This is a genomic window from Deltaproteobacteria bacterium, assembly GCA_030690165.1.
GTDB lineage: Bacteria > Desulfobacterota > GWC2-55-46 > UBA9637 > UBA9637 > JACRNJ01.
Map to the genome: position 1 here is coordinate 1 of JAUYHF010000006.1, position 93,847 is coordinate 93,847.

General features: G+C 43.3%; 87 protein-coding genes and 3 tRNA genes. 49 read left to right on the forward strand and 41 right to left on the reverse strand.

Translation table 11 applies throughout. From position 1 onward, the window contains the following. The 3 genes from Q8P28_00815 to Q8P28_00825 form a co-directional block, all read left to right on the forward strand. The coding region (locus Q8P28_00815; protein ID MDP2681337.1) for an IS3 family transposase at positions 1–103 on the forward strand (103 nt) is incomplete at its 5' end. Positions 104–204: 101 nt separating this feature from the next. Next, positions 205–465, forward strand: coding sequence for a hypothetical protein (locus Q8P28_00820; protein MDP2681338.1), 261 nt, complete (start codon positions 205–207; stop codon positions 463–465). 208 nt (positions 466–673) lie between these two features. Further along, on the forward strand, positions 674–889 hold the full coding sequence (locus tag Q8P28_00825) for an addiction module protein (protein ID MDP2681339.1): 216 nt from the start codon (positions 674–676) through the stop codon (positions 887–889). 125 nt (positions 890–1,014) lie between these two features. Here the strand turns inward: Q8P28_00825 and Q8P28_00830 are convergent, their stop codons facing one another. The 9 genes from Q8P28_00830 to ispG form a co-directional block, all read right to left on the reverse strand. Next, positions 1,015–1,185: a Trm112 family protein gene (locus Q8P28_00830; protein MDP2681340.1), complete on the reverse strand. Its 171-nt coding sequence runs from the start codon at positions 1,183–1,185 to the stop codon at positions 1,015–1,017. Positions 1,186–1,260: 75 nt separating this feature from the next. After that, positions 1,261–2,229, reverse strand: a complete 969-nt coding sequence (locus Q8P28_00835; protein ID MDP2681341.1) for a lysylphosphatidylglycerol synthase transmembrane domain-containing protein — start codon at positions 2,227–2,229, stop codon at positions 1,261–1,263. Beyond that, positions 2,226–3,260, reverse strand: coding sequence for a lipopolysaccharide heptosyltransferase II (waaF, locus tag Q8P28_00840; protein ID MDP2681342.1), 1,035 nt, complete (start codon positions 3,258–3,260; stop codon positions 2,226–2,228). Before waaF (Q8P28_00840) ends, Q8P28_00835 begins: the two co-directional genes overlap by 4 nt. Before the next feature lie 22 nt (positions 3,261–3,282). Then, positions 3,283–3,876 (reverse strand): D-glycero-beta-D-manno-heptose 1,7-bisphosphate 7-phosphatase, encoded by a 594-nt coding sequence (gene gmhB, locus Q8P28_00845; protein ID MDP2681343.1) that lies wholly within the window; start codon positions 3,874–3,876, stop codon positions 3,283–3,285. Then, the gene (gene waaF / locus Q8P28_00850; protein ID MDP2681344.1) at positions 3,873–4,958 is read right to left on the reverse strand and encodes a lipopolysaccharide heptosyltransferase II; all 1,086 of its coding nucleotides are present in this window, start codon (positions 4,956–4,958) and stop codon (positions 3,873–3,875) included. The genes gmhB and waaF (Q8P28_00850) overlap by 4 nt, the downstream gene beginning before the upstream one ends. A gap of 96 nt (positions 4,959–5,054) precedes the next feature. Continuing rightward, entirely contained in the window at positions 5,055–5,693 is a 639-nt protein-coding gene (locus Q8P28_00855; GenBank protein MDP2681345.1) for a hypothetical protein, read from the reverse strand. Then, positions 5,693–6,625, reverse strand: coding sequence for a TPM domain-containing protein (locus Q8P28_00860; protein MDP2681346.1), 933 nt, complete (start codon positions 6,623–6,625; stop codon positions 5,693–5,695). Before Q8P28_00860 ends, Q8P28_00855 begins: the two co-directional genes overlap by 1 nt. A 1-nt stretch (position 6,626) precedes the next feature. Next, positions 6,627–7,211, reverse strand: a complete 585-nt coding sequence (locus Q8P28_00865) for a LemA family protein (GenBank protein ID MDP2681347.1) — start codon at positions 7,209–7,211, stop codon at positions 6,627–6,629. A 133-nt stretch (positions 7,212–7,344) separates the two neighbouring features. After that, positions 7,345–8,439: a flavodoxin-dependent (E)-4-hydroxy-3-methylbut-2-enyl-diphosphate synthase gene (gene ispG, locus Q8P28_00870; GenBank protein ID MDP2681348.1), complete on the reverse strand. Its 1,095-nt coding sequence runs from the start codon at positions 8,437–8,439 to the stop codon at positions 7,345–7,347. 630 nt (positions 8,440–9,069) lie between these two features. On the opposite strand from ispG, the gene Q8P28_00875 reads away from it, so the two are divergent. From Q8P28_00875 to Q8P28_00890, 4 genes are all read left to right on the forward strand, one after another. Further along, the gene (locus tag Q8P28_00875) at positions 9,070–9,807 is read left to right on the forward strand and encodes an SAM-dependent DNA methyltransferase (GenBank protein MDP2681349.1); all 738 of its coding nucleotides are present in this window, start codon (positions 9,070–9,072) and stop codon (positions 9,805–9,807) included. Further along, positions 9,791–11,299 (forward strand): Eco57I restriction-modification methylase domain-containing protein, encoded by a 1,509-nt coding sequence (locus tag Q8P28_00880; GenBank protein ID MDP2681350.1) that lies wholly within the window; start codon positions 9,791–9,793, stop codon positions 11,297–11,299. The genes Q8P28_00875 and Q8P28_00880 overlap by 17 nt, the downstream gene beginning before the upstream one ends. A 269-nt stretch (positions 11,300–11,568) precedes the next feature. Next, complete coding sequence (locus tag Q8P28_00885) at positions 11,569–12,426, forward strand: BRO family protein (GenBank protein ID MDP2681351.1); 858 nt, start codon at positions 11,569–11,571, stop codon at positions 12,424–12,426. Then, the gene (locus tag Q8P28_00890) at positions 12,416–14,935 is read left to right on the forward strand and encodes a DEAD/DEAH box helicase family protein (protein MDP2681352.1); all 2,520 of its coding nucleotides are present in this window, start codon (positions 12,416–12,418) and stop codon (positions 14,933–14,935) included. The genes Q8P28_00885 and Q8P28_00890 overlap by 11 nt, the downstream gene beginning before the upstream one ends. A gap of 132 nt (positions 14,936–15,067) precedes the next feature. Here Q8P28_00890 and Q8P28_00895 read toward each other — a convergent pair. Together Q8P28_00895 and Q8P28_00900 are read right to left on the reverse strand one after the other, a co-directional pair. After that, positions 15,068–15,156 (reverse strand) — tRNA-Leu (locus tag Q8P28_00895). Between the two features lie 26 nt (positions 15,157–15,182). After that, a tRNA-Cys gene (locus Q8P28_00900) sits at positions 15,183–15,258 on the reverse strand. Between the two features lie 211 nt (positions 15,259–15,469). On the opposite strand from Q8P28_00900, the gene Q8P28_00905 reads away from it, so the two are divergent. From Q8P28_00905 to Q8P28_00980, 16 genes are all read left to right on the forward strand, one after another. Further along, positions 15,470–16,504, forward strand: a complete 1,035-nt coding sequence (locus Q8P28_00905) for a rod shape-determining protein (GenBank protein MDP2681353.1) — start codon at positions 15,470–15,472, stop codon at positions 16,502–16,504. Positions 16,505–16,634: 130 nt separating this feature from the next. Further along, positions 16,635–17,483, forward strand: coding sequence for a rod shape-determining protein MreC (gene mreC, locus Q8P28_00910; GenBank protein ID MDP2681354.1), 849 nt, complete (start codon positions 16,635–16,637; stop codon positions 17,481–17,483). Next, a complete protein-coding gene (gene mreD, locus Q8P28_00915) occupies positions 17,480–17,986 on the forward strand; it encodes a rod shape-determining protein MreD (GenBank protein ID MDP2681355.1) in 507 nt (168 codons plus the stop codon). Before mreC ends, mreD begins: the two co-directional genes overlap by 4 nt. 77 nt (positions 17,987–18,063) lie before the next feature. Beyond that, positions 18,064–20,073: a penicillin-binding protein 2 gene (mrdA, locus tag Q8P28_00920; GenBank protein ID MDP2681356.1), complete on the forward strand. Its 2,010-nt coding sequence runs from the start codon at positions 18,064–18,066 to the stop codon at positions 20,071–20,073. Next, positions 20,066–21,160 (forward strand): rod shape-determining protein RodA, encoded by a 1,095-nt coding sequence (gene rodA / locus Q8P28_00925; GenBank protein MDP2681357.1) that lies wholly within the window; start codon positions 20,066–20,068, stop codon positions 21,158–21,160. The genes mrdA and rodA overlap by 8 nt, the downstream gene beginning before the upstream one ends. A 17-nt stretch (positions 21,161–21,177) precedes the next feature. After that, the gene (locus tag Q8P28_00930; protein MDP2681358.1) at positions 21,178–21,618 is read left to right on the forward strand and encodes a phosphatidylglycerophosphatase A; all 441 of its coding nucleotides are present in this window, start codon (positions 21,178–21,180) and stop codon (positions 21,616–21,618) included. Positions 21,619–21,725: 107 nt separating this feature from the next. Further along, positions 21,726–22,238, forward strand: a complete 513-nt coding sequence (locus Q8P28_00935; GenBank protein ID MDP2681359.1) for a CinA family protein — start codon at positions 21,726–21,728, stop codon at positions 22,236–22,238. Beyond that, positions 22,225–22,824: an RNA 2',3'-cyclic phosphodiesterase gene (gene thpR / locus Q8P28_00940; GenBank protein MDP2681360.1), complete on the forward strand. Its 600-nt coding sequence runs from the start codon at positions 22,225–22,227 to the stop codon at positions 22,822–22,824. The genes Q8P28_00935 and thpR overlap by 14 nt, the downstream gene beginning before the upstream one ends. Before the next feature lie 126 nt (positions 22,825–22,950). Then, positions 22,951–23,904 carry a DNA methyltransferase gene (locus Q8P28_00945; GenBank protein ID MDP2681361.1) on the forward strand — a complete coding sequence of 318 codons (954 nt, stop codon included), beginning with the start codon at positions 22,951–22,953 and terminating at the stop codon, positions 23,902–23,904. Further along, positions 23,901–24,707, forward strand: coding sequence for an MvaI/BcnI family restriction endonuclease (locus Q8P28_00950; GenBank protein ID MDP2681362.1), 807 nt, complete (start codon positions 23,901–23,903; stop codon positions 24,705–24,707). Before Q8P28_00945 ends, Q8P28_00950 begins: the two co-directional genes overlap by 4 nt. A gap of 84 nt (positions 24,708–24,791) precedes the next feature. Further along, positions 24,792–25,766 (forward strand): site-specific DNA-methyltransferase, encoded by a 975-nt coding sequence (locus Q8P28_00955; GenBank protein ID MDP2681363.1) that lies wholly within the window; start codon positions 24,792–24,794, stop codon positions 25,764–25,766. Positions 25,767–25,804: 38 nt separating this feature from the next. After that, positions 25,805–26,884 (forward strand): recombinase RecA, encoded by a 1,080-nt coding sequence (gene recA / locus Q8P28_00960; GenBank protein MDP2681364.1) that lies wholly within the window; start codon positions 25,805–25,807, stop codon positions 26,882–26,884. 6 nt (positions 26,885–26,890) lie between these two features. Then, positions 26,891–28,051: a type IV pilus twitching motility protein PilT gene (locus tag Q8P28_00965; GenBank protein ID MDP2681365.1), complete on the forward strand. Its 1,161-nt coding sequence runs from the start codon at positions 26,891–26,893 to the stop codon at positions 28,049–28,051. Between the two features lie 15 nt (positions 28,052–28,066). After that, positions 28,067–28,561 carry a regulatory protein RecX gene (locus tag Q8P28_00970; protein MDP2681366.1) on the forward strand — a complete coding sequence of 165 codons (495 nt, stop codon included), beginning with the start codon at positions 28,067–28,069 and terminating at the stop codon, positions 28,559–28,561. Between the two features lie 147 nt (positions 28,562–28,708). Continuing rightward, positions 28,709–31,351: an alanine--tRNA ligase gene (alaS, locus tag Q8P28_00975; GenBank protein MDP2681367.1), complete on the forward strand. Its 2,643-nt coding sequence runs from the start codon at positions 28,709–28,711 to the stop codon at positions 31,349–31,351. A gap of 18 nt (positions 31,352–31,369) precedes the next feature. After that, positions 31,370–31,690 carry a hypothetical protein gene (locus Q8P28_00980; protein MDP2681368.1) on the forward strand — a complete coding sequence of 107 codons (321 nt, stop codon included), beginning with the start codon at positions 31,370–31,372 and terminating at the stop codon, positions 31,688–31,690. A 39-nt stretch (positions 31,691–31,729) separates the two neighbouring features. Here Q8P28_00980 and Q8P28_00985 read toward each other — a convergent pair whose 3' ends face one another. The 15 genes from Q8P28_00985 to selA all read right to left on the reverse strand — a co-directional run bounded on the left by Q8P28_00985 (position 31,730) and on the right by selA (position 47,545). After that, positions 31,730–32,437: a tetratricopeptide repeat protein gene (locus Q8P28_00985; GenBank protein ID MDP2681369.1), complete on the reverse strand. Its 708-nt coding sequence runs from the start codon at positions 32,435–32,437 to the stop codon at positions 31,730–31,732. Between the two features lie 16 nt (positions 32,438–32,453). Beyond that, positions 32,454–33,260, reverse strand: a complete 807-nt coding sequence (locus Q8P28_00990) for an outer membrane protein assembly factor BamD (GenBank protein ID MDP2681370.1) — start codon at positions 33,258–33,260, stop codon at positions 32,454–32,456. Further along, a complete protein-coding gene (locus tag Q8P28_00995) occupies positions 33,257–33,631 on the reverse strand; it encodes a response regulator (GenBank protein MDP2681371.1) in 375 nt (124 codons plus the stop codon). Before Q8P28_00995 ends, Q8P28_00990 begins: the two co-directional genes overlap by 4 nt. Positions 33,632–33,634: 3 nt before the next feature. Further along, positions 33,635–34,462: a GAF domain-containing protein gene (locus Q8P28_01000; GenBank protein ID MDP2681372.1), complete on the reverse strand. Its 828-nt coding sequence runs from the start codon at positions 34,460–34,462 to the stop codon at positions 33,635–33,637. A gap of 80 nt (positions 34,463–34,542) precedes the next feature. After that, positions 34,543–35,637, reverse strand: a complete 1,095-nt coding sequence (locus Q8P28_01005; protein MDP2681373.1) for a chemotaxis response regulator protein-glutamate methylesterase — start codon at positions 35,635–35,637, stop codon at positions 34,543–34,545. Between the two features lie 3 nt (positions 35,638–35,640). Then, positions 35,641–36,537, reverse strand: coding sequence for a protein-glutamate O-methyltransferase CheR (locus Q8P28_01010; GenBank protein MDP2681374.1), 897 nt, complete (start codon positions 36,535–36,537; stop codon positions 35,641–35,643). A gap of 64 nt (positions 36,538–36,601) precedes the next feature. Continuing rightward, the gene (locus Q8P28_01015; protein ID MDP2681375.1) at positions 36,602–38,662 is read right to left on the reverse strand and encodes a HEAT repeat domain-containing protein; all 2,061 of its coding nucleotides are present in this window, start codon (positions 38,660–38,662) and stop codon (positions 36,602–36,604) included. Next, positions 38,652–39,548: a response regulator gene (locus Q8P28_01020; protein MDP2681376.1), complete on the reverse strand. Its 897-nt coding sequence runs from the start codon at positions 39,546–39,548 to the stop codon at positions 38,652–38,654. Before Q8P28_01020 ends, Q8P28_01015 begins: the two co-directional genes overlap by 11 nt. A 66-nt stretch (positions 39,549–39,614) precedes the next feature. Next, a complete protein-coding gene (locus Q8P28_01025; protein MDP2681377.1) occupies positions 39,615–41,060 on the reverse strand; it encodes a methyl-accepting chemotaxis protein in 1,446 nt (481 codons plus the stop codon). Between the two features lie 109 nt (positions 41,061–41,169). Next, on the reverse strand, positions 41,170–41,682 hold the full coding sequence (locus tag Q8P28_01030; protein ID MDP2681378.1) for a chemotaxis protein CheW: 513 nt from the start codon (positions 41,680–41,682) through the stop codon (positions 41,170–41,172). A 96-nt stretch (positions 41,683–41,778) separates the two neighbouring features. After that, entirely contained in the window at positions 41,779–42,318 is a 540-nt protein-coding gene (locus Q8P28_01035; protein MDP2681379.1) for a chemotaxis protein CheW, read from the reverse strand. 86 nt (positions 42,319–42,404) lie between these two features. Beyond that, positions 42,405–44,429, reverse strand: a complete 2,025-nt coding sequence (locus tag Q8P28_01040) for a chemotaxis protein CheA (protein MDP2681380.1) — start codon at positions 44,427–44,429, stop codon at positions 42,405–42,407. Between the two features lie 81 nt (positions 44,430–44,510). Beyond that, the gene (locus Q8P28_01045) at positions 44,511–44,891 is read right to left on the reverse strand and encodes a response regulator (GenBank protein ID MDP2681381.1); all 381 of its coding nucleotides are present in this window, start codon (positions 44,889–44,891) and stop codon (positions 44,511–44,513) included. A gap of 3 nt (positions 44,892–44,894) precedes the next feature. Beyond that, positions 44,895–46,025 (reverse strand): DUF4388 domain-containing protein, encoded by a 1,131-nt coding sequence (locus Q8P28_01050; protein ID MDP2681382.1) that lies wholly within the window; start codon positions 46,023–46,025, stop codon positions 44,895–44,897. 89 nt (positions 46,026–46,114) lie between these two features. Beyond that, entirely contained in the window at positions 46,115–47,545 is a 1,431-nt protein-coding gene (gene selA / locus Q8P28_01055) for an L-seryl-tRNA(Sec) selenium transferase (GenBank protein MDP2681383.1), read from the reverse strand. A 35-nt stretch (positions 47,546–47,580) separates the two neighbouring features. Here selA and mobB point away from each other — a divergent pair, with 35 nt between their 5' ends. Genes mobB through mazG form a run of 3 tightly spaced genes read left to right on the forward strand, consistent with a single transcriptional unit; the run spans position 47,581 to position 49,675 of the window. Continuing rightward, the gene (gene mobB / locus Q8P28_01060; protein MDP2681384.1) at positions 47,581–48,234 is read left to right on the forward strand and encodes a molybdopterin-guanine dinucleotide biosynthesis protein B; all 654 of its coding nucleotides are present in this window, start codon (positions 47,581–47,583) and stop codon (positions 48,232–48,234) included. Continuing rightward, on the forward strand, positions 48,231–48,839 hold the full coding sequence (locus tag Q8P28_01065; GenBank protein MDP2681385.1) for a molybdenum cofactor guanylyltransferase: 609 nt from the start codon (positions 48,231–48,233) through the stop codon (positions 48,837–48,839). Before mobB ends, Q8P28_01065 begins: the two co-directional genes overlap by 4 nt. After that, positions 48,836–49,675 (forward strand): nucleoside triphosphate pyrophosphohydrolase, encoded by an 840-nt coding sequence (gene mazG / locus Q8P28_01070; protein MDP2681386.1) that lies wholly within the window; start codon positions 48,836–48,838, stop codon positions 49,673–49,675. Before Q8P28_01065 ends, mazG begins: the two co-directional genes overlap by 4 nt. A 130-nt stretch (positions 49,676–49,805) precedes the next feature. Here mazG and murJ read toward each other — a convergent pair whose 3' ends face one another. Continuing rightward, positions 49,806–51,383, reverse strand: a complete 1,578-nt coding sequence (gene murJ, locus Q8P28_01075; GenBank protein MDP2681387.1) for a murein biosynthesis integral membrane protein MurJ — start codon at positions 51,381–51,383, stop codon at positions 49,806–49,808. 67 nt (positions 51,384–51,450) lie between these two features. On the opposite strand from murJ, the gene rpsT reads away from it, so the two are divergent. Next, entirely contained in the window at positions 51,451–51,729 is a 279-nt protein-coding gene (gene rpsT, locus Q8P28_01080) for a 30S ribosomal protein S20 (protein MDP2681388.1), read from the forward strand. A 56-nt stretch (positions 51,730–51,785) separates the two neighbouring features. Here rpsT and holA read toward each other — a convergent pair whose 3' ends face one another. The 3 genes from holA to leuS are packed head-to-tail and all read right to left on the reverse strand — an operon-like array spanning position 51,786 to position 55,989. Next, the gene (holA, locus tag Q8P28_01085; GenBank protein MDP2681389.1) at positions 51,786–52,820 is read right to left on the reverse strand and encodes a DNA polymerase III subunit delta; all 1,035 of its coding nucleotides are present in this window, start codon (positions 52,818–52,820) and stop codon (positions 51,786–51,788) included. Continuing rightward, entirely contained in the window at positions 52,820–53,380 is a 561-nt protein-coding gene (locus tag Q8P28_01090) for an LptE family protein (protein ID MDP2681390.1), read from the reverse strand. The genes holA and Q8P28_01090 overlap by 1 nt, the downstream gene beginning before the upstream one ends. Continuing rightward, on the reverse strand, positions 53,377–55,989 hold the full coding sequence (gene leuS, locus Q8P28_01095) for a leucine--tRNA ligase (protein MDP2681391.1): 2,613 nt from the start codon (positions 55,987–55,989) through the stop codon (positions 53,377–53,379). The genes Q8P28_01090 and leuS overlap by 4 nt, the downstream gene beginning before the upstream one ends. A 156-nt stretch (positions 55,990–56,145) precedes the next feature. Between leuS and Q8P28_01100 the strand changes: the two genes are divergently transcribed. The 5 genes from Q8P28_01100 to Q8P28_01120 all read left to right on the forward strand — a co-directional run bounded on the left by Q8P28_01100 (position 56,146) and on the right by Q8P28_01120 (position 62,672). After that, the gene (locus tag Q8P28_01100; GenBank protein ID MDP2681392.1) at positions 56,146–56,541 is read left to right on the forward strand and encodes a Gfo/Idh/MocA family oxidoreductase; all 396 of its coding nucleotides are present in this window, start codon (positions 56,146–56,148) and stop codon (positions 56,539–56,541) included. 150 nt (positions 56,542–56,691) lie between these two features. Further along, on the forward strand, positions 56,692–59,148 hold the full coding sequence (locus tag Q8P28_01105) for a PBP1A family penicillin-binding protein (GenBank protein MDP2681393.1): 2,457 nt from the start codon (positions 56,692–56,694) through the stop codon (positions 59,146–59,148). Between the two features lie 3 nt (positions 59,149–59,151). After that, positions 59,152–60,147: a GTP 3',8-cyclase MoaA gene (gene moaA / locus Q8P28_01110; GenBank protein MDP2681394.1), complete on the forward strand. Its 996-nt coding sequence runs from the start codon at positions 59,152–59,154 to the stop codon at positions 60,145–60,147. Between the two features lie 110 nt (positions 60,148–60,257). After that, on the forward strand, positions 60,258–61,145 hold the full coding sequence (gene ccsB / locus Q8P28_01115) for a c-type cytochrome biogenesis protein CcsB (GenBank protein ID MDP2681395.1): 888 nt from the start codon (positions 60,258–60,260) through the stop codon (positions 61,143–61,145). A 6-nt stretch (positions 61,146–61,151) separates the two neighbouring features. Further along, positions 61,152–62,672, forward strand: a complete 1,521-nt coding sequence (locus Q8P28_01120; protein ID MDP2681396.1) for a cytochrome c biogenesis protein ResB — start codon at positions 61,152–61,154, stop codon at positions 62,670–62,672. 67 nt (positions 62,673–62,739) lie between these two features. Here the strand turns inward: Q8P28_01120 and Q8P28_01125 are convergent, their stop codons facing one another. Then, positions 62,740–63,852, reverse strand: a complete 1,113-nt coding sequence (locus Q8P28_01125; protein MDP2681397.1) for a DNA recombination protein RmuC — start codon at positions 63,850–63,852, stop codon at positions 62,740–62,742. Positions 63,853–63,891: 39 nt separating this feature from the next. Beyond that, positions 63,892–68,124, reverse strand: a complete 4,233-nt coding sequence (locus tag Q8P28_01130; protein MDP2681398.1) for an acyl-CoA dehydratase activase — start codon at positions 68,122–68,124, stop codon at positions 63,892–63,894. Positions 68,125–68,326: 202 nt separating this feature from the next. Here Q8P28_01130 and Q8P28_01135 point away from each other — a divergent pair, with 202 nt between their 5' ends. Further along, positions 68,327–69,595: a replication-associated recombination protein A gene (locus Q8P28_01135; protein ID MDP2681399.1), complete on the forward strand. Its 1,269-nt coding sequence runs from the start codon at positions 68,327–68,329 to the stop codon at positions 69,593–69,595. 148 nt (positions 69,596–69,743) lie between these two features. Here Q8P28_01135 and Q8P28_01140 read toward each other — a convergent pair whose 3' ends face one another. Next, positions 69,744–70,634, reverse strand: a complete 891-nt coding sequence (locus Q8P28_01140) for a hypothetical protein (protein MDP2681400.1) — start codon at positions 70,632–70,634, stop codon at positions 69,744–69,746. 289 nt (positions 70,635–70,923) lie between these two features. On the opposite strand from Q8P28_01140, the gene mtnP reads away from it, so the two are divergent. Both mtnP and priA read left to right on the forward strand, forming a co-directional pair. Continuing rightward, on the forward strand, positions 70,924–71,787 hold the full coding sequence (gene mtnP / locus Q8P28_01145) for an S-methyl-5'-thioadenosine phosphorylase (GenBank protein ID MDP2681401.1): 864 nt from the start codon (positions 70,924–70,926) through the stop codon (positions 71,785–71,787). A gap of 122 nt (positions 71,788–71,909) precedes the next feature. Further along, complete coding sequence (gene priA, locus Q8P28_01150) at positions 71,910–74,135, forward strand: primosomal protein N' (GenBank protein MDP2681402.1); 2,226 nt, start codon at positions 71,910–71,912, stop codon at positions 74,133–74,135. Positions 74,136–74,246: 111 nt separating this feature from the next. Here priA and Q8P28_01155 read toward each other — a convergent pair whose 3' ends face one another. Then, positions 74,247–75,152, reverse strand: a complete 906-nt coding sequence (locus tag Q8P28_01155) for a hypothetical protein (GenBank protein ID MDP2681403.1) — start codon at positions 75,150–75,152, stop codon at positions 74,247–74,249. A gap of 155 nt (positions 75,153–75,307) precedes the next feature. On the opposite strand from Q8P28_01155, the gene def reads away from it, so the two are divergent. The 5 genes from def to htpX all read left to right on the forward strand — a co-directional run bounded on the left by def (position 75,308) and on the right by htpX (position 79,380). After that, positions 75,308–75,835, forward strand: a complete 528-nt coding sequence (gene def, locus Q8P28_01160; GenBank protein ID MDP2681404.1) for a peptide deformylase — start codon at positions 75,308–75,310, stop codon at positions 75,833–75,835. Positions 75,836–75,889: 54 nt separating this feature from the next. Further along, positions 75,890–76,801, forward strand: coding sequence for a methionyl-tRNA formyltransferase (gene fmt, locus Q8P28_01165; protein MDP2681405.1), 912 nt, complete (start codon positions 75,890–75,892; stop codon positions 76,799–76,801). After that, positions 76,776–77,588, forward strand: a complete 813-nt coding sequence (locus Q8P28_01170) for a DUF116 domain-containing protein (GenBank protein ID MDP2681406.1) — start codon at positions 76,776–76,778, stop codon at positions 77,586–77,588. Before fmt ends, Q8P28_01170 begins: the two co-directional genes overlap by 26 nt. Positions 77,589–77,694: 106 nt before the next feature. Then, the gene (locus Q8P28_01175) at positions 77,695–78,390 is read left to right on the forward strand and encodes a response regulator (protein MDP2681407.1); all 696 of its coding nucleotides are present in this window, start codon (positions 77,695–77,697) and stop codon (positions 78,388–78,390) included. A gap of 135 nt (positions 78,391–78,525) precedes the next feature. Beyond that, positions 78,526–79,380, forward strand: a complete 855-nt coding sequence (htpX, locus tag Q8P28_01180) for a zinc metalloprotease HtpX (GenBank protein ID MDP2681408.1) — start codon at positions 78,526–78,528, stop codon at positions 79,378–79,380. Positions 79,381–79,389: 9 nt separating this feature from the next. On the opposite strand, the gene Q8P28_01185 is transcribed toward htpX, so the two are convergent. The 4 genes from Q8P28_01185 to Q8P28_01200 form a co-directional block, all read right to left on the reverse strand. Further along, entirely contained in the window at positions 79,390–80,016 is a 627-nt protein-coding gene (locus tag Q8P28_01185) for a zf-TFIIB domain-containing protein (protein MDP2681409.1), read from the reverse strand. Continuing rightward, entirely contained in the window at positions 80,000–80,959 is a 960-nt protein-coding gene (locus tag Q8P28_01190; GenBank protein MDP2681410.1) for a M48 family metallopeptidase, read from the reverse strand. The genes Q8P28_01185 and Q8P28_01190 overlap by 17 nt, the downstream gene beginning before the upstream one ends. A gap of 16 nt (positions 80,960–80,975) precedes the next feature. Continuing rightward, positions 80,976–81,536 carry a LemA family protein gene (locus tag Q8P28_01195; protein MDP2681411.1) on the reverse strand — a complete coding sequence of 187 codons (561 nt, stop codon included), beginning with the start codon at positions 81,534–81,536 and terminating at the stop codon, positions 80,976–80,978. 81 nt (positions 81,537–81,617) lie between these two features. Continuing rightward, positions 81,618–82,121, reverse strand: coding sequence for a ribonuclease H-like YkuK family protein (locus tag Q8P28_01200; protein MDP2681412.1), 504 nt, complete (start codon positions 82,119–82,121; stop codon positions 81,618–81,620). 188 nt (positions 82,122–82,309) lie between these two features. Between Q8P28_01200 and Q8P28_01205 the strand changes: the two genes are divergently transcribed. The 8 genes from Q8P28_01205 (at position 82,310) to ychF (ending at position 89,750) form a co-directional block, all read left to right on the forward strand. Further along, on the forward strand, positions 82,310–83,101 hold the full coding sequence (locus Q8P28_01205) for a hypothetical protein (GenBank protein ID MDP2681413.1): 792 nt from the start codon (positions 82,310–82,312) through the stop codon (positions 83,099–83,101). Positions 83,102–83,138: 37 nt separating this feature from the next. Next, the gene (ispE, locus tag Q8P28_01210) at positions 83,139–84,011 is read left to right on the forward strand and encodes a 4-(cytidine 5'-diphospho)-2-C-methyl-D-erythritol kinase (protein ID MDP2681414.1); all 873 of its coding nucleotides are present in this window, start codon (positions 83,139–83,141) and stop codon (positions 84,009–84,011) included. Positions 84,012–84,082: 71 nt separating this feature from the next. Continuing rightward, positions 84,083–84,157, forward strand: a tRNA-Gln gene (locus Q8P28_01215). Positions 84,158–84,203: 46 nt separating this feature from the next. Next, the gene (locus Q8P28_01220) at positions 84,204–85,145 is read left to right on the forward strand and encodes a ribose-phosphate pyrophosphokinase (protein MDP2681415.1); all 942 of its coding nucleotides are present in this window, start codon (positions 84,204–84,206) and stop codon (positions 85,143–85,145) included. 112 nt (positions 85,146–85,257) lie between these two features. Beyond that, a complete protein-coding gene (locus Q8P28_01225; GenBank protein ID MDP2681416.1) occupies positions 85,258–85,944 on the forward strand; it encodes a 50S ribosomal protein L25 in 687 nt (228 codons plus the stop codon). A 3-nt stretch (positions 85,945–85,947) separates the two neighbouring features. Continuing rightward, on the forward strand, positions 85,948–86,508 hold the full coding sequence (gene pth, locus Q8P28_01230) for an aminoacyl-tRNA hydrolase (GenBank protein MDP2681417.1): 561 nt from the start codon (positions 85,948–85,950) through the stop codon (positions 86,506–86,508). Between the two features lie 13 nt (positions 86,509–86,521). Then, positions 86,522–88,543 carry a sodium-translocating pyrophosphatase gene (locus tag Q8P28_01235; protein MDP2681418.1) on the forward strand — a complete coding sequence of 674 codons (2,022 nt, stop codon included), beginning with the start codon at positions 86,522–86,524 and terminating at the stop codon, positions 88,541–88,543. A 112-nt stretch (positions 88,544–88,655) separates the two neighbouring features. Further along, a complete protein-coding gene (ychF, locus tag Q8P28_01240; GenBank protein ID MDP2681419.1) occupies positions 88,656–89,750 on the forward strand; it encodes a redox-regulated ATPase YchF in 1,095 nt (364 codons plus the stop codon). 2 nt (positions 89,751–89,752) lie between these two features. On the opposite strand, the gene Q8P28_01245 is transcribed toward ychF, so the two are convergent. Together Q8P28_01245 and Q8P28_01250 are read right to left on the reverse strand one after the other, a co-directional pair. Continuing rightward, positions 89,753–90,490, reverse strand: coding sequence for a tetratricopeptide repeat protein (locus tag Q8P28_01245; protein ID MDP2681420.1), 738 nt, complete (start codon positions 90,488–90,490; stop codon positions 89,753–89,755). A gap of 36 nt (positions 90,491–90,526) precedes the next feature. After that, positions 90,527–91,918 carry an OmpA family protein gene (locus Q8P28_01250; GenBank protein MDP2681421.1) on the reverse strand — a complete coding sequence of 464 codons (1,392 nt, stop codon included), beginning with the start codon at positions 91,916–91,918 and terminating at the stop codon, positions 90,527–90,529. 143 nt (positions 91,919–92,061) lie between these two features. Between Q8P28_01250 and Q8P28_01255 the strand changes: the two genes are divergently transcribed. After that, a complete protein-coding gene (locus Q8P28_01255) occupies positions 92,062–92,502 on the forward strand; it encodes a cytochrome c (GenBank protein ID MDP2681422.1) in 441 nt (146 codons plus the stop codon). Here the strand turns inward: Q8P28_01255 and Q8P28_01260 are convergent. Further along, positions 92,449–93,561 carry a two-component regulator propeller domain-containing protein gene (locus Q8P28_01260; protein ID MDP2681423.1) on the reverse strand — a complete coding sequence of 371 codons (1,113 nt, stop codon included), beginning with the start codon at positions 93,559–93,561 and terminating at the stop codon, positions 92,449–92,451. The two genes, Q8P28_01255 and Q8P28_01260, sit on opposite strands and share 54 nt — an antisense overlap. Positions 93,562–93,847: the final 286 nt, after the last annotated feature.

The following is a 93,847-nucleotide window of genomic DNA, read 5'->3' on the forward strand; positions in this document are numbered from 1 at the left end:
TATTTTTAATTATATTGAAATATTCTATAATCGAAAGAGACGTCACTCAACACTGGGGTATCTTTCTCCAGTATCTTATGAGCTCGAATCTATGGTAGCCTAACCTAACTTAGTGTCCTTAAATTCGGGGGAAGTCCAAAACATATAAAGGATAATGAAATAATCTTATCATTAACTGGAATAATTTTTGAGTTGCTGGGTGGATTGCCAGATTATAGCCAAAGAAAAATATTAAATAGAAACAATGATTACTCGCTTGATAGATTTAGAGAACTGAAATACTATCAGGCTCCATACCATAAAATGAGAACTATTTTAGAAGCTTCACGATATAAACCATTTTGTGATTATCATAAACATGAAGATTTACAAGAAACTTACTATACAAATTACAACGGTGATTCAAAAGGCTTTATTGAATGGTATAAGAAAAATTACCCTGAAGTATATATGAAAATATTTTAAATATTACATAACAAAAAAATCCAGCGGACGCGGAATAAGCGCGGTGTAATTTTGATCACACTGATTCCCTGCGCCGCTGATTTAGAACATTCTCCCTTCGCTTCGCTCAGGGAGAATGCGGAGTTAGGCCATGCAAAAAGATACATCTCCAATCGGTGAAATATGATATACTAAAATAAAACTAATATCTTATATGGAGGTAAACATGATAAAGAGCGAGGAACTTTTTGACGAAGCAGTTTCGCTGCCAGTCGAGATAAGGGCACAACTTGTAGATAAGCTTCTCCGAAGCCTTCATCCCGTTCAAAAAGAAATAGACAAATTGTGGGCAGCGGAGGCAGAAAAAAGGGTTGAAGAAATAAAAAGTGGCAAAGTAAAAACAATACCAGGTGATGAAGTATTTAAAAAAATACTTGGCAGGTAAATCTCTTGAATTATTCTTTCCATCCCGATGCTGAAAAGGAGTTAAATGAAGCTATCACTTATTATAACGAGTGCCAAAATGGGCTTGGAGCGGATGCGGTGAAACCGCCCTGCTGATTTTCGGCGTTAATTCAGTTTCACTGCCTCATCTATCAGCATCACAGGGATATCATCCTTTATTGGATAGACAAGCTTGCACACATCGCATATAAGCCCATCCCCTTTTTCTGTTAATTTTATATCGCCCTTGCACTTTGGACATGCAAGGATATCAAGCAATTCCTTATCAATGGCCATATATACCTCCCGTAAGGTTAACGTCAAAGTGTCAGAGAGTCATAGTTTTTACCCTGATACTCTGATGCTTTGAATCTATGACACTTTGCTGTCTTGACTCTCATTTTTCACGCTCCCAAGCCTCATATATTCAATACCGCCTATTAAACCCAGCATGACCATCACCGCAAAGCCGGCAAGGGAAATACTTAATGCCTGCGCGTCTGTAGTTCCAACCTTTGTAAACAGATATACAAATGCTCCCTCCCTCAAACCAAGTCCGGACAGAGAGATCGGTATCATTGAAATAGACACGGCAATGGGCACAAAAAGGAAAAAGTATCCCATCGACACTGTCATGCCAAAGCCCTTTGATATAAGATAAAATATGCTGATGCTTATAAACTGTATAACGAACGATACTCCAAACGCCTTTAAAAGAATAAGCGGCTCGTCTTTATACAGCATAACCGCATTATAAAGAGATTCAATCTTTTCGTTTATGCCGAACAGCTTTACCTTCCTGATTATTACGAGCGCCCAATTATGCAAACCTTTATTCCATAAAATAAGGCTTGATAAAAAGAATAGGGCTGTAAGCGCTGCAACAAGCAAAGGGACATAGGTATCTTTCACATAATTATAACCAAAGATAAGTGAAACAAATGCAATGGTAACCAAGGCAAAGAAGCCTGTAAATCTGTCTAAAAATACTGAGGCAAGGGAATTTCCGCCTTTTCCGGAGAATTTATACAGGTAATAACTTTTCACAACATCCCCGCCTATTGCCGTCGGAAGGAAGATATTAAAAAACATGCCGACATAATACAAAGAAACCAATTTTAAAAACGGCATATCAATCCCTGCATGCGGCAGAAATAAAGACCAGCGGTATGTAGATATAATCTGTGAGATTGCGTATAAAAGCGCTACTGCCGCAAACATCGGAAAATTAATAGACTGCATAATCGTCCAGACATTCCCCATATCCGCCTTTCTAAAGAGGAAAACAAGAAGGGCGACGCTGATAAATATCTTCAAGGTTAAAAATATAATTTTCTTCATGCCATCTCCTTATCTGATAACCTTTTTAACTGCGCCTCTACCGCAGACAGCACATCTCTTACCTCTATCTCCTTCATGCAAATATTATCCTTACCCTTACAAACCCTTGAAAAGCACGGACTGCAAGGCAAATCTTTCCTGATAATAGTATGGATGCTGCCGTACGGCCCTGTCCTCCACGGCGCAGTCGGCCCGAATATAGCAACAACAGGGACACCCATGGCAGCAGCAATATGCATCGGTCCTGAATCAACTGTAATAACCACAGATGAAAGGCTCATAAGATGCGCAAGCTCCTTTAACGTTGTTTTTCCGGTCAAATCTACAACCCGGTTATTGGTCAAAGAAAAAAACTCTTTATTATCTTTTTCAGAAGATGTGCCTACAACAACCACCTTGCACGAAAAACTGTTCATCATCTCATTACACAGACCGGCAAATTTTTTAGCGCCCCATAACTTGGTTTCCCACCTTGCCATAGGGTTAACCACTATAAACGACGTTCCTTCCCGGACGCCGCTTGTTTTAAGAAGGCCGGAAACCTTTTTCTTTTCTTTTTCCGTAATGGGGATGGGAAAATTTATGCTGTCACACTTTATTCCAAGATACTTCACCAAATCAAGATATCTCTCAATCGCATGCCTGTCCGGGTCATACTGCGGAAGTCTTTCGTTTAAAAAGAGATAGCTCATCTCCCTTGATTTATCAAAGCCTATGCGCCTTTTCCCATTGGATAAAAACACCCATATACCGCTTTTGAAAAGACCCTGAAAATCCAGAATAATATCATAATTTAATGCCCTGATCTTTCTTGCAATAGCGTATGTCCTCTTAAAATCCTTCAACCACCACTTTTTTTTGATTACGAACACATCGTTCAATAAGGGATGACCCATAAGCATATTGCTGGGTTCCTCTTCCACAAGCCAGTCTATCTTTGCAGACGGATAGGCATTTCTTAGCGCATAGAGCGCGGGAAGCGTATGGACAACATCGCCTATAGAAGAAAGCTTTACAATAAGTATCTTCATGCCACCTATCAGCTATCAGCTATCAGCTAATTGCTGACGGCTGATGGCTGTCCTTAATTATCCATTCAACAGCATCTTTTAAATCATCGGCAATATAAGACGGCACAGACTTAAGTTTCTTCTTTTCATCTTTCCCCATGCCTGTAAGGACAAGTATACCCTTGCAGCCGATATTTTTTGCAATTTCAACATCAGAGGCCTTGTCGCCAACAACATAGGATTTTTTAAAGTCTATATTAAAATCTCTTTTTGCCTTTTCAAGGAGTCCTGTCCCCGGCTTCCTGCATTCACAATTATCATCAGGGTGATGGGGGCAGTAGTATATTGCATCAAGATGCGCCCCTTGTTTTTTAAGAATCTCTTCAAGCCTTTTATTTACAGCGTCTAAAGCCTCTTTTGAAAAATATCCCCTTCCCACGCCTGACTGATTTGTGATGACAACTGCCCTGAACCCTTTTAAATTAAGTTTTTTTATTGCAGAGGATGCGCCGCCAATAAGAACCAGTCTGTCCGGCGAATCTATATAACCTGTATCCTCATTTATAGTTCCGTCTCTGTCAAGAAAGACAGCAGGCTGGCATCCCGTTGAAGCTAAATCTTCTCTGCCCTTTTTCAAAAATTTTCCGCCTCTCTTTTCTTTCCTGATAAAAAAACATCGCCCATTTCATAAACATCCTGAACCGTTACCATTTTCATACAGTTATAATGTCCATACCTACACTCTCTGTCAAAACATGGACTGCATTCAATATCTCTCTTTATTACTCTGACATTATCTCCGAGAGGCCTTGTAAGCTTTGGGTCTGTGGAGCCAAATATGGCGACTGTTGGAATGCCAAGCGCTGCTGCAATGTGCATCGGGCCGCTGTCATTGGTTATAAATAAATTACACCTGCTTATAAGGGCAATACTCTTTCTAAGGTCAACCTCTCCTGCAAGATTTACCCCCACACCAAAGGTTTTGGTGTGGGGGTTTAGACCAGTTAAACCATCTAATACAGCATTGCATATCTCTCTGTCGTCTTTTCCGCCAAATAGGATCACTTTTGCGCCGTTATCTTTAACCAATCTTTCTGCTGTCTCTTTAAACCTCTCAGCCATCCACCTCTTTGCAGGACCGTAACTTGCGCCAGGGGCTATACCTATGATAATTCCGCCATCAATGCCTTTATTATTAAGAAAACCTTCGGCCCAGTCCTTTTCTTCCTCAGTCAGATATATTTTAGGCTGAAGGCCCTTGCTTAAATCAGTTACTATATTTAAATAATAAAAAACCTGATGGACTTTTCTTATATCTGCATCAAATCTTGTTGGATGGGTAAGAAGCAATCCCCTTAAATTCCTTGCATATCCGACCCTTAGTGGTATCCCCGCCATAAAGACTATCAACGCTGCCTTAAAGGCATTTTGAAAAAGGACTGCCATATCAAAAATATCTTTCTTGATATCCTTAACCAGCCTCAATTCTCCAAAAACGCCGCTGTATCGCCCTCCTCTATCATAGTCAATAATCCTTTTGACAGATGGATTATTATAAAAAACAGGGCTGACCCATGCCCTTGCAAGAATAGTTATTTCAGCCTGTGGATAAACTGCCTTCAGCGCCTCTAACGCAGGCAAACAAAGAACTGCATCGCCAATCCAGTTCGGCGCGCGGACAAGAATCTTTTTTATATCTGTTATGTCTGATTTAAACATAAACATGTCCCTGCAGAGCCTGCCCCAACTGTAATAAGCAGGGGCATTAAGCGGGGATTGGCATATAGTGTAAGGAGAGAGTTGTGCAAACAACGTTCACTCTGCCATCACATTATTTGTCAATTCGTCTGTATCTCCAGGAACTATGGGGAAATGTGCGGCAAGCAGTTCTCCTGCTTCCCTGATAGCATCGCAAAGGACATCACAGGCACATCTGTTTTTTATCCCCTCGGAAACAACCAGTGCAAATTTATTCAATGGCCCCTGTTCTATCTTTTCATAAATGCCTTTGTCAGCAAGAACCCATACCTTTTTTTCTAATAGGGAAAGGAAGAATAAAACCCCTGTATTTTTTTTAGTCTTGTAAAGACCCTTCTCGAAGAATGCCCTCTCAGCCCTGAGCCTTACTGCCTCTTCCTTTCTCTTAATGCCTATGAATGCTGTTTTGAAGACAGGCAATTTTTTAAATATGAGCTTTGAAGGGAAAAAGAGTAGAAAGTTTATCGGAATGAAAAACCAAACAGACGAATGAAAATATGTTGCGATTACGATCAGAGATATAAGACTTCCGAGAAATATCCCGCCGATCGCATCAGCCTCTGCATAATGGTCGCTGCTGTCAACAACCATTACAGCCACTTCTCCTATGGTGCGGGATTCGACATCATGGATTGTCTGTTTTATCTTTATTTTTTCTTCTTGTGTAAAGAATTTATCTGACTTTAAATTTATCATCACCAGCTCCCTGAAGCGCCGCCTCCGCCAAATCCGCCTCCACCTCCGCTAAAACCGCCTCCAAAACTACCTCCACCGCTGCTGAACCCGCCCCCTGAAAATACCGTGCCTGACATGAAACCTCCCCTTCCGCTGCCATGACCTGACGAAGAGAAAAGATAGGGAAGAATAAATCCCAGGACAGAACCAAACAACCCCAATATAATGAACAAACCTAATGTCATAGGGGAAAGAATAAAATGGACTAGGGCCGGCAGGCCTATTGCCCCTGCTACTCCTCCTGCAATGCGCGAGAATGTCCCTATAACAAGTATTGCAATAAAACAGAATACAAGGAAGGTCAAGAAATACGAACTGTTGTTATGATTTTGGTTATTGCGATTGCCATCAGCTTTAAACTCCCCCCTTGTTGCATCTATGACTGATGATATGCCTGCAATAAAACCTCCGTCATAATCTCCCCTTTTAAACCTCGGCTTTACTACAAGGTCTATAATCCTCCCTGCCATTAGATCTGTTAGTCTTCCTTCAAGCCCGCGACCGACCTCTATTCTCATCTTTCTTTCCTGTTTTGCCACAATAAAGATTATGCCGTTATCCTTGTTATTTTGCCCTATCTTCCACGCATCTCCAACCTTAATGCCGAAATCCTCAATCACTTCTTGTTCAAGGGTCGGTATTGTCAGTATGACTACTTGCGTTGAATCTGTCTGCTCAAATACCTTTAACTCCTGCTCAAGCTCAGCCTTTGCCGAAGGAGATATCATATCGGCATAATCATTGATGTATCCCTGAAGTTTCGGGACATCAAGCGCATGGGCATTAGAGGATACAATAATAATGATGGATAAAACAATATACGCGATTAAACATACAAACTTTAATCGCGCGTCATGCCCCTTGAATCCCTGATTGATAATATAATTTTTCAATCTAAAATTTTACCTTTGGCGCCTTCTCTGTTCCTGCTTCTGCCTTGAAAGGCTCTTTCAGGCTCAGGTGGAGTAAAAGACGGTTTGTAAGGCTATTCGGGAATATCCTGATTGATGTGTTAAATGTCTCAACTGCCTTGTTGTATCGTGTCCTTGCAACACTTATTCTGTTTTCAGTGCCTTCAAGCTGATGCTGGAGGTCCTGAAAGTTCTGGTTTGCCTTGAGGTCAGGGTATTTTTCCACTACAACCATGAGTCTTGAAAGTGCGCTGCTCATTGCGCTCTGGGCCTCCTGAAATCGGGAGAATACCTTTGTATCATTAAGCAAATCTTTAGACATCTGAATAGAACCAACCTTTGCACGCGCCTCTGTTACCGCTGTGAGAGTCTCGCTCTCATGTTTGGCATAGCCCTTAACAACCTCAACAAGATTAGGGATGAGATCGTTTCTCCTCTGATAAGTTGCCTCAACATCACCCCACGCAGCCTTCACAGCCTCCTCATTCGCCTGCATCGCGTTATATCCGCAGCCTGTGAGACCTAATGCCCAAACAGCAAGCACAATATACATTAATCTTTTCTTCATGTCTTCCTCCTGATTTATTTGTTACATCTCTTACGGTTTTTAAAATTATATCGTAAGCGCCGATTAAAAACAGTAAAAGAGTTTATAAGTAAAGTGGCGAACTACATATCCCAGGCATTAACTTTTTTCTTTTTCATCCTTTTTTCATCTTCTCTGCCTCTTTTACTACCGCATCCACAATATCCTTTTCTTTTACCTTCTTTATTGGTTTGCCCTTTACATACAACATTCCAACGCCGTCTCCGCCTGCTACGCCTATGTCTGATTCTACTGCCTCACCCGGGCCGTTTACCACACACCCCATGACAGCAATGTTTATCGGCTTTGTGACATAAGAGAGCCTTTTTTCGATTTCGCCTGCAAGCTTTATTATATCCAGCTTTATCCTTCCGCATGTTGGGCATGAAATAATATTTACGCCGCGTTCCCTTAATCTCATTGATTTTAATATCTCCCAGCCCACCCTCACCTCTTCCACCGGGTCGCCTGTGAGCGAGACACGCAATGTATCGCCTATACCTTCTGATAGAAGTATTCCAAGACCTGCCGCTGATTTAACCGTTCCAGAAAACATAGTGCCTGCCTCTGTGATGCCGATATGGAACGGATAATCAACTTTTTTAGCAAGAAGCCTGTATGCCTCAATGGTCTTCCATATATCAGATGCCTTCATGGATATTTTAATATTCTGAAAATCAAGGTCTTCGAGTATCCGTATATGCCGCAAGGCGCTTTCAACCATTGCCTCTGCTGTGGGATGGCCGTATTTTTCCAGTATATCCTTTTCCAGAGAGCCTGCATTGACACCTATCCTTATTGGTATCTTCCTTTCCTTTGCAGCAGTTACAACAACCTTGATACGCCCCCTGTCTCCAATATTGCCTGGGTTTAGCCTCAACCCATCAATCTCTTTATCAATAACCTTCAAAGCCAGCCTGTAATCAAAATGGATGTCTGCGATGACGGGTATGGTTACGGCCTTTTTTATTTTAGCAATGGCTTCGGCGGCCTCCGTATTTGGAATGGCAACACGGACAATCTCGCATCCTGCCTTTTCCAAAGCCTTTATCTGATTGATGGTTGCCTTTACATCGGATGTATCGGTGTTTGTCATTGATTGGATAGAAACGGGATGGTCGCTTCCAATCTTGACGCTGCCTACTGTGATTTGTCTTGTTTCTCTGCGGTTTATCTGAGTTATGTGGATTTTGCTATCCAATGTGGTCATTAGATTGGTGCCCAAGGCCGGACTCGAACCGGCACGGCAGTTTCCCACCTCAGGATTTTAAGTACTTTCAAGCGCATTTTATATCATTCCTTCAAACCCTTGTCAATGCTTAAAAAAGCCTTATCTGTCCGTTATTTGCAGGCAATGAGCAAAAGAAAATATAGACAAATATTGACAAGCCTAAACAAGCATTATGGGCACTGTTTAGGCACAATTTAGGCACAGTTTTTTTGGAAGAAATAACAATCAAAACTATAAGCCTCTGCACTCACCATGCAGGGGCTTTTTCAATTGACAGCATAGGTTTATTATTGCTAATTTAACAAAGCTGTTCAAAGCGTGTGCCGATGCAAATGCAAGATTCTTTAATAATGCTGAAAATTATCGTTGTCTTGACTTTATTCCAGATAATTGTCGGATATACGAAATGCCGAAAGAACCTTGTTGGTGTATCTATACGCCGTTGGAAAATAGCTTTGATTGCATGATGCTTCGGAGCAGCCGGATAATCCTTATTTCTAAAAAGAGTGGCAAAGTGCTATACAATGGCTCTGCCAATGACGAAGGATAATATGAACCGATGTAATGAGTTATTTATCATGAATTTGGGAAGCGGCCCTTATCAATCCGATGATTTATTTTTCAAAGATAAATATTGAAAATATGATTTTAACAAAACAAGAAAAACAGGTTGTGTCAAAGAAAAGGGTTGCTGACCATGGCGAGGTTTATACTGCCACGCGGGAAGTTAATGCCATGCTTGATTTGGTGAAGCAGGAAACGGAGAGGATCGACTCCCGGTTTCTGGAACCCGCCTGCGGCACGGGGAATTTCGTGGCAGAGGTGTTGGATAGAAAACTTCGTGTTGTTGAAACCCGCTATGGCACAAGCCAATTGGAATATGAACGCTATTCTATTATCGCCGTATCCAGCATCTATGGCATTGATATTCGGGAAGATAATGTCCTTGCATGCAGAAAACGACTTTTGGACATATTCAATGAACGATATGATCGCCTTTGCAAAAAAAAGGTTAAGGATGAAGTCAAGAAGGCCATCGAGTATATTCTTGAGCGGAATATCGTTTGGGGTGATGCGCTCACACTGAAGACGGTGGACGAAAAGCCAAAGCCTATCGTGTTTTCCGAGTGGTCGCTTGTCAAGGGTAGCATGATAAAACGAAGAGATTTTGCTTTCCATGCTCTGCTTCCAAATGTGCAAATAAAAGACATGCCGCTTTTTTCCAATGAACGAATTAGAGACTTGCCAGAAGCATCCGATCTTGGAGAGGATGTCTTTATTCCCATGCCGGTAAAAGAGTTTCCTGTAATGCACTTCCTGAGGATAGTCAATGTTGATCAGCAATAATTATAATCCTGATGTGCTGACCTGTCTTGCGAACTTGAGCAACGATGAGGTGTTCACCCCGCCCAAACTGGTGAATGAAATTCTTGATTTGCTTCCGCAAAAAATCTGGAGCGATAAGAATGCTAAATTCCTTGATCCTGTCTGTAAATCGGGAGTTTTTCTGAGGGAAATCGCCAAGCGGTTAATGATTGGTTTGGAAAAGGTAATTCCCGATAAGCAGAAACGAATTAATCACATTTTTAAAAATCAGCTCTTCGGTATTGCGATAACAGAGTTGACCTCTCTGTTATCGCGAAGATCTGTTTACTGCTCAAAAACAGCTAATGGAAAATACTCTGTCTGCGACAATTTTGATAACCAACAGGGGAACATACGCTTTGAACGGGTTGAACATACTTGGGTAAATAGCAACTGTAAGTTTTGCGGCGCAAGTCAAGCGGTTTATAACCGTAGCTACGAACTGGAAACTCATGCCTATCAGTTCATTCATATAATCAAGCCGGAGGAGATATTTAATATGAAATTTGACGTGATTGTAGGAAATCCACCATATCAGTTGAGCGATGGAGGAGCGCAGGCAAGTGCCATACCTCTCTATCACAAGTTTGTCCAGCAGGCTAAAAAGCTCAATCCTAGGTTTCTCACAATGATAATTCCTTCACGCTGGTTTGCCGGCGGTCGCGGATTAGATGAGTTTAGAGATGAGATGTTAAATGACAAACGATTAAGAAAGTTGATTGATTTTCCAATTTCTTCAGAATGTTTTCCGGGTGTAGAAATTAAAGGCGGGGTTTGCTATTTCCTTTGGGATAGAGATACCCCTGGGTTATGTGAAGTAAAAACTTTACAAGGGCAGAAAGAATCTGTTATGGAGCGTCCGCTTATAGAAAAAGGCAGTGATATTTTTATTAGGTACAATGAATCAATAGAAATACTGCGGAAAGTGATATCGAAAAAAGAGGAGTCTTTTTGCAATCAAGTAAGCGCGCAAAAACCATTCGGACTAAGAACATTTTATAAAGGCAAATCTAAACCATTTAAGGGAAGTGTGACAATTTACACAAACAAGGCTGTTGGATATCTAAAGCAAGAAGAAGTACCACAGAGTACTCATTGGATTAAAGAGCATAAAGTTTATATAACAATGGCATATGGCGCTGGTGAAGATTTTCCACATCAGATTATCAATAAACCAATTTACGGCGCACCAAACTCTTGTTGTTCAGAAACATATCTTCTTATTGGACCATATTCCTCAGAAAAAAAGGCAAGAAATGTAATGAGTTATATTCAAACAAGGTTTTTTAGATTCCTTGTTTTGTTGCGGAAAAACACACAACACGCTGCAAAAGGTGTTTATTCTTTCGTGCCTATCCAAAACTTTGATGAACCATGGACTGATGAAAAACTATACAAAAAATATAGCATTAACAAAGACGAAATCGCCTTTATAGAGTCCATGATCCGTCCAATGAAGTTAGAAAATGAATAAGTAGCAAGCACTTGCGGTTTTTGAAAATTACCGGATTCGCAGGATTTACGATGAAAAGTTAGAAACATGGTATTTCTCTGTGGTGGATATTATGGCGGCTTTGCTTTGACAGCCGGATTATAAAACTGCCGGAAAATATTGGAACAAATTGAAGAAACGGCTTAAAAAGGAAGGAAGCGAGTTGGTGACAAATTGTCACCAACTGAAATTCAGCGCAGGAAATTAACTTTGATCTTCAAACTGCACTCATATAATAAGGGGGACAAAATATGAAAGAAAACTCTCTTGCTGTTTTTGAAAACCACAAAATCCGTAGAATATATGATGAGGAAGCTGAAATGTGGTATTTCTCTGTGGTGGATATTATTGCAGTGCTTCTTCAACAGCCTGACTATCAGGCTTCCAGAAAGTATTGGAAGGTTTTAAAAGGACGGTTGGCAAAAGAGGGAAGTGAACTGGTAACAAACTGTTACCAGTTGAAGATGACGGCGGATGACGGCAAGCAACGTCTCACCGACGTAGCCAATGCAGAGACTCTTCTGCGACTTGTTCAGAGCGTGCCGAGCCCCAAGGCAGAACCTATCAAACTGTGGCTTGCCAAAGTGGGATACGAGCGCATTCAGGATATGAGCGACCCTGCCCGCTCCCTCGACCGTGCCAGGGAATACTGGCAGCAGCATAGCCGCAGTGAAAAATGGATTCAGCAGAGGATGATGGGGCAGGAAACCCGCAACAAACTTACCGATTACTGGAAGGACCATGAGGTAAAAGGGGAAAAGGAATATGCCATTCTTACCAATATAATTCATCAGGAATGGAGTGGGATTTCGGTTAAAAAACATAAGGGAATGAAAGGTATAAAAACTCAGAACCTGCGTGACCACATGAGTGAGGCAGAGCTTATTTTTACCGCCTTGGCTGAACTGTCCACCCGCCAGATTGCCGAAAGTGTTGATGCAACAGGAATGCCTGAAAATGCTGAAGCAGGAAAGAAAGGCGGCAAAATTGCCAGGAAAGCGCGCCTTGAACTGGAACAGAAAACCGGCAGGAGAGTGGTTACTGGTGAGAATTTTCTGCCGCCTGCTAAACCTAAAAAAGAACTAAAGGGTAATTCAGATGAGCGCTAATAAGTTCTTCCCACCACGCCCTGATTCCAAGCCAACAATCTACGCCTACGAGGATACGAATCCCCAATATAAAGACTTGCTCAAGATCGGATATACAACAGTTAGCGCTCAATCCCGTGTGTCGCAACAGTATCCAACGAGAAGACCTGGAAAGCCTCCGTTCAGGATCGTTGTTGAAGAATCGGCTATGCGAAATGAGGGTACTGTATTTACTGATCATGATGTGCATCGTCATTTAAGAAGTATCGGTATCAAGAATCCTGATGGCGAATGGTTTAAGTGTACGGTTGCCGATATAAAATCGGCCATCATCGCCATAAAAACAGGTGAGATGAACGAGGAAAATCGTTCGCTTGATTTCAAGATGCGGCCTGAACAGGTGGCTGCGGTTGAAAAAACTGCGGATTATTTTAGAAACTTTAAGAAAGAAAATCACGACAAGACCCCTCATTTTCTTTGGAACGCTAAAATGCGGTTTGGAAAAACCTTTGCCGCTTATCAACTTGCGAAACAAATGAAGTGGTCAAAGGTGCTGGTTTTGACCTTCAAGCCTGCGGTGCAGAATGCCTGGGAAGAGGATTTGAAATGCCATATTGATTTTAGAGGCTGGCAGTTTATATCTCCGGACGGTTTGTCCTATGAGCAAGCAGATAAGAAAAAGCCCTTTATTTGCTTTGGATCGTTTCAGGATTATCTTGGGAAAAATAAAGGTACAGGCGGGATTAAGACGAAAAACGAGTGGGTTCATTCAACCAATTGGGATTGTGTCGTATTTGATGAATACCACTATGGCGCATGGCGTGAAAGCGCCAAAGATCTTTTTGAGGCGGAAGATAGCAAGGAAATAAAATTTGAAGTGGGCGAAGGTATTGAGTATTACGAAGAAGAAATTATGCCTATAACTACGAATGCCAATTTATATCTTTCTGGCACACCTTTTCGGGCAATTGCCTCAGGCGAGTTTATTGAGGAGCAGATATATAACTGGACATATACCGATGAACAGCGGGCAAAGCAAACATGGACTGGTGATGACAATCCATATGCTTCTCTGCCCAGAATGGTGCTTCTTACATATCAACTGCCGGATGCTATCCGAGAAATAGCTATGCAGGGTGAGTTTAACGAGTTTGATTTGAATGTTTTTTTCTCAGCCGAGGAAACCGGGAATAAAGCAAAGTTCACATATCAGGATGAAGTTCAGAAATGGCTGGATTTAATTCGCGGCGCATTTTCAGAAACGACTATAGATAATCTGAAATTGGGCGCAAAAAAACCGCCGATGCCATTTTCAGATACGCGTTTGTTGAATCTCTTATCCCATACCTTTTGGTTTCTTCCGAGTGTGGCTTCTTGCCATGCAATGAAAAACCTTTTAGGCCAGCGGCAGAATAAGTTTTATCATGATTATGAAATCATTGTCGCAGCAGGCGCAGATGCCGGCATAGGTGTCGAGGCATTGCCGCCTGTATTTGATGCAATGGATAACCCATTGAATACAAAAACCATTACTTTATCCTGCGGCAAACTAACCACCGGCGTTTCTGTCAAGCCGTGGACGGGTATTTTCATGCTTCGCAATTCTTCAAGCCCTGAAACATATTTTCAAGCTGCATTTCGTGTGCAAACACCATGGGTTATCAGGAATGCGGACAGCGCTTCGCCTAACAAAGAACAAATCATCAAACAGGAATGCTATGTTTTTGACTTTGCGCCGGAAAGGGCATTACGGCAGATTGCCGATTATAGCTGCCGATTGAATGTGAATGAATCAAATCCAGAAAAAAAGGTGGAAGAGTTTATCAGATTTTTGCCTGTGCTTGCATACGATGGCAGTTATATGAAGCAGGTAGATGCTGCCGGTATTTTGGATATTGCCATGAGCGGAACAACCGCCACTCTCCTGGCACGGCGTTGGGAAAGCGCATTGTTGGTAAATGTTGATAATAATACATTGCAACGCCTGATGAATAGTAAAGAGGCTATGACTGCCTTGATGAGTATTGAGGGATTCAGAAATCTGAATCAGGATATTGAAACCATTATTAACAAGTCGGACGCTGTCAAGAAGGCAAAAAAAGAAGCTAATGATAGCGATATTACAGCCAAAGAGAAAAAAGAACTCACTGATGAAGAAAAAGAATACAAGAGCAAGAGAAAAGAAATACAGGAAAAGCTCATTAAGTTTGCCACGCGAGTGCCGGTGTTCATGTATTTGACAGATTATCGCGAGCGTTGCCTGAAAGATGTAATTACACAACTGGAACCTGGTCTTTTTAAAAAAGTAACAGGCTTGTCTGTGAAAGATTTTGAATTGCTTGTAAGCTTGGGCGTGTTTAACAGCGCATTGATGAACGACGCTGTCTTTAAATTCAAACGTTATGAAGACGCCAGTTTGGCATATATCGGGATAAACAAGCATGAAGGAGAGGATATTGGACTTTTTGATACTGTGTTAAGCTCAAAGGACTATCATGCGGCATTTGAAAATGTTGCGGAAAAAGTATAAAAATATAAATGGTGTGATAAATGGACGATTGTTCACACATTAACAGGCAAGGGTTTGAAGGGTGTTATATACTTGAAAGGCTTGAAACTACTAACTTTAGAAAGGTATGCGGGTCTTAAACCCCTTGTAATATGGTGCCCAAGGCCGGACTCGAACCGGCACGGCAGTTTCCCACCTCAGGATTTTAAGTCCTGTGCGTCTACCAATTCCGCCACTCGGGCATATTTAGTCAGGAGTTCGGAGTTAATGGAGGCGGCGAGCGGATTTGAACCGCTGCATCGCAGTTTTGCAGACTGCTCCCTTAGCCACTTGGGTACGCCGCCGTATTGTGTGTGATAGTATAATTACCCTGTCCGTTATTTGTCAAGACAAAAAAGGTACACACCACAGTAAACCCACAGCACAGTTAAATTTCACTTGATAATACATCTTTCATCTGTTAGGATGCGTCTAATCAATAATTCAGCAATAGCGCATCATTGCTGAAAATAGCAAAAAATAACCTCATCTCATATATGCAAAGGAGTATACTATATGCCTTTTAATTATCTTCTAGGTCTATTCTCTAACGACCTTGCCATTGATCTGGGCACCGCAAATACAGTTATTTATGTAAAAGGCAAAGGGATTGTATCCAACGAACCTTCTGTAGTTGCTGTAAAAACGGATGGAAGGGGAAGAAAGGTTCTGGCTGTGGGGAAAGAGGCCAAGCGTATGCTTGGCAAAACACCCGGCAACATTACAGCCATACGCCCCATGAGAGACGGGGTAATAGCTGATTTTGAGATTACGGAAGAGATGCTGAAATATTTTATAAGAAATGTCCATAAAAGGAGATTTGGGATAAGACCCAGGATAATAATCTGCATACCTTCAGGCATAACGCAGGTAGAGCAGCGGGCTGTCAGGGAGTCAGCGCTTTCAGCAGGGGCAAGCGAGGTTTACCTCATGGAAGAACCGATGGCGGCAGCTATTGGCGCAGGTCTCCCCATAACAGAACCATCAGGAAATATGATAGTGGATATCGGCGGCGGCACATCGGAGGTTGCGGTTATATCTCTGGCAGGAATAGTTCAGTCCGTGTCAGTCAGGGTGGCAGGCGATAAAATGGATGAGGCTATTATTCAATATATAAAGAGAAAGCATAATCTTTTTATAGGCACAGAGGCGGCGGAGGCCATAAAGATAAATCTTGGATTGGCAATGCCTGGTGAAGAGAAAAAAACGATGGAGATAAAGGGGAGGAACCTTGTGACAGGCATACCAACAACAATGGTACTAGACGGCGAAGAGGTGCGGGAAGCGATGACAGAACCGATTACTGCCATAATAGAAGCGGTGAAATCTGTGCTGGAGAGAACCCCGCCCGGCCTTGCGGCAGACCTTGTTGATAAAGGGATTGTGTTGGCCGGCGGAGGGGCGCTTTTGAAAAACCTTGATATAATCTTAAGAGAAGAGATACAACTGCCGGTAACTATTGCAGATGACCCTCTGACATGCGTTGTCCGCGGCGCCGGTAAGGCGCTGGATGAGATGAAACTCTTAAGAGAGGTGTCTCTTCCGTCTTAAATAAGTTGTAACATTGGATCTATTCCCAATGAAGGTGGCACAGGCTTCCAGCCTGTGTGATGACAGGCAAGATGCCTGTCCCACCGGATTGCCCCCATAAAGGGTAACGTTGCCATGCATCTTGAAACTTATGGTAAGTTTTGTAAAGAAACATCAGCTCATTATAACTTCTACTCTACTGTGTCTTTTGGCGCTTCATATAGCCTCCACCAATACCAAAGGCATAGGCGGAACCATCGTCACCGGCAAAGTCATCTCTCTTGTAACCTCACCTGTCCAATATGGCATCTCTTCTGCAATCAAGAAAATCAAAACAATATGGGCGTCCTATATATATCTTATAAATGTAAATATGGAAAACACCCTGCTGAAAAACGATATAGAGAAACTTAGGGAGGATAATAATCAATTAAAAGAGGCCCTGCTCCTGAATAACAGATTAAAAGAAATGCTGGCCTTTAAACAGGAGGCAGCGCCGACAGCAGGGGCCGCGTCTGTCATAGGGATTGAAAGCTCAGGATGGATAAAAACTATAACTATAAATAAAGGCGTCTCCGATGGAATCGGGCGGGATATGGTCATCGTGACTCCGCTGGGTATTGCCGGCAGAATAATAGATGCGCAGTCAACAACCTCAAAGGCCATCCTTGTTACAGACCCGCGATGCACTATTGATGTAATCGTACAGAGAAGCAGGGTCAAAGGTATAACTGGGGGCAATGGCGCTGACAGGCTGATATTAAAATATGTGCGACATGAGGATGATGTACAGGTGGGAGATATATTAATATCATCCGGTCTCGGCGGCATATTTCCAAAAGGCATGGCCGTAGGGGAGGTGGTCCGTGTAGAAAAGGGAGAGGATAATTTTTTCATGGATGTGGAGGTAAAACCAAGCGCAGACCTCAAAAGACTGGAAGATGTTCTCATTATTGCAGGACATGACAGCCTTGCATCCTCTCTTAGCCTGATACAATGAAGAATTTTATTGTTTATCTTGTCCTTGCCCTGCTCTTTCTGGTAATAGAGAATACCCTGATTATCCTCTTTTTCCCATCACTCCTGATTCCGGACGTTATCCTCATAATGGTTTTTTATCTCGGGTTTAGCAGCCGTTCCACTTTAGGGGCGCTGACAGCCTTCAGTCTTGGTTATCTCACTGATGTGTTTTCAGCAGGGGTACTTGGCGCCTCATCATTTACGCTTGTAGTTGTGTTTGTCATTACATCCATGCTGGCAAGGCTCTTAAATTTAAACAGCATGCTCATAAAGATAGGAGGGACAATCTTTATGAGCATATTAAAAGGAATATTGACATACTTTGTTTTCAGGTTCTTAAACCAGGATATTCCATTCTATATTATCTTTCCCGCAGCAATTTCTACAGGCATAATAAGCCCTTTTATATTCACTCTGCTAAAAAAGGTGGAAAAGAAAACCAAAATCACGCATTACAATAGAGTGGATAAAATAGAAGTATAGATCCGTTTTGTCGTGGGTCGTAAGTCGTTACCACTTCCTACTTATGACTTACAAATAACAATGGGAGGTTTAACGGAGTGAATGCTTATTTGGGGCAAAATGAACCAGGAGATCTGAAGGCAAGGCTTTGGATTGCAACCGGCATTGCCATATTCATATTTTTTCTGCTCATTACAAGACTATGGTTCCTGCAGATATTCAAAGGAAAAGATTTCAGGGAATTATCAGAAAATAACAGGATAAGACTTGTCAGAACAATAGCGCCGCGCGGACTAATCATGGACAGGACAGGAAAGATAATAGTAGAGAACAGGCCTGCCTTTCATCTCTCAATAATTCCTGAGGATGTAAAAGATTGGGCAAAGATAAAAAAGGTTCTCCCGGCTATTGTTAATATAACTGAGGAAGATATAGAATCAAGGATAAGCCAGGCAAACGACAGACCGTCATTTCAGCCAGTAAAACTAAAGTATGACCTGACATGGGAAGAAATATCAAGGGTTGAGGCCTTCAGGCTTGATATGCCCGGCATTCTGCTGGATATAGAACCAAGACGGGTATATCCTTTTGGAGATGCTGTTTCTCATATTGTCGGGTATCTTGGCGAGATAGATGAACAGCAGTTGAAAAAATTAAAAAAGACCAATTATGTGCCAGGGGATTTTATCGGCAAGTACGGAATAGAATATCAATTGGAAAAATATCTGCGCGGTATAAGCGGCGGCAGGCAGATAGAAGCAGATGCCATGGGAAGGGAGATAAAGCTTCTAAAAAAGATAACCCCGGTACAGGGATATAATGTATACCTCACAATAGATATCGATACACAATTAGCGGCAAACATGGCAATGAAAGACAAGGTCGGGGCAGTAATAGCAATGGATCCTCAAAACGGTAAAATACTTGCCGCAGTAAGCGCCCCCTCCTTTGACCCAAACCTCTTTGCAGCCGGTATTAAAAAGGAACAGTGGAGCAGTCTTATTACAAACCCCTTTCGCGTTATAGAAACTAAATTCACCCAGGGCCAATACCCTCCTGCGTCCACATTTAAACTCATAACCGCCGCGGCAGCGCTTGAAGATAATATAATTACCCCTTCAACAAAGATATATGCAGGCGGATCATTCTGGTTCGGCAGAAGGGAGTACAGGGACTGGAAAGCGGGCGGACACGGCATTATAGACATCCATAGGGCAATTGTGGAATCATCAGACACCTTCTTTTATCAGGTTGGATTAAAAACAGGAATAGACCGTCTTGCATATTATGCAAAGGGTTTCGGACTTGGCGGAAAAACGGGCATTCACCTCACAAATGAAAAATCAGGGCTGGTGCCATCCATCAAATGGAAAAAGGATACATTCGGCGCAAAGTGGTATGAGGGTGAAACAATATCAATATCAGTGGGTCAGGGTTATCTTACAACTACGCCGCTTCAAATGTTAAATGCATATGCCGCCATTGCAAATGGCGGCAGGTTATTCCTGCCTCAACTGATAGATAGAACTGAAACACAGACAGGAGAGGTTATAGGGAGATTCGCGCAACAGGAAATAGGAAGGGTTCCTGTATCACCTGTAAATATGAAGATACTCCAGGATGGGTTAAAAGGGGTGGTAAATGAAAATGGAGGGACTGGATGGACAGCAAGACTACCGTGGTTAGAAGTCGCAGGTAAAACAGGAACTGCCCAGGTAATAAGGCTTAAAGAGAACACACCCAGAAAAAAACCAAAAGACACTCCTTATGAACAGAGGGACCATGCGTGGTTTGTAGGTTATGCGCCGGCAGAAAACCCTCAGATAGCCGTGGCAGTCATTGTAGAACACGGCGGCTTTGGCGCAGAGGCAGCCGCTCCTGTTGCCCGTGAGGTTATCAGGACGTATCTTAAGAAGTCAGTTGGCAAGCCCGTAGTTAATACTGGGCTAAAGCCGGAAGTAAACCCAGTTAGAAGTTTACAAACCAAGGACGAGAAGGTAATTGACAAGTTTGAAATCCCGGATGAGAGAACTTCTAACGGGGTAAAAGCGTCTGAGATAAACGCAACACACAATGAGATAGCAGAGGAGCAGGATATCAATGATTGACAGAAGATTACTGGTTCATTTTGACTGGATTATATTTTTTTTAGTTATATCCTTGTCTATTATAGGCATTATAAATATTTACAGCGCCACCTTAATGGACAACAACAGCAGCCTGTATGAAAAACAGTTGATATGGCTCGCAATCGGCCTTGGTTCAATGTCCATTATTACCTTTATCAACTACATACATCTGGAAAGGCTTGCATATCCAATCTACGGCTTATCCACTACTCTTTTAATTGCGACATTCCTTTTCGGCCGCACCACAGCAGGCGCCACACGATGGCTCGATATAGGTATTGTTTCATTTCAACCGTCAGAATTTGTAAAGATTGCTATGATAATCATCTTGTCTAAATATTTTAGCACAGCGAGGATCCCTGCCAAAGGGCTGTCTATAAAGGGATTAATACTGCCTTCCATCCTTATTTTAATTCCGTTTATCCTTATTATCAAGCAACCGGACATGGGAACAGCTATTATTGCGTTCTTCATTTTTGCCTCTATGGTCATATTTGCAAAGGTGCGCCTTAAAACGCTTATAGCCATTGCAGCAGTATCTTTACCGCTCGTACCCCTTGGATGGCATTTTTTAAAAGGCTACCAGAAGGCGCGTTTAATGAGTTTCTGGGATTCCACTCTGGACCCTCTGGGCACAGGTTATCACGTACTACAGTCAAAGATTGCCATCGGCTCAGGGAGATTCATAGGAAACGGATTTACACACGGAACCCAGGGACAGCTAAGATTCCTCCCTGAACACCATACAGACTTTATCTTCTCAGTGCTATCTGAAGAATGGGGGTTTGCCGGTTCCTTTATAATCCTGACCCTGTATTTCATTCTGATACTCTGGGGATTAAACATAGCGCAAAATGCAAAGGACAGGTTTGGGGCGTTCCTCGCATTCGGCGTATCATCCATGTTTTTATGGCATATAGCAATAAATATAGGCATGGTGACAGGTATGCTCCCGGTTGTGGGAGTCCCGCTTCCATTTATAAGTTACGGCGGCTCTTTTCTTCTGACAGCAATGATCGGCGCCGGCATACTTGCAAATGTAAGCATGCGGAGGTTTATATTTTAAAGAAATTTGCATTATTTATTGCAACAGGGATGTATGTGGGTTATTCTCCTTATGCGCCGGGAACGCTTGGAAGTCTCCCCGGGGTAATTATATGTTTCTTTTTATCGCAGTTAGACCCGGTAATATACGCAGCAGCCTATCTCACAAGTTTTTTAACTGCAATATGGGCGGCAAGCATTGCAAGCAAATATTTCGCCCAAAAAGACCCGGGGCAGATAGTATGTGATGAAGTTGTAGGCTTTATGACTGCCATGTTTCTGATACCATTTACATTGTTTAATGTAATTATTGTATTCCTCTTGTTCAGGATTTTTGATATATTTAAACCCTTCCCTATTAATGTGATAGACAGGAAAATGGAAAGCGATTTTGGAATAGTATTGGATGATGTTGCGGCCGGCATATACAGTAATATTGCATTCCGCCTGCTTATGCTATTATGGAGCAAGCCAGCATGAATCATAAGCTGACAAAGGATAGTGAAAATCCCCCTTAGTCCCCCTTTGTAAAAGGGGGAATTAATAAATTCCCCTCTTTAGCAAAGAGGGGTAAGGGGAGATTTGAAATGGATTTTCAGAGCAAGAGAAAAGAAACAGACGGAGAGACAATAGGCCGCCTTATGAGAAAATTAGGACTTACCCTTGCTGTAGGAGAATCATGCACCGGCGGCCTTGTGTGTCATAAAATAACAAATATATCCGGAAGCTCAAAATATTTCAGAGGCGGGGTTGTGGCATACAGTAATGTTCTGAAAGAGCGGATATTGGATGTGCCGAAAGATACGATCAAAAGATTCGGCGCTGTCAGCGGAGAAACAGCAATTGCAATGGCAAACGGCGCAAGAAAAAATCTTGGCTCTGATATTGGCATAGGGATAACGGGAATAGCAGGGCCGACAGGCGAAAGCACGGCAAAACCTGTTGGAACGGTATTTATAGCCATATCAGGCAAAACAAGTGAAAAAAACAAGAAATTTTTATTTAAAGGAACAAGACAGGCTATAAAACTTAAAGCATCAAATAAGGCGCTTAAGATGCTGGAGGAATTTTTATTAACAAAACGCTATGGAAAAAGATAAAACTATAAGGACATTCATTGCCATAGAGCTGCCGGCAAAGATAATTGATGGTCTAAAAGAAATTCAGGATGAATTAAAAGACGGAACTAATAAGGTAACCTGGGTAAAACCGGAAAATATCCACCTTACAATAAAATTTCTTGGCGATATAGAGGCCGATAAGATAGATAGTATAGCAGGGTTGTTGGAAGGTGCGGCTGCTAAAAGCCACAGCTTTGATATATCTGTCAAGGGGGTCGGAGGCTTTCCGACAATAGATAATCCACGGGTATTATGGGTTGGCATAGAAGAAAGTAATGTAAACCTGGCTGCGCTTTATAACAATATAGAGGATGCGCTATCAGCCATCGACTTTGCAAAGGAGGAGCGGCCTTTTAAACCGCATCTTACACTTGGGAGGATAAAGTTTCTCAAAGATAAAAAAGGGTTAAAGGAACGGATTGAAAGATTCAAAGATATAACACTTGGGCAATATATGGTAGACAGCATCTGCATTTTTCAGAGCAGGCTGACGCCTGAAGGGGCGGTTCATACGAAATTGAAGGAATACAGACTTCAGATAACAGACCATAGTTGCAAGCCGTAGCGTCGGGGTTTATCCCCGACGAAGGTGGCACATGCTTCCAGCCTGTGATGACAGGCAAGATGCCTGTCCTACTAAAATATACGGTTCGAGTTACGAACTTTAACCGGTAAAATCCATTGGAGAATTATGACAAAAAAAGTGACATATAGAATTGCCGGCAAAACAAAGACAAAAAGGAAAGCGCCTGACAGGGTTAAAGAATCAATAGCACCCTATGGAACAATTTTACCTATCGCCTATACTAGAACCTGCAATTGTCCTCCCACTCATATAAATTGTCTAACCGCAAAAGAATGGTTGAAAAGCCAGATCGGTGTTTGGCAATTTTTTTATGAAAGCAGAGACATCCGTGATAAAAGTATCCATCCGGCTACGTTCCCCATTACCTTGGCAAAAAAAGTTATGTCACTATTCACGCATCAAGGGGAACTTGTGATTGACCCGTTTGCCGGGAGTGGCACCACACTTGTAGCTGCTCAAGACCTCAATCGCAATGCCGTAGGTTTTGACTTGCAAAGGAAATATATCGACCTTTGTAAAAACCGTTTGGCTACTAATCAGCTTTTCAACAACGCGCAACAACTGGCGATACAGGATGACGCAAGAAATATCTCAAAATATTTTGAGCCGGAAACCGTAAGTTTAATCTGGACATCTCCGCCTTACGCCAATCTTCTGAATCGTGAAAGAAAAAACAAATCGCGCAGAGACCGCAAAAACGATCAGCTTGGAAAGGTTGAGCAGTATTCTCAAGATGAAAGTGATCTTGGAACTATGGCTCTTGAGAAGTATACAGAGGCTATGGGAGATATTTATGAAAATATGCTTCCCCTTCTGAAACCGAAAGGCCACTGCGTTATCAATGTGCCTGATATGTGGTGGGAAAATAAAAGAATAACAATCCATGTTTCTTTGATAGAAGAGTTGAGAAAACGCGGTTATGAATTGAGAAATGTTATCATTTGGGACAGGACAAATATTGTAAATAAAGTAGGTATCTTTGGCTGGCCAAGCAACTATATTACTATGGGAGTTACTTTTGAATATCTATTGGATTTTTGGAGACCGGCAACGAAATGAAACTCTATACAAAAGAAGAACTCATTCAAGAAATGCGGGAAATTTTCGGTAAAGGCTGGCATAAAAGTGTAAAGAAAACCCGTAATGCTCGGAATGACGGCGCCGTTGGCAATACTCTGGAATCACTCTTGCACATCAGAGAAAACAATTTGCCCATACCCAATACGCGTGAATGGGAATTGAAAGGACAAAGGTCTCACACAACGTCGTTAATTACTTTGAAACATATAGAACCCTCTCCCACTGCCACGCAGATTGTATCAAAATTATTGCTCCCTCAATATGGTTGGAAACATAAACAGGCTGGCAAGAAATATCCCATGCGTGAGATGAGTTTTCGCTCAACAACAAGCGCAACTGATTACACCAAAAGAGGCTTCAAAATAGTTGTGGACAGAAAAGAGAATAAGATAAAATTTATCTTTGATGCTACCAGAGTGAAGGCAGATGACCATGCAATAGCTTTATGGCTACAATCGGTAGAGGAACGAGTAGGGATTGGCCCTCTTGTGCCGGAACCATATTGGGGATTTGAAGATTTAAACTACTCAATCGGCACAAAAATAAAAAACTGTTTCTATGTGGTTGCTGACAGCAAAAAAGAAAAAACAAAAGAATTCTTCCTTTATAAGGAATTGCATATATTATCCGGTTTTTCTTTTGAAAAATTTCTTACGGCTATTGAAAATGGCTACGTCCTCATTGATTTTGATGCAAGGACAGGCCATAATCACGGCACTAAATTTCGTTTAAAGCAAGGCTGCTGGAAAGACCTATATACGGATATTCAGCGCGCGATTTAAAGACCGAATTTAAAGGACAAGACCCTAATGAGTGGTGAATATTTGAATAAAATAATTCACGGTGATTCATTGCGAGTGTTGTCTATGCTTGATAACAATAGCATTGACCTGGTTTTGACTGACCCGCCGTATTTTTTAGACAAGATGGATGACAGATGGGATGAGAAAAAAGTGGCAAGTACTAAATATCATCATGTTATCAAATCATTGCCGGCCGGAATGAAGTTTGATAGAGAGCAAGGGAAAAATTTTTATGAGTGGTATTCCAAAATTTCAAAACAGATTTTACGAGTTTTAAAACCGGGTGGATTTTTCTTTTCATTTTCCAGCCCAAGATTGTATCACCGGATGGTCTCCGCAATAGATGATACAGGGCTTCTGATACGGGATTGCTTCATTTGGTTATATACCCAAAACCAGCCAAAGGCAATGAGTTTGAATCATTTTATAGAGAAATTAAATGAAGACAAAGAAGCTATAAATGATCTGAAAAAACAATTAAACGGATGGAAAACCCCTCAGATTAAATCTTGTTTTGAACCGATTGTAATGGCGCAAAAAGAACCGGATGGGACATTTTTGAAGAATTTCAGAAAATTTAATGTCGGGTTATTAAATACTAATGTAAAAATAGGTCGGGATATGTTTCCGTCTAATGTAGTTTCAACAAATAAGATAAATGAAGTGGTTGACAAATGTTTTTTGATTTCGAAGCCGGATAAAAAAGAAAAAGGGGATTTTAATTTACATAGAACTGTGAAGCCGTTAAGTCTCTGTGAATATATAATAAACCTGACAACCTATTCAAATGAAGCGGTTGTTCTTGACCCCTTTGCCGGCAGCGGGACTACACTGGTGGCGGCTAAAAAATTGGGGAGAAAATTTATCGGCATTGATATAAACAAGGAATATATTGAAATAGCTAAAAGAAGGATTAAATCATCGGAAGTAGATTTTGTCCAATATGATGCCGTAGGCGCGGAAAAACAATTGAGAATTCTTGAGAAGAAAGTAAAATATAAAAAACTAAATAAGTGTAAAATAGCAAAAATGGTTTAAGAAAAAATTTTGGCAACCTACTACAAAGGGAGGCATATATGACATCAACAGATAAGGAAAGGGCAATTGACCTGGCAATAGGCCAGATTGAAAAACAATTTGGCAAAGGCTCTATTATGCGGCTTGGCAAAGAGGGCGCTGTAGCAGCCGATATACCTGCAATCTCCACAGGCTCGCCTGCAATTGACATAGCCCTCGGCATCGGCGGCGTTCCAAGAGGCAGGGTAGTAGAGATATTCGGCCCGGAATCTTCCGGGAAAACCACCCTCACACTGCACATTATAGCCGAGGCGCAAAAAAAGGGGGGAACCGCCGCATTCATAGACGCGGAACATGCGCTGGATACGGGATACGCAAAAAAACTCGGCGTAAAGGTTGACGAACTTCTCTTATCACAGCCAGATACAGGCGAACAAGCATTAGAGATTGCGGAGGTTCTCATAAGGAGCGGCGCAGTAGATGTTCTGGTTATAGACTCTGTGGCAGCCCTTGTGCCGCGGGCTGAACTTGAAGGTGAAATGGGGGACTCTCATATGGGGCTTCAGGCAAGGCTTATGAGCCAGGCGCTCAGAAAACTTACAGCAACCATAAGTAAGTCAAAAACCTGCATGATATTTATAAATCAGATAAGACATAAGATAGGCATTATGTTTGGGAATCCTGAAACTACCACAGGCGGCAATGCATTAAAATTCTATGCGTCTGTAAGAATGGATATAAGGAGGATAGGGGCTATTAAACAAGGGGAAGATGTTATCGGAAACAGGACAAGGGTAAAGGTGGTAAAAAACAAACTGGCGCCGCCGTTTAAAGAGGCGGAACTGGATATCCTGTATAACGAGGGTATTTCAAAAGAAGGCGATCTGATTGACCTCGGTGTTCAGGCTGCTATTGTAGAAAAAAGCGGCGCATGGTATTCCTACAACGGTGAGAGGATAGGTCAGGGACGGGAGGCTGCCAGACTCTATCTTAAGGAACACGGCGATGCAGCCTCTGCCATAGAAGAGGGGCTATTTCAGCACTTCAGCATAAAGCCTGATAAGAAGGAAATTCCACCTATAAAGGCAGAGGAAAAGACAAAGCTTTCTAATATGGCACGGGGAAGAAAGGAGGGTTAAAGAGACATGGAACTGCATGATGTTTTAAATGTTGCGGTCAAGGAAAAGGCGTCTGATGTGCATATAAAGGTAGGGCTTCCCCCGATATTAAGAATATACGGAACACTGGCGCCTGTAAAAAATCAGGAGAGACTTACACCCGACGAAGTAACTAAAATAGCTATGAGACTTATGAATGACCCGCAAAAAGAAACATTTAAAACAACTCATCAGCTTGACACATCTTATAGCGTGCCGGGACTTGGAAGATTCAGGGTGAATATATTCCAGCAGAGGGGCTCAACTGGGATAGTTCTCAGGGTTATACCCATAGCTATTAATTCTATTGATGAGCTTCACCTCCCAAAGGTGATTGAAAAGATAGTCGGCGAGGCAAGGGGGCTGGTTCTTGTAACCGGTATTACAGGAAGCGGGAAGTCCACAACAATAGCCTCCATGATAGACTATATCAACAACCACAATACATATAATATCATAACAATAGAAGACCCTATTGAATTTCTGCACAGGGACAAAAAATCTATAATAAACCAAAGAGAGCTTGGCGTTGACACCAGAAGCTTTGCAGAGGCTTTGAGGGGGGCGCTTAGGCAGGACCCTGATATCATAATGGTGGGAGAGATGCGGGATATGGAAACCGTTGAAATCGCGCTTACTGCCGCAGAAACAGGGCATCTGGTTTTCTCCACGCTCCACACAATAGACGCTATGGAAACCATAAACCGCATAGTTGCCGTGTTTCCGCCGTATCAGCAGAAACAGATAAGGATACAGCTTGCAGGCGTTATAAAAGGGATTCTATCCCAGAGGCTTATCACGACAAAGGACGGCAAGGGAAGGGTGCCGGCAGTTGAGGTACTGGTATCTACAGCCAGAATAAGAGAGTGTATAGAAGACAAGGAAAAAACCAAAGAGATTTCAGACGCAATTGCCAAAGGTTATACAACCTATGGAATGCAGACATTCGACCAATCCATAATGGGGCTGCTTAATAAGGGATTCATCTCTTACGAAGAGGCGCTGGCGCAGGCAAGCAACACTGACGACTTTGCCCTAAGGGTTAAGGGTGTAACCGCCACAAGCGATGAGGGATGGATGGAATTTGAAAAAAGCAAAGAAGCCCCTGGCAAAAAAGAAGAGCCAAAGATAGATATAGAAAGGTTTTAAACTTGCATATTCTACATGAGCCGGAAAAAAGATATTAACTATGCCAAGACAATCGCCTTAAGGTATTTGTCCCGCGCGCCAAGGAGTATCTGTGAGGTTGAATCAAGACTTAAAGAAAAAGGCATTAAAGATGATTCAATTAAGGAAACCTTACAGTATCTTACAGAGCTTGGTTATCTGAGCGATGAGACATTTGCAAACCAGTGGGCAGGCTCAAAAATAAAATCAAGGTTGTGGGGGAAAAACAGGATAATCCACGGCCTTAAACAAAAAGGCATATCAGAAGAGATAATCAAACGGACAATAGATGATTTAGGGACAAATGAATTAGATACAGCTAAACTCGCCCTTCTTAAATGGCTTAAAAACAAGGGGCAGGCGCCAGAAAGCGGTGGGCAGGAAAAATTGAGACAAAAGGCTGGCGCATATAGACACCTTCATACAAAGGGATTTCCAGCAGATGTAATATATGATGTATTGAAGGAACGTTATAATGGGACAGAAGATTAAGAGCTTGTTGAAAAACTCAACAACCTCTGATTACACAGATAAAAAATATAGATTACACAGATTTAAACTATTGAATTATCTGTGTAATCGTTTTTATAAATCTGTGTAATCAGGGCTGTTGATGCCTTTTTCAACAGCCTATTAATTATGAAGGCAAATGAAATAAGAAAAACTTTTCTGGAATATTTCAAAAAAAATGGGCATACCATAGTTCCGTCCTCGTCTCTTGTGCCAAAAGGGGATCCCACATTATTATTTACCAACGCTGGCATGGTTCAATTCAAGGGCGTATTCCTTGGCGAGGAAAAAAGGGATTATAAAAGGGCGGTCTCTGTCCAGAAATGCATGAGGGCAGGCGGCAAGCATAATGACCTGGAAAATGTGGGCAGAACTACAAGGCATCATACATTTTTTGAAATGTTAGGGAATTTTTCATTCGGGGATTATTTCAAAGAAGAGGCAATAGCTTATGCATGGGAGTTTATAACAAAAGAGATTGGTTTTAACCCAAAGGATCTCTGGGTTACTGTATTTCAGGAGGATAATGAGGCAGCAGGAATATGGGGAAAAAATACAGGCATATCAAAAGAGCGCATTGTCAGGATGGGAGAAAAGGACAACTTCTGGGCAATGGGAGATGTCGGGCCGTGCGGGCCGTGTTCAGAGATTATCATTGACCAGGGCAAGGATATTGGCTGCGGCAGGCCAGCCTGCGCTGTGGGGTGCGACTGCGACCGATTTCTTGAAATCTGGAATCTGGTGTTCATGCAGCATAATAAAGACTCAAAAGGAAAACTCTCACCGCTGCCAAAACCGAGCATTGATACCGGCATGGGGCTTGAAAGGCTCGCCGCAATAATACAAGGCAAAAAAAGCAACTACGAAAGCGACCTGTTTGCGCCTATTATTAATTTTATAAAAGAAGTTTCAGGAAAAAGCTATGGCGAACTGGAAACAAATGATACATCCATCAAGGCCATTGCGGATCACAGCCGCGCAGTGACATTTCTTATAACAGACGGTATCCTGCCGGGCAATGAAGGAAGAGGTTATGTCTTAAGGAGGATTTTAAGAAGGGCGTCCAGACATGGAAAACTCCTTGGCATAAATGAGCCGTTCTTATACAAGGTATGCGGCAAGGTAATAGAGAGTCTGGGGGCGGCATATCCTGAAATAATTGCAGCCAGAGACTCTATTATAAAGGCAACTGAAGGCGAAGAATCCCGCTTTCTTGAAACACTTGAAAGGGGATTAAATATATTAGATGAGGAAATAAAGACACTAAAACAAAAGAATAAAAGGGTAATCCCCGGTAATGCTGCGTTTAAACTCTACGACACATACGGATTTCCTCTTGATTTGACTTCTGACATAATCAGGACGCAGGGCTTTACAGTGGATGAGGAGGGCTTTAACACGGAAATGGAAGAACAACGGTTTAAGGCAAGAGGGGCATGGAAAGGCTCGGGTGAGCTAAAGACACATGAGATTTACGGCAAACTCGTAAACTCCGGCATCAAAACCAATTTCGCCGGATACCATACGGATGTAACATCGTCAAAAATTCTCTGTCTTATAAAGGATGGAACTATTGTTGACAAGGCCTCTCAGGGAGACAATATAGAAGTCATAACAGAGCAAACTCCGTTTTACGGCGAATCAGGCGGACAGGTTGGCGATATAGGCTCTATTACCGGAAAAGGCTTTGAACTGACTGTGGTTGATACAAAAAAACCTTTGCCGGATTTAATTGCCCATCACTCTACAGTAAAAGAAGGCAATGTTTCAACCGGCTCTACCGTTGAGTTAATCCCTGATTTAAATATAAGAAAGGCAACAAGCCGGCATCACACAGCCGCACACATTCTCCATGCTGCCCTTCGCAATATCCTTGGCGAGCATGTGCGGCAGGCAGGCTCTCTTGTGGGTCCAACACGGATCAGGTTTGATTTCAGCCATTTTTCTGCCATATCTGAAAAAGAACTTGATAAGATAGAACATATGGTAAATGAAAAGATAATGGAAAATCTTGAGGTGAATACAGATACCCTTTCATACAAAGATGCGGTAGCCAAAGGCGCTCTGGCCTTTTTCGATGAAAAATACGGAGATACCGTGAGAATGGTAAACGTGGAAGGATTCAGCAGGGAGCTCTGCGGCGGCATCCATGTTAAAAGAACAGGTGATATCGGGTTGGTCAGGATATTAAGCGATTCCTCTGTTGCGGCAGGGGTAAGAAGGATAGAGGCCGTGGCAGGAACAGCAGCGCTGAAGGCTGTGGAAGAAGAAAGAGATGTGATTAAAGAAGCAGCCTTAATATTAAAGACCTCGCCAAGGGATGTGCCTGAAAAGATAAATAGACTCATTTTGCAGCACAAGACCCTGGAAAAAGAGATGGAAAACCTCAAGGCAAAGCTTAAAAGCGGCGGCGCACTTTCTATCCTTGAACAGGTAAAAACAATAAAGGGGATAAAGGTGGTTTGTTCTGAAGTGGAAGCCGAAAGACCGGATGACTTGCGACAGCTGGCGGATATATTGCGCGTAAAAATAAATTCAGGCATTGTCGTCTTGGGCAGCAAGACAAACGGCAAGGCATTTATACTTGCGGCGATAACAAAGGATTTATCCGGCAGATTCAATGCCGGCAGCATTATCAAGGAACTTGCGCCTGCCATCGGCGGGAAAGGCGGCGGCAAACCTGATATGGCGCAAGCAGGCGGAGACAATCCAGCAGGATTAAAGGCTGCAATGGAAAAGATATATTCAATAGTTGAAAAGACTCAAATCTAAAAACAACAGGAGGCAATCATGGCCACAGACATCTTTAAGAGGGCGGCGATTATGGGTATTGGAATCATGAGTTTAACTGAAGAAAAACTTAAGGAACTGGTAAAAGAATTAGAAACAAAGGGCGAGGTAGGTGAAAAAGAGGGTAAAAATTTATTAAAAGACCTCCTGACCAGGGCGGACAAAGAAAAAAAGGTAGTAGAAGAGAATATCAAAAAAGGCATTAAAGCTTATCTGGCAAAGGTTAATATAGCCAGCAGGGAAGATTTAATAAAACTTGAAAAAAGGGTCAATGGCCTTGAGGAAAAGATAAAGAAACTGGCAAAGGCAGTGAAAGAATAAAGTTCCAAATAAGGGTTGGTTTGGTTTCAAACCAGCCCCCTACTTTTTCTCTGTTGTAAGATTTATATACATCTGAGCCTTTTTATCGTTCGGGTTTTTATGAAGAACCTTCATCCATTCTGCCTTAGCCTTCTCTATGTGCCCCATTGTATAATAGGTAATTCCCAGATTTATCCTTGCAGGAATGTATTCAGGATTTATGTTTATCGCCTCTTCCAGTTCTCTTACGGATTTACTGTAATCCCGCATATCTCTGTATACAACACCTAATTGATTTTTTATATCCGCAAAGGTAGGCCTTAATGCAATAGCCTTTTTATATTCATCAACAGCCTCTTTGTAAAAACCGAGATCCTGATATATAGCCCCTATCTCTGTATGCATATTTGCAAGCTTGCCTTTGGCATATGGGTCCAGATATGAAGTAGTGCTTCCTGCCCCAGCATCTTTCGCCTTAGCGTAAATATCCCGCGCCTTATCAAACTCCCCCATCTCATTATATGCCACAGATAGGTTTAAAGATACCTCGGTGTAATTCGGATTAATTTTAAGCGCCTTTTTAAAACATTCTATGGCATCAGCCTGCTTGCCGGCTGAATAATAAATAAAACCGAGCATGTTGTAGACATCAGCAAAACTGTCCTTTTCCTTTAAAACCTCTTCCAGATATATCTGGGCTTCCGTATAGTTTTTTTCATCAAAGGTCTTTTTCCCCAATTCATACGATTCATGCCAGGTTCTTTGCATCACAACCTCCTATCCTCTACCCCTCATGATTGTCACTCATCCAGTTTTTTACATCTTGAACGAATGAACTATACGGAAAATTTGTAATAAGCGTCGAAAAGGCGTCCATTGCAAGGTCTTTCTCGCCTAATTCTATATACGATTTGCCAATATAATACAAGACCTTGTCCGAGAGGCCGGTGTCAGGATATTTTTTTAAAATTTCCGCAAACCTGGCCAATGCGCCTTTATATTTCTTATCTTTAAAATAAAAATTCCCTATGTAAAACTCCCTATCTGCCAATCGTCTTTTTAAAAAGACAGCCATCTCCTTTGCCTTATCTGCATATATGCTTGACGAATACAGTGAAATTATATCGTTGAATGCCAGAAGGGCCTTCTGTGTGCTGGCTTGGTCCCTGTCTATTGTGGATACCTCCCTGAAATAACTCATACCCTTTTGAAACAGGGCATAAGCAGTCTTTGGATGATTTGGGTGCAGGCTGATAAAATTGACATAGTAAGAGGCTGCATCGCTGTATTGGGCGCTGCTGTAATACGCGTCTGCCAGAAGAAGTTCCGCATCCACAGCAAAGGGGCTTATTGGATAGCCTTCCATAACCTGCTTAAACTTATCTATTGCCTCATTATAATCGCCGTCATTATAGAGGGCCGCGCCTTCTCTATACAATAAGGCAGGGTCATTATTTTTAGCTATCTCCTCTTGTGTAGCGGCACAACCGGAAAGGACAGTGAACAGTAAAAATATCGTCACCAAACTTGTGACTTGTGACTTGTGACTTGTAACCTGTAACCTCTGAATTCCGACCTCTGATCTTTTCATGTTATTTTAAGCAGTTCTTTTACCACAGATAGGACATTGGGGGCCTGAATTGGTTTGGTTATGTAGGCATTTGCTCCAAGGGAAAGGGCCTTTTCTCTATCTTCCTTTCCGCCCTCTGTTGTAACCATTACTATAGGGATATCCTTATAATCAGGGTTGCCCCTGATGATGCTTACTAATTTAAGACCGTCCATAACAGGCATGTTTATATCAGCCAGCACAAGGTCAAACTTACCACTTGTAAGCTTCTTATAACCATCCACCCCGTCCGCTGCATCGACAGTCTCTACGTCGCTTAACCTCTTTACAGCAAAGGTCAAAAGCTGCCTCATGGTTGGTGAATCGTCAATTATCAGTATCCTGTAAGCCATAATTTATTTAGTAAGAAGATTGATAAATCCCTGTATTGTGGAAAGTTTTCTCTCGGACTCGGAATAGAGCTTTGAGCTAAATATAGCTGTGGCAGCATGGCCGGCCAATAAAGTAAACAGCTCATAATCCAGCTCTGTAAACTTCGGCTTTTGCTGTAAAAGTTTATATATGGCTACCACGCCTATTACATGCTCTTTTATCTTTAATGGTATGCATACAATAGGCAATTGGGGGTCAAATTTGCCAAACGGCTTTATCTCGTCAACAAAGTAGTTCTCCCCGCTCTTTGCAACATTGCCGATGATGCCTGTTCCGATCTTTATTAAAGGGATTTCTTCCCTGTCAACACCCTCGGTAGCCACTGCGGTAAGCTCATTGGTTTTTTCATCCAACAGAAGAACCCCAAATGTTTCAGCGCCAATAAGGTTTATTACAATCTCCAGAATAATCTGCAAAACCTCTTTAAAATCTAACGTGGAGTGCAGTTGAAAACTGGCAACATAGAGGTTGGCAAGATTATTATTCTCATACTCTATCTCCAGGTACCTATTAGCAAAGTCCTTGTTTTCAGCCTCAACAGCCCTGTGACGTTCCATGAGCTTATTCATCTCATCTTTAAGGGATTGCAGTTTTTTGTTAAGCTCGGCTGCCAGTTTATCACTGCCGCCGGCGCCTGACATCTTTACAAGCCTGTTTTCTTCCTCAAGCTGCACTACTTTAAATCTAAGGCGCTCGTTCTCTTTCAAAAGCTCTTGTGTAAAATCAGCCCCTTTTTTAAAGAGCTGCATAAACTCTTCTGCCCTCGAAAATATATTTTTTTCATCGCTCATCTATTGTCCCCTTAAATACTGTCCCCTTAAATACGTCTGCGCCTGTTTCTTCATAATCTAACATACTGCATTATCCCATATCAAGCTCTTTTTAACAACCCTGTTGCGCATACTTTCACTATTTTAGGCCCGATGTCATAGAGAGGGACAACCTCATCTACCGCGCCTGTTGCAATAGCGGATTCCGGCATGCCGAATACAATAGATGTCTCCTCTGACTCGGCTATAATATAACCGCCCTTTTCTTTTATCCTCACCACTCCGTCTTTGCCGTCATACCCCATGCCGGTAAGCACAATCCCCATGGTCCGTTCACCCCAAATTAATGCGGCTGACGAAAACATAATATCCACAGAAGGCACATACTTATCTGCTTCTTTCCTCTCTAAAAGATTGGTTACAACCTCCCCTGTTTTGCCTCTTTTAAAGGAAAGGTGCTGCCCTCCAGGAACAATCAATATCTCTCCTGTCTTTACCACCTCTTCATTTGCCGCCTCTTTTACCCTCATTTTACATATATTGTTTAATCTCTCTGCAAATGGTTTGGTAAACCCAGGAGGCATATGCTGCGATACAACCACGCAGACAGGAAACCCCTCCGGAAGGAGAGGCAGTATTTGGGAAAGCGCAGGCGGCCCCCCAGTGGATGAGCCAATGGCTATAACATCAAACCCGCTGATGGGAACCTCTTCCCCGATTAAAGCCTTCGGGGATAAATTTTTAGCCTCTGCCTCAATATCTTCTAAAGGCCTTGAAATACCACTGGCGATCTTTTTCATCTTGAGATGAGGAAGCATCTTAACCTTTCGGATAAGCTCATCTTTAATATTAAATAAAGTCATAGAGGGCGTATGTGTGGGTTTTGGTATAAAATCCACAGCGCCCAGTTCCATCGCCTTGAACACATCAATATCCCCATCCTTGCTGCTTATGACTATGACAGGAATAGGGTTGGTTTGCATAAGTATGCGCAGGAATGTAAAACCATCCATAACAGGCATCTCCAGATCAAGGGTAATCAGGTCCGGCTTAAGCCTCATTGCCTGCTGTAGCCCATCTATCCCGTCAGTTGCGGTCCCCGCCACCGCCACCCCCGGAACTGATTCAAGGAGTTTGGTTAATGTGCGGCGATTAAATGCAGAATCATCTATTATCAGAACCTTTACCATATCCATAATTTACCTGCTTACTGCCAGAAATTCGGCGTCTTTAACCCCCTTAAACGGCTTCCTGTATACCATATCATTCTTTAAATGCTGTAAGGTGTATGCGGTAGATATATTCATCATGGATTCAGCGTGCCCAAGGAGAAGGTAGCCGCCATCCTCTAATTTATCATAAAAATTATGCATAACCTTTTTCTTGGATTCGGCGTCAAAATATATCAATACATTTCTGCAAAAAATTACATCCATATTCTTTAAAAGACTCATTCTGCTTCTGTCAATAAGGTTAAGATAACCAAAGCTTACCATATTTTTTATTTCATCATTTACCTTATATTTTCCATCAGGTGTGGGCTCAAAATATTTATCTATAAACATTTGCTCTGAACATCTGAAAGAGTATTTGCTGTAAACCCCTCTCCTTGCCGCCTGCAATACCCTCTGGCTTATATCATTTCCAAATATCTCAATATTCCAGCCTTTAAACTGCCCGGTTTCAAGGATAAGCATAGCAATCGTATACGGCTCCTCCCCTGTTGAACAGCCTGCGCTCCATATTGACAGAGTCTTTGCTTTATGGGTATCTCCCTTTCTATTCTTTATTTCAGGAAGTATCTCTTCGCTAAACGCCTTAAGCTGGTGCATCTCTCGGAAAAAATAGGTTTCGTTTGTAGTAAGTATATCTATTGCGGCAGATAGTTCTTCGCTTGCCTTCGGGTCGTATCTCAAGAACCTGTAATACTCCTTGAATCCCTTAAGCCGGTGAAACCTGACCCTGTTGGAAAGCCTTTTTTCCAGCAAAAATTTAGAAGAGGCGTCAAAAGAGAGGCCGCAGTGCTCGTATATATAATCCCTTATAAGACGAAACTCCTCCTCATTCATCGGTATGTCAGGTTCAATAATGAACATAAAATTCAGGTAGGGGCAGGCCACCGTGCCTGCCCTTTTAGGGGCAACCACAGGGGGATTGCCCCTACTGTCCTTTCAACGCCTCCGCTATTTTTTGTTTAACAAGGTCATCTGTTTCCACCTTGAGATGCGTTTCAAGGCAGCTTCTTATAAAATTATCTTTTATGTCAGAGAGGATATCCACAACCTGAGCCCGGACATCCCAGTCTGTGTGTTCCAGCAAAGATAGTATTTCAGTTGCAGAACCTTTCTTATCAAGCCTTCCAAGGATCTGAGCGGCAACTTTAACCACTTCTGTATCATCGTGTGAAAGACATTTCACCACCCACGGTTTTATCTCTTCTATAGTTTGATGCCCCTGAATGGCAATCATGGCCATTGCCTCAAGGGCTGCGCAAACAACCATTCCATTTTCATCACCCACAAGCCCCTTGACAGCCTTGACCGCATTTTCCGTCCCTATCTTGCCAAGACTTTCCACAGCAGCCGCCTTTACCCATATATCCTCATCCGAAAGCAGAAGGAGCAGAGGTTCTGCCGCCTCCTTTGACCTTATACTGCCAAGGACCCTGGCAGCAACAAACCTTACCTCTCTGTCTTCATCGGCAAGGGCAAGGATAATATCCTGAACATACCGACCCTCTCCTCTTTCCCCAAGGGCATGAACAGCGGCCTTTCTCACAAGAGGACTGTCATCCTTTATGGCCAGCCTTATACTTTCAACATTTTCTATCCCGCCAATCCTGCCAAGCACAATAATTGCCTTCTCTCTTACATAAGGGTTATCTGCTGAAAGCAGGGGCAAAATTCTGGAAAGGATAGCTTTATACGAACCTTTGGCAAGGAGGCAAAGGGCGTTTACCGCGGCATTTCTTACATCATCAAATTCATCCTGAAGCAGGCCTATAATCTGGGTTGCCGCCTTTTCAGGATCAATCTTTCCAATGGCCGCGGCAGCGCTGCTGCGCACATGGCCATAATCATCTTTTATGGCAAGAACAAGTATATTCTCTGCCTTCCTGTTTCCAATCTCTCCGAGTATATCGCACAATAATGCCCTGACCTTTTCTTCCTGAAGAGGATAAGAATCTATAATTACATCCAATCCCTCATCTCCTAATTTTATTAAAGCCTCTTTTGCCTCACCGGCTGTTTCATCAAAACGCAGGAACCTGATTAAAGGCCTGACAGCCTCTATCTTCCCGGTTAATCCAAGAATAAAAACAGCCCCTTTTCTTACATTCAGGTCATGGCTTTCCAGCGAAGCGGCAATCTTTTCAATAACAGGAGAGGGAAGGATTGAGATTTGAGATTTGAGATTTGAAATCAGCAAGGATGCGGCAAGCCTTTTTACGGCCACAATAGCAGCCTCTCTGGTTGATTGGGAGTTTTCTTTTAAACCGTCTATAAGATAAGGCACGGCCTCTATCCCGCCCACCTTGCCGATAAGGTCATATGCTGCCCTTTTCAAAAGTCTTTCCTTTAAGGCATTGTATACCCCGCTCATGGGAATAGACCTGCCGATATTTCCCAGCGCCTCAAGGGTTGTAAACTTCAGCGCCATGTCCCCTTTTTCCAATATGTCCAGGAGCGACTGAACAGCTTTATAATTCCCTATCTTTCCCAATCCCTCTATCGCAGAAAGCCTGACATTTTCGTCAGGATCCTCTGTGGCCATTATCAAGGCATCCGCAATAATCTCTGCTGTATCATCGCCTTTATTTGTCCCTATATCTCCAAGGACATCCGTAATAAATTTTCTGACATCATGGTCTCTGTCATTTAAATTTTGAATAAGACATGGAACAGCATTTCTGCCAAGTCTTGTCAAACACTCTACAGCAGAGTTCCTTAAACCTGCGTTATCTTCAGAATGCAGGACATCTATCATAAGAGGCGCTATGGAAGAAACTGCTGCGGCGTTTCCCTGAAATGAAAGAGCCGCATTAACAGCGTCCTTTCTAACCCTCCAACTTATATCTCCCATAGCCTTCTTAAGAAGCGGCAATATCCCAGGCTCAAATGCAATATCAAGGAGACCCTCTATCACCTGTCTCCTTGTCTCTTCATCCGGGCTGTCCAATCTTTCTATTAATTCGTCTATCAACATTGCGTCACACGCCAATCTCTTTCCTCATTTTTGCTATAAGCTCTTCAAAGGCATTTTTCAGATAGGATGTGCCTTTGCGCACATCAGCAGGCACCCTTTTGGCATAATAGGCCTGGCCTTCCTTTATATCAGTTTTCAGAAGTTCCAGGAGATTGCCGTTTCTCAGGCCGCTCTCTACAGCCTCCTGATTGTAGAGGATTATATCCGACATAATAATCCTTGCCAGACGTTTGGCCTCTTCATGGGCGCTGTCTTTGCCGCCTTTCTCAGGTATTTTGACCTTAATATCTTGAGCTGCTATATCCTTTATCTTATCAGAAAGCCTTTCTTCATAAATCACAACAGCCTCAAAGTCGGCCTTTAAAAGAGGTCTCGGAATATTATAATCTCTCCCCAAAAGCTTATTTATCTTGGGCACAAGATCGTCAGGTATGTGATGCATCTCAATATAATCATCCGCGCCGTAGATTGATGTTGGCATCCTCTTATATCTGGTCTTGTCATAAATAGAGGCAAGAAGAATGACCTTAATATGCTTCAGCCTTTCATTATTCTTTATAAAATCGCATATCTCAAAGCCGTACATCCCTGAGAGGGCGACATCTACAAGGGCTATATGGGGGGGCATATTTATTTCTAAAAACTGCAGCGCCTCTATGCCGTCCTTGGCAAGGACAACCTCAAAACCGCGGCCGGAGAGAAAATCTTTAATGGCAGAACAAAAATGCGGGTTGGCATTGGCAACCAGCACCTTGTCCCTTGTTTGCTCTTCTGCAGACGGTCTGGATTTTATAAGGAATGGCCTTTTGCAGCTATTACATATAATCCTTTCACCGGCTTGAGTTATACCGGTTGGTTCAAATGTATTAGGCGCCTTGCATCCCGGACATTCTATATTCATTATTGCTCCCTAAATTTATGGTTCAATTTACAAAATTGAACCAACAACAGCAAGGCCGCCATTTTTTTATACCTCTCTGCCTGAATCCCCAAGCTTAAACTTCTCCAATTCCTGCTTAAGGTTATCCATCTCATTTTTGAGCATGGAAGCCATATCTTCCAGCATTCGCGCATTTTCCATGCCTTTTGTTGCTCTGGTGGTTATCTCTATAACAGCGGCGGATATCCTCTGGCTCTCACTTTCCTGACGGGACGAGACAACATTTATCTCCTCTACACTCTTCATCATATTTTCTGTATTTGATGCGATAATCTTGCTCCCCTGCGCCTGCTCGGTAGTAGCCTTTTTTATCTGCGAGGCAAGTTCTCTCATCTTTTCAACTGCCTTGACTACCTGAGCTGTGCCTTGGGATTGCTCATGCGTGGCCATGGCCATCTGGTGGATAGTGTTGGTAATGCTCTCAATATTCTGCATAACTTGTTTAGAGCTGCTGGCCTGTTCCTTGGTTGCCTTGGCTATCTCAAGGCTCATAGACTGAAATGCCTTGAATCTTCCCGTTATCCCTTTAAACACAAGTGTGGTCTCTGTGGAAAGTTTTTCCCCTTCCACAACCTTTGCCATTCCCTCCTCAACAGACACAACAGCCCTGTCTATCTGACCCTGAATGCCTGACACAATGCCTGTAATCTCTCTGGTTGAGGCGGCAGTCCTCTCTGACAACTCCCTTATCTCGTCTGCAACAACGTTGAACCCTTTGCCATGCTCCCCTGCCTGGGCTGCGAGAATCGTGGCATTCAATGCCAAAAGGTTGGTCTCCATTGCCACATCGTCAATCACATTCACTATCTTGCCAATCTCCTTTGACCTCCGGCCAAGTTCATCTATAACCGCTGCAAGGCTATTCACAGATTGCTTTATCTTTTCCATGCCTGCATGGGCAAGCTCTACCGCCTTTACCCCCTTTTCGCCCTCCCCCGCCACTTCATTGGAAAGTTCAACGCCCTCTCTGGCATGTTTCTCTATCTCCATGGCTGATGCGTTTATCTGAATAAGGGATGAGGCTGTTTCATCCGCCCCCCTTGAGATATTATCAGCTCCGGCTGCAACCTCTTTAAGTGAGCTGTCAATCTCTTGTATAGAGGTTGATGTATCCCCCACGGCAACTGTAAGATCAGCCATGCTGCCATCCACCTCTTCAACAGACGCAGCCATCTCCAGAATCGAGGAAGATGTATCTTCCGACAATTTCAGGAGCTGCTCCATACCTTTGGCAATATCCTGCGCTATCTTATGAAGCTCTTCTATTGACGCTGAAACATCTGCCATGGCTGCGGTCTGATCCTCTGAACCCTTTTTTATGCTGAATACGCCTTCTGCAATCCTTTTCACCGCTGTGTCTACATTTGCAGAAGATTCTTTGGTTTTAAGTATAATACCCTTCACTGCTTCATTCATGCCTCTGCCGAGTTCCCCTATCTCATCCATCTTTCCCTTAACACCAAACTGCTTCATAATCCCTCCATCCGCTTAATATTTGTAAATTGAAAATTTCGTTTGCGGGAGCAGGTTTGTAACCTGCTCCTGAATATTTCGTCATCTCACAGGCTGGAAGCCTGTGCCACTATACAGGCGCGATTAGAGATATCTTTTCCTCTGCGGTAAGCATCTTGTCAAGATTTATAACAAACAGCAGTTCTCCTTTAATATCCGCCATAGCGTCCAGATACTCAGCCTCTGCCCCCTTTACCATCCCCGGCGGCATAAGATGCGTCTTCGACAGCGAAATGATATCTGTAACATCGTCAACAACAATACCCACAATTCTATTTTCAAGCTGCGCGATAATAATCCTGGTTCTTGAACTAATATCTGACAGCGCCTCAAATCTTTTCCTTAAATCTATAATGGGTATAACCATGCCCCTTAAGTTTATAACACCATCAATAAAGAAAGGCGCCTTTGGCACCGACTGAACCTTTTGATACCGGACAATCTCCTTTATCTGCATTATATCCAGACCATACGGCTCTGTTCCCAGCTTAAAACAGACCACTTGTATATCTGTTGAATCGACTGCTGTTTGCTCAGTTTTCTGCAAAACCTGCTTTTTTTGTATTTTAGTTATACCAGTCATTTGTCGCTGCGCTCCATTGTAAAATGAAGATTGGAAATTGCAAATTTAAAGTTTATATTCTTTTATTTTGCAATCTGCAATTTGCAATTATTAAATTTAAACATCTTCCATCTTAATCAGCATCGGGAGATTAAGCAGGATAATTAGCCTGTCTTTATGATGGACAACACCCCGTATAAATTCACCACCCGCCTCTTGCTGAATAGTGGATGTTGATTCTATATCATTTGGATTAACCCTGACAACACCCATTATCCTGTCAACTATCAAGCCAATCTTTATATCCGTATGAGAGGCAACTATCATCCTATTTTCAGGGCTTATATCTTTTTCCTTTAATCCAAGCCGTTTCTGCATGCTTATAACAGGGATTATCTCGCCTCTTAAAGATATTATGCCTGCAATAAAAAACAGCGCATGCGGCATCTCGGTTATTTCTCTCATCTTAATCACTTCCGATGTCTCGCTTAATTCCAGCGCATATTCTTCGTCGTCCACAATAAAGGAGAGAAGCTGAAGCAGTTCTCCCTCTCCTTTCTTCTCTATATTCTTTTTATAAAACTCATCTGCCGTAGGCGCCATGTAGAGTTGGGATTCTTGAGTCTGAATTTGAGAGTTTTTTCTTATGTCCAGCATAAATAATCCTTTTAAAGAGTCAGAGAGTCAGAGAATCAGAGTAAAAACTGCGGCTCTATGACCCTTTGACTCTCTGACTCTTTCTTTCACGCTGCCCTTTCGCTCGTCCCTTTGCCCACAACAGTTATGATTCCGGCAATATCAACAACTAAAAGCGTTCCCATATCTCCAATATCTGTAGCGCCGGCAATACCACTAACCTTAAGAAGTTTGCCCAGAGACTTGATAACCACGTCCTGCTGCGAGATTATGCTGTCAACCAATATGCACAGCATGTAATCCGCAATGCCGACAATTATGCCGCGCATCTCCGCTTTTTCTTTTATCTTAATCCCAGGATGTAAAAACTGCTCCAACCTCAAAACGGGAATGGTTTTCTCCCGCAGCACAAATACCTCTTTCTTTTCCATTGTCTTTATATCCGACGGACGGATATTCAATATCTCAAGAACCCCGTTAAGCGGTATAACGTATCTCTTTGTGCCTGCCGCTATTACAAGCGCCTGTATAATGGCCATGGTAATAGGAAGAGTTAGGATAATCCTTGCCCCCTTTCCCTCCGCAGTGTCTATATCAACTGTTCCGCTCAGACGGGTTATATTTTCCTTTACCACATCCATACCAACCCCTCTCCCGGAAACCTCGCTAATCTCGTCTTTTGTAGAAAACCCATGAATAAATATGAATTCAAGCAGGCTCTGCCTTGAAAGGGTATTGGAAGACGGCTCATCTGTAAGCCCTCTTTCTACAGCCTTTCTTCTTACAGCCTCTATATCTATTCCCTTGCCGTTATCGGCAACCTCAATTACAACATGGTTTCCTTGCGGATATGCCTTGAGATTGATTGTGCCGGCCCTTGGCTTGCCCGCCTTTTCTCTCTCTGCCGGGGGTTCTATACCGTGGTCAATGGCGTTCCTGATTATGTGCATCAATGGGTCTGCCAGATCCTCTATAATCAATTTATCCAGTTCTGTATCTCCGCCTGTTTGGACAAGCTCAACCTCTTTGCCTGTTTCCTTAGAGAGCTTCCTTATTACCCTTGTAAATTTGTCAAAAAGCTGATGAATGGGCACCATCCTGACCTCTATCATGCTCTCCTGAAGTTCCTTCAATCTCTTTTCAAGGTTCTTGTCAATCTTGGAAAGTTCAATTGCGGTTCCTGTAAATCCCATTTCAAGCCGCAGCTTATTTACAATCTGAGATATGGACGCCTTTAACTGTGAGAGCTCGCCGACGGTATTCATTATGCCGTCAAGTTTCTTTATATCCACACGCACGGTATTGCTGACGCTTCTGAGTGTGGTCTCTTCCATCTTTGTCTCTAATAAAATTTCCGCCCCTGCCCTGTCTCCGGCGCCCTCCTGTATAAGATGCCCTCGCACAATCTTTATAGCAAGATTGCGTCCCTTGAGCGTATCTTCAACAAATTCCGCGCCCATGTGCGTGCCAAACAGGATATCAAAATGCAGCGCATCTTTATTTGTGCCTGTGGAAGGGAGCGTGGCTATAACCTCTCCAACGGATTTAAGAAAATCTGTAAGCTCAACTAACCCTTCATCAAAGACAGTCAACGTGAATTCCGCGCCTACGAGAAGAAGGGCGTTCCCGGCCTTTATATTTTCGTTAAGCCTGTGCTCTTCATACTCGGTAAGCACGGCAAGAATGCCTTTATCAATATCTATATCCCCTGAAGACCCTGATACGGCCGGAAGTGAAGAACCTGTAAGCCGTTCAAATTTTGCTATCATAGCGTCAACCTTGCCCATTCCAAACTCTTCATTTTTACCCTTTACCACCACCATTTCATTTATCAGGTCAACAGCTTCAAACAGGGCATTCACAATCTCGTGTTTAATGGAGAGCTTTCCCATCCGCAGGGAATCAAACATATCTTCCATCTTATGGGTCAGTATTGCCATCTCTGCAAAACCAAACATGCCGGATATGCCTTTGAGCGTATGCGCGGAGCGGAAGATGCTGTTAAGGATATCAGGTTCAACATGTCCGACATCAACCCCTTCCCCAAGCTTTGAGAGGTTGTTCGTCAATTCACCAATGATATCCTCTACCTCTGCCAGAAATTCATTAATATCCATTTTAGATTCGGTCATAGTATTTACCTCATTCTATCAAACCTAAAGGTTTGAGCTACACATGTAACTCAAGGCTTTAGCCTTGAAGACCTTGCCCTATTACCTTTCACCTATTTTTAGATATTTCTTCACTAATCTCTGAAGTTCCTCTGGATTAAATGGCTTTACCAGATATTCGTCGGCGCCAAGGGAAAGTCCCTTTTCTTTATCCCTTTTACTCCCCTCTGTAGTAATAATAATAAGGGGAATATGTTTGTAGTTCTGGTTTTTCTTTACAAAACTTACCAATTCCAGGCCGTTTATGTCAGGCATATTTATATCTGTAATGATCAGATCAAAGGAATGATGGGGAAGGAGTTTCAGCGCCTCAAAACCGCTATTTGACTCAAATATTTCCAGGCCGTCTATAACCTCCACAGTGGATGTTATCATGGCGCGGGTGGTCGATGAATCCTCAACAATGAGTATTTTTACTGACAAGGACTACTCCTTTCGTATTGCGCTGAGCCTTCTTTCAAGCAATGTTCTTTCCATTGCAATGCCTGCCTGAGCAAGAAATATTTCCAGGCTTTCAGTGTCGCCTATCGGCTTTTCCTCCGGCGCATTATCTCCATATAACAAGGCCGCAACCCTGCCGCTGACTAAAAGCGGGACAAGGAATGACTCAGAAGGCCATCTCCCGCCAAGCTCATTAACAAGATATTCATGCGCCGGAATATGTTCCAGACTTTTTTTTATTGTCATCTTCCTAAAAATAGCCTCTTTAAATATTGACTCTTCCGCAGTTGAAATCCGCATCCCTTTTATGCGGCGATTAGGATCGCCGTTTTTCAGGACAACACCAAATTGTCCCAACCCCTCGATTGTATCCCTTTTTACAATAAAAAGCACGGCCCTGTTCATAATCTCGCTTGCAAACCTAAGTATCATCAGGGTTATCTCGCTGGAGGAACGGGGATTTTGCAATTCAAATATCATTGACCTGAGAAGGGCAAGGCCAGGGCTTGCCGCAACATGCTCAATCCGCTCTTCCTCAGCAATACCCGCCTCTGCCCGGATACTTTTTGGACTGAAACCCTCCTCAAGAGGCTGCGCAAAAATTTCTTCCTTCTTTTCCTTCTTTACAGGCGCAAACCCTGCCTTTTGAGGAGGCTTTTCTGCCGGCTGCGGCTCTGGCGCCGGCTTGACAATAATTTCAGGCAGCGGAGGTTCGATTTTGGGCAACGGCGAAGGCGGGGCAGCAGCCTTTCCTGCCCTGGATTCGTCTAAAAGGCGGGTTCCCTCCATTGCCAGAAACTGCGGATTAAGACCTGGCTCAGCAATGAAGACAGACCCCGGCCTTATCCATTTAATCTCTTCAATTACATCCTTAAGCTCAAAGTTAAAATTACCCTCTTCTATAAAAAGGCTGAAGACTGCGCCTTGCGCACTATTGCTAACAGGTTTTTTTGAGATGTCAGTAGAATAAGCCGCAATCACCAGGCCGTCCTTAAAATATATCTTTCCTTCTACAACCTTGCCTCTGATAGCAAGAACCCCAGACCTTCTGCTCAAAAAGATAATCTGAAATATATCGCCGAGTCCAAGATCCTCTAAATTTCCTACTAAACTCATCTATAAATTCTCCAGGTAAATCTGCTAATATTTATGCGTAAGCTCACTCTTTTCTAACACAGCCATAGGGTTATGTAAAGTTTTTTAACTCAAATAACCACTTCTTCAGCCTTTTCTATCATCCGCATGTCCAATAAAAATTTTCCTTTGTGCACCCTGCCCAAAACAGGCGGGATATTTTTCAGGAACATCTTAAAGATTTTCTCCGGCGGCAAGGTATTATGGGCGATAGAAACAACCTTTGTAGCAATCACCTCAATAGGTAAAGAACCACTTCCTATCTGACTAAAACCATCCTCAATTCCCACAATATATCCCTTGCCAAGCCTCTCTTTAAGAAGCCTTGCAGCCACCTTTGCAACTGTTTCTATATCAGAAACAGGTCTTGTTAAAATCCTTAAGGTCGGAAGCCTCTTATGCAACGTGTCCGGCTGTAAATAAAGTCTTAACGTGGCCTCCATTGCAGCGATAGTAAGTTTGTCAACCCTTAATACCCTCTTCAAAGGGTTTTTATTTATCCTCTGGATATATTCCCTCTTTCCGGCAATAATGCCTGCCTGAGGCCCGCCAAGCAGCTTATCACCGCTGAATGTAACAATATCCGCGCCGTCAGCAAGACTTTCTCTAACCACAGGTTCGCCCGTCTTGACGGGGAAACCAAATTGGGATATATCAACCAACAAACCGCTTCCCAAATCTTCAACCACTGGAATATTGTATTGTCTCCCAATTCTTACTAATTCCTTCAAATCCACATTTGATGTAAAACCAATCACCCTGTAGTTGCTTGTATGCGCCTTCAAAAACACGGCTGTATCCTGATTTATGGCAGAGATATAATCTTCCGGATGGGTCCTGTTAGTTGTCCCAACCTCAAGAAGTTTACATCCGCTTTTCTTTATCACATCCGGAATTCTGAAAGAACCCCCTATCTCTATAAGCTCGCCCCTGGAGATAATAACCTCTTTCCCTTCAGCCAGTGTATTCAATGTTAAGAAAACTGCCGCTGCATTGTTATTTACAATGGCAGCCGCCTCTGCCCCTGTAAGATGGCATACGACAGCCTCTATATGGCTGTCCCTGTCTCCCCTTTCGCCTTTTTCCAGATCAAATTCAAGACTCACTGGATTGCCCGCGGCAATCTTAACAGCCTCAATAGCCTCATTGCATAATGCCGCCCTCCCTAAATTCGTATGCAAAACTATACCGGAGGCATTAACCATCCTTTTAAGAGATGGTTTCAGCATATTTTCCAGATATTGCTTAACCAGCATCTCTATCTTATCCCTTGAAGTATCCATCCGATGACCAGCGATAATATCAGTTCTCATCTTCCCAAGAATATCTCTGACAGCTTGTATAACAAGGTCTTTTGAATAGAAACCCCAATATTGTTTCAGGCCAAGAGACCTTAATATCTCGTCAACCGACGGTATTCCCCTTAACTGTTCTTTTGGCATATAAAAATCTATCATGGATGGGAAACAAAGGTCAACACAGACTGCTATTCCTATATTCATTGACATAACCCGCTCTACCCTGCTATCTTAATAGCATGATGCCGATAGTTTCCATAGTAGGAAAATCAGGCAGCGGCAAAACCACTCTTCTTGAAAAGGTTGTAGCTGAACTGACAAAGAGGGGCTACAGAGTCGGCACCATCAAGCACGATGTCCATGGCTTTGAAATAGATTATGAAGGTAAAGACAGTTGGCGGCATAAAAAGGCCGGCGCAAAGACTGTAGTACTGTCTTCGCCCGACAAAATAGCAGTTATAAAGGATGTGGATGAGGAATGGAATCCTTTCATGCTTGGTTTTTCTTTTGTTGACGATGCAGATATTATAATAACAGAGGGCTATAAGAAGGCCGACTACCCCAAGGTAGAGGTTATTAGAAAGGCCAAATCTACAAAACCAATTTGCAGAAAGGATAAAAATCTTATAGCTATTGCCAGCGATATTAGATTTAAATGCAAAGATGTGCCGTGTGTTGATATAAATAACGCAAAAGGCATCGCAGATTTGATAGAAGAGAGATTTTTACAAAAAGAGGCCTGTCGTGAAAAGTCATGTTTAATGGTAAACGGAAAAAAGATAACCCTTAAGCCTTTCATAGATAAATTGCTTGCAGAGGCAATAAAAGGAATGATAAAATCTCTAAAAGGATGCAGAAATCCTGGAGATATAGAGATAAGGATAAAGACATGACCGGCATAATATTGGCAGGCGGAAAAAGCAGCAGAATGGGCTTTAACAAGGCCTTTATAGATATTGGCGGTAAACCCATTATCCATAAAACTGTAAACTTGTTTAAAGAATTATTTGACGAAATCATAGTGGTAACAAACGATCCTCTCGGGTATGAGGAATTAAATTGCCTGACTGTAACCGATATACTTAAAGGCGCCGGCAGTCTGGGGGGCATATATACAGGCCTTTTCCACAGCTCGTCTGAATATAATTTTGTTGCAGCATGCGACATGCCGTTTTTGAACAAAGAAGCTATTTCAAGGGTAATCAAATTTTCAGAGGGCTGGGGTGCAACAGCGCCTTATATTATGGACCGCTATCATCCCCTCCATGCGGTTTATTCCAAAAAGTGCATCAAACCTATAGAGGAAATGATAAAAGCCAAAGACCTGCGCATCACAAATCTCTTTCAAAAAATAAAAGTAAAACGGCTTGAAGAAAAAGACTGGCTCTCAAATGAACATGTTTTATCATCTCTGGACAACATCAATACAAAGGAAGACCTTCATAGGATAGTCAAGAAGATAATCAAACCTCCCCCTTCCCTACTCCATAAGACATGAAAAACAAGGAAGGGCTCCCAAAACTTGTCGCAATAATGCAGAGACTGCGCGGACCAAAAGGGTGTCCCTGGGATAAAGAGCAAACCATGGAAAGCCTTATACCGTTTATTGTGGAAGAGGCATACGAGGTAATCGGCGCTATAGACGCCAAATCCCCTGAAATGCTTAAGGAAGAGCTTGGCGACCTGTTATTCCAGATTATATTTATGTGTCAGCTTGCAAGAGAAAAAGGGGATTTTGACATAGAGGATGTGATGGCGCTATCAGCGGAAAAGATGATACGACGGCATCCCCATGTATTCGGAAAAACAAAGGCAAAAACCTCAAAAGATGTTTTAAAACACTGGGCGAGGATAAAAAAAGAGGAAAAGGACGGCAAAAAGAGAAAAGGATACCTGTCAGACATACCAGAGCATCTTCCTGCATTATTAAAGGCGCATAAGGTAACAGAAAAGGCTGCAGAAGCAGGTTTTGATTGGTCTGATATAAAAGAGGTTTTTGAAAAGGTGGAGGAAGAGATTGCGGAATTCAAGGCTGAGCTAAAAAAAGGGAACATTCAAAGGATGGAGGCGGAGTTTGGAGACCTCATTTTCGCGCTGGTAAATGTTGGAAGATTTATAGAAATAAATCCGGAAGAGGCATTAAGAAAAACCATAGCAAGATTTATAACAAGGTTTCATTATATTGAAGATAAACTCATAAAAAAAGGAAAGGCTTTACATAATGCATCCATTGAAGAAATGGAAATTTTTTGGAAAGAAGCAAAACTCAAAGAAAAAATCAAGCATTACAAGCTCTTAAAACGATTTCCCCACAGCATGTGGATAACTAGTTAGAAACAATGTAAATGTAAAAACCAGAATGTGATTAAATAAGGACTTGCGCTTCATTGCACATTTTTTAATCAGTAAATTATCTTTTAAATTCAAATCATTATATGATTTGCGTCCAATATTCAATTGCGCCTCAGTTCTCTTTCTTTTTACCCAATCTCTCCATAACCATACCGGTCAGAAAAGCCATCTCCGGACTCTTAAAAAGGCGGGCAAACAGCAAATAGCTTGTCACGCCAAAACCTATTGCAAGAACCAACACCGCTAACTTTAGCATGGTAATACCACCATGAGACCAATCAATCAAAATGGATATACCATACACTCCAGCCCCCATTAGAAGAGAGGATATGGCTACTTTTACAGCAGAAGCAAATATCTTCCTTCCTCCAATCCCGCCCAGTCTTTTCCGCAGTATAAAAAAAAGTAAAAACAGGTTTATTATTGCAGAAAGCGATGTTGCCAGAGCCAAACCGCCGTGTTTTAAAGGGCCAATAAGCAAAAAGCAGAATATTATATTCGCAGCCACTGCCACACAGCCAACCAGAACAGGGGTTAAGGTGTCCTTAAGCGAGTAAAACGCTGATAAAAGGATCCTTCGCCCGCCAAATGCAACAAGACCAACGGAAAAAAACCAGAGGGCATAAACAGTCCCTTTGGTTGCTTCATGGCTGAACTCGCCCCTTTGAAAAAGCATGCTGACAATCGGCCCGCCAAGCGCTATAAGACCCACAGTAGCAGGGACTGTAATAAATGTTACAAGCCTTATTGCAAAGGATAATGACTCCTTAAAACCCAACCAGTCTTGTTTTACGGCATATTCAGACATTGAAGGAAGCACAGCAGTTGCAACCGCTATTACAAAAACCCCCATAGGAAGCTCAACTATTCTGTCGGCATAATATAAATAAGAGATGCTTCCCTCTTTAAGATGAGAGGCAAATCTACTGACAATGAGGATGTTTATCTGGTCTACACCAGCAGCAAGGGCAGCCGGAAGCATAAGAAAGACTATCTTTCTTATAGCCGGGTCATTGAAATTAAAATCGGGTCTCGGCAGCATATCATATCTTTTAAGATACGGAAGTTGATAGAGAAACTGAAGAGCGCCTCCAAAAACTACACCAAATGCAAGCGCATAGACGGCTTCTTTAAAAAATGGAATTAGAAAAAGGGTTGAACCTATTATAGATAGATTAAACCAGACAGGCGACAATGCCGGAGCGGCAAAATGCTTTAATGAATTTAGAACTCCCATTCCCAATGCAACAAGACATATAAAGAAAAGGAAAGGAAACATCCACCTTGTTAAAGATATTGCAATGGGCAGTTTATTTGGGATATTTGCAAAGCCAGGCGCAGTGATTTCAACTATTTGCGGCGCAAATAAAACACCCGCTATCGTAAGCGCTGCCAATATAATAGTAAAAAATGTAAATGCCCTTGAAGCCAATCTTTTTGCCCTTTCTCTGGAACCAAGGCTCAATTCCTCTGTAAATACCGGTATAAAGGAAACAGTTAATGCGCCCTCGCCAACAAGTCTTCTGAAAAAGTTTGGAATCCTGTAGGCAATAAAAAACACATCTGCAGATGCGCCTGCCCCAAAATATGCGGCAATAACCGCATCCCTTATATAACCTAGTATACGGCTTAAAAATGTGGCGCTGCCTACAATGGAAGCAGCCTTTGTTATGTTTTTAGCCTCTATCATTATAAAACCCTTGACAATCCCATCTTAATAGTTTAAAAATATATGACAAATTTGAACGGAGGATTAAATGGCAACCCATAAATCAGCGATAAAAAGACACAGGCAAAACCAGAAGCGCAGGGCCCGCAATGTTGCAGTAAAATCTGAGATAAAAACTGCAATAAAAGAGGTTAAAGAAACTATAGCTCAAGGCAGCAAAGAAAACGCCAAGGCAGCGCTTGCAAAGGCTGCAAGGCTCCTTGACAAGGCAGCCTCCAAAAAAACCCTTCACAGGAATAATGCGTCAAGGAAAATATCCCGGCTGACAACAGCAGTAAATTCAATAGGAACAGGCAATAGGCACTAGGCTATGGGTTTTACCTATCGCCTCTTGCCCGACCCATCCTTCGGATGGGTGCCCCGCTATAGCCTATCTTTATAACATAGCTCCATCACAAGCCTCTCCATCACCATACGAGGGCGCTGCCTTCCGGATTTCAGGGCGATATCCGTATTATGGAGCATTTGAAAAATTCTTAACAACCCCTCGTCACTAAAACCTTTTCCATGCTTTAGATACCCCTTAACATAAGTTGGAAATGTCCCCACAACTGAAGCAATACTATTGACTGCAACGCCTTTTTTGTTTAATGCCTTTGCCCTCCAGATAATGCGAAATTGGCGGGTTATCATTCCTAATATCTTTATAGGCTCTTCTTTATGTTCAATGAGTTTCCTGAGATTTATAATCGCCTTTCTTAAATCTTTTCTGCCTATTGAATCTGCAAGGTCAAATACTGTATCCACCCTTCCATTTGTAACAGCCATTTCCACATCTTCTATCTCTATGCTATTTCTTTCACCGACAAAAAGAGCCAATTTGTCAATCTCCTGTTTTATATCCATCAATTCATTTCCAACTGCCTCTAAAATAGCCCCAATTGCATCATCTGTAATTTTTTTACCAAACTCTCCCGCCGCTTTTTTAATCCACGAAGGAAGCTCTGCATCTGAAAGCGGCTTAAGATAAAACAGGTAATTAGCCTTATCTAATGCCGAGAAAAATCCAAGTCTCTTATCAATCTTATCCGCAATAAATACCAGACAGGTCGTCGGGGCAGGATTTTTGATATATGATAAAATAGCCTCTTGCTGTGACTTGGAAAGGGCCCCTGCCCTACTCACTACAATCAGTCTCTTCTGAGACATAACAGGAAAGGTCTGGGCTATAGAAATAATATCATCGGCATCCGCCTCCTTCGCATCAAACCAGTGATAATTCATATCCCTAAAAGAAGAGGACAGCGCCTTTGCCTTAATATCCTGCACCGCCTCTTCTATCAGGTAACTGTCACCGTAAAAATAGAAGACCGGAGACAGTCCCTTACCCCCGATAGAAGAGCTCGGGGACATGCCTTTTTTCAGTCCTTCAATAATTTTTAAGCCGTCCTGCGCCACTAAAATTTCTCCAGCATCCTCTCTTTGATAAGCCTTGCTGTGTCCTTCGCCATCTTTTTAACAGCATCTAACTCCGCTGTCTTTGTTGCATTTATGTCCGCAATATTTACCTTGAAATCTTCATAGTCTGCAACATTCTTATCCTCCCATAAAATATTTCCGTCACTATTGCGGACAAGTGAAACCTCCAGTTTTATGGTAAGCCTGTATTCCTGGATTACATCATTCTTGCTGAACGAAACAGGCGTCAATTCATAGCCTATTACAGCGCCGTTCAGCACAGCCTCGGCATTTTCTTCAACAACCTTCGCAATTCCGCTCTTTACAAACTCGTCAACCAGCGCAGTTGTTATAACCGTCTCCACATCCGGCTTCTGTATCTTATTCTTAAAGAACGGGATGGATATTGCAGTTACATTTCCCGGCATACTGCCGCCCTTGCCGGCGATGTGATAGCCGCAGCCTGTTAAGACAGTAAGGAGTAAGCAGTAACTGCATGCTGTATACCGCATACTTTTTACTGCATACCCTCTGCTCAACCCCTGACTCCTGACTCTCATTCCACCACCACATTCATTATCTTATTCTTCACATAGACCATCTTTTTTACACCCTTGCCATCAAGCCATTCTGCAATCTTTTTATCTTCAAGCACAAGTCTTTCTACTTCCTCCTGAGAGGTATCTATAGCCACATTGATGCGGCCTCTGAGTTTGCCGTTAATCTGCACAACCACCAGCGCCTCTTCCTTTTTCAGGGCAGACTCGTCATATGAGGGCCATGACATATTAAAAACAGTATCCAATTCCCCTATACCCTGCCACAACTCCTCGCACGCATGCGGCGCAAATGGTGAAAGGAGTATCAGAAGGTTTTCAATGGCATTCTTATATGTCGATGCCGCCTTATCTTCCCACTTATAAAGGAAATTCACAAACTCCATAAGCGCGGCAATGGCTGTATTAAAATGAAACCTCTCTAAATCTTCAGTAACCCTTTTTATTACCATGTTAATCTCGTATTTAAGCTCAAAGTTATCAACCCCCTCTTTTCCCCCTTTAGCAAAGGAGGCTGGGCTCCCGTTGCTGCGAAGCATTGCAACGGGAAGCGGTGGATTTGCTCGCTGACTCTCTGACTCTCTGACACTTTGACTCTCATTAACCAGCCTCCACACCCTGTTTAAAAACCTGTATGCGCCTTCAACCCCTTCATCGCTCCATTCAAGGTCTTTCTCAGGCGGCGCAGCGAAAAGAGAAAAGACCCTTGTTGTATCAGCGCCGTATCTTTCAATAATCCGGTCAGGGTCTATAATATTCTTCTTTGACTTACTCATCTTTTCCGTAGGCCCTATCTCCACCGGTTTTCCGCACTTCACGCATGTCTTGTCCTTCACCTCTTCGGGCAAAAGATAGCCGTGCTCCTTGCATTTTATAATCTCCTTGCACACCATGCCCTGGGTAAGAAGATTTGTAAAAGGCTCGTCAAAACCCAAAAGCCCCATATCCCGCATTGCCTTTATAAAAAACCTTGAATAGAGTAGGTGCAGAACAGCATGCTCCACACCGCCTATATACCGGTCAACAGGCAACCAGTAATTCGCAGCATCTTTATTGAATGGCCCTTTGTCCTCATGGGGCGAGGTATATCTTAAAAAATACCACGATGAGTCAACAAACGTATCCATTGTGTCTGTCTCTCTTCTTGCCTTTTTACCGCACTTGGGACACTGGACATTTATAAATTTTTCGGATTGCGCCAACGGCGATGGCCCCTCGCCTGCAAACTTCACATCCTCAGGCAGGGACACAGGCAGGTCTTTATAAGGCACAGGCGCTGCGCCGCATACTGCGCAATATATTATCGGTATAGGGCATCCCCAGTACCTCTGTCTTGATATGCCCCAGTCCCGCAGTTTGTAATTTACAGAGCCTTTTCCAATCTTTTTTTCTTCAAGGCGCTTCACAATGGCTACCATAGCATCCCTGTTATTCATTCCATTAAACTGGCCTGAATTCACCATGATTCCGTCTTCCAGATATGCCTCCTGTATCGTAGCAAAGTCTAATTTTTTATCAGACGGTTGTATAACAACAATCATGGGCAGGTTATACTTTTTAGCAAACTCAAAATCCCTCTGGTCATGGTTTGGAACTGCCATAACAGCGCCTGTGCCGTATTCCATAAGGACAAAATTGGCGAGATAGATTGGCATCTTCTTGTCTGTAAGGGGATTTATGCAGTATGAACCTGTAAACACACCTTCCTTTTCAAGCAATGCCTCTCGCCTGGCGCTTCTGTCTTGCCTTTTTATCTTTTCTATAAATTCGCTGACCGCTGACCGCTGATTGCTGACAACTATCTTTTCAACTACCGGATGCTCTGGCGCAAGGCTCATGAAGGTTGCGCCGAACAACGTGTCCGGCCTGGTGGTAAATACCTTTATGGCATCATTGGAATTCTCAATCTTAAAATCCACCTCAGCGCCCAGGCTCTTCCCAATCCAGTTCTTCTGCATTATAAGAACCTTCTCAGGCCAGCCGGAAAGTTTATCGCAATAATCTAAAAGCTCATCAGCATACGCAGTTATTTTGAAAAACCACTGCTTGAGGTTTTTCTGCTCCACAGGGCTGTCGCACCTCCAGCAGAGACCTCCCTCCACTTGCTCATTGGCCAGAACCGTGACGCACTGCGGACACCAGTTCACAGCAGACTGTTTCTGATATGCCAATCCTTTTTCATATAACTTGAGAAAGAGCCACTGATTCCATCGGTAATATTCAGGGGTGCATGTGGCAATCTCCCTGTCCCAGTCATACGATATACCAAGTCTTTTCAACTGCCTTTTCATATAGGCAATATTTTCGTATGTCCATTTCGCAGGATGCACACCGCGCTGTATAGCCGCATTCTCAGCAGGCATGCCAAAGGCATCCCAGCCCATAGGATGCAGGACATTGTAGCCGCGCATACTCAGAAATCTTGCCGCAACATCTCCAATGGAATAATTCCTCACATGGCCCATATGTATCTTGCCGGAAGGATACGGAAACATCTCCAGCACATAATACTTCTTTTTGGCCTTATCCTCTGTTACCTTAAAGACCTTATTCTCTTCCCATATCTTCTGCCATCTTTCTTCTATTTTTTTGTGGTCGTATTTCTCCTGCACCAATTGAACCCTTGCCCCCTTTTATTTTCTTCAGTCTTTGTCTTTTCTTAACACAGCGCTGCCTTTTTTTCAAACAAAATAAGATATGAATGCACTTGACAGGGAAAAACATCAGAGTATAATTTTTGGATAAAGTATCATATAGGAGGAAAGCTTATGGGAAAAAAGAAAGAGATACAGATAGCTATTGTCGGGTTAGGCAAGATTGGAAGCACCTTTTTAAAAAAGCTGCTTGAGAAAGAAAGACAGGGGATTACGCTCATGGGCGTGGTAGAGCAGAACAAAGATACGCCGGGGATAGAATTGGCTAAAGACAAAGGGATAAAAATATACGACAGCCTTGATAAGCTGTTATATCTCAGCCAAGAGGTGGATGTAATATTTGACCTTACAGGCAATATTGATGCAAGAGAGAACCTGAGAGGCGGTCTGGCAAGAGCCAGAAACCAGCACACCGTCATTGTCCCGGAAGTAATAGCATTTCTCATTTGGAATCTCATAGCGCAAGGCAGCGAAGAATTCCCGGAAAGCGAAGCAAAACTGGGCTATTAACAGCCTGTTAAATTGTTTTGGCGCAGACCAAAACCGATTTTCTTTTTTTCCAAGGCTGAAGCTTTGCCCTACATGTCTTGCTGAACCAGCGTAAGGGGTTTTTTTTACATATCTTGCCTTATCTTATTTTTTCTGTTATTATTTTCTCTTGTGAAGAGGTTAAAACCTAAAAACAGGTTAAAGCTGCTTGCTGTTATCATTAGCGCATTTATTCTTATTACTGTAGCGCTTCCATTCGGCGTCTATCTCTATTTTACAAGCGCCTTACCACAGTTAAATTCACTGCATGAATACAATCCCAATATAATCACAAAGATATATTCCGGCGACGGCCAGGTTGTTGGCGAGTTTTACATAGAAAGACGGATTGTAGTTCCCTTCTCAAAAATCCCGCCCCGGCTTATAAGGGCATTTCTATCTGCAGAGGATGCTCAATTTTACCAGCATAAGGGGGTAGACTACTGGAGCGTCCTGCGCGCCTTTTACAGGAACATCACTGCAGGCAAGATTGTGCAGGGTGGAAGCACTATTACACAGCAGGTGGCTAAATCATTTTTTCTTACCCCTGAAAGGAGCGTAGGAAGGAAGATAAAAGAGGCGCTGCTGGCCTACAGGATTGAAAAAAGCCTTTCAAAGGACGATATACTTCATCTCTATCTCAATCAGATATATCTGGGAAACGGCGCCTATGGCGTTCAGGCAGCGGCAGAGGCATATTTTGGCAAGGATGTGGGAATCCTTAACCTTGCCGAGGCAGCGCTTCTTGCCGGCCTTCCGAAGGCGCCGAGCAAATACTCTCCATACCATTATCCGGATGTGGCGAGGCAGCGGCAGGAGTATGTGCTGCGGAGGATGATAGAAGAGGGTTATATTACAAAGGATGAAGAAGAAAAGGCGCTTAGATATACGCTTAAACTGAAGCCAAAAGAGATAAAAAGCCTCTGGGTCGGACCGTATTTTACAGAGCATGTGCGCAGATATATAGATGAAAAGTACGGCGAAGACCTTCTCTATAGAGGCGGGCTTCAGGTGTATACAACGTTGAATGTAGAGTTTCAGGAGGCTGCAAACGAGGCAGTAGCCTTTGGATTAAAAGAGCATGACAAAAGGCGCGGCTACAGAGGGCCGGTAAAAAGATTGGCAAAGAAAGATGAAATGGATGCGTTTCTCACGGAAGTGATAACAGAATTAAACGGAAAACAGCTTGAAACAGGAAAGATATATGAAGGGCTTGTAACAGCCGTAGATACACAGGGGCAATATTTTTTAGTAAATATCGGCGCTCATAAAGCCCGGCTTGCATTTGAAGACGCAGCATGGGCAAAACTATACAATCCGACTGATGACCCTGATGGCGGGAAAAATCAAGATATTACCCGTGTTATAAGAATTGGCGATGTTATAAAAGTCGCTGTAAAATCGGCTACGAACTCCGAACTTATATCTGTTACACTGGAACAGGAACCGCTCACCCAGGCGTCTCTGATTGCGGTGGAGCCTCAAACAGGCTATATAAGGGCCATGGTTGGAGGGGCGGATTTTACAAAAACCCAGTTTAACAGGGCTGTACAGGCAAAGCGGCAGCCGGGGAGCGCATTCAAGCCGATTATATACGTTGCCGCCCTGGATAAAGGCTACACGGCTGCGTCTGTAATCATAGACTCGCCCATTATCTTTGAGGAAACCGTAAAAGGCCCTGTAACAGGCGTTGACATGGAAACCGAATGGAAACCCAGAAACTTTGAGGAGAAATTCTACGGACCGACAACCTTCAGGCAAGCCCTGACACATTCCAGAAATGTCGTAACCATAAAGATTTTAAAGGACATTGGCGTGGGTTATGCGATTGAATATGCAAAAAAACTCGGCATCCAGTCTCCATTGAATAACGACCTCTCCCTTGCCCTGGGGTCATCCAGCCTGTCTCTTTTGGAGCTTACCAACGCCTATTCCACATTTGCAAATATGGGCAAAAGGGCAGAGCCAATCTTCATAACAAAGATTACAGACAAGGCAGGGAATGTCCTTGAAGAAACTCCATCTCCAATCCTTCAAGATGTTTTAAGCCCGCAGACCGCTTTTATAATGACAAATCTTTTGCAGGGTGTTATACAGGATGGAACCGGCCAGCGGGCAAAGGCGCTCGGAAGACCTGCCGCAGGCAAGACCGGAACTACAAATAATCTGAACGATGCATGGTTTATAGGTTTTACCCCGAATATTCTTGCAGGCGTATGGATAGGTTATGATGGTGAAAGGCCGCTTGGGCACATGGAAACAGGGGCAAGGGCGGCTCTCCCGATATGGCTGGAATTCATGCAAAAGGCAGTGGCAGGAACTTCCCTTAAAAGTTTTTCTGTTCCTGAAGCCGTTGTATTTGCCAAAATAGATATGACGACAGGCAAGCCTGTAACTTTAGCGACAGAGAAGGCAATCTTTGAGGTGTTTAAAGAAGGAACAGCGCCAACGGATTCTGCAAACGCCGCCGGAGGCGCTGGCGCAGTTGACGGAAATACTCCCACTGAAAGGTTTTTTGAAATGGATAGAGGCGCATCAACAGAGGGAAAACCCCCTGCTGATTCTTCTGAAGATGAAAAAATGGATTAAATTATGTCCCAAAAGCTTATTGACTCATACAACCGTCCCATAGACTATCTGAGAATATCGGTTACAGACCGTTGCAACTTAAGGTGTGTTTATTGCATGCCTTCTGAAGGCATAGCGCTCATGAATGCCGATAATATCCTGCGGTATGAAGAACTCATGAGGGTTGCAGCCATTGCAGTAAAACACGGCATAACAAAGATAAGGATTACAGGCGGAGAACCGCTTGTCCGTAAAGGGATTGTAGAATTTATAGAAGAACTGGCAAAATTGAAAGGTATTATAGACTTAAGCCTTACAACAAACGGCGTCCTTCTTAAGGAGTTTGCGCTTTCGCTGAAAAGGGCGGGGCTTACAAGGGTAAATGTGAGTCTGGATTCTTTAAATAAAGAAAGGTTTCATAAAATAACCAGAGGAGATTTTCTTGAAAATGTCATGGATGGGCTTGAAGAGGCGGAAAGGGCAGGCTTAAGCCCGGTAAAGATAAATTGTGTGGTGATAAAAGGCTTCAATGATGACGAAATTCTGGATTTTGCCTTGCTCACAAAAAAGAAACCATTTCACATAAGATTTATAGAGTATATGCCGTTTGAGGCAGAGGCTGCATGGGATAGAGATAAATGCATTTCAGCATCGCAAATAATGGAGAAGATAAACAGCCTTCAGAACCTTATTCCGCTTGGAAACCATGAAAAGAGGACAGGCCCTGCAAGGAGATATAAATTTATAGACGGCATCGGCGAGATAGGTTTTATAAACCCTGTATCAGACCACTTCTGCGGCTCATGCAACAGACTAAGGCTTACAGCAGACGGAAAGCTCAGAACATGCCTGTTTTCTGATGATGAGGTGGATATAAAAGCAGCTATTAGAAATAACTGCACTGACAGAGAAATAGAAGATCTTTTATTCAGGGCTGTAAAAGAAAAACCGGAAGGGCATCGTATCAATGACAATATCTTTAAAAAGTGCAGCAGAACAATGAGCTTTATAGGAGGATAGAAAATTCGCCGCTGCTCCTATCTCTATTTACCCGCCCATTTTTTTATCTCCTTTTAAAATAAAATCAACACCTTGTCAATACAATTGAAATATGTTATTTAAACTCCACCATGTCAAATCTGGAAACAATACTATCAAGAGACAGCTATATACTCGCTGTAGAAATAAGGCTTTTTTGGCTCGTAGCCCTGATATACGGGGTCTGTCTTATCTTATATCTCATCCACCTTGCCACCAAAAAGACCGGCCCCGGAAGATTGGGCACAAACATGCTCTGGCTTGGCGTAATCACCCATGCAGGCCTTATACTTTTAAGGACATTCGAAGGCCAGAGGGCGCCTTTTCAAACCCTTTATGAAAGCCTGTCATGGTTTGCATGGTCAACATCCATTGCATACCTCTATGTAGAAAGACGATGGAAAGATATTTATCTGCCTGGGATTCTTGTAACAGCGCTCTCAATGGGGGCGTGTCTGTATGCCCTGCTAACGAGAAGCCCTGCTGTAGAACCGCTTTCACCTCCGCTTCAGAGCTATTGGTTTGAGTGGCATGTGGCGCTTGCATTCTTATCCTATGCTGTCTTTGTCGTAAGCTGTTCAATAGAGATAATCTATCTTGCGATAAAACCTTCTGTAAAAAAAGGCCTGAGACCGGAATATGGCCTTAATACAAATAATCTTGAGACATTTCACAGACAGTCTTTCAGGCTTGCCTTATTTGGCTTTCCACTTCTTACATTCGGCATATTTTCCGGCGCTGCATGGGCAAACGAGGCATGGGGCAGATACTGGGGATGGGATCCAAAAGAGACATGGTCGCTAATCACATGGACGGTATTTGCCATATACCTCCATTCCATGTCAATACCAAGATGGAATAAACTGCCCGCGTCAATATTCAACATACTCGGCTTTATATGTATGCTTATGACATTTATAGGCGTAAACTGGCTGGCAAGGCTTCTGGGAATACCAAGTTTACATTTGTATGCGATGTAAATAAAAATGATTATTCTAACAAAAATAAAATCTATTAACTGGCAGGGCATTCGTGAAAATAAAATCTATAAGAGATTTGCATCCCTTAAGACCTCTTGTATATTTCTTGGCATTCTGATCGGGTTTTATATCATAGGAACCATCTTTCCGCAGGGCGCCGGGCTTGACGATTATATAAAATCAGGGGGCGGTTTTACATCCTTTGTTATTTTCTTTGACCTTCTGAATATATTTAATACCCCTGGTTTTTTAATCGTCGTATCCCTTCTATCTATAAATCTGACAATCTGCGCCTTTGAAATATTTTTGATACTCCGGAGCCAGAGGAAAACCGTATCAGAGGGATTGCAATTTACTCCTCAATTTACATTACCATTAGATATAATCCCGCAATTGGAGGACACGGGAGAAATTGTAAAAGAGATATTTAAAAAAGAGCTTGGATTTACAGAAAAGACATTCGCATGCCCGGAAACAAATCCCCGATTGTTTCTATCGGGGATAAATATAATGGAAAAAGGCTGGTCTTACAGATGGCTTACATGGGGTTACCATCTATCTATCCTCTTTTGTTTCTTTGGTTTTTTTATGACATATATCTTTGCATTTGAAGACGGGATTACCCTCTATCCGGACGAGGCTGCAACAATAAAACCTGCCGCAACAAACAGATGGAATAAAAGCTGGGGCAATAAACCGCAAGAACTTGATTTCAAACTTATGCTTGATGAATTCATAACAGAGTATAATCAATTTCCGAAATTGGATTATCCTGCTGATAAACTCTCAAGACTCGCAATTGCCATGGGCTGGAAGGACCCGAAATATCTGCTGAAAGATGAATCCTATTCCCCAAAGGACTGGAAGAGCAGGGTTAAGGTAATAAAAGGAAAACAGGTGGTTTTAGAAAAGACCATTGAGGTAAATGACCCTCTCTCATATCAGGGCATAACCTTTTATCAGGCCGCTTATAAGCAAATGCTGAAGATACAGATTGATGATAATCCCATATCGCTTGAGACAGAGGCCGATCATGAGTTAATTATACCCGGCATAGACGGCATGCTTAAGTTTGGCGCAATAAGAACAGGGACGCTCTTTAAAAAAGACGGCGGAACAGAAAAAATAAAGACATTTACAGAGGCCGCGCTTATAAGAAAAGACAAGAGCGGAAAAACAGAAACAGAAAAACTCGGCAAACTTGAACATGACGGAAGCCTGTATATAGACGATAAAAGGATTAGCCTCAAGGAATTTAAAGAGGCGTCTATTCTGAGCTATCGTTACGACCCCGGCGTTCCGATACTATGGTGGTCCGGGGTTACTCTGCTAATTGCTATGGCATTAAGGGTATTCGGGGCATGGTACAGGATAATATACAGGCTTGAGGAAAAAGACGGCATGCCTCATCTGCTACTTAAGATAAAAACAAGGGGGCTTATGGCAGACGAGGAAAGGCTCATAAAGAGGTTGAAACACTCGCTGGAAAAATGGGCAGAACCGATAGATTTAGATACGCCTGTTTAAAATCCCACCAACCCCCCTTAGACATAATGCCCGGCTAAAGGCATAATTTTCAATAATCTCATCCGCTTCACAAAAGTGTCTTTTGCTCCCTTCCAATAGAGCTTGTGTCCGCCTCAAGACCTTTGACATCTTCAAGACTCGAAAGCCTGTCCTGAAATCTTTCGAGTCTTTTGCCAGCCTCGTCATATTTTGTCCGCGCATTATTCAAATGAGTGCCGACAACCTCAAAATCCTTTGAAAATCTGTCAAAATCTCCTTTAAGCCTTTCAAGGCGCGACAATATCTCCTGCGCCTGCCCGCTTATCTCCATGCCTCTTAATCCAAGAAGTATTGTCTGTAGATAAACATAAAAGCTGTTTGGTGAAACCGGCACAACCTTCTTTGCAAATGCGTAGCCGGCTATGCCCTTTTCTTCGCCAAATGACTCATCTTTTATAATGGTCTCGTAATATACATTCTCGGCAGGGATATACATCAGGGCAAAGCTGAATGTGCCTTCATCAGGCTGGATATACTGGTCTGCAATGGCGTCTATGTGTTTTTTTACATCCGATACAAATCTTTTTCTGTTGAATTTTCTTTCCTCATCTGTCGGGCTCTCAAGAAGTCTTTTAAAATTTTCCAGGGGAAATTTTGAATCTACAGGCACAAGGCCATGCGCGAGTTGTATAACAGCATCCACCCTTGAGCCGTTTTTGAAAGTGTATTGAAGTTTGTAGTTTGTCGGCGGAAGTATCTGGCTAAGAAGGTCGCCCAAAAAAAGCTCGCCGAGTCCGCCGCGGAGTTTTGGCGACCTGAGTATCTCCTGCAAGCTCGCTATATCCTTGCCGACATCAAAGACCTGTTGTGTTGCCTTTGAAAGTTCTCCAAGGTCTTTTTTTACATCGCCAACAACCCTTGCCGCATTGTCCATCCTCTGACCCAACTGGCCTGTCGCATTCTGAAGCTGCTGGGTAACTGAATTTAACTGACTGTTTACCTGGGCCGTAACATTGCCAAGCTGCTGGTTAATGGTCTGGATATTGACAGCAAGGTTTTCTGAAAGCTGCTGGCGGAGATTTAATATCTCCTGCTGCATCAGGGAAAGGGCTGGGTCTGTCCGCTGCTTTCTGGAACTTAAGATATTCCAAAGTATGAGCAGTATCAGGACAGATAAAAGTATTGTGATAGTGATTTCCATATAAATACAGGCAATAGGCGAGAGGCAATGGGCAAAAACCTATTGCCCATTGCCTGTCCTTTCCATATACTCCCTTGCCTGATGCACAAATGCCTCCATCCGCGTCTTTGAGTTTGTATCTTCAAGTCCTTCATAGACCATATTGAGATATGGGATATTGCCATTTTCTTCCCGCACCTTTTTAAGCACAGCGTTCACAACCGTGCCAGGCATACATGTAAACGGCATTGCATTGACAATACCATGCGCGCCCTTTTGTATGTAGTCCATTGCCTTGCCGACGCTTAAAGCAGCCTCGCCTTCAAATGAATCATGGATATAAGGCATTGAGAGACTTAAGACCTCCTCTGTGGTCGGCTCATGGCCTTCTCTCAAATCTCCGTCAAGGATATTCAGGAATTTATGCTCATCCCGCCGCTGGAAAAAGTTATTTACAGCGGTCCTGATAAACAGGCCATAGTGCCCGCGCTCCCAGTTTCTCCTTTTGGCGCAGAAGTTAGTGTAATAAATCCATTCGCCAATCGGAGGCAGCCTTACCTCTGCGCCAAGCGCCTCAAGCTGTTTTACAAGGTCTTCATTGCTAAACCTGTTGCTCCTCACATATATCTCGCCTACAACGCCGACAATCGGCTTATCTTTTTTCTCATGGACGGGTATGGCAAGGAATGCCTGCTTTGCCTCTGTCAGTTCCTTTGCAGGGAATCTCCTCTCCCTTACGGCGGCGCATATTTTATGTATGCTGTCCCAGTATGCCTTTTCTGTTTCGCCGGAGATTTTTTCATAAGGCCTTGTCTCTCTTAGCCGTTTTTCAAGTATGTCTATGGCAACTATGCCCCACCATGCAAGCCTCGGAAAATTGCCGCCGACCATCCCCAACTCCTTGTAAAATGCCTCATCCTGGTCAGGCGCATAAACAGGCACATCCTTATACCCCATCTCGTCAAGTATCAGCCTGTGATAGCGGTTATACTGTCCGAACCTGCACGGCCCGTTGCCGGAAGGCATAAAAAACGCCGAACTTTCAGGGGCAAAGTCAGGTCTCTTTATAATCTTTATCATATCGCCGGTTGTTAAGATGCTCGGATAGCATTCCCTGCCTGAACTATATCTTTTGCCCCATTTAAGCGTTTCATCATCCGGTTCAGGTATAATCTCCGCCTCAATGCCGCATGCCTCAAATGCCGCCTTCATCCCATACACAGCATCAGCCATATTCGGCAGATAAATCTTTTTCTTTAAGCCTGTCCTGTGAACCGCATTCTGTTTTTCCCGACCACTGACCTCTGCCCCCTTACCCCTTTTTCTTATATTTCTCAGACTGTCAAGAAACGCCTCGCACCTCGTTATCGCGCCTGCATCAGCAGAATGCTCGTCTATCTCAAGTTGAAGAAATGGTTTCCCTTTTGCCGTGTCTTTAAAAAAGTGCGTGATAAATGAATCAGGCCCGCAGCCAAAATTTGTAAGGTAGATTGCGTAGAGATTGGGATTTGCGTTTACAAGCCTTGCGGTTGCAAGTATCCTCTGCCCTGATTTCCAGTACATATCCGCGGCCATGGTATCATCTATTTCATCATCCACAGGGAGCATATCAAACGGTATGGCAAGGACACCCATATCCCTCAGCTTCTGCGGCAGTTCAAGGTTAATGCCATTATCCATCGTGTTATACGGCCTGCCTGCAATAACAAGGGTAATATCTTTTATATCCCTCAGAACCTCTCTGCCTCTTTCCTGCATCCTCCTGTAGAAATTTCTCTGGCCTTCCTCTGCAATCAGAAGGGCATTATCTATTTCTTTCTTTTTTCTGCCAAGCATGTCTCCAAATTCATAAAATTCTTTTTTCATGACCTTTTCAGGCTTGTTAAAATGAAAAACCGGTTTTAACACTTCAATGCCAAGTTCCTTAAAATTAAAAGCGGACTCCGACAGATACGGCATTGTCTGGACATAAGGGCAATGGTATGTGAAGGTATGACTCTGTTTTACTGGCCTTAAGTTTACTATGCTTGGAAGAAATATCCTTTTAGCGCCTTTATTTATCAAATCCTGAATGTGACCATGGCTGATTTTTATTGGAAAACAAGTCTCTGCAACTACCCTCTCAACCCCTTCTTTGATAATCTCCCTGTTTGTGGGCGCTGAGAGAATAACCTTAAATCCAAGCTCATTAAAAAATGCCTTCCAGAACGGATACATCTCATACATATATAGTATCCTCGGCAAACCGATTGCAGGCGCATCCTCAGGAAGGGTTTTGCCTTTGTATGATGAAAATAAAATCCTTTCCCTCTCCTTATAAAGATCCGGCATTGGTGAGTTTCCCTTTGACGCCATGCGCACATCATACTTTTCGCACCGGCTGCCGTAGTAGAGAGGCTCCTCCCCTTCAACAACAACCTTTTTTATATCGCATATATTTGAGCAGTCCCTGCACTCAAATGATGCAAGGGTGTATTTCTTCTTGCTTAAGTCAAAACCCTTGAAGTTGGTCGGCTTATTTGGATCTTTTTCCTGCATTGCAAGCATTGCGGCGCCTATCGCGCCTGTAACATCGTGGTTTTCAGGAACAGTTATCTTTTTGCCTGTAACCTTTTCAAATGCGGCAACAACAGCGAGGTTTGCCGCTGTGCCTCCCTGAAAGAATATATTATCCCCAATCCTTCTGTCGCCGACAACCCTGTTCAGATAATTATGAACAATGGAATACGAAAGCCCTGCAACAAGCTCATCCCTGCCTGCGCCCTTCTGCTGATGGTGAATCATATCGCTTTCAATAAAGACCGTGCATCTCTCTCCCATTGATACAGGGGCAGCGCAGCCTAATGCAAGACTGCTGAATTCGCCCTTTATTGATATGCCGATCCTCTCTGCCTGCTCTTCAAGAAATGAACCTGTGCCTGCGGCGCATACCTTATTCATATCAAAATCAACAACAACGCCGTCTTTTAACGCAATATATTTTGAGTCCTGACCCCCTATCTCAAAGATTGTGTCCACTGTGGGATCAATTACCGCTGCCGCAGTTGCCTGGGCAGTAATCTCGTTTCTTATAACATCCGCGCCGACAAAATCGCCTGTAAGATACCTGCCTGAGCCTGTTGTACCTACGCCGATGACTTCCACTTTATCTCCGCATTCTTCCCCCACTTCTTTAAGCCCCTGCCTTACTGCCTCTATTGGCCTGCCTGCGGTTGGAAGGTATCTTCTGGAAATTAGCTTCATATCTTTATCTATCAGGATTACATTTGTGCTTGTGGAACCGACATCTATTCCGAGATAAGCCTGAACACGTTCACCGTTTGGGGACAGATTTGAAATCTGTCCCCAGTAACCAGTCTTATCGCTCTGCGATGGATGTTTTTCAGGCCGTGAAAGGCGGTCAAGCCCCTTTCCCTTTTTCCTGCCAAATTTTATATAATCCTCAAACTCTTTAAGCCCCTTAAATTGACCAATGCCCTTTCCTTTCTCCATCGCATTAAAAACAGAACCAATAGCGCCCATTGAAGTGAAATATTTTGGTATGATAAATTCATTGTCAGAAAGCTCAAGAACATCCTTAAATGCCTTTCTCACGCCAGGATTTGCGGCAACACCGCCCTGAAATGCCACAGGCCTCGTAAACTCCTTTCCCTTTCCGATAGCGCTTTTAAAGTTTCTCGCAACTGCATAGCAAAGCCCTGCAACAATGTCGTAGTCCGGTGTTGCAGCCTGTTGAAGGTGAATCATATCGCTCTTTGCAAACACGCTGCACCTGCCTGCAATCCTTGGAGGATTCTGCGACTTAAGGGCAAGTTCGCCGAATTCCTCAATCGTAAGATTCAGCCGTGTTGCCTGTTGGTCAAGAAAAGAACCTGTTCCTGCAGCGCATACCGAGTTCATCTGAAAGTCCTCAATCCTTGTCCTGCCTGAAACGGCATCCGGAGCAAGAAGTATCAATTTGGCGTCCTCGCCGCCCATTTCTATCACTGTTCTTACCTCAGGATGGAAATATTCGGTGGCCTTTGACTGGGCAATGACCTCATTTACAAAACTTGCGCCTATAAGAGGGGCAATGAGTTTTCCGCCTGAGCCTGTAATGGCCACCCCATTTATTCTCTGCATGGGAAACCTTGCCAGCACATCCGAAAGAACCGCGAAGGTAGTCTCCATCGGCTGACCCTTTGTCCTTGTATAATGATATTCAAGGATATTCCTGTTTTCATCAACAACTACTGTGTTGACGCTGACAGAACCGATATCAATGCCTATAAAAACAAATCCGTTGCTATTCAAGACACACCTCCGGTTTATTAAATCTCAAATGTCAAATCTCAAAACTCAAAAAGCAGGAAACTCTTCTCTCTTTCTGGTTTTATTAAGGACATATTATCAATAATTTTTACCCGATTGTCAACCTTCTTGGAAAAATTTATCGGTTTGCTCTCCTGTTAGTTTTAGAGTATATTATTTCCAAAAGGTGTAATTACGGGCTAACATGGAACTTTTTGAGAAAAAGATTAAAACACAGCGCAATAAATCAGCGCCTCTTGCAGACAGGATGCGGCCAAGAAATATAGAAGAGGTTGTTGGCCAGAGACATTTGCTGGGCGCTGGAAAGTTTGTAACAAGGCTTATAGAAAAGAAAGGACTTTTGTCTCTAATCCTCTGGGGGCCTCCTGGCGCCGGCAAGACAACCCTTGCCAATATTATTGCCAATGCAGTTGGTGTAAATTTTACATCCTTTTCCGCTGTGCTTTCCGGGGTAAAAGATATAAGGGCGGTAATAGATGCGGCAAAGGATGAGTTAAGGCAGAGAAACCAAAGGACTATCCTTTTCGTGGATGAGATACACAGGTTTAATAAAGCCCAGCAGGATGCATTTCTTCATTATGTGGAAGACGGCACAATAACATTGATAGGCGCTACAACAGAAAACCCCTCCTTTGAGATCAATTCGCCTCTTTTATCCAGATGCAAGGTTCTGGTTCTTAAACAACTTACAGAAGAAGACATAAAGATCATAATAAAAAGGGCTGTTGAAGATAAGGAAAGAGGTCTGGGAAATCTAAATATTTCTCCTGATGAAGATGCGATGAATTTTCTTGCGGAATATTCGCAGGGTGATGCAAGAACAGCCCTGAATGGATTAGAGGCGTCTGTTATGATAACCCGGCCTGATGAAGACGGCATCCGTAAAATTACACTGGAAGTAGCGCAGGAGGCAGTTCAGAAAATGGCCCTTTTATATGATAAGGGTGGCGAGGAGCATTACAATGTAATATCCGCATTTATAAAATCCATGAGAGGAAGCGATACAGACGCAGCCGTTTACTGGCTTGCCAGAATGTTGGAGGCTGGGGAAGACCCGCTGTTTATTGCCAGGAGAATGGTCATATTTGCATCAGAGGATGTCGGCAACGCCGACCCGAATGCATTGTCTCTTGCCATTGCTGTAAAGGATGCGGTGGATTTTGTGGGCATGCCGGAAGGATGGATTCCTCTTGCCCATGGCGCAACATATCTTGCCTCAGCGCCAAAGAGCAATGCGTCATATATGGCATATCTTCTTGCCTTGGAAGATATAAAGAAAAAGGGCGCCCTGCCGGTTCCCCTTCACATAAGAAATGCGCCAACAGGGCTTATGAAAAAACTCGGATACGGAAAAGGCTACAAGTATCCCCATAATTATGAGGGCGCAAAGATAGAGCAGGATTATCTGCCGGATGCCTTGAAAGGAAGGAAGTATTATAAAAAGAAAGGATAAATCTGTTCTATAATATCACGAATCTTCATTACAACTCTTTTATTCGGGCATTTCCGCTAACGTTCTTGGTGCAAAAGAAGCCCGAAGGATTTGGACGTTAGTCTTTTGCAGCATGTTAGCCATCCGTTGAGGGCAAAATCAAAAACCATCATTGACTCGCAATTATAGGTTTTATCTTTTTTTCTTTTGGAATATACTCTTCAATAAAATGATTAGAATGATAAACTGTTATTACTTTTTCAAGTGCTAATATAATTGAAAAAAAGACAAACGAGCTGAAACCATCTTTACCACCTTGCAGTGTATCAACCAATGATAAAATTACAAAAAGAAGAAGGATAGTTTCTGTTATTGCGTCACCTACTCCTAACCAGGGGTGGCCGGTATAAAAATACCCACCACCAGGGTAAGTAATAGAAGTCTTTTTAGCTTCAGCTTTGTTTTTAAAATCAAGACGACAGTTCGGACAAGTGTATTCATCTTTGATTAGCTCCTTTGTGCAACGAGGGCAAAGATGTATTCTACCTGCTGTCTTGCTTTGGACACCTTCCACCGAAATAGTTTTAAGTAGTGCCTTTATCTTTTTCCTCTCTTTTCCTGCTATATAATAAAATTTTTCTTTCTTTCCATTTTTATATTTAACAACAAGAGATCTCCCTTTCATTTCAATTGTTTGGCAGTCCGCATAAAGAATTTGGGCTATTGAATTTCTAAAAGAGTAATTAAATCTTGTTGGAATATGGAAAATACGTTTATTCGTGAACACAAACAATGAGCGTTTTAAATAAAAGACAATCCATCCCGTTGAGAATTGTTCCATAATTGACATCGGAGAACATCCTGTTGTTACAAGAAGTATTCTTTCACCTTCCTTTAGAAAAGGATTGAGAAAAGATATTTTTTGAAACAGTTTTGTCTGACGTTTTTCCGCTCCCTGCTTATAAATGTCTTTGTGATTTGAAAATAGGATATCACGGTCTACAGGAAGCCCTAAAACATTTTGTTCAACCCCTTTTTGATTTTTCAATATTTCTGACATCTCACCTTCCTCCTTTTTGCCCACAATGAGCGGCTAACTTGTTTATTTCCGCATTGCGCATACACAGCTGATTTGGAAGGATAGACGCATTGCGGATATTTCTCCTTTGGATAACATAATAAGAAAACTGACCCTAATTCTGGCGTAATTGTGAAGCGCTCTGATTAAATCACAGTTTCTGGATACGGGCAAGAAGGAAACATATTATCCGTATGCCAGTTTCATCTTGACCTTAATCTTAAAAAATGTTAGCAAGGATACCTAAATTATTTATATGGAGGAGATAAAGATGTCTGAAATAATTGTAGGTGTTATCGGGGGAAGCGGGCTTTATGAGATGGAGGGGCTGAAAGGTGTTAAAGAGGTTAAAATAAAAACTCCCTTTGGAAATCCCTCTGATGCGTATATCACAGGCAGGCTTGGCGGGGTAAAGATGGTGTTTCTGCCGCGGCACGGCAGGGGACACAGGATACTCCCTTCTGAGCTTAATTTCAGGGCGAATATATACGGCATGAAAAAGTTAGCCGTAACTCATATAATCTCTGTTTCAGCGGTCGGGAGCATGAGAGAGGATATTAAGCCGGGACACATTGTTGTGGTAGACCAGTTCTTTGACAGGACTAAAAACAGGGTATCCAGTTTCTTTGGAAATGGTATTGTCGGGCATGTGGAATTTGCAGACCCTGTATGCCCTGATTTAAGCAATATCTTGTATGATTCTGGCAAACAAATCGGAGCAACCATTCATAAAGGCGGGACATACATCTGCATTGAAGGCCCGCAATTTTCCACAAGGGCAGAATCAAAGATTTACAGAAAATGGGGTGTTGATGTGATAGGCATGACAAATATCCCTGAGGCAAAGCTCGCCAGAGAAGCAGAGATTTGCTATGCAACACTTGCCCTTTCTACAGATTATGACTGCTGGCACGAAACAGAGGAATCTGTCACGATTGAGATGATACTTGACACTTTGAAGAAAAATGTTGTAACAGCAAAGGCAATAATAAAAGAGGCTGTGCCTGAAATATCCGGCCAGAGGACATGCAAGTGCATAACTGCAATGAAGTATGCAGTGATTACAGACAGGAAGAAGATACCCGCAAAGATTAAGAAAGACCTAAAGATTATTTTGGGGAAATACGGCATTTAAAGCCGGCGGCGCTAACCCCCTCATCTCCACCTGTTGCGGCATTTGCTTTAGCAAGCATTTCAGCATAAGATTATATAGCTCACAACCGTTCGGCTGAGCTCACGCCGAAGCCTCCCCCATCCATGTCTAAAAAAACCTTTATAGATGTCGCAGTTGAACTTCCTCTGGACAGGATATTTACCTACAAAGTTCCTGACGCATTGTCAGATCAGGTGGAAATTGGCAAACGTGTTCTTGTCCCTTTTGGCAAAAGGGTTGTAACCGGCTTTTGTCTCGGATTCAGAGAAAATTCGGAGGTGAAAGGCATAAAAGATATACTTGATGTATTGGATGATAAACCTGTATTTGATGAAAAGAGGCTAAGTTTTTTTCAATGGATGGCATCCTACTATTTCGCCCCTGTTGGCGCTGTCTTAAGCCTTATATATCCGGCCGGGCTGAATATAAAAAGCCAGAGGTATTTTTTCAGAACAGGGCAAGAAGAAATGCCTGATATATGCAGGTTAGACAAAGAACTCATTGAGGTAATCACAAAAAAAAACAGCATTCCCCTTACCTCTCTTTTAAAGATATTTAAAGGCAAGTCCATATACTCTGCCATAAACAGGTTAAAACATACAGGCCTCATAAAGGAGGAGTTAAAGATTAAGAGCAGGGTTAGAGAAAGGAAAGATAAAAAAATACGGAACCCTCTGGAAGATATAATACCGCAGGCTGTTTTACATAAACCTGCTCCCGAGCAAGTCTTGGCTCTGAATGCCATTTCTCAGGGCTTAAAGGGCAAGGCATTTTCACCATTTCTGCTTTACGGCGTTACAGGAAGCGGAAAGACCCTTGTCTATCTGAAGGCGCTGGAACAGGCTGTCCGCCTTGGCAAACAGGCCATATTTTTAGTGCCGGAGATATCTCTCACATCGTGGCCTGTTAAATATGTGACTGCCATATTCCCCGGCAGGGTCGCAGTTCTTCACAGCGGACTTTCTGACGGCGAGAGATACGACGAATGGAAAAGGATAAGAGACGGTGAGGCAGATGTGGTTGTTGGCGCAAGGTCTGCTATTTTTGCGCCTTTAAAAAATCTTGGACTTATAATCGTTGACGAGGAGCATGAGCCTTCATATAAACAGGAAGAGGGCATAAAATACAATGCGCGGGATTTAAGCCTTATGATGGGGAAGATGTTTAACCTGACCGTTGTGCTTGGCTCAGCCACACCTTCTATTGAGACATTTTATAATGCACAGAATGGCAAGATTACGCCCCTTCATTTGACCAGAAGGGTTGAGGATAGACCAATGCCGGAAATAGAGGTAGTGGATATGAGAGAACAGGAGTCAGGGGTCAGGGGTCATATTATATCAGAAAAACTTCAACAGCTTATGAAGAAGAATCAAAACCTTGGTTATCAAACAATCCTTTTTTTGAATAGAAGGGGATTTTCAAATTTTTTAATCTGCAATGACTGCGGCCATAGTTTTAAATGTTTGAACTGCAGTGTGTCTCTTACAATGCACAAAAGGGCCGGGCTTTTAAAGTGCCACTACTGTGATATGTCCATGCCAATCCCTGATACATGCCCAAAATGTCATGGCTGCCATGTTAAGCCCATAGGGATTGGCACAGAGCAGTTGGAAGAAGAGGCAAGGAATATATTGAAAAAGGCAAGGGTTGCCCGCATGGACAAGGACACGACAACAAAGAAAAGATCTCATCAGAAGATACTTGACGCAGTTGACAGAGGCGATGTGGATGTGCTTGTCGGAACACAGATGGTGGCCAAAGGGCATCACTTTCCTTATGTTACGCTGGTTGGGATTGTATCAGCAGATACATCTATAAACATCCCTGATTTCAGAAGTTCTGAACGGACATTCCAGCTTATAACCCAGGCAGGAGGCCGGGCGGGAAGGGGAAATATCCCCGGCAAGGTTGTTATTCAAACACTTAATCCTGACCATTTCTGCCTCAAGCCGGCAACACAACAGAACTATGAAGAATTTTTTATAGAGGAACTTAACAATAGAAAAGAACTCTTCTATCCGCCGTTCTCAAGGCTTGCAATCATAAGGTTTGACGGGAATAAGGAAGCAGATGTGGCGGCATTTGCGAAAAAGACAAAAGAACTCGCAGACAGCCTGCTTTTAAGAACAAATGATGTAACCTTGCTTGGCCCTACCCCTGCCATTCTTTCAAAGCTCAAAGGCAAATACCGCTGGCAGATGCTGTTAAAAGGCAAGAGTACAAAATCACTGCATGAATTTATAAAAAACATTTTAACCGGGTTGGAGAAAAAAAACCAGGGCAGGGTTAAACTTGCGGTAGATGTTGACCCGATAACTACAATATAATTTGCTCCGAAAATACCTTATTTACCCCATCCCCACCCTGACCCTCCCCTTGAAGGGGAGGAAATAAGAGAGTTTCCTCTCCCTCAGGGAGAGGATTAAGGTGAGGGTGGGTTAATAGTCTACCCCTGTTACAAGGACCTTCCCCTCCTGCATCCTCGGCAGCCAAAGCTGTTTATGTTGTCCGTCATAGAAAAAATCTGCTGGACCGTGAACACCTTCAGGAAGCTTCAGATTGATTTCATTTTTTGTTTTTGGATCATAAACCACCAGTCTGCCAGGTTTGTCAAAGGCAACCCAGTCGGAAAAGAGAATCTTATCCCCTTCCAAAAGCCAAACGCCGTCCAACAAACCTGTCCCTTCAGTCAGTTTTTCATATTTAGACTTATTATTTTCAAAGCTGATTACGCCAAGGCCGCCTTTGGCATTCTGGCCGCCAAAGCTTACTGCATACAGTTTTTGCGCCTTTTTATCAAAATATAGTCCATTAGCGCCGATAAGGTCAATCACAAATTCGTAGCGCGGTTTTGGGTCGATGTATATTTTAAATATCTTTCCGATGTCGGTTGCGGAAACAAACAGTGTGTTGTTGTCAATGACCGCTATATCGTTCAAATACATCGTCTTTTCTTTTGAAAAATCAAGCTCAAAATTCTGCCTTCCTGTGCTGATGTCAAATCCCACTACGCGGTCAACATCAGCTACAAAGAGCGTACTGACAGATATGGCCATTCCCTTTGGAGAATTGAGAACACCTTTCTTTGGTAAATATTTTTTCTCGCTGATATCGCCGTCCGATGATAGCCGCGAAATAAAACCATCCTTGTCTTTTGCGCTCGGCTCAAGCTTTTCACCCATATTTGATACAAATACAAACCCGCTCATATAGTCTATGACTATGCTCTCAGGATGTGAAAAGCCCTCTATCACTCTGGAATGCCTTGCCATCTCATGGCTGTATCCTGTTGACAGCGCAACCATAAGAATAACTGCAAACATACAGCATATAATCTTTTTCATATCGTGCATCCTCCTTAAATTAGTCTAACTCGTTTCTATTGTAAATTATACCGCACCCTTTTTTTTGTCAAGCATTTTTTGCGGACAAAACAGGGTTGAATAACTACAATATAATTTTCTTTTACTCACAAGCTCAATAATTGTATAATAAACGCATGTCTGTATTAAATATCCTCAAATACCCTGATCCATTTCTTAAGACAAAGGCAAAACCTGTATCAAAGATAGACGCAGATATAAAAAGGCTTATCTCTGACATGGCAGAAACCATGTATTTTGCCCGCGGCATAGGCCTTGCCGCAACACAGGTTGGTGTGGATAAAAGGGTTGCGGTTCTGGATATCCCGAAAGGCGAGGATTATAAAAAAGGTGAGAATCTTATTGTCCTGATAAACACGGAGATAACAGCGTATGAATGGGAGATAAAATATGAGGAGGGATGTTTGAGTATTCCTGGTTTTACCGCAGATATAAAAAGGTTTGCAAATATAACTGTAAAGGGTCTTAATAAAGATGGAAATGATGTGGAGATCAAGGCAGAAGGGCTTCTTGCCATTGCCCTTCAGCATGAGATAGACCATCTTGATGGAATATTATTTATAGACAGGCTCTCTAAATTAAAAAGGGATATTATAAAAAGAAAAATAAAGAAGGCTGTTGAAGATGAAAAAAAGAGGTTATAAATTTATACAAAGAAACAAGGAGTATTGTTGGATAAAAGATTAAGAATCGTTTTCATGGGCACGCCTGAGTTTGCAGTTCCATCTCTGAGGGCATTGATAGAGGTTGGTGAAAATGTTGTAGCAATTGTAACCCAGCCTGACAAACCAAGGGGAAGGGGAAAGAAATTAACCCCTCCGCCTGTCAGGGAGGCTGCCCTTAAGCATAATATACCGGTGTTTCAGCCTGAAAAAATTAAGGACGAGCCATTTATAACTGCAATCAGTAATTTTTCCCCTGATGTTATAGCAGTTGTGGCCTATGGAAAGATATTGCCAAAGGCTATTCTGGACATTCCTCCAAAGGGTTGTATAAATGTCCATGCATCTATTTTGCCAAAGTATCGCGGCGCGGCGCCTATAAATTGGGCTATAATAAACGGCGAAAAGGAGACGGGCATAACAACAATGCTTCTGGATGAGGGCATGGACACAGGCGATATGCTCTTAACCGAAAAGGTTGAGATAAGAGATGATGACACGACGTCGAGTTTACACGACAGATTAAAATATATTGGAGCCGATCTGCTTATAAAAACAATAAAGGACATTAAGTCGGAAACAATAAGACCGATTCCGCAGGACGATTCACAGGCAACCTATGCGCCAATGCTGAAAAAGGAAGACGGCCGCATAGACTGGACAATGAAGGCAGAGGAGATAAAAAATCTTATAAGGGGTTTGAACCCGTGGCCTGGCGCATATACAAGGTGGGACGGCAAGCAGATAAAGATATTCAAGGCGGAAGTTGAAGCAGGGGTCAAGGAAGAACCCGGAACCGTAATAAATATATCTACAGAAGGTATTTTTGCGGCAACAGGCAAAGGTATTCTGCTCATTAAAGAATTACAGCCGGAAAACAAAAACAGGATGACAGCGTCTGAATTTATAAAGGGGTATAGAATTGTCAAAGGGCAAATCTTTGATTGAACGGGAATCGGAATGGAACAGCAGTGATGAGAGTGTTCCTTATAGGCCAGCTAAAGGGATATTTATTGGCCTTCTTTCTTTTTGCACTTTTATTATACTGTTTGTAGGCTTTTTCTTCTGGTATATACCATCAATAGGCCTTGTCAATATCCATCCTGCGCTTCCAATTATACTTGGCATCGGGATTGCTGTAATAATCCTCATACTTATAGTCGGAGCAGTGGGAATAAGCCTTGCCATTATAAAAGGAAGGGATATATTCCTTTCTTATAAATTCAGAGGCATCCTGATAAAATTCTTCCTGCCCCTGATGATAATGGTGGGCGGCATTTTAAGGATACCAAAGATAAAGATAGAGCAGTCATTCATAGAGATAAATAATCAGCTTGTCAAAGGGCTTGGGAAAAGGTTCAAACCCGAAAGGATTCTTATTCTCATGCCTCACTGCATTCAGTTTGTTGGCTGCAAAATAAAGGTGACCCAGAGCGTAAAAAACTGTGTCGGGTGCGGCAGGTGCGAAATAGCGGAGCTTCTGTGGCTTTCAGAGGAATTCGGCATAGACCTTTTTGTGTCTACCGGCGGAACAATAGCGAGAAGAAAGGTCTATGAAAAAAGACCCAATGCAATAGTGGCAGTGGCATGTGAAAGGGATTTGATATCCGGGATACAAGACGCCTACCCGCTGCCTGTGCTTGCTGTTGTAAATAAAAGGCCACAGGGCTATTGTATGGGCACAGGCGTTGAAATAGCTGCTGTTAGAGACGCGATAAGAGGGCTTTTGGCTTGACCTCTCTTCAACGTCATGTTAAATTCCTTTCCAATGAACCTCGCGAGGTTGTACTTTTACGTATAGGTAAAATTGAATATTATCTTTTAAACGGAGGTATAGCGGAATGAAAAAGGCGCTTTTGGTGGACGATGTTAAACTCTTCCTGGAATTGGAGAAGACCCTTCTCGCAAACAGAAGCAACATCCAGTTATTTACAGCTACATCAGGCCAGGAAGCTATAGAAATACATAGAAGGGAAAAGGTTGATATTATCCTCTGCGATTTATATATGCCGGGGATGAATGGCAACGAGGTATGCAGGATTATAAGAAATGACGGCAACCTTAATAAGGTGTCTATAATAATAGTTACAACAAGCGCCAAGGACGTTGATATATGCCTTGAGGCAGGCGCAAATGATGTTATACTTAAACCAATAAACCCTTCAGAGTTTCTGCAAAAGATCGGGAAATATATCAACATACCTGTCAGACGCGATATCCGTATCCTTGCAAGGATAGGGGTGGAGGGCGCAAGGGGGGCGCCGCCGGAATCGTTTCTTGGCAATACAGTAAATATCAGTGTGAGCGGCGTTTTAATAGAAACCGGCCATGCCCTTTCTATAGGGGAGACTGTATCCTGTTCATTCTTTGTGCCAGGCAACTCTACGCCTATAACTGCTGCAGGCGGGGTTGTAAGAAAGACAGACGGCAGAGGGCCAGGTATGAATTATTACGGCATTAGATTTATGGATATAAGGGAAGAGGATAAACTGGCAATTGAAAGCTATATAAAGAGACATCCCGAAGCTGCTGCTTGAGGCCGGATTATAAATTTTATCCATTCCAACACCCTCGGCACATACGCATCCGCCAGAAATTTTTCGTGCATTTGACTTAAAGGGTTCAATGCCATATATTTAATATCAAAAAAATTTTAACGGAGGTAGTATCAGATGAACTTTTTAAAAACCACAATGCTTCTTGCAGCGCTTACAGCCATACTTGTATTTGCAGGCGATGCGCTTGGCGGCAGGGGCGGGGCAACGACGGCCCTCGTATTTGCAGGCATCATGAACTTCGGCGCTTACTGGTTCAGCGACAAGATAGTGCTTATGATGTATCGCGCCAAACAGGTAAGAGAGGCAGAGGCCCCTGAGCTATACGCTATAACCCGCGATCTGACGATGAAGGCAGGGCTTCCAATGCCAAAGGTATATATCATGGAAAATGACACACCGAATGCCTTTGCAACCGGAAGGAATCCAGGCCATGCAGCAGTGGCGGCTACAACAGGGATTATGCGGCTATTAACAAAAGAAGAACTTACCGGAGTCATAGGCCATGAGCTTGCCCATATCCAGAACAGAGACATCCTCATATCAACCATATCTGCCACAATTGCAGGCGCTATAAGCTATCTTGCGCATATGGCGCAGTGGGCGGCACTGTTCGGCGGCTCAAGAAACGATGAAAGAGGAGGGAATCCGATCTCTCTTATTGTAATGATGATTGTTGCGCCTCTGGCGGCAATGGTTATTCAGATGGCCATATCCAGAAGCAGGGAATATGTCGCTGATGAAGGCGGGGCAAAGATAACCGGCAATCCGCTCTCGCTGGCAAATGCCTTAAGAAAGCTTGAATACGGCAATAAGAGAATCCCGATGGCTGTTCCAAATGAGGCGACAGCACATATGTTTATTGTAAGCCCGTTAAGCGGAGGAGGCCTTTTGAAACTCTTCAGCACGCACCCGCCCATTGAAGAAAGGATAAAGAGACTGGAGGCACTGGCAGGCGGTCCCAGATACTAATTGAGCAGTTTATATCTTAAATATTACCTTAAATAGTATTTGAAGGATTAAAAACAGCGCATCATTAGTAATCTCCGCCCTGTCCCAATTTGTATCTCCGGGTTCGAGGACGTTTATATCCGGTTCAGGCCTGGTTCTTAACGCTGTCCTCAGATGTCCGATAGTTTCCCATTTTGCCTGTTGGCTGTCAACTGCAAGTACAGCTTCAGCGCCTTTTGTTGAGGGTTCGGTTTTTTCAAATCTGCTGCGCAGCTTATTTTTGTTCTCTTCATATTTAACCAACTCGCCTCTGTTTAACCATAAACCGTTGCATCTTTTGCATCTGTTTATCCTTGAATCTACCGGTAGATTCGGGTCTTGAAACGGTTCAAGGGGAATACCGCAGCGACTTGGACAAAGGCCCGCGCCTTTTTGGACAAGGCTTTTGGCTAAAAGGCTATTTAAGTTAACCGTGTCAAGCCTCTTTGCCTCCGCATCCTTAAGATAATAAAGCTCCCAGTTGTCAAACCATATGCCGCCGCAGTCATTACACTGGTCAAGAAGGAGAACCCTTCCATAATTCGCCTCCGCATACACCTCCTTGCAAACGCCGCTGCATTCAGGACAACTGAGTTTTTTATCAGGTTGTTCGTTCATAAATATATGCCATCCTTCTTAGTCTCTCAATCCTCTTCTCAATCGGCGGGTGAGTGGACATGACATCGGCAAAAAGGCCCTCTTTATTGTCAAGCTTCCTTTGCAGGGGATCGCTGATAAAAAGATGCGCAGTCCCTTTGTGCGCATTCTTTACAGGAGATGATGTGCTGGCTATCTTTTCCAATGCGCTTGCAAGGCTTAAAGGATTTCTTGTAAATTCCGATGAGGATGCGTCTGCCAGATATTCCCTCTGCCTTGACACAGCCATAGCAATAATTCTGGATAACAGAGGCGCAAGCAGGGCAAACAAAACAATAATAAGGAGCATTACAGGATGCATGCCTTTGCTCTTTGAACCGCGCCTTGTCCTTATGCCGCCGTATCTCCACGCCCGGAGAGCCCAGTCCGACAAAAGAACTATTGTTCCCACAAGCACTGTCACCACTGTCATTAAGAGTATATCCTGATTTTTTATATGCCCCATCTCGTGCGCTATCACTGCCTGAAGCTCTTCCCTGTTCATGGTTTCCAAAAGCCCTTCGGTAACGCCAACTACAGCATGTTGAGGATCCCTGCCTGTCGCAAAGGCATTTGGCGCAGGGTCAGGAATCACATATATCTTCGGCATGGGAAGCCCTGACGCCAGAGCCATTTCTGTCATCACATTGTGAAGCTTTTTGTGCAAAGGGTTTTCAAACCGGAGCGGCTGGGCCCTGAGGGAAAAAAGCACGACGTTATCGCCATAAAAATACGCGACAAATCCATTGATGCCTGCCAGTGAAACGGCAATTAGGGTTGCAACCGGAAGGCCGGTGGTCTTCAACGTTCCAAATGTGTAGCTGTCGATTGCAAATCCAAGGATGCCGAGGATAATAAAAAAGGCTGCAATAAGAACAATAGTCAGCCTGCGGTTTCGCCTTTGCTGGGAGTAGATATCTGTCATATTTACTACCCCTTTTCTACTTTTTTAAACTCAAGTCCACCTTCGGGACTTCCCTCGCAGCCTCTTCTGTCTGGAAGTATTCACCGGCTTTAAAGCCAAAAAGCGCGGCAATTATATTGGATGGAAATACCCCCCGTTTAATGTTGAACTGAGCGACTATGTCATTATAAAACTGACGGGCAAAACCTATGCGGTTTTCCGTAGATGTAAGCTCTTCCTGAAACTGGAGGATATTCTGATTACTCTTTAAATCAGGATAGTTTTCTACCAGGGCAAAGAGCCTGCCAAGCGCCTGGGTAAGCATATTTTCCGCCTCCCCCTTTCCTGAAACGGTCTGGGCGCCGACCGCCCTCGCCCTTGCCTCTATTACCCTTGAAAGGGTTTCCCTCTCAAATTCCATTGCGCCTTTCACGGTATTCAAAAGGTTTGGGATAAGGTCGTGCCTTCTTTTGAGCTGGACATCAATCTGCTGCCATCCGTTCTGCACCTGATTTTGCAGAGTCACCAGATTATTGTACATACTAATAACCCAGATAATCAGAACGACTAAAATGCCCAAAAATATCCATCCAAACATATTTGCCTCCTATTAAACGCAGACCCAATACTCAAGACTCAAGATTTAAATCTATAGTCTATGGTCTGTAGTATGGGGTCTTTATTTTGAATGTCTATCCGCTACCTTGCTTGCGCCATAGGCATCTGGTTTTGTGACAGCCGCGTACCCTGAGCCGGTCACCATGCCGACCACCTCTCTGACAATATCCTTTGTGTCGCCGTTTTCACCAACATCAAGGTGGATCTCAACAGGCAACTTTGTATAGCCGTTTTCTGATAATTTGGCCTTCACCATAGCCGCTGTTTCAAGGCTTAGAGATGTTTCATAAAAAATCCTCTGCCTCAGGTTTTTAAGCTTCCTATGCCGAATCTTTTTATAAAAATAACGACCGCCGCGGCCTATCCTATGGATGATTATGGCGCTTATAAAAAGGGTCTCTGCCGCCAGAAAAGAGTCGGTTCCGATGATGATGCTGTATCTGCAGCTGGTATCTTCCTCCATATATTCAATCAGTTTATTGAATACATCCTCAAAGGAAAGGTTCCCAAATGTAGGGCTGAAAAACTCATGTTTCTGGGGTTTAACATGTTGATGGGACTCCATGCTGCAAAATTCTACAATAATCCAGGATAAAAAGAAAGTAAAAAAACAAAACTACACATTGGAAAAAAATACTTGACTTAATTCCATTTGCTATAGTATTGGGATAGACATATTAAAAATTAAAAGGAGTGGTTATAGACAGTATGAATAGAAGACTAATCTGTTTTGCAGTAAGCGTTGTATTTATTATGGCCGGTATGCTTACCGGCATTGCAGCTGCCGAGGAGGAACCAAATCACGGGGATCATACCAAGAAAACCCAGGATAAACACGGCGGGCACGATGGAGCGCAGGCTGGAGCAATGCTCATGGTCAGGACAGAGCCGTCCGACATCAAACCGGGACAACCGGTCAAGCTCCATCTCATAATCCATGACGCGACCGGAGCCATGATCAAGGACTTCGAGACTGTTCACGAAAAGAAGCTGCATCTCATCATTGTGCGCGACGGGTTGGACCAATTTGCCCATATCCACCCGGAGATCGATCGTGCCAAAAACATCACCGGCACGTTCACTTTCCCAACCGCCGGAAAGTATCGGCTCTATGCCGACCACAAGCCCACAGGTAAAAAGCAGGCAACGGCAATCGCCGAAGTGAACGTCGCGGGAACATCACCCCCGAGTCCGCAGCTTGTCCCGAATGCTCCTGGCCGGGTGAAGGGCGATGGCCTCGTGGCGGATATCGCGATGGAGAAGACCAATTCGGATGGAACAACCCGAATCTCGTTCTCCTTGTTCGATGCGGCTGGCAAGCCGGTTGCCGACCTTCAGCCATATTTGGGGGCAATGGGTCACCTCATCGTCATTAGCGGGGACGGCAAGCGCTACATTCACTCTCATCATGTAAAGGGAAAAGCGCCCGGTGGCGCGGTGACGTTTGAAGTGCACTTTCCGCACCCTGGAGTCTACAAAGGTTGGGGGCAATTCCGACGCTCAGACATGGTGCACGACGTGCCATTCGTGGTTAAGGTTGAATGATAAAACTTTTCATTGATAAGGAGAAAGGCTTAGACAGATGGGTATCTTGCACCGCGTTCTTTCCCCCGCCAAAATAAATCTTTTTTTAAAAGTGTTAAGAAAAAGAGATGACGGTTATCATGATATTGTCTCCGTCATGCAGCCCATTTCCCTCTACGATGAGATTCTTATAGAGATGGAAAATGGGAGCGGCATTATTGTTTCGTGTGATAATGCAAATGTTCCATGCGACCGGACTAATCTTGCATACAGGGCGGCAGTGGAATTTTTCAGAACCACCGGAATAAATAGGAGGCTGTCTATCACTATTAAAAAAAACATACCTGTTGCTGCCGGACTTGGAGGCGGGAGCAGTAATGCAGCAGCAGTTTTAAGGGCATTGAACGAAATCACCTCCCAAAATATTTCAACAGACAACCTTATTGAAATAGGCGCAGGCATTGGCTCTGATGTGCCGTTTTTTATTGTTGGCAAATCATGTATTGCAAGGGGGCGGGGCGAATCCCTTGAACCAATTGAACTTCCTAAATTCTGGTATATACTGATTAACCTAGGTTTCCCTGTTTCAACACAGTGGGCATATCAAAATTTAAACTTGACAAAAAGCAATGAGGATATTAACATAGCCCTTTTAAAAGTTTCGCTGGAAGACCATGTTGTTGGTATTCGGCAGTGGCAGGGGCTTTTAGCAAACGACCTTGAAGAAGTAACAATCGGGAAACATCCTGAGATTAAGGAAATAAAGGACGCCATGTCAGCCGTCGGGGCAACCGGGGCGCTGATGTCAGGGAGCGGCCCGACTGTGTTTGGTATATTCCCTGATAAGGACAAAACAGAAGAAGCCTTCGGATTATTAAAGGGTGCTTTTAAACAAAAAAGGTATACAGTTTTTTTGGCACAGGGAATATAGAAAGGTTGAGATTAAGATTAAGGTTAAGGAAAGAAAAATCTTAACCTCAACATTAGCCTTAACCTTGTTTTTGGGGCGTCGTCAAGCGGTAAGACACAGGATTTTGATTCCTGCATTCGGAGGTTCGAATCCTCCCGCCCCAGCCAAAAGGCAGGGATTAGAAAACCCTAATCCCTAACCCCTGTATTTAATATGCTTGATAAACTTAAAATCTTTGCGGGAAATTCTAATCCTCCTCTTGCCGGAGATATATGCCGGCATCTTGGTGTTTCTCCCGGTAAGGCTGAGGTTAAAAGCTTCAGCGACGGGGAGATATGTGTTGAGATTCAGGAGAGCGTCAGGGGGATGGAGGTATACGTAATCCAGTCAACATGCAGCCCGGGCAATAGAAACCTGATGGAACTCCTTATTATGCTTGATGCGCTCAAGAGGGCGTCTGCCCATGCCATAACAGCGGTTATCCCTTACTACGGCTATGCAAGGCAGGACAGGAAGGTTGCTCCAAGGACACCGATAACAGCCAAGCTCGTTGCAGACCTGATAACAGTTGCCGGCGCAACAAGGATTTTATGTATGGACCTGCATGCAGGTCAGATACAGGGTTTTTTCAATATCCCCGTTGATAATTTGTATGCCACGCCGGTTCTTCTGGAGCATATACAAAAGAATTATACGGATAACACTGTAATTGTATCGCCTGATGCAGGCGGCGTTGAAAGGGCAAGGGCGTTTGCGAAGAAGCTCCAGATAAGCTTTGCAATGATGGATAAAAGGCGGCCGGCGCCGAATGTGGCTGAAATTATGAATATAATCGGCGATGTAAGCGGCAAGGATTGCATACTTTTAGATGATATGATAGATACGGCAGGGACTATTACACAGGCGGCAGATGCCCTTATAAAACAGGGCGCCAAAGAGGTATATGCATGCTGCACCCATCCTGTGCTTTCCGGGCCTGCTGTGGAAAGGCTGAAGAAATCACCAATAAAAGAGGTAATTGTTACAGACACCATTCCGCTCCGCGATGAGGCAAAAAAAATAAATAAAATAAAATCTCTTACAGTAGCCCCCCTTCTGGGAGAGGCTATTAAGAGGATACACTATGGCGAATCGGTAAGTTCGTTGTTTGTATAGAAGATGATTACACAGATTAAAAATAGATTACGCAGATTCAAGCAAAAGAAAGTTCTAATCGGTGTAATCGTTTTTCAGAAATCTGTGTAATCAACAAAATTGGAGGAATAAAATGGAACAGATAGAATTAGCAGCTCAGCCAAGAAGCGGCATTGGGAAAGAGATAGCTAAAAAACTTAGGAAAAACGGGTTTGTCCCTTGTGTGCTTTATGGGCCTGCCTACAAAGAGGCAATTCCCCTGACTATTAAGGCCTTGGAATTGAATAAGGCCCTGACTACAGGGGCAAGGGGCAATGTCATTGTAAGTCTGAAGATAGAAGGCGATAAAGAAAAGGCAAGGACTGTGATGTTCAGGGGATTCCAGAGAGACCCATTGAAGAGGGATATAATCCATGTTGATATTTACGCATTGCTCATGGACCACAAGATGGTTGTGGATGTGCCTATCCATCTTACCGGCAAGGCTCAGGGCGTTGAGCTTGGCGGCATATTGCAGCACGAAGCCAGAACATTAAAGATAGAATGTCTGCCAAATCAGATACCGGATAAGATAGAGATTGATGTAACCAGTCTTGTAATCGGACAGTCCATCCATGTGAAAGATATTACACTGGCACAGGGGTTAAAGGTGATTGGCGACCCCAATATAACTGTTGCATTGATTGCCGCGCCGATGGCTGAGGTTGAGATAAAGACCGCTGAAGAGGCAAAGGCAGAGATAGCAAAGAGCTTTGAGGTAAAAGAGGAAGATAAGAAGGCGGAAGAAAAAACAGAGAAGAAGGAAGATAAGAAGAAGTGATAAATGTTAATAGTTGGACTCGGCAATCCAGGGGCAAAATACAGCAAGACGCGGCACAACATAGGTTTTATGGCTGTTGACCATGTGGCAGAGGCCAACTCCATAGCATTGAGCAAAAGCAATTTTAAGAGTCTTTGGGGGAAAGGGAGTATTGCCGGCAAAGAGGTAATTTTATTAAAGCCACAGACCTACATGAATTTGAGCGGCGAGGCTGTTCAGGGTATTTCCGGTTATTTTCATATTGAGCCGAAAGATATTCTTGTTATCTATGATGATATTGACCTTGAGTTTGGATCTGTCAGAATAAGGCCTGGCGGTGGAAGCGGCGGCCACAGAGGTATGGCGTCTATCATTGAACACCTCTGCGCCAATGATTTTCCGAGGATCAGGCTGGGGATAGGAAGACCAAAAGAAAAGCAGCAAGGCGATGTTGCCGACTATGTTTTAAGCAGCTTTACACCCGATGAAAAAGATGTATTGAATCAGATGCTGGACAGGACAAAGGACGTAGTGGATGAGATACTGAAGGACGGCATTGAAAAAGCGATGAACAAATTCAATTGAACAGGGAGGATTCATGCAGCAGTTAACTAATTTTGCGCCGATATTCGGACTGGCGGGTCTTGTGATGACATTCTTTATTTATCTTCACATATCCAAGCTCCCAGCCGGAAACGACAAGATGAGGGAGATAGCCGGTCTTATCCATGACGGGGCAATGGTTTATCTCAAGAGGCAGTATTCGATAATCATCGGATTCATCATAATTGTTGCGACCTTACTTACTGTATTTATAAATTATCAGACCGCCATAGCGTATATCTGCGGCGGCATATCTTCCATGCTTGCCGGTTTTATCGGCATGAAGGGCGCAACAAAGGCCAATGTCCGCACAGCGGAAGGGGCTAACAGATATAAACCGGATATGGCGCGCGCCTTATCTTCGGCCTTTTTCGGCGGCTCTATCATGGGACTGTCGGTTGCAAGTCTCGGACTTATCGGTGTAGGCGTATTTTTCTTCATCTACGGCAAGCCTGAGACAGCGGCAATCATTAGCGGCTACGCAATGGGCGCATCATCCATAGCGCTCTTTGCAAGGGTAGGCGGCGGTATATTTACAAAAACAGCGGATGTAGGCTCTGATCTTGTTGGAAAGATTGAGGCAGGAATACCGGAGGATGATCCAAGAAACCCGGGCGTTATCGCAGACAATATAGGCGACAATGTGGGCGATGTGGCTGGCCTTGGCGCGGACATATTCGAATCGTATGTTGGAGCAATAATCGCATCTATTGCCCTTGGTGCAACAGCTATAGCAGGCAGCAAGATGTCAAATTACGGCTCGCAGATGACGCTTATGGCCTATCCTATTCTGCTTGTTACGATCGGCCTCGTAGCGTCAATGATAGGCATATTCGCGATGAACATATTAGAGAAGTTTAATCCTGCGGCGGCGCTCAGATATGCCACCTTTATCGCAACAGGTATATTCCTTGTCCTCGGCTATTTCGTGACCGGCATGGCCGACGTAACCTTCAGCGTCTATTGGGCTGCGGCAGCGGGTTGTCTCGGCGGCAGCGCAATAGGGCTTTTGACCGAACACTTCACTTCCGGCAAGCCGGTGCAGAGGATCGCAGACGCTTCAGAGACAGGCGCAGCTACAAACATCATAACCGGCTTGGCCGTAGGGCTTGAGTCAACCGCGCTGCCGTTGATATCAATATGTCTGGCAATATTTGTTTCCAACTACTTTGCCGGCATCTACGGCATAGCCATTGCCGCAGTCGGCATGTTAGCCACCACCGGCATCATCATGAGCGTTGATGCTTACGGCCCGATTGCCGATAACGCAGGCGGAATATCTGAGATGAGCGGACTCGGCCACGATGTCCGGAAGATAACAGACAGCCTCGACGCCCTCGGCAACACCACTGCAGCAATAGGCAAGGGTTTTGCCATAGGCTCTGCGGCGTTAACAGCGCTTGCACTTTTCTCGGCATTCGGCGCAGCTATAACCCTCAAAACAGGAAAACCTTTTGATATATCTCTTACCGACCCAAAAGTTGTCATAGGGCTGTTGCTCGGCGGCATCCTGCCGTTCTATATCGGCGCGCTCACCATGACCAGCGTGGGCAAGGCTGCATTCAAGATGGTCAATGAAATAAGAAGGCAGTTCAGGGAAATCCCCGGCCTCCTCGAAGGACGCGCCGGCGTTAAGCCGGACGTCAACAAGTGCGTTGATATATGCACTAAGGCGGCGCTTACGGAGATGATATTCCCTGGTGTGCTTGCTGTCGCTGCCCCTATTGCCGTCGGTTTTATTCTTGGGGCAAATGCGCTTGGCGGAATGCTTGCTGGCGCAACCGTAACAGGTGTTCTGCTTGCCATATTCATGGCAAATGCGGGCGGCGCATGGGACAACGCCAAAAAGTTTATAGAACAGGGGAATAAAGGCGGCAAAGGATCGGTTGCTCACAAGGCAGCGGTAGTGGGCGATACAGTAGGCGATCCGTTCAAGGATACATCCGGCCCTGCGATGAATATACTTATAAAACTGATGAGTATAGTTGCGCTTATTATTGCGCCGCTTTTGGTTTAACATTCTCAAGGCTGAAGCCTTGAGTTACGGTTTTTGTAGCTCAAACCTTTAAGTTTGATTATATTCTGGGCTGGCTTTATGCCAGCCTTTATTTTTTTAGAAGGAGATGTACATGGGCTTTACATGCGGCATAGTAGGGCTTCCCAATGTTGGCAAGTCAACCATATTCAATGCGCTCACATCGGCGGGGGCGCAGGCGGCAAATTATCCGTTCTGCACCATTGACCCGAATGTGGGGATAGTGCCTGTAAGGGACGAGAGGCTTTATAAACTTGCTGATCTTATCAAGCCGGAAAAGATTGTCCCCACAACAGTAGAGTTTCTGGACATCGCCGGCCTTGTAAAAGGCGCCAGCAAAGGAGAGGGGTTGGGCAATCAATTTCTCGGTCATATCAGAAGCGTGGATGCGATCGCTCATATTGTAAGGTGTTTCGAAGATACTAATGTTATTCATGTGGCAGGCCATGTTGATCCTGAAAGGGATATTGGCATAATTGACACAGAGCTTATTCTTGCCGATCTGGAAAGTGTTGAAAAGCGTATGGACAAAACCGCAAGGCTTGCAAAGGCAGGCGATAAAAATGCTGTTGCGGCAATGGACGTCTGCGCTATATTCAAGCAGACCCTTGAAAATGGAAAACCTATACGATCTCTTGAGTTCAATGATGGAATAAGAGAAATGTTAAGGGAGCTTAATCTCTTAACGGCAAAGCCGCTCTTCTTTGTTGCGAATGTGGATGAAAAGGATTTACAGGGAGAGTCTTCTCTTGTGGCTAAAGTCAGAGAGAGCGCTGAAAAAGAGAGGGCAGGGGTTGTGGTCATGTGCGGAAGGATTGAGGCGGAGATAGCGGAACTGCATGAAGAGGAACGGGTCGAGTTCCTCAAAGGGCTTGGTTTAAAGGAATCGGGTCTTGACAGGCTGGCAAAAGAAGGATATGAATTATTGGGGCTTATTACTTACTTCACTGCCGGCAAAAAAGAGGTGCGGGCATGGACAATATCCAAAAATACAAAGGCGCCTCAGGCCGCGGGCGCAATCCATTCTGATTTTGAAAAGGGTTTTATACGGGCAGAGGTGATATCGTATAAGGACTATATTGCATGCGGCTCGGAACTTGCCGCAAAAGAAAATGGCCTGATGAGGCTTGAAGGCAAGGAATATATCGTAAAAGACGGCGATATTATCCATTTTAGGTTTGCAGTATAGAATTACAGTTGAGCCTGTAATTTTTTAAGATGTTCCATTGCATCCTTTCTAAAAGACTCGTCTGCAGGGGACAGTCTTAAGTATTCCTGCCAGTGGATTATTGCCTCTTCCTTTTGCCCCGCAACTTCATATGACATTGCAGCGCCGTAATGGGCATTGGGGTAAAGAGGATCTAATGAGAGGGCTATATTATGCAGCAAGGCCGCCCTTCTGAAATCGCCAATATCTGTGTATGAAAAGCCTTCATTAGTGTAAACTATCGCGGCCCTGAGCAGCGCGTCAGGATGATTTGGTAAAAGGGCAATTCCCTTTTCAAACTCCATTTTTGCCTCGCTTATAAGCCCCTTTTGCATGTGTACAAAGCCCAGCCTTCTATGGAGGTCTTCAAACGGCGGGCCAAGGATTATCGCAAGTTTTAGCTCCCTTTCTGCCTCATCGAACAGCCCTTTTTGGTAATATAAGGCTGCAAGATTGCTGTGGGCAGGCGCGTATCCAGGATCTAACCGGGCGGCTAAAAGATAATTCTTCGCGGCGTCTTCCTGCATCTTGTTTGCTTCATAGGCCAATCCAAGACTAATGAGGGTTCTTGCCTTTACCGGCGTTTTTTTTACAACGTCCATCCACAGACTGAAATTATTTTTATAAACACCAGTTCTTTGGAATGACATCGCGGAAAGGAGGAGGGTTATAAAGATGAATGCGATATGAGATATGCGGTGTGGGGTTATGTCATAAATCATTATTTGTTTTAGCCGGCCATTATTTTATTCGGAGAATTATTTGGGTGCTATTACAGGCAAAGAATTCACATCGCCTTCCACTACCAGAAAATCCACCCTTCTGTTCTGTCTCATGATCTCTTCGCTCTTATCTGCGGATATTACCCTTCCAAAACCTATAAATTTCATCCTTTTCGGGTCTATACCCTTTTTCATAAGATAGTCCATTACAGATTTTGCCCTTTTTTGGGAAAGCTTAAGATTATATTCATCACTCCCGCGCTCGTCTGCATAGCCGCGCACATCTACCTTTACATCAGGATTTTTACTGAGCCATTCCACATCCTTGTCAAGTATTTCAAGGTCTGACTTGTTTAGTTCTGCGCTGTCAACGGCAAAGAATGCGGGCAAAAGCCTTTTGGCCACTTCAACCATCTTCGTCACCTCGTCCTTCGGAGGTTCGGGCACAGGAGGAGGAAGGGCAGCAACAGTGGGCGGTTCTGGCGCTGGAAGCGGTTCTGGCTTGGCCATAATAACTACCGGAGCCTCCTCTTCAACCTCGAATACCCTTACCGTTTGACTTGAGTCAGATACATATACCCTGTTTTTATCGTCTACAGCTACAGCCCTTGGCCATTTGAAAATTTCAGGTCCGCCAAATTCAAAAATGAACTTCCCTTCCCTGTCAAAAAATATTACAGCGGCCCTGTTGGTTTCTACAACAATCACACGGCCGTTTTTCCTGTCCACTGTCATATCCACTGTCATGCTGAACCCGCCTGGAAGGCTGGATACTACTCCAAAACGGCCTAATGGCTTGCCGGATTTATCCAAACGGAAAACGCTAAAGATCGCAGGGTCCCTGATATATATTCCGGTGTCATCCATGCCTATAAGTATATTCTTTCCCATGCCCTCTTTAAACTCCGTGATGAAAGTCTCTTTTTTCCTATCCATAACCACAATTCTGCCATTACCGCTATCTCCGAGATAAATCATATCTCCTTCTACTGCGAAAGACTGAATGATCATCTTATCTTTATCCGGAACTGTGGAAAGGTCCAAATCTTTTTGATATACCCCTCTATAACTGACAATAGCCACCCTTTTTTCTTCTGCTATGTAAATAAGCCCGTCTTCTGTCACAGCAATACCAATCGGCGAGCTGGATCTTATTTCAATATACTTAAACTGGTAAAGGAATATTCCGTTTAAGTCTGTAATAACCACCCTCTTATTTTCATTATCAAGGATATACAGTTCTTTATGCTTATTGTCAACAAATAGAGATCTGATGCCATTGAGATGGGTGCCGCTTGTAACGGCTGTAATTGTGAAAAGGTATTTTATGCTGAATCCGCGTCCACCGGCTGTCTCCTGGCTGAAACCAATGGAGGGATAGTAAATACCCGCATAAATTAAAAGGATAAGGACAATTCTTTGAGTCATATCTGGGTTAATATACTACTTAATTTGGAGAGAATGTCAAGGTTAGAAAATTATACGATTTAAAAAATTATTTGACTAAATATTCCCTTTTATGTTAATAGAATGGATATGACATGGCATCGTCTAATTGAGAGGAGGCTTAAATGAAGGGTCTTTTTCAGAATGTCATTATCTTTATTTCCACAGCTGCCTTGATGTCTTTAATATGGAACCCCATATGGGCGTCTGAAAAAAAGAAAGACAAGGTTGATGTGGGCAAGACAATATATGAGGAGCACTGTCGGGTGTGTCATGGTGAAAGGGGAAATGGCATGACCATTGTTGCCCGCGTATTAGCCCCGCCCCCCAAGAACTTTACCAACCCTAATGTAATAGCCAATCTTAAGCGCCCTCAGATGATATATTCAGTAACAAACGGCAGGCCAGGCGCGGCTATGATGCCATGGGGATCCAATTTAACAACGAAGGAGATTGAGGCAGTGGTGGACTATATACTGGAAACCTTTATGCGCGTGGGAAGCGCGCCGGGCTCATCTGATAAACTCATCAATCCTGGTTATCCCTCCATCCCCGCCGGCCCATAGCCTTCCATTGCCGTCAAAAGCAAGGGCAGAGGTGTGGCTGTTTAAAAGGCCATCTTCGGCGGTATAATTTGTGAATTTTCCCCCGTCAAAATGGCTGATTCCTGCTTGGGTGCCAGCCCAAATGGAGCCATCCGGCGCTATGGCGAGGGCAAATACATAATTACCCGCAAGGCCGTCCCTGGTGGTATAGTTGGTGAAACCCTTTCCGTCGAATCTGGTCAAACCGCCGCCCCATGTCCCGATCCAGAGAATACCCTGCTTATCCTGCACAATGGCATCTATATTGTTCGGGTTAAAGGTCTGTATGCCCCTTTTCTGCATCCCTGTGGACTCTGCCTGTGTACCGTGGTGTGCGCCGCGCAGTAGGGATCCCTGGGCTTCATTTTCAATCTTGAGGAGCTCCGGATCTGCCCCCAACCCGTCTTTATTATCCCAGTGTACCCATTGCTTGCCATCATACCTTGTAAGCCCCACTTCGGTCCCAAGCCACAGAACTCCATCCTCTCCCATCTTAAGGACATAAACCCAGTTATCTGAAAGACCCATATTTGTATTTTTCCTGTTAAATTTTGCCCATGCCTCGCGCTTGTTGATATCCCCTTTTATCCTGTTGGCCCCGCTCCATGTTGCAATCCACATCTCGTCATTTTTGTCAAACAGCACATCATAAACAAAAGAATCACATAGTCCATGCTGGGTATTGTAGTTTGTCCACCATCTCCCATCGTATTTGCTCAAACCCCCGCCATGGGTGCCAATCCACATGCCCCCATCAGGCCCCTTTGTTATTGAAAATACGCCGTTACTTATCAGGGCATTGGTATTATCAAAAAGCACGGTGGAGTCCTTTGTGGTTGTATCGAACTTCAGAAGACCCCTGCTTGAGGTACCTATCCAGAGGTCTGTTCCAGTGAATCGAAGGACCTTAACCAAGGTATTCTCAATCACATAGGTGGTTGCCTTAAGCCTCTTTTGCGCAGGCTGCTGTTGAAGGGGCTGGGCAGCAACGGCAGGGCCCTCTTTCCCTGTCTTTGTCTTTTGCGAGTCGCTGCAAGCCAAAGGAATGGTCAAAAAAAAGCTTGCTATGATCGCTAACATTAAGGCTCGGTATGGTTTAGACAAGGTTCTCACGCCCCCAAGGTATTCTATTACTCTGTTTTATATTATCAGATTTCTAAAAAGAATGTCAAGCGGCATAATAAGGTGGTAATGTCAATTATTATGTGTCAGTAAGAAAGGGGTATTAGTTCCCTCCTTTTTGTTTTCATAGGTAAATACAGCATACAGTATTCTTTCCATACTCGTTCTGTCGCTGAACACACCCATAGGTCTTGTCCTTCTCCTT

Bases quoted from the DNA above. Each gene is read 5' to 3' on its own strand.
- Q8P28_00885 (MDP2681351.1), top strand. From the start codon at position 11,569: ATGAAAGAAAACTCTCTTGCTGTTTTTGAAAACCACAAAATCCGTAGA.
- mtnP (MDP2681401.1), top strand. From the start codon at position 70,924: ATGTCTGAAATAATTGTAGGTGTTATCGGGGGAAGCGGGCTTTATGAG.
- mreC (MDP2681354.1), top strand. From the start codon at position 16,635: ATGGTAAGTTTTGTAAAGAAACATCAGCTCATTATAACTTCTACTCTA.
- Q8P28_00980 (MDP2681368.1), top strand. From the start codon at position 31,370: ATGGCCACAGACATCTTTAAGAGGGCGGCGATTATGGGTATTGGAATC.
- Q8P28_01175 (MDP2681407.1), top strand. From the start codon at position 77,695: ATGAAAAAGGCGCTTTTGGTGGACGATGTTAAACTCTTCCTGGAATTG.
- Q8P28_01195 (MDP2681411.1), bottom strand. From the start codon at position 81,536: ATGTTTGGATGGATATTTTTGGGCATTTTAGTCGTTCTGATTATCTGG.
- Q8P28_01140 (MDP2681400.1), bottom strand. From the start codon at position 70,634: ATGTCAGAAATATTGAAAAATCAAAAAGGGGTTGAACAAAATGTTTTA.
- mazG (MDP2681386.1), top strand. From the start codon at position 48,836: ATGAAAAACAAGGAAGGGCTCCCAAAACTTGTCGCAATAATGCAGAGA.
- Q8P28_01200 (MDP2681412.1), bottom strand. From the start codon at position 82,121: ATGGAGTCCCATCAACATGTTAAACCCCAGAAACATGAGTTTTTCAGC.
- htpX (MDP2681408.1), top strand. From the start codon at position 78,526: ATGAACTTTTTAAAAACCACAATGCTTCTTGCAGCGCTTACAGCCATA.
- waaF (MDP2681344.1), bottom strand. From the start codon at position 4,958: ATGTTTAAATCAGACATAACAGATATAAAAAAGATTCTTGTCCGCGCG.
- mobB (MDP2681384.1), top strand. From the start codon at position 47,581: ATGATGCCGATAGTTTCCATAGTAGGAAAATCAGGCAGCGGCAAAACC.
- Q8P28_00880 (MDP2681350.1), top strand. From the start codon at position 9,791: ATGTTGATCAGCAATAATTATAATCCTGATGTGCTGACCTGTCTTGCG.
- selA (MDP2681383.1), bottom strand. From the start codon at position 47,545: ATGAATATAGGAATAGCAGTCTGTGTTGACCTTTGTTTCCCATCCATG.
- Q8P28_01205 (MDP2681413.1), top strand. From the start codon at position 82,310: ATGGCCGGTATGCTTACCGGCATTGCAGCTGCCGAGGAGGAACCAAAT.
- Q8P28_01155 (MDP2681403.1), bottom strand. From the start codon at position 75,152: ATGAAAAAGATTATATGCTGTATGTTTGCAGTTATTCTTATGGTTGCG.
- Q8P28_00970 (MDP2681366.1), top strand. From the start codon at position 28,067: ATGAGCCGGAAAAAAGATATTAACTATGCCAAGACAATCGCCTTAAGG.
- Q8P28_00865 (MDP2681347.1), bottom strand. From the start codon at position 7,211: ATGAAGAAAAGATTAATGTATATTGTGCTTGCTGTTTGGGCATTAGGT.
- ccsB (MDP2681395.1), top strand. From the start codon at position 60,258: ATGTCAAATCTGGAAACAATACTATCAAGAGACAGCTATATACTCGCT.
- thpR (MDP2681360.1), top strand. From the start codon at position 22,225: ATGGAAAAAGATAAAACTATAAGGACATTCATTGCCATAGAGCTGCCG.
- Q8P28_00990 (MDP2681370.1), bottom strand. From the start codon at position 33,260: ATGAAAAGATCAGAGGTCGGAATTCAGAGGTTACAGGTTACAAGTCAC.
- Q8P28_01050 (MDP2681382.1), bottom strand. From the start codon at position 46,025: ATGAGTTTAGTAGGAAATTTAGAGGATCTTGGACTCGGCGATATATTT.
- rodA (MDP2681357.1), top strand. From the start codon at position 20,066: ATGATTGACAGAAGATTACTGGTTCATTTTGACTGGATTATATTTTTT.
- Q8P28_01245 (MDP2681420.1), bottom strand. From the start codon at position 90,490: ATGATTTATGACATAACCCCACACCGCATATCTCATATCGCATTCATC.
- Q8P28_01040 (MDP2681380.1), bottom strand. From the start codon at position 44,429: ATGACCGAATCTAAAATGGATATTAATGAATTTCTGGCAGAGGTAGAG.
- Q8P28_00945 (MDP2681361.1), top strand. From the start codon at position 22,951: ATGACAAAAAAAGTGACATATAGAATTGCCGGCAAAACAAAGACAAAA.
- Q8P28_00935 (MDP2681359.1), top strand. From the start codon at position 21,726: ATGGATTTTCAGAGCAAGAGAAAAGAAACAGACGGAGAGACAATAGGC.
- Q8P28_00965 (MDP2681365.1), top strand. From the start codon at position 26,891: ATGGAACTGCATGATGTTTTAAATGTTGCGGTCAAGGAAAAGGCGTCT.
- mreD (MDP2681355.1), top strand. From the start codon at position 17,480: ATGAAGAATTTTATTGTTTATCTTGTCCTTGCCCTGCTCTTTCTGGTA.
- Q8P28_01100 (MDP2681392.1), top strand. From the start codon at position 56,146: ATGGGAAAAAAGAAAGAGATACAGATAGCTATTGTCGGGTTAGGCAAG.
- Q8P28_01125 (MDP2681397.1), bottom strand. From the start codon at position 63,852: ATGGAAATCACTATCACAATACTTTTATCTGTCCTGATACTGCTCATA.
- Q8P28_01035 (MDP2681379.1), bottom strand. From the start codon at position 42,318: ATGCTGGACATAAGAAAAAACTCTCAAATTCAGACTCAAGAATCCCAA.
- Q8P28_01235 (MDP2681418.1), top strand. From the start codon at position 86,522: ATGCAGCAGTTAACTAATTTTGCGCCGATATTCGGACTGGCGGGTCTT.
- def (MDP2681404.1), top strand. From the start codon at position 75,308: ATGTCTGTATTAAATATCCTCAAATACCCTGATCCATTTCTTAAGACA.
- Q8P28_01250 (MDP2681421.1), bottom strand. From the start codon at position 91,918: ATGACTCAAAGAATTGTCCTTATCCTTTTAATTTATGCGGGTATTTAC.
- Q8P28_01030 (MDP2681378.1), bottom strand. From the start codon at position 41,682: ATGACTGGTATAACTAAAATACAAAAAAAGCAGGTTTTGCAGAAAACT.
- rpsT (MDP2681388.1), top strand. From the start codon at position 51,451: ATGGCAACCCATAAATCAGCGATAAAAAGACACAGGCAAAACCAGAAG.
- Q8P28_00950 (MDP2681362.1), top strand. From the start codon at position 23,901: ATGAAACTCTATACAAAAGAAGAACTCATTCAAGAAATGCGGGAAATT.
- ispG (MDP2681348.1), bottom strand. From the start codon at position 8,439: ATGACCACATTGGATAGCAAAATCCACATAACTCAGATAAACCGCAGA.
- Q8P28_01120 (MDP2681396.1), top strand. From the start codon at position 61,152: ATGATTATTCTAACAAAAATAAAATCTATTAACTGGCAGGGCATTCGT.
- Q8P28_01135 (MDP2681399.1), top strand. From the start codon at position 68,327: ATGGAACTTTTTGAGAAAAAGATTAAAACACAGCGCAATAAATCAGCG.
- alaS (MDP2681367.1), top strand. From the start codon at position 28,709: ATGAAGGCAAATGAAATAAGAAAAACTTTTCTGGAATATTTCAAAAAA.
- waaF (MDP2681342.1), bottom strand. From the start codon at position 3,260: ATGAAGATACTTATTGTAAAGCTTTCTTCTATAGGCGATGTTGTCCAT.
- ispE (MDP2681414.1), top strand. From the start codon at position 83,139: ATGGGTATCTTGCACCGCGTTCTTTCCCCCGCCAAAATAAATCTTTTT.
- Q8P28_01025 (MDP2681377.1), bottom strand. From the start codon at position 41,060: ATGAAGCAGTTTGGTGTTAAGGGAAAGATGGATGAGATAGGGGAACTC.
- ychF (MDP2681419.1), top strand. From the start codon at position 88,656: ATGGGCTTTACATGCGGCATAGTAGGGCTTCCCAATGTTGGCAAGTCA.
- recA (MDP2681364.1), top strand. From the start codon at position 25,805: ATGACATCAACAGATAAGGAAAGGGCAATTGACCTGGCAATAGGCCAG.
- Q8P28_01190 (MDP2681410.1), bottom strand. From the start codon at position 80,959: ATGACAGATATCTACTCCCAGCAAAGGCGAAACCGCAGGCTGACTATT.
- Q8P28_00875 (MDP2681349.1), top strand. From the start codon at position 9,070: ATGATTTATTTTTCAAAGATAAATATTGAAAATATGATTTTAACAAAA.
- Q8P28_01005 (MDP2681373.1), bottom strand. From the start codon at position 35,637: ATGGATATGGTAAAGGTTCTGATAATAGATGATTCTGCATTTAATCGC.
- priA (MDP2681402.1), top strand. From the start codon at position 71,910: ATGTCTAAAAAAACCTTTATAGATGTCGCAGTTGAACTTCCTCTGGAC.
- Q8P28_00835 (MDP2681341.1), bottom strand. From the start codon at position 2,229: ATGAAGAAAATTATATTTTTAACCTTGAAGATATTTATCAGCGTCGCC.
- Q8P28_00855 (MDP2681345.1), bottom strand. From the start codon at position 5,693: ATGATAAATTTAAAGTCAGATAAATTCTTTACACAAGAAGAAAAAATA.
- Q8P28_00955 (MDP2681363.1), top strand. From the start codon at position 24,792: ATGCTTGATAACAATAGCATTGACCTGGTTTTGACTGACCCGCCGTAT.
- murJ (MDP2681387.1), bottom strand. From the start codon at position 51,383: ATGATAGAGGCTAAAAACATAACAAAGGCTGCTTCCATTGTAGGCAGC.
- Q8P28_01185 (MDP2681409.1), bottom strand. From the start codon at position 80,016: ATGAACGAACAACCTGATAAAAAACTCAGTTGTCCTGAATGCAGCGGC.
- fmt (MDP2681405.1), top strand. From the start codon at position 75,890: ATGGGCACGCCTGAGTTTGCAGTTCCATCTCTGAGGGCATTGATAGAG.
- Q8P28_00905 (MDP2681353.1), top strand. From the start codon at position 15,470: ATGCCTTTTAATTATCTTCTAGGTCTATTCTCTAACGACCTTGCCATT.
- Q8P28_00830 (MDP2681340.1), bottom strand. From the start codon at position 1,185: ATGGCCATTGATAAGGAATTGCTTGATATCCTTGCATGTCCAAAGTGC.
- Q8P28_01010 (MDP2681374.1), bottom strand. From the start codon at position 36,537: ATGTTCATTATTGAACCTGACATACCGATGAATGAGGAGGAGTTTCGT.
- Q8P28_00995 (MDP2681371.1), bottom strand. From the start codon at position 33,631: ATGGCTTACAGGATACTGATAATTGACGATTCACCAACCATGAGGCAG.
- Q8P28_01255 (MDP2681422.1), top strand. From the start codon at position 92,062: ATGAAGGGTCTTTTTCAGAATGTCATTATCTTTATTTCCACAGCTGCC.
- moaA (MDP2681394.1), top strand. From the start codon at position 59,152: ATGTCCCAAAAGCTTATTGACTCATACAACCGTCCCATAGACTATCTG.
- Q8P28_00890 (MDP2681352.1), top strand. From the start codon at position 12,416: ATGAGCGCTAATAAGTTCTTCCCACCACGCCCTGATTCCAAGCCAACA.
- Q8P28_01090 (MDP2681390.1), bottom strand. From the start codon at position 53,380: ATGAGAGTCAGGAGTCAGGGGTTGAGCAGAGGGTATGCAGTAAAAAGT.
- Q8P28_01000 (MDP2681372.1), bottom strand. From the start codon at position 34,462: ATGAGCGATGAAAAAAATATATTTTCGAGGGCAGAAGAGTTTATGCAG.
- Q8P28_00985 (MDP2681369.1), bottom strand. From the start codon at position 32,437: ATGCAAAGAACCTGGCATGAATCGTATGAATTGGGGAAAAAGACCTTT.
- Q8P28_01225 (MDP2681416.1), top strand. From the start codon at position 85,258: ATGGAACAGATAGAATTAGCAGCTCAGCCAAGAAGCGGCATTGGGAAA.
- Q8P28_01020 (MDP2681376.1), bottom strand. From the start codon at position 39,548: ATGAATATAGAATGTCCGGGATGCAAGGCGCCTAATACATTTGAACCA.
- pth (MDP2681417.1), top strand. From the start codon at position 85,948: ATGTTAATAGTTGGACTCGGCAATCCAGGGGCAAAATACAGCAAGACG.
- Q8P28_01220 (MDP2681415.1), top strand. From the start codon at position 84,204: ATGCTTGATAAACTTAAAATCTTTGCGGGAAATTCTAATCCTCCTCTT.
- Q8P28_01065 (MDP2681385.1), top strand. From the start codon at position 48,231: ATGACCGGCATAATATTGGCAGGCGGAAAAAGCAGCAGAATGGGCTTT.